This is a genomic window from Lacimicrobium alkaliphilum (assembly GCF_002591895.1).
Classification (GTDB): domain Bacteria; phylum Pseudomonadota; class Gammaproteobacteria; order Enterobacterales; family Alteromonadaceae; genus Lacimicrobium; species Lacimicrobium alkaliphilum.
Map to the genome: position 1 here is coordinate 172,559 of NZ_NISX01000004.1, position 87,113 is coordinate 259,671.

Genomic DNA, 87,113 nt, shown 5'->3' on the forward strand with positions numbered 1-87,113 from the left:
TAGTATGTGGCACCAGGGTGAGCATAAATTTGGCGCCATCCACCTGATTGATGGTCAGGCTGACTCCATCCACAGTGATAGAGCCCTTCTGTGCTATATATTTGGCCAGGGCATCGGGTGCTTTGACCCAAATCTCCCAGGCCCGGCCCTTTTCGCCAATTGACAGCACCTCGCCAAGGCCATCTACATGCCCACTGACAATGTGGCCACCGAATCGGGTCGAGGCAAGCATCGCCTTCTCCAGATTAACCACCTGACCCACTTTAGCCTCTGCGAAACCAGAACGGCGCAGTGTTTCAGTGGACAGATCTGCCACAAACTGATTTTGTGAAAATTCTACCACGGTAAGACATACACCGTTGGTGGCAATACTGTCGCCTAATGCGACATCGGTCATATCCAGTTTGCCTGTACTTAACGTCAGACGTACGTCCCCCCCCACTGGGGTGATGGCCTGGATTTTACCGGTCGCTTCAATTATGCCTGTAAACACGGCTTACCTCTGTTGCGTTGTCAGGTTCTGATAACAGACCCTGGCTGTAAGTTTAATATCATCGCCCAACATCCTGACATCCAGCAAATTCAGATTTGTGGCCTGATCCATATGACTCAGGCTGGGCATCAGGGCCATTCCTTTGGCTTTATCCCCCATCAGTTTGGGTGCCTGGTAGAGTACCAGTTCATCTACCAGCTTATGTTCCAGCATTGCCCCGGCCAGCGCCGCGCCAGCCTCGACCCAGAGATTATTAATACCACGCTGTGCCAGATGCACCATCAGTGCAGGCAGAGATACTCTTGGCTTTTTATCCTGGCATTGCCACTGATAGACATTGCGGGGATACATATGGGGACTGGGGCGCTTATTGGCAAGTAAAATATCGCCTTCGAGAGAAAACAGCCGGTGCCCGGGTGTTAACTGATTTTTACTGTCAACGATAATCCTTAAGGGCTGACGGGGAACGCCTTCAATACCAAGTTCTGCAGCGCTCAGGCGCATATTCAGACTGGGGTCGTCTATCAGCACTGTGCCGGAACCGGTCAGCAGCGCACAGCTTTTTGCCCGGTGGCGCTGCACATCCAGCCGGGCCGCTTCACCGGTGATCCATTGGCTGTGGCCATTGGCCATGGCTGTTTTTCCATCCAGACTGGCGGCCAGTTTCAATGTGACAAAAGGCCGGCCATGCTGAGTACGGCAGAAAAAACCACGGTTCAGAGCTTTTGCCTGCTCTCGCATTAGCCCAACTGCGGTATTGATACCGGCCTTTTGTAACATCGCCAGCCCCTGGCCCGCCACCTGAGGATTCGGATCCGGAACGGCGGCCACTACCTTGCTCACACCTGCGTCAATTAATGCCTGTGCGCAAGGTGGAGTTCGCCCATAGTGACTGCAGGGCTCCAGAGTCACATAGGCTATAGCGCCTCTGGCTTTATCAGCGGCTTCGCGCAGAGCATAGACTTCAGCATGGGGCTCACCGGCTCGTTGATGTGCCCCCCTACCGACAATATTCCCCTGATGATCGACAATCACACACCCCACCATCGGATTAGGTGAAACGGTGTAGCGCCCCTGACCGGCCAGCTTCAGAGCCAGAGCCATCATCTGATGATCCTGGCGGGAAAATTCAGCCATGGTTGTCAGACCCTTCCGGACCTTTTTTATCATTGTGACCATTGAGATCGCCTAACCGGGCAATCTCCTCACCGAATTCCCTAATGTCTTCAAAAGAGCGGTAAACGGAGGCAAAACGCACATAAGCTACTTTATCCAGCTCTTTTAGCGCATTCATTATCACATTACCGATAAACTGACTTCCCAGCTCCCGCTCACCGGTAGCACGAAGCTCAGATTTGATCCGGTTAATGCTTTTCTCCACCTGTTCGGTACTGATAGGGCGCTTCTCCAGCGCCCGCTGCAAACCGGCCCGGAGTTTTTCTTCATTAAAAGGCTCGCGGGAACCATCGCGCTTTACCACTTTGGGCATCACCAGCTCCGCCGCTTCAAAGGTGGTAAAGCGCTCGTGGCATTTAAGACATTCACGACGGCGACGTATCTGATGTCCGTCGGCCACCAGCCGCGAATCGATGACTTTGGTTTCCTGTTCAGAGCAAAAGGGACAAAACATAATTCCTCCGGGTCAGGAGCATAAAAAGAGTGGTTTGTAGTTGAAAGCCGAAAAAGAAGGGGTAATTTAGCAAAAAAATGACAGGCCGAACAGTCACAAAGCTAAGCGATGAGGGTGTCCGGTATCTCGTCCTGATCAATTGAGTCCGGCACTTCTCAGGTGGATAATGTGGTTGACCGTTCCAAACGTATCCAGAGTGCGTTGACGGATGTGGATGAAGCCGTCGGTCAGACCAATGATATGATCTATCAGATTGCCACAGCCACCGGAGAGCAAAGCAGCGTAGTAGATGAAATAAATCGCAATATCACCCGGCTGAATGGCCTGTCCCAGCAAAGTGTAGAGATTGTCGGCGACACCAACAAGGTAGCTGAGGATATTGCTACTATGGCAAAAGGCCTGAACACCAATGTCGGGCGCTTTAAAGTCTAAGGTGTGTTTATCTTTGGCGTATTAAGCAGCAGTTTCTCGATCTGTAGCCCAACGATCAGCACGCCGCTTCCCTGCTGTGTTGGCAGCCGGTAACTGACATGGGCAAGAAACTCCGAAACTGAATCATCAAACTTCAACGCGCTGACCCGAAAGTGTCGGCCTGACAGTCCGGTTATTTTGCTTTCATCGCCTTGCCAGTAATCGCTGGTGGGGCGTGACATCGCCAGCAATTCACCATTTTCTGTGGTTAACATAATTTCCCGGATAACATCGGCTTGTGCCTCCATGGCCGTTAATACCTGGCTTAATGGATTACCAAGAATATCGCCAATCAGGTGGTACTCCTGTGAGGCCAGTTCCTGCGCCCATAGTGTTTCTGTCTGCACGATGGCCGCTTCGCTCATGGGCCGGTGTTCTGACAGATATTTCGCTGCCCGAGGCAGGAACTGCTCAGGCAGAGCAGCGATCACATCGTTGGCAACAAAATTTACAGCAGTGTTCTGTTGAGACTCAGATAACCGGGTTACCCGGGGATTACAATGGCTGATTTGACGATTAAATTGCGTCATGAAATCAGGATGTAACCTGGCCACTTCCAGAGAGAAACTGACGGTCTTGGCGGCAAAGCGAACAAAACTGTGCGCTATATCGACATCGCTGCCAGCCAGTAACAAACTCACTCTGTTGCGATCGGCAACAAAATAATCGAATCTGTCGCCGGCAAACTGAGCCAGCAACTGATGTAAATCCGGTGCCTGCATATAAGGCTCCTGCCCTTGCTCTATCAGCCAATGCTCGATATCACTGCCTCTGACCACTCCGAGTCTGTCGTAAGCTGCCTGCCCCGGATTTTTCTTCTGATAACGATACCAATGCTCCAGCGTCACGGGTTGTGAGCGCAAAGATTGGGTTACTTCCGAAGGTGAGGTAAAAAAGACACCGTCAATATTGCCCCGTTCCAGTTCTCTTTTCGCCCTGGCCCAGGGCAGCATCAGGATTTCACTTTTCACGCCAAGATTTGCAAGTACGCACAGCACCACTTTGGTGGCCTGTAATTCCTGCTCGGTGCGATGAATATATTCCCCCGACACCCTGCTATGGGTGGCCAGTACCAGTGACTCAGGTTGAGCATAAGACGAGGGAATAGAAAACAGAGAAGCAATAAAAAACAGAAGCTTAGACAGAATCCTTTCCACAATCATACCTCCATGGCGAAAAATCAGAATCGATAACGTTAGTGTAGCCCAAAAAGCAAAAACGCAGCCTGAGCTGCGTTTTTTCAAAACCTAAGGTCGGTGACCGTATCAGGCATATACCGGAAAGGTTTCACATAAGGCCAGGACTTCGCTGCGAACACGCTTTTCTACTGATTCGTCTCCAAGGTTATCCAGAACTTCACAAATCCAGGTTGCCACCTGCGCGGCCTGTTCTTCTTTGAAGCCGCGACGGGTAATGGCCGGTGTACCGATACGCAGACCACTGGTCACAAAAGGTGAACGGGGGTCGTTAGGCACCGAGTTTTTATTCACAGTGATATTCGAACGCCCCAACGCCGCGTCAGCGTCTTTACCGGTGATATCTTTGTCGATCAGATCGAGCAGAAACAAGTGATTCTCAGTGCCACCGGATACAATCTTGTAACCCCGCTCCTGCATCACCGAAACCATCGCTTTGGCATTTTTAACTACCTGCTGCTGATAAGTCTTAAACTCTGGCTCCAGGGCTTCTTTGAAAGCCACAGCTTTGGCGGCAATCACATGGCACAGCGGGCCACCCTGGTTACCGGGGAATACTGAGCTGTTCAGTTTTTTGTAGATATCTTCGTCACCACAGGATGACAGAATCAGACCGCCACGAGGCCCTGCAAGGGTTTTATGGGTAGTGGTGGTCACAACATGGGCGTGGGGCAGCGGATTCGGATAAATGCCAGCAGCAATCAGACCGGCAACGTGTGCCATGTCCACTAACAAATACGCACCAACCTTATCGGCGATAGCACGGAATTTTGACCAGTCCATTATTCCGGAATAGGCTGAGAAACCGGCGATAATCATCTTAGGTTTGTGCTCAAGGGCCAAGGCTTCGACCTGAGCATAATCCACTTCCCCGGTTTCTTCATTTAAGCCGTATTGTACCGCGTTATAGGTCTTGCCGGAAAAGCTCACTTTAGCGCCGTGGGTCAGGTGGCCACCATGAGCCAGACTCATCCCAAGCACCGTATCATTTGCATTGAGCAGCGCCATAAATACCGCAGAGTTGGCCTGAGAGCCTGAGTGTGGCTGCACATTAGCGTAATCGGCACCGAACAATTGTTTGGCCCGTTCAATGGCCAGATCTTCGGCAACATCCACATACTCACAACCACCATAATAGCGTTTGTGGGGGTAACCTTCTGCGTATTTGTTGGTCAGCTGGGAACCCTGCGCTTCCAGTACTCTGGGGCTGCAATAGTTCTCTGATGCGATCAGCTCAATATGCTCTTCCTGACGTTTCGTCTCTTTATCAATGGCTTGCCATAATTCAGGATCAAAATCGGCAATATTCATATCACGTGAAAGCATCGTCTCTCCTCGGGTGTTGTGCGGCTACTAATGTACTGGGAAAAAAGAGGCCACATTCTAGCCGTTTTCCCGTTAAAGTACAGTCTCTGTCGGTAATAGGATCGCTTAATTGCAGACAGACTTAGCTTTTAACCCTGATGCTAACTGGTTTAGAATAGCCAGCCATAACACCTCCTAAACAGATATAAGAGAATCTATGTCGCAATACGTCTATACCATGCACAGAGTGGGTAAGATTGTTCCGCCCAAACGTCAGATCCTTAAAGATATTTCCCTGAGCTTTTTCCCTGGCGCCAAGATCGGCGTACTGGGCTTAAATGGCGCAGGTAAATCAACTTTGCTGCGAATAATGGCCGGACTGGACACAGAAATTGAAGGTGAGGCCAGACCCCAGCCAGGCATTAATATCGGCTACCTGCCTCAGGAGCCGAAACTTGATGAGAGCAAAGATGTCCGTGGCAATGTGGAAGAAGCCTTTGCCGATGTGGTGCATGCACTCAAACGTCTGGACGAAGTCTATGCGGCTTACGCCGAAGAAAATGCCGACTTCGATGCGCTGGCCAAAGAGCAGGGTGAACTGGAAGCGGTGATTCAGGCCAAAGACGGCCACAATCTGGATTATGCTCTGGAGCGCGCTGCCGATGCGCTGCGTCTGCCCCCCTGGGATGCCGAAGTCAGCAAGCTTTCCGGGGGTGAACGCCGCCGTGTAGCACTGTGCAGGTTATTGCTGGAAAAACCTGACATGTTGCTGCTCGATGAACCGACAAACCACCTGGATGCGGAATCTGTGGCCTGGCTTGAGCGATTTCTGCATGATTATGAAGGCACTGTCGTGGCAATTACCCATGACCGTTACTTCCTCGATAATGTCGCGGGCTGGATCCTCGAACTCGACCGTGGCCAGGGGATTCCGTGGGAAGGCAATTACTCATCCTGGCTGGAGCAAAAAGATCAGCGCCTGCAACAGGAAGAACGTAGCGAACAGGCTCGTCAACGCTCTATTAAACAGGAACTTGAGTGGGTACGCACCAACCCCAAAGGTCGCCAGGCTAAGAGCAAATCCCGCCTCTCACGCTTTGAAGAGTTGTCCAATACCGACTATCAGAAGCGCAACGAAACCAATGAGCTGTTTATTCCGCCCGGAGAGCGTCTCGGAGACAAGGTCATTGATGTAGAGCACCTGAATAAGTCTTACGGTGACAGGCAATTGATCGATGATCTCAGCTTTAACGTGCCCAAAGGGGCGATTGTCGGCATTATCGGCCCCAACGGTGCCGGTAAATCTACCCTGTTCAGGATGCTCAGCGGTGAAGAACAGCCCGACAGTGGCACCATCAGTCTTGGTGAAACGGTCAAGCTGGCCAGCGTGGATCAGTTCCGCGATCACCTCGATGGCGACAAAACGGTATGGCAGCAGATCTCAGACGGCCAGGATATACTCCGTATCGGCAACTTTGAAGTAAACAGCCGCGCCTACGTCAGTCGCTTTAACTTCAAAGGCAATGATCAGCAAAAATACATCAAAGATCTCTCTGGTGGTGAGCGCAACCGGGTGCATCTTGCCGAGCTGCTTAAAGCCGGTGGCAATGTATTGTTACTTGATGAACCCACCAATGATCTGGATGTGGAAACCCTGCGGGCCCTGGAAGAAGCACTGCTGGAATTCCCCGGCTGTGCCATGGTGATCTCGCACGATCGCTGGTTCCTCGACCGGGTGGCCACCCATATTCTCGATTACCGGGATGAAGGCAAGGTCAACTTCTACGAAGGCAACTACAACGACTACGAAACCTGGCTCAAAGAAAACTTTGGTAAGGACGTCGTTGAACCCCACCGTCTTAAGTATAAAAAAATAGCGAAATAAAGGTTCAACGACCGGAGGCAGGATGCCTCCCCTTTCCGCAGGAAAGTAAACAAATTCAGGCTCCGCCTGATTTTGTGGTTTAAACCGCGGAGCAGGATGCGCAGCGGTTGATCAAAGGTCCGAGCCGCATAGACTTAAGTACAAAAAAATCAGCAAATAAGGCTCGACAAACTCAGGGCATGGATGCCGAGATTTACCGCAGAGTCGCAGAGTTCGCGGAGAAAGAAGAATGCCTTTCATCCTCTGCGCCCTCCGCGACTCCGCGGTGAAAGGTCTTTTTCTGTGGGGTGAAAAAGTCGCTGGATTCCCGCCAACAACATGCGGGAAAGACATTCAGTCATGCCCGAGTGCTGTTATCGGGCATGTCCAGCACCTTTGACAGCACGGTGTTATTGAACAGCGCATTGCTAATTCAATGGATGCTGGGCATCCAGCGCCCTTTTAGAAAGGCCTAATTAACCACAGAGACACCCCGCACCTTTGCTTTTAGTTCAACAGTATTACCTTCCAGAAACAGTTAAGCAAAGGGGCTGGGCAGGCAGAGAACACAGAGGTATGAAAGGTTTAGCCCCTTTACTTCCCCCGTCGTGCCGGGTTTATCCAGCAGCCTTTGACCACTCGATGTGATTGGTTAGCACGCTGTTTATTCAAAGGTTGCCGGGCTTGATCCGGTACCTTTATCATACAGCTGAATAGTTATCCCTTTCTGCACGGCTGGCTTTGCGAGATCCTGATTTTCATCAGGATGACGGGGTAGCCTGCAAGGAGCGGATTGCGGGATCAATATGCCCCGTATTCCGCTTCGCTTTATACGGGCTACGACTGCTGGCGAATAAATTCGCCCCTACAACTCAGCGTTCTCTGCGCCTCTGCGAGATCTTTATGAATTTTTAATGATCTCGCAGAGACGCAGGGGCGCTGAGATATAAAGACCTTCTATATTTCTGTATATACGTGATGAAGGAGTTTCTGTCCTTTAGTACATGTTAGTCGCAAAGACACTGGATTCCCGCCAACAACATGCGGGAAAGACATTCAGTCATGCCCGAGTGCTGTTATCGGGCATGTCCAGCACCTTTGACAGCACGGTGTTATTGAACAGCGCATTGCTAATTCAATGGATGCTGGGCATCCAGCGCCCTTTTAGAAAGGCCTAATTAACCACAGAGACACCCCGCACCTTTGCTTTTAGTTCAACAGTATTACCTTCCAGAAACAGTTAAGCAAAGGGGCTGGGCAGGCAGAGAACACAGAGGTATGAAAGGTTTAGCCCCTTTACTTCCCCCGTCGTGCCGGGTTTATCCAGCAGCCTTTGACCACTCGATGTGATTGGTTAGCACGCTGTTTATTCAAAGGTTGCCGGGCTTGATCCGGTACCTTTATCATACAGCTGAATAGTTATCCCTTTCTGCACGGCTGGCTTTGCGAGATCCTGATTTTCATCAGGATGACGGGGTAGCCTGCAAGGAGCGGATTGCGGGATCAATATGCCCCGTATTCCGCTTCGCTTTATACGGGCTACGACTGCTGGCGAATAAATTCGCCCCTACAACTCAGCGTTCTCTGCGCCTCTGCGAGATCTTTATGAATTTTTAATGATCTCGCAGAGACGCAGGGGCGCTGAGATATAAAGACCTTCTATATTTCTGTATATACGTGATGAAGGAGTTTCTGTCCTTTAGTACATGTTAGTCGCAAAGACACTGGATTCCCGCCAACAACATGCGGGAAAGACATTCAGTCATGCCCGAGTGCTGTTATCGGGCATGTCCAGCACCTTTGACAGCACGGTGTTATTGAACAGCGCATTGCTAATTCAATGGATGCTGGGCATCCAGCAGCCTTTGAAAAAGATAAGATTAACCACAGAGGGTTGAAAGGTTTAACCCCTTCACATCTCTGTGCCCTCCGTGCCTCTGTGGTAAACATTTCTTTTCGTGTCTGGTCTGTAGAGCTACATGAACGTGGCGCACAAAAAAACCGCCATCAGGCGGTTTTTTATGTCCATGGATGGACGGTATGCCGGAAATGTCGGGAACATTTTTCCGGCGATGTCCATGGATGGACGGGCAGGTAATTGCTCCTGCATAACCTGCACTTCCGCCTTCCCTGGCGGTCGTATGCCGGGGTTGCAGGGAGCATTCCCCGGCGAAAATCACTTTAAGCGTTTACGCTTCGGCGATAATTTTCACTTTCACCTGAGCATGCACGTCTGAATGCAGTTGCAGGTCAATTTCAAACTCACCGGTTTCACGCAGTGTGCCCAGTGGCAGCTTAACTTCAGCTTTAGCCACTTCAACACCGGCCGCGGTCAGTGCATCGGCAATGTCTTTGGTACCAACAGAACCGAACAGCTTACCTTCTTCACCGGCAGGAGCTGCGATGGTCACTTCAGCCAGCTCAGCAACTTTTGCTGCACGGGCTTCAGCGGCCGCCAGCTCTTCGGCGATTTTCGCTTCAAGCTCAGCGCGACGCTGTTCAAACTTCTCAATATTCGCCTTCGTAGCCGGTACGGCTTTAGCCTTAGGGAACAGGAAGTTACGGGCATAACCTGATTTTACGGTGACTTGGTCACCCAAACCGCCCAGGTTGGCGATTTTGTCTAGTAGAATGATTTCCATCTTTGCTACCTCTTAATAATACGCCAACGATTACTTGTGAGAATCAGTGTAAGGCAACAATGCCAGGAAGCGCGCACGCTTGATAGCAGTTGACAACTGACGCTGATATTTGGCACTGGTACCCGTGATACGGCTGGGTACAATTTTACCACTCTCAGTGATGTAGTTTTTCAACAAGGCAGTATCTTTGTAATCGATCTGCTTGATGCCTTCCGCGGTGAAGCGGCAGTATTTACGACGTCTGAAAAAACGAGCCATATTAAGTCTCCTAATCTATTATTCTGCAGCAGCTTCAGAAGCAGAGCTGTCTTCGCGGCTTTCGCGACGATCTTCTCTTTCACCTGAATCACGGCCATCTCGCTCACCTGAATCGCGGCGTTCATCACGACCACCTGTTTCACGGCGCTCTTCTCTGGCCATAGGGGAAGGTTCTGTATCTGCAGTTTTAGTGCGCATAATCAGATTACGCAGAACAATATCATTGAAACGGAATGCCGTTTCCAGCTCTTCAATGGCTTCAGCATTGGCTTCAGCATTGATCAGCACATAATGTGCTTTGTGCAGTTTTTCGATGGGGTAAGCCAGTTGGCGACGGCCCCAGTCTTCCAGACGATGGATCTGGCCACCGGCATTAGTAATGATTCCGGTATAACGTTCGATCATACCTGGAACCTGTTCACTCTGGTCCGGATGAACCATAAATACGATTTCGTAATGACGCATTAAAAGCTCCTTACGGTTATAGCCTATTGCAGCTCAGCCGGTCTGCTTAAGGCAAGGAACGAAGGTGTATGGCTGAGTCAAGGGCGCGCATTGTATATAAAGCGGGCAAACGATACAAGCAATTATGTCGATCACCTGATGATCGTATCAGGCTGCCACGGTCGGGGAATCTGCGGCCACCAATACAGCGACACCCACCAGAGCCAGCAACGACCACAGCAATGCCTGGCGATGAATGCGTTCTTTCAGCAACCAGGCGATCCCTAACGATAAAATAACACTGGTGGCGAACAGAGTTTGCACCACAGCAGCCTTGGTATGAGTAAAGGCTACCATCTGCAGATATAACGCGGCGAAGGTTCCCACCAGCGTAGCGGCACAAAATACCATCCAGGTGCGTTTGGGGTTGTCACTTTTGGGCAGCCAACGCTGACGCATCCCCAACATCAATACAATAATAATAGCCATACCGCCAAGCAGGCGAATCTGACTGGCATTGGCCGCATCGATACCGGTAGAAGTGAGAATATCGCGGCTGATCACTGCGCCCACCGCCTGGCACAGGGCGGCCAGTGCCGCATAGATATAACCGGTGGCTTCAAAGATCTTTGTCTGATCACGCCGGTTTAACTTAATCACCATATCCACAGACAGGATAACCAGCGCGATACCCAGCCATTGCTGCCAGTTCAGCCATTCGGCTATCCAGGCCATGGCCAGCAGTGCAGTAAAGATTGGCGCCAGGGTTTCCGCCACCAATAACGACTGGCTGTCTCCAATTTTGTTCAGAGACTGAAAAAAACAGGTATCCCCCAGACCTATGCCGATAACACCGCTTATAAGCAGCCAGAGTATATCCACCTGTGACAACTCGACCTGCATTGGCATGGCCAGGGTCAGAGGCAACAGAATCAGAATAGCCACCAGCCCTTTCCAGAAATTCAGTGCCAGTGGCGAATAACTTGCGCCTAATTGCCTGAACAGTCTGGCCGCTACCGCCCAGCAACAGGCTGTACTTAATGCCGCGATTTCACCAATCATAAGTATCCGGTTAATGAGGTTTAGATTTGAGCGGGCGGCAGGATAGAGAGGTTTATCAGCCAAATCCAGAAATGAATGGGACAAACTCCCAAAGTGCTGCGGCTAAGACTCTTTTATCTTGCGCTGGATCCTGCACTATGGGGATTAACAATACTTGGGTAGACTGGCAAACTGTCTGTTGCACAAGGCAAGGGGCGCTTAAGGGAGAACAGATTATCAGCCAACAAACACAATCCAGAACATTCGGTGGCCAGCCTTTCGTTATGCTCGTGGTTATCGTCGCCACGTTATACCTGGCCAGAGGTTTTTTGCTGCCGGTTACCGTATCCCTGATGCTGGCACTGACCCTGTCACCACCGGTCAGCCGGTTGATGAAAATCGGCATACCCAAAGTCCTTTCCAGCCTGATTATGCTGTTACTCAGTTGTTCATTGTTACTGGGTGCCGTGTGGTTAATGCTGCCGGCCATAGGCGGCTGGCTGACCACTGCGCCGGAAAAAATTGAAAGCCTGATGCATCTGGACCAGGAAATGGTCGGAACATTGCAACAGGTGAAGGATTCGGTAGAAAAAACCTCTGAAAAAGTTTCCGAAGCCGTAGAAGACGTGATCAGCTCTGAACAACAGGCTCCGGTCATGGTGGAGCAGCGAACCTGGCCTGACACTCTGCTCACCAATATACAACAGGGCGCAGGCAGTACCTTGCTGATTCTGGTTCTGACTTTGTTTCTGCTTACTAATGGCGGCGATCTGGTGATGAATATGGTGAAGCTGGCAAAGGAGCGACAACAACGACGAAGAATTATCAGGCTATTCAGCCGCCTGCGCACTGAAACCGGTTATTATCTGGGCGCGGTCATGTTAATCAACCTCACTCTGGGAGCGATTTCCAGTGTGCTGCTATGGCTGATTGATTTTCCCATGCCCTGGATCTGGATTGTATTGATAGCGGTACTGCGGCTTATTCCTTATGTAGGCATGAGTATTGTCAGTGCGCTGTTGCTACTGATTTCTGTTACCCAGGGTGACCAGCAGCTCTGGCAGATACTCATGGCCCCCGTCGGATTTCTGGTGCTCTCCACCCTCTTTGGTTTTATTGTTGACCCGGTAGTACACGGTATCCGCCTGCGAATTAACCCTATCGTGGTGTTTGTTGCAGTGATCTTCTGGGGCTGGCTATGGGGCCCGATTGGAGCCATCCTTGGCGTGCCCTTACTGACAGTCATTTTTGTAGTGGCTGACACCCTGGGCTGGAAACAAATAAGCCAGATTATGACGACCCGGCTCGGTACTGTCTCCGCATCAGAAAATAGCGATGGAAGACAATGAATCTGGCAAAGCCTACAACACCACCACTTATAGGAATAACAACGCATTCGGGGCGTTGGTGCCCCCCCTGGTGGGCGATGGCGTTCGCTATTCGCCGCGCCGGAGGTGAAGCGACGAGGATCAGTACCCGCCATGATGTTGACCTGGACAAGCTTGACGGACTGCTGATCAGTGGTGGTACCGATCTGTGCCCTGAACTCTACGGGCAGGAGGCTGAACCCGGACAGCAATACGATGTGCCCAGAGACAATTTAGAGTATCAGGTACTGGACTTTGTCCTGCAAAAGCAACTACCTGTAATGGGCATTTGTCGGGGTTGCCAACTTATTAATGTGCGGCTGGGAGGAACGCTGTTCAGGGATATCAAAGATCAGCGCAAGCTGACATCTAACCGCACACTGCTCCATCCGGGTAAAACGCTGTTTATAAAACCGGATAGTATGCTACACCGCATTGTTGAACATGAACGGTTGCTGATTAACAGTATCCACCATCAGGCGATCAGTGAGGTGGCTGAGAACTTCAGCATCAGTGCTACCGATGCGGATGGCTTTACCCAGGCCATTGAAAGCAATGCACTTCCTCATGTCCTCGGCGTACAGTGGCACCCTGAATACCTGCCCTATATGATCAATCAGACCAAGTTGTTCAAATGGCTGGTTCACCAGTCCGGTACATAAAGACCTGAGCATAATGATCTCTTATCTGGTGTTGTTTTCTTCGGCCTTCCTCGCTGCCACCTTTTTACCATTCTATTCGGAAGTGGTGCTGTTCACCCTGGCCCGTCAGGGCGAACCCGCAGCGCTGCTGATTCTGGTGGCGACACTGGGGAATACCCTCGGTGCGGTGGTAAACTGGGTGCTGGGTAAATATCTGCTGCACTTTAAGGATCGCCGATGGTTCTACTTTAAAGAATCACAGATTGAGCGGGTACAGAAGTGGTACCAGCGCTATGGAGTGTGGAGCCTGGCTTTTTCCTGGTTACCGGTCGGCGGAGATGCATTAACCTTTATTGCCGGAGTGATGAAAGTACGCATACTGCCATTTCTTATTCTGGTGGGGCTGGGTAAAGGCGTACGATATATTCTGGTATTTTATTTTTCCACCGCCATTTAAATCACACTCTGGTTACTCATCAGCATATTCGGAAATACGCTTTTTAGCGATACAATCAAGCGCAAAGTCAGGTTTCCTCTTACAAACAAAATATGTTTCGTTGAATCCCTGTCGTCTTCGCTAAAAATTCACTATACTGTCACACTCAAAAATCAGACGCACTGTTAATATAACCGTGCTGAATACACTCACAGCATTCAGTTTAGAAAGGATTTAAACATGATTTTGCTTACATTACTTTTCGCTGCCATTCTCGTTTTATTGCTGTACTCCCTTGCACAGGACAAGGGTAAAAATACAAAACATTTCCGCAATAGACGCGAGGCTTCAGTACGACCTTTACAATTGCGTAAGAAGCCTCTCAGAACTGGCGAATCTCTGTACTAGACGATCCGTTGCTCAGAGTGAGTATTGACTCAGAGTAAAAGGATATTAGCCCCGTTACGGGGCTTTTTACTTTCTACCATCCCTTATTTCACACACCGGTGTTATCCTGCTCTCCTGTTTGAGTAGATTCGGATGCTTTTTCATGCGCTTAGGACCAGGACTGCTTGTAACCGCCGCCTTTATCGGACCCGGTACTATTACCACAGCCAGTATGGCCGGAGCCAACTTTGGCTTCACTCTGCTGTGGACGCTGCTATTTTCCGTGATCGCCACCATGGTGTTGCAGGGCATGGCTGCCCGACTTGGTCTGGCAACAGGCCTGGGCCTGGCCGAGTCGCTGCGAAAAACACTCAATTCAGGATGGCAGAAGTACCTGTGCATGGCACTGGTGATCAGTGCGATCGGTATAGGCAGTGCAGCCTATGAAGCCGGCAACCTGACCGGTGCGGCCATGGGTATTCAGGCGCTACTCGGCGCACAAATCAGCACCTGGAGCACCCTGTTAACCCTCATTGCAGGGCTGCTGTTATTCAGTGGTCATTACCAGGTACTGGAAAAAAGTCTTATCGCTCTGGTGTTGCTGATGTCACTGGTATTTATCACCACCATGATCATTGCCCGGCCCGATATCCCCGCGCTGCTCAGTGGTTTGCTGATCCCCAGCTTCCCGGCTGGCTCGGTCACAACCGTACTGGCTCTGATCGGCACCACCATTGTGCCTTATAACCTGTTTTTACATTCCAGCGTCCTGGCCAGGCAGCATAAAGCATCAACAGATATGGGTGAAACCATCCGCCAGAGCCGATGGGATACGGGCCTTTCTATAGGACTCGGCGGGTTGATCACCCTTGCCATCGTCTCAACTGCCAGTGCCGCGTTTTTTGGCCAGCTTGCCGGTGACATCAACGCGGCGCAGATGGCTCTGCAACTGGAGCCTCTGCTGGGTAATCTTGCCCACTACTTTTTCGCTATCGGCCTGTTCGCTGCCGGACTGACCAGTGCTATCACCGCGCCACTGGCTGGTGCTTTCGCCGTTTGTGGAATGATGGGCTGGTCTACGGATCTGGCCAGTAATAAATTTAAGACAGTGTGGGCTGTCATTCTGTTGTGCGGTGCTATTGGCGCGGCACTAAAACTCAGTCCTGTTGCCCTGATTATTTTCGCTCAGGCTGCCAATGGCATTTTATTGCCCATAATTGCCATTTACCTGCTGTGGCTGATGAACCAGAAAAAGGTTCTGGCAGAACACAGAAATGGCTGGTTCTCGAATCTGCTGGCCGGGCTGATTATCCTGCTATTGCTGGGGTTGAGCAGTTATAAGCTGTGGTCACTGGTTTAGATAAAAAAGCCGCGAAAAAATTTTCACCGCAAAGTCACGGAGAACGCAGAGATGTGGAGATCGCAGAGAGGTAAAATTGATGTAGGGCCGAATTTATTCGGCCTGCATGGTCAGGTTGGCAGTATCAGGCGAATAAATTCGCCCCTACAAGGCGCGACGATATACGTCTTAAAACAACACCAGATCATCCCGGTGCATGGCAACGGAATAACTGCAGTAACCCAGTTGCTGCTCAATTTGCTGACGGTTTAAACCTGCTATCTCAGTCAGGGTTCGCGCATCATACTGACACAACCCAATGGCCACAGGCTCATGCTGAAAAATAACTTCTACCGCTTCACCGGCATTAAAGCCCCCTTCCACCTTTGTAATTCCCACCGGCAGCAAAGAGGCGCCCCTGTTCGCAATAGCTTCTGCGGCCCCGTGATCAATAAACACCCACCCTTTGGCACGTAAACTGTGCATTAACCAGTTCTTTTTGGCTTTGCCTCTGGATAGCGGCGGCACAAATAATGTTCCGGGCACCACACCACGGGCCAGTTGTGTAAAGGTGTGAGACTTAAAGCCATTGGCAATAATGGTCTGGATGCCATTGTGAGATGCTTTTCTGGCAGCCTGCAATTTCGTCTGCATGCCCCCGGTACCCACCTTGCTGCCCGCGCCGCCCGCCAGCGCCATTATCTGCGGGTCAATCTTTTCTACTCGCCTGAGCAGCTGTGCATCAGCATCTGACCGTGGATCGCTATTATACAACCCGTCAACGTCAGTACAGATAAGCAGGGTGTCGGCTTCAGCCACCAGAGCCACAAGAGCAGCAAGGTTGTCATTATCACCAAATTTGAGTTCATCGGTGGCGACCGAATCATTCTCATTGATCACAGGTAGCATGCCATGAGCCAATAGCTCTCTGATGGTGCCTTTAATATTCAGATAATGATCGCGATTACGAATATCACCATGGGTCAGCAGAATCTGTGCAGTGGGTGAATCAAATAATCTCGCCCAGTTGGCCATCATCCGGGTTTGGCCCACAGCAGCCATGGCCTGTTTTTCTGACAGGGTGGGAGAATGGCTAAGCGTAAACGCATTCTTACCGGCCGCCACGGCACCCGATGAAACCAGAATAACCTCTTTTCCCGCCGAACGGCTTTCGTTAACAAACTGAGCCAGAGCCAGCAAAGACGCGGTTTTGCACCCATCACCATGGGGCGATATCAGTGCGCTGCCTACTTTGATGACTGCCCGTTGCCAGGAAAAACTGATAGGGTTATTAGAGCCTTGTTGCCGCATTCTGAAATCTGATTTTGAGAAACCCTTAAGGTGGGCATAAAATACGTCGCTTATTCGGTTTAAGGCAAGAAAAAATGCGTAAGATGATCACCGGTTCCATTGCCTTTCTGGCATACGTGCTCAATACAGTGTTTTGGTGTACTCCGATTTTCACCCTGTCACTGCTAAAACTGATTCCTGTTGCCAGCTGGCGCGCCCGGATTGGACAAATACTGGATTTTTGTGCCAGGCAATGGGTCAAGCTGAATAACCTTAATCAGAACCTGACTGCATCTATAAACTGGGATGTTCAGGGGCTGAGCGGGCTGAAAAAGAAAGAATGGTATCTGGTGATCGCAAACCACCAGTCCTGGGTGGATATTCTGGTATTGCAGCGGGTTTTTAGCGGACGGATTCCGTTCCTGAAGTTTTTTCTGAAAAAAGAGTTGATTTGGGTGCCTTTACTGGGTCTGGCCTGGTGGGCATTGGATTTTCCTTTTATGCAGCGTTTTAAAAAGTCATATCTGGCCAAAAACCCTCACCTTAAAGGCAAGGATCTGGAGACCACCCGCAGAGCCTGTGAAAAATTCAAATACAAGCCGGTCAGCGTGATGAACTTTGTGGAAGGCACCCGCTGGACACCAGAGAAGCATCAACGCCAGAAGAGCCCTTTTCGTCATTTACTGAAACCTAAGGCCGGCGGGATTGCCTTTGTACTCTCAGCCATGGGCGACAAACTGCACAAATTGGTAGATGTGACCATTCACTATCCTCAGGGGGCCCCAAGCTTTTGGGACTTTGTCTGTGGTAGTGTCAACCAAATCCAGGTACGGGTCGATATCACGCCACTGGAGAATATCGCGCCGCGGGACTATTTTAACGAACCGGCCGAGCGGTTCAGGTTTCAGGGATGGCTGAATCAGCGCTGGCAACACAAAGACAATGTCATCGAACAATTAAAAAAAGAGCTGTAATCACATGTTGAGTTTTCTGCCGGGTTTCGTCCTTCTGCCGATTCATTTTTTGCTTCAGTGTTTTAACCTGGCTTTCTGGGGAACGCTCATCGTATTGATGGGGCTGATAAAGTTAATTTTGCCAGTGCCGCCGCTGACGAAGCTTCTGAACCGGTTGCTGAACAATTGCATGGCCGGGTTTGCCCTTTGCAGCGTCAGTCTGATCAACCTGTTTAATAAGGTAGAATGGCAGATACATACGCAGGGCCAGCTTAATGCAAAAGGCTGGTACCTGATGATGGCCAACCATATCAGTTGGCTTGATATTGTTGTACTGATGCATTTCGCCACCGGTCGCATTCCGGCCACTAAGTTTTTTATTAAACGGGAATTACTGTGGGTGCCCTTTATCGGCCTCGGCGCCTGGGCCTTAGATATGCCTTTTATGCGCCGCTACAGCCAACAATTTGTCGCCCGACACCCTCACCTTAAAGGCAAAGATATTGAAGCCACACGCAAGTCCTGCCAAAAGTTTCAGCAATTACCCACTACAATGGTAAATTTTGTTGAAGGAACCCGCTTTACAGAGCAGAAACATAACGCCAAACGCAGCCCGTACCGGCATCTTCTTCCGCCCAAAGCGGGTGGGGTTGCCTTTACGCTCGCTACCATGGACAACCTGCTCAGCCATATTATTGATGTTACGCTGGTGTACCCGGATAATAATGGCCATGTCATGATGGACTTGCTCTGTGGCCGGCTGAAAAAAGTGATCATTGAGGTTCAGGTACTACCGGTAAATACTGATATGATTGGTGATTATCAGAATGATGCAGTATTCAGAGCTTCTTTTCAGCAGTGGATAAACCGGTACTGGCATCGCAAAGATCAACGCATACAAGAGTTAACGGGTAACGAATGGAACAACTGACCGATCTGGCTCAACTTATTGCCGACAGCCTCAGCTACTGTGGCATTCAGGCTTCGGCTCATTCCACGCTATTTGCGATATTTGCGCTGATATCACTACTGGCAGTGTGCTGGATCAGCTTCAGGATCACCCGCTACCTGCTCAGCACCAAACTGACTCGACTGATATTACGCAGCAAGGCCACCTGGGACGACGAGCTGCAGTCTCACAATTTTTTCAGGCGCGCGGCCCATCTGGTGCCTGGTGTGCTGATTTACCTGCTCGTGCCATTGCTGTTTTCCCATAGCCCGATGTTGCTGGAATTCCTGCAAAAGGTCGCATTTATCTACATTCTGGTGACCTCACTGCTGATGCTCAGCGCCATTCTCAATACCGTTGAGGATGCCTATAACGCCTCCACCATGGCCAGACGCATGCCCATCACCGGCTTTATTCAGGTGGCCAAGCTGCTCCTGGCAATTATCGCCATTATTCTTATCGTCTCCAATCTGATTGGCAAGTCACCGGTGCTGATCATGTCAGGTTTAGGTGCTGTTACTGCCATACTGCTGCTGGTATTTAAAGATACAATCCTCGGCTTTGTGGCTGGTGTTCAGATCGCTGCCAACCGAATGGTTAATACCGGTGACTGGATCACCCTGCCCAAGTATGGGGCTGATGGTGAAGTGATGGAGCTTGGCCTGACCACGGTCAAAATCCGCAACTGGGATAAGACAATTTCCACTGTACCCACCTATGCATTGATTGGTGACTCAGTAAAAAACTGGCGAGGTATGCAGGAATCGGGGGGGCGGCGGATAAAACGTTCAATCTACCTGGATGTTCATACCCTGCGTTTCTGTGACCAGGAAATGCTGGATAACTGGGAGAAAATCCGTTTTATCAAAGGCTATATCAACGATAAGAAGCAGGAACTGGCCAAATACAACAAAGACAACGATATAACCGAGCAGGATCTGCTCAATGCCAGACGGCTTACCAATATAGGCACCCTGCGGGCCTATATGCTGCGTTATCTGCAACACCACCCCAAACTGCATCAGGATATGACATTAATGGTCAGGCAACTGGCCCCTACAGAACTCGGTGTGCCGCTGGAGGTCTATTGCTTTTGTACCTATACCAGTTGGGTGGAATACGAAGCCGTTCAGTCTGATATTTTCGATCATTTTCTGGCTATGGTGCCCAACTTCGGACTTCGCGCCTACCAAAGGGTCAGTGACCAGCCGCCCCCCCCTGCCCCAGCCAAACAATGCACAGAAAGTTAACAATTTCTTGACACTCTGCCCTGCTGCTGTAAGGTAAAAATTGCCCGAAGCCCCGGGCTTAACCTACTTTCTGTCTTTACGGCATGGCTAACAGTCAAGGTAAACTTATTATGATTAGAAAACTGCTTTATTTAATTCTGCCCTTTGCGCTTGGCGCATGTGGCAATGTTGAACAGAGTCCTGGCGGGGAAACGTCAGCGCCGGAAACAGCACAGGCACAACAGCTGAACATTGTTCCCTTTCCACAGTCTGTTACACCGGCTGCAGGAGAACTGACACTGAGCAAAGAACTCACTGTGGCAACCGATACCAATGCACCAGATAGCGCCGCCGCACTGTTGGCTTTGCTGGACCAGCTGGATATTCAATATAGCGAAAATGACAACGCTGTCATCAACCTGAAACTGGACCCGTCTCTGCCATTGGGTGAAGAAGGTTACCGGCTTAATATAGACCAGAACATTACACTTACAGCGCCCACAGATGCCGGACTCTTTTACGGCATTCAGAGCCTTAAGCAGCTGTTACCCGCTGCCGCTCAGGCCGAATATGTTTTGCCTAAAGTGCTGATTGAAGATCAACCTCAGTACAACTGGCGAGGCAGTATGCTGGACGTGGCGCGCAATTTTATTGGCGTGGAATACCTTAAGCAGCACATTCAGCGTATGGCCAGCTTTAAGCTCAATAAGCTCCATTTACACCTCACCGATGATCAGGGCTGGCGCTTAGAGATTAAGAGCAGGCCAAAACTGACTGAAGTAGGCGGAACCACCAGTGTGAGTGGTAACAGAGGGGGCTTTTATACCCAGGCTCAGATGCGCGAACTGGTTGCCTTTGCCGCCCGCCATCAGATTGAAATTATTCCTGAAATCGATCTGCCCGGCCATACTCAGGCAGCCATTGCCGCCTATAACGATCTGGCCTGCGATGATGTGGTAGATAATCCACCGCAAAATCAGTGCGAAGATGTTGTCGGCCCGGCGAGACTGGCTCCATACTCCGGCACCTGTGTTGGTTTCAGTGCCTTGTGCTCCAGTAAAAAACCCGATGTGGTTTACACCTTTGTGGAAGACGTGCTTCGGGAAGTGGCCGATATCTTCCCCTCCGAGTATCTGCATATAGGAGGTGATGAGGTATTGAACGAAGAAGCCGATGCCTTCCCTGATTTCATTACTAAAGTGGATCAGATTGTCGCTTCTTTAGATCGTAAACTGCTCGCCTGGGAGGAGGCCTCTGCCGGAGATATACGTGGCAACTCCCTGCTGCAGTTCTGGAATGATGATTATGATATCGCCCCGGCACTGGAAAAAGGCATTCACCTGGTGTTGTCGCCTTGCAGCTACACCTATCTGGATCACGGAAACTATGATGGCCAGCCTGACACCTACACCTGGTGTGCCAAGCAGGGGATCCCGCTGGAACGGGTTTACAGCCTGACACCGGAAAGCTATCAACAGGTAGTGGGTGTGGAAGCGCCCATGTGGTCTGAAAAGGTAGCGGATGATGCCACAGCCGATAACCGTAACTGGCCGCGTCTGGCTGCCATTGCCGAAGTATCCTGGACAAAGCAGCCACAACGCAATTACGAGGCCTTTACCCAGCGCCTTTCAGCATTGCGTCAGCACCTGGATAAAATGGGTATTGAGTATTACAGAGCCCCTGAACTGAGCTGGGATTAGCCTGTAGGTCGGGTTTTAACCCGACAGTGCAATTCAGGCCTGTCCAGCACCTTTGATAACACGGTGTTATTGATTAGCACATTGCTAATTCAATGGTTGCTGGGCATCCAGTGACCTTTGACTAACATTGGACAAGGGCTCTGGATTCCCGCCTTCGCGGGAATGACCGGGATAAGAGGGCATGGAAACGGGAATGGCCTGCTCCTGTTCTTATCTGCAATCCTTGCCGCTCTGTGGTAATACAGAGTACCCAGGATGCAGCGAAGCGAAATCCGGGTTAATCAAAGATACTGTTGGTTCTGTTGGGCTTAAGTTCACCCAGCAGCAGACTCAGGATGCAGGAGAGATATGAACAGCTCCGTGTTCCACTGCGCTTTATACTGGCCAGGACTGCTGTCTAACTTGTGGACCGGTTCAGAATGGTGCCAACAATAGCGTCAGGGTAGCAGAGTATAATCCACCAGAAGTTTTTGAGCACTTTGCCGGTGACGCATAAAAGCTGTGATATAAACAGTCTGCGTTTCAATGGCGTTGCGAAACAGCACTTTATACTTTTTAAAGGTTATTTGCTGGTAATCATGTATGCCCAGCGACGCCAGCTCACTGCATACCGGATATTGGGCGGGGTTGTCTGCCAGTCTGGCACAACTGTCATCAATGAGTTTTTCCAGTTCACCTACTGCGCTACTGTGACCAATATACACGGCCATATAACGGCCTAATACAGCCAGGGTCTGGAATGCAACCTGAGTGATCTCAACCCTGCTCATCGTCTGCGGCTTCAGGAATCAAATCTCGTAGCTGTTGTTTTGCCTGTACCGATGACAATGTTTTACCCTGGCGAATATCCCGCTCAGCCAGATTCATCATCTTTAACAACGCAATACTCTCGTCTCTAAGCCTGGCACTGACCTCAGATTCTATCCTGTAAACAGGCCTTCCCCCCTGCGTCACCACAATAGGCTCTTCAACATCCAGTTTGGCTGCATGTTGCTTAATATAGCTGATAGTTTCTACTCGCATAAATCTCGCTTATCAATGTACTTTAGACTTTTTATAGACTATATACAGACTAACCGCAAGATGATTAATCCCTCCCCCCGGATTATGAGCAGGAGCCCGATGAAAGAACGGTGGTCTGAAGTTAGGCGACACGCAACCCACTGATCCGATTATCGTCAATTTGGTATTGCATAACGGGAGCAATCCATATTCGGGGACAACCGCTCGTCATGCCCGAGTGTTGATATCGGGCCTGTCCAGCGCCTTTGAAAACACGGTGTTATTGTTTAGCACATTGCTAATTCAATGGTTGCTGGACATCCAGTGACCTTTGAGAAAACAAAATTCACCGCGGAGTCGCTGAGAACGCGGAGTTGTACAAGGGTCGAAAGCGAATACAGGGACGTATTGTATCGCGAACCTAAGGATGGAATTTATTCGTCTGACACTACCAACCTGAGCATGCAAGCCGAATAAATTCGGCCCCACATCGGCTTTACCTCTCTGTGTTCTCTTCCCCCTCCAGGGCTCTGTGGCCTGGATGCAGCGCAGAGAAATCCGTCAGAGAATTCCTGTCCCGCAATCCAGCAGCCGTTGAATCTGCAACTGTGTCACTTCCTCACCGAGAGGGGGTCAAAGGTGCTGGACACGTCCGCTTCGCTTCTTGCAGGCTACACATACATGACAAGAGAGAAACCGCCAACAGCTACGGGAACCTGTTATGCCCGAGTGTTGATATCGGGCATGTCCAGCACCTTTGACAGCACGGTGTTGTTGAACAGCGCATTGCTAATTCAATGGATGCGGGGTATCCAGCGCCCGGCAGCTTACCTTTTGCAAAGCAAACACTTTACCTGAGGCGCCGTGAATAAGCTGGCACTGACCACCCTGAATCTGCAATCTGAATACTTGCGGCTTGTTATTGTGACGCCCCATGATGGGGTTACCCTGGGCATCTCTGCCCATGTTCTGCTCAATATATAAGGTGTCCCGTTTGGTCAGGGCGTCATCGGCAAGTTTCACCGGCGTACCAGCTATGGCCTGGTGAATCACCTGCTGCAGTTCAGATTTAACCTCTGTGCCCGGATTGGTGATAACAGCCTGCTGCGGCTCCTCGGCATGGGTCAGCTGGCAACCGCCCGCCAACAGGCTTGCAATCACTACCAGAAACGACTTCATTGTGGTTCTCCGGGATAGCGTCCAAACTGCTGATACAGTTTGTTTTCCAGTATCGTGGCCCGATAACGCGGATCAGGGCGTTTTATCTGTAAACCCTTACCGGCTGGCTCAACTTTTTGGCTGAGACCTTGCACACCACTGATTTCAGGGCAACTGCCGCTGCCCATATAATCCAGCGCCGCCATTAACTGGCCTTCCTGCGGGTTACCCAAAGGCAGGGTCAGATCGTCTTCTACCATACAACCCTGCACATCAGCAGGAAATTGCGGTGTTGGCGTGGGTATAAAGCCGTCAGAATACTCGCCAAAACCCTTATCATTCACACCGGTAAACTGAATGGTGAAATACGTGGTACCGCAGTTATCTGTGGGGTAGAAACCATAGGGTTTACCACAGGTTTGATCGCCAATCAGAATCACCTCAATATCAATGCCACGCAACCCATTAATAAAGGCTTCACTGGCAGAGCAGGTGCCACCGGTGGTGAGCACAAACACCCGGTTCAATGCCAGTGTCGGCAGATTCTGGCTGGTTTCGACGAAGCGATCGTAATCGATGCGTTTATCTACAAACTCAAGAGGTGTGAGCTGTTCGCCGGTAACCGGATCGCGGCTCGGATATTTGTCATTAAACTGCATCTGTTCAAAGGTGCGGCCATTGGTATTGGCGTCACCGGCAACCATATAGCCCAGCTGAGAAGCCAGTACCAGCAGCCCACCACCGTTATAACGCAGATCCACCACCAGATCCGTAGCGTTCTCATTCACAAACAGCTCAAAGGCATCAATCAGTTGGTCCTGGGCCAGGGCAATATGGCTGTTAAACTGTACATAGCCCACCCTGCCCTGCTCCGTTTCAATCACCTGAGCATTCTGAACCGGGGTAATCTGCACATCCGCTGATGCCATGGTGACGTCAAGGCGCTCGCCCGCCACAGTTTCAAACACAAAGTCATGGCTTTGCCCGGCTTCTGAGGGAAACAGGCCATTATTAATGGCATCCACATCACCACCATCCACAAAATCCACACCATCTACTTCCAGAACCTCAGCACCGCGCTTCAGGCCCGCCACATCAGCCGGTGAACCGGGTTCGATAAAAGCGATTTGCAGCTTGCGGGGTGGCGATACCGCACTGAACTTCCACTCGATACCATAACCGGACTCCACGCCGGACTGGGTGCGCTGTTTATACTCGGCGGTATCCTGATGGAAATGGAAATTGTCTTTAAAGGCCCCAGAAGGGGTTCTGACGCTGGTCTTTAACAGAGCGAAGTACTCCAATACCCCATAACCTGCAGGATCAATATCATCGAGTTCGTCGTACCAAAGGTATGTATCATTGCTCCAGGAGCGCAGCCAGAGTTTTTCATAGTTGGCACTACCTGCCTTATCGGGAAAAGACCGGCCAGTGAATTCATCAATACCGCTGCGGGGGGACTCACAGAAGTTCTTCAGTTCAGACTCAGGCGCATAAACACCAGCCTGCCACTGCGGCCCGGAGCTTGATGAACCTCCGGATGAAGGTGGATTAAAATTGCCCGGCCCGCTGCCGCCCCCTCCACCGCAGGCACTCAGGCCAACAAGGGCTGCCAATAGTGCCGCTGTATGTAAAACTTTCAGCATAAAGACTCCTTAAATCCTTTTACTTTATCAGGCCGCCTGGCGGATCAACCGATATCAGAAACAGGCGGAATGTAGCAAAGATTCCCCGGTGGAAACAGTAACGGGCAAAATGAACTCTGTTGTCGCTCATTTTTATCAATGGATCAACAGCAAGGCGCAAAGCTTAACCGTAATATTCCCTGTACCACCGTACATATTGCTCAACACCCTGTTCCAGCGGTGTAGCAGGCTTAAAACCCACTGCCCGATAGAGATCCTCAATATCGGCGCAGGTGGTCCTGACATCGCCAGCCTGCATGGGCAGAAACTCCTTGAGGGCCTTTTTCCCGAGTGCCTTTTCAATCAACCGGATAAAATCGAGCAGTGACGCCGGCTGATTATTACCAATATTATAAATCCGGTAAGGTGCAGAACTGGCAGATACCGGCGAACCTCGCCAGGCAGGATCCGGCTGTGGTACCTTTTCCAGGATACGCACCACTCCCTCAACAATATCGTCAATATAAGTAAAATCCCGCTGCATATTGCCCTGATTAAACACTTTCAGCGGCTTTCCTTCGTCAATGGCACGGGTAAACAGGTACATCGCCATATCCGGCCTGCCCCAGGGGCCATACACAGTGAAAAAGCGCAGCCCCGTTGTGGGTATTGCATAAAGATGACTGTATGAGTGAGCCATCAGTTCATTACTTTTCTTTGTCGCGGCATAGAGAGACACCGGATGGTCTACACAATCTTCTGTTGAAAAAGGCAGTTTGGTATTCAGACCATAGACAGAACTGGAAGAAGCAAAAACCAGATGTTCAACACCGTTTTGACGACAACCTTCAAGCACCGTCAGAGTGCCAATCATATTGCTATCGGCATAAGCCATAGGGTTATCCAGAGAATAGCGGACACCTGCCTGCGCCCCCAGGTGAACAACCCGCTTGAAACGCTCCCTGGAAAAAAGTTCTGCCATGGCCATACGATCACTCAGGTCGAGCTGATAAAACGTAAAACCCGTCTTGTCCTGCAACAATGCCAGCCGGTGCTGTTTTAACTTAACAGAATAATAGTCACTCAAATTATCTATACCGGTTACCCTGTAGCCCATTTCCAGCAGTCGATGACAAACAAAACTGCCGATAAAGCCGGCAGCACCGGTAACCAGAATATGCATAGCAGGCTCCAACATGAGGTACGGTTCAGACTCTGAAGAAAGTGAGCATCGTGGTAGTTCTCAGGAAAGTGGCGTCGGCAAAGTAAACCCTACCAATTTCTGGAATATGGGCCATCTTTTCGCCGCACCCCATCCCACAACCCTTTAAGCATATAGCTTGTGCGCTCTAAACGCCCCGGTTGCAGTATTGAGTTAGCAAAAAAGCGTATTGGCAAGACAAGCAGATTACGGGTTTTCCAGTAACCTGGTACATAGCTTCTGCGACACAACAAGAGAATATTTCGGAACTGATAGTAAAGACGAATTGGCGAACCAACTTTATAGGTTATACCGGCAAAAGTACTGCGGGAGTCACCGAGCCGATGCACCATTTTGACGTTACCTGCAAGGGCGATAGATAAATTCCGCTGCCTCGCCCGCCAACACCACTCATGATCTACGCCATCAATAAATAAGGCCTCTTCTTTCATCCCTGTTTCATCAAGCTTCTCAAGGTCAATCATCATACCCGAGGAAATAATTTGTGTTACGCAAACCATATCATCATAGACTTCAAGCTCCCTCTGAACTCTTGGTTTAACAGGCTTGTCAGAAAAGGAGCAGACAATCCGCGGCCCGATAGCCACCACATCACGGTTGTCCTGTTTTGAAGCAACCAACAAACTGCGAAGTCTCGACACAAACTCGCCATCAGGCTGGCTGTCCTGATCCAGTAATAATCCATACTGGCAGTCACTCAGTTGCAAATCTCTCAGGCCCACATTCTGTGCCGCGGCAATGCCGACATTGTCAGCAAAATGATGATAATTCAGGTTGTGTTTAGGCACATCCAATACAGTAGGCACAGGAGAATTGTCCACCACGCACAACACATCCACCTGCCTGATAACAGATTCAATCAATGCCTGCGCTTGAGACAATACAGGCTTGTAGAGTATAACTACGGCACCGGTTTTCAATGTTTTACAAACTTTTCCAGAAACAGACGATCAATTTTGTAGGCCAGTTTAAGTATTCTTGACGGCATCAGCCTTAAGGTCAACACAGCCAGGGCATAAATAATATTGCCAATCCGAATTTTTTGCAGATGGCGCATAGCATAAAGACGCGCCTTGAACTCATTAATTGACTTGCTCAGGCCCCGGCGTTTATAAAAATCATTCACCCGCCGAAACTGCAGAAGTTTGTCAGCCAGATTGGTAAAAATGAACCCCGCTCCCGCCAGCTCTATCCACAAAAAATAATCCTGGGTGTTTCGCAAACTGGCCCGGTACCGGTGCCCCGCCTCAAATACCCGGAAGCGCATCGCAACTGTTGGGTGATTGAGCGAACAGCGTTTAGGAAGAAACCGGACTATCTCACTATGGGTCAATGGCAGTTTTCGTTTGCCAACCCGCTTGCCATGTTCATTGATTTCAACCAGTGCCGTGCCCAAAATATCCGCGTCAGGGTGCTGACGAAAAAATGCTATTTGTTTTTCCAGTCTTTGCGGCAGAGAAATATCATCAGCATCCATTCGGAAAAAATAATCTGGCGCGTAAGGCGTTGCCCAGTCGATGATATGGTTCATACACTGGCTCAGGCCAACATTGTGTTGACTCTGCACCAGAATAAGTCTGGGGTCGTTGTCAGCCTGCTCGTGCAGATATGAGGCTATCTCGTCAGGAATCTCACCATCGATCACAACGCCGAAAACAAAGTTCCGGTATGATTGCTTCAGAATACTCCCGGTTGCCTGCCTGACCCATTCAAGTCGATCCTCACGGTAAACCGCCATACCGACCACAACATCGAATACTATGTCCTGGGGAACCTGGTTTATTTGCGTGAAGTGATTATCCAATCTGAGTATTGCCCCGTAAAATACGACTATTGCACCCGCCACTCAGCGACAGGTTAAAGCAGCCAAAAAATAGCGGAAAATTAACAGAAAACCATGCAAAAATCTGCTTTTATTAGCTAAAAAGCCACGAAAGGCTAGAATTTGCATAAAAGTTCAACGGTCCATAGCGGTTAGTTAATCAAGATGCTGATTACGGATACGATGAAGTTTCTTCTTCAGCAATGCGCCCCAGTCGGTCAAGGCAAAGTTTTCGAACCGTAAGGTCAGATTTGGATTATAGGCCTTATCCTGTTCAATCACATGTTTCCAGCGCTGTTTCAAACAGGCCACTTCTGCCGCAAAGCGCGCCTGCTTTTCGGGCGTATCTTCTGTGCCCCTTGAAATCGACTCATGGTGATAAAGCACCGCCTCTGCACAATAGAGGTTGCGTCGTCCCATTTCCTGCACTTTGAGGCAAAAATCAACATCATTAAAGGCGACCACTAGATTCTCTTCATCTAATCCGCCGACTGCCAGATAATCGGCTCTGGTTACCAGCAAACAAGCTGCCGTCACTGCACTGAAATTGTGACTGGCCACCAACCGGTTCAGATACCCGGCAAAATCAGCCGGGAAATACTTGTGAGCGTGACCGGCTCCACCGCCATAGCCCATTACCACTCCGGCATGCTGAATTCTGTTGTCAGGATAAAGGAGCTTGGCACCAACACAGCCAATATCTGGTCGCATGACATGTCCCACCATGCAGCCAAGCCAATCGGGCGCAATGACTTCAATATCGTTATTCACCAACCCGATGATCTCACCATCAGCCTGAGCCACAGCGAAGTTATTGATTGCTGAATAATTGAAGGGATAGGGATATCTGAGCAGACGGACCTGAGGATGCTCTGCAAGCTGATCAAAATAAGCGAGGCTTGCCGGTTCATCAGAATTATTATCCACCAGCAGAATTTCAAAGTTCCGATAACGGGTTTTTTCCAGTATCGACTCAACACAGGCCTGAACCAAAGCTTTACCATTATAGGTAGGGACGACCAAACTGACTTTGGGCTCAGATGGGGTTCGCCACATCAGATTCAAAGATTGTGCACCAGCGTCAATCTGATAATCAGCATGTTGCGCCAGGCAGGCTTCAAACTCAGGCAACAGCGATTGAAACATCCCTTCCTGCTTTTCCGGAACATGTATCAGTACCAGCGGGATATGCTGTACCTCTCTCAGCGCCCCATACAGAGTCCGGGCACTGAGCCATTGTGCCAGCGCATAAGGCCTGCAAAGATGAGGTATTTGCTTCAGCTCTTTAGCATCTGCGAGTAAACAACCACTGCGAATATAAGCCGTAGTTATTTGCAGATCGGGGTTCCAGTCAGGGTAACATTGCGGGGTATGCCGGTTGCCCTCTTTGTCAAAACAGTCAGAATCAACATAAACCAGCTGCTTATCTGACCGGGGCCATTGCATCAGCACTCTGACACAGTCTTTATGTAATCCCTCACCACTATGGCAGACAAAAACCGGCTGATCATAAAACCGTTGAGGGATATCCTCATTTTCATGCACAAAAGCGACATCATAATCATGCAGATCGAGCTGCCTGACTAAGCGAGTCACTTTTCCAAAACTCTGCCGGCTACAACAAATGAGGATACCGCTGACCGCAACAGACTGAGCGAGCACACTGTTGATGGATGCCCGCAGCGCATTTTTATCAGGCGCGTTGACGACAATACAAACCGCCAAAGAGCCTGCAGAAGTATCAGGCAGTTCATCGATAAATTGCTGCTGCACCGCCATATTCTTTTTATAACTTTTATGTTGCTGCTGTTGTGTAGGCACATATTGCAGCACACCGGCGCTATACAGGGATTTGGTATACCAGGCCGCAAGCCGGGGCTGTTGACGCAATGTCTGACGTACAGCCGGAGGCAGCATGCCGACAGTAAATTTAAGGCTTCTGACTAAATATTTTTTCAATGTTCAGGCCTTAGTACCATATTTATTACCACTACAGATTTGCCATTGAGCTAATACAATCATTCAGCCCAGGTCCATGCGTTTCAGATAGACTAACCAAATCGCTTTAGGAACCTTGACCACCAGGGGCTGTTACTTTCTCTTGTACCCATAGCGATCAGAAACCTGCCCAATTCCACCATATATTGCCCGGAATTCAACATGGCATGAGCCTGTTCAAGATCGATGCTTTCCTCAGGAAGAATATCCTCAATCAAAGGCAGTAGCTTGTGATGACAGTATTTTACATCCTTTGCTTTGAGATACTTATGCGCAAGAAAACGCAGCAATTGATCAGAACTATTCTTATCCGAAAAAATTTTGCCGCAGGTTTCTTTTGCCGCATCGTAGTCTCGCGAGTCCCTGATTTTTCCCAAAAAAACAAGTGAAAATGACGCAATAGGATCAAACCTGGAATTAACACCAGAATAAGCACTCATCATCTCATTCGCGGTTAACTCCCTAATAAGATTCTCATCAATATTCACACTTCTCAAAAAGTGAGGGATACACTCATGCTTAATCCGATCATAGGAATAAACATCAACCGCTTCATCACCAAACACCTTACACCAACTATTTAATGTTCTGTCGTAATCCACCAGCCTGGAGAGACGCTTGTTCAACTTCTCGATCTTGGTAAGGCTGCGACTGGTCTTGTTAATCTCAGAAAAAGCACTGATTACAAAGTCATAGGCATTCCTGAAGTATATTTTTACTTCAACATCAAAGTCCCCAAGCAAATCACACAATTCAGCCACATGTTGGTAGTTCAGCGTACTGAATTCCTCACCGGATAAAATCACCATCTGGCAATGTTTTGTCACAGCTTCTTCTCTTATGAGCTTTAAATCACGTTTGACCTTTGTCAGTTTGCCATGTCTTAGCAGCGTAGCCAGATATGAATACTGATTTTTAGACTGTCCCAGACAACTAACGGGGTAAAGTGTGCCTGATTGATATAATGATTTCTCGTTAGCAAGTAAAAACTGCTGAATAGCCGTTGTACCGGTTTTATGGGTACCAATGTGTAAAATCAGTTTCATTGTTAAAACCAAATCAAATAAAGTATTTCGCCAGCTCAGTGGCGGCAAATCCGGTGGAATGTCGGTTCAGGTATCGCTGTTGCTGCAGGCGGGTCGCTTCTCGCTCAGCATCGTGAGTGACGTAGTACTCAATCAACCCGGCCAACTCGGATTGATTGCGATAGTATACCCCATGGTAATGTTTCCTGGCGTCCCTGTTGTTATCACTGATAACAAAGGCCCCGGCTTTCAGGAAATCCACGTACTTGTGGCTCACTGTGCCAATCTTATTCATCATATCATGGTGATCAATCAGGCAAATCTTACTGCCTTTCGCCAACATCGGAATCTCTTCATAAGGCACGCTGCGGGCAATCCAATAATCCTTAGCGACCGGATTACCCGGATACTGATCCCAGTTGGGTCCATACAGATGCATTTTAAGCTTAAGCGATTTCACTACCGGCAAGGCCGCCTCAAGTATTGGCCTGATCCTTGGTGTGCCAACAAAAGACAGATCGCATTGATACCTGGGCCTGGTGCGGTTACAGGGCTGCAATGAAGAAAAAGGCGGGATCACTTCAATCGGCGCCTGCGGGGTAAAAGGCTGTCGTCGTCTGAATGGCTCAAGGCGCATTAACCGGCGCCGTTGCAGAAATCCTTTCATCCCTTCACTGCAAACAAATACCTTGCGGAACTGATCGATGCTTTTCAGCTTCTCCACGTGACAGTAAATAAGCGCAATATTATTAGCCTCGGCATCAAACTTGCCCACCTCGGGATAGAAGTGCCGTTGCGGCCCACCCAGAAAATAGATCCGGTTTTGTGAAGCGGCACGATATTGATACCCCAGCGCCTCCAGCTCTTGTCTGAGGTTTACATATACCCGATAGTCATACCAGAGTTCATTTTTATGTGGCGAAGCAATGCAAAAGGAGGTCATCCCACCATTCACTCCGCTTGCTGACCAAAAAGATCAGAGCGCCTGATACCCGCCTGCAGATCCAGAGCAGCGTATTCCGCCACACGCTTTCTGATCAATGGTCCCCTTGGGCGCAATTCGCTGGCCAGTAGCCAGACATGATAGGCCACTTTTACATCGCTTTTTTCAATTTCTTTCGCTAACTCAATAAGCTCGTCGGCATCTTTACAGCGCTGCAATTTCTTTGAGTTAATAATGGCATCCGTCAGTGCCTGATACTCGGCCCGGGTACAGCCTCTGAACACCCGGAACAGGTCGGGGAAATACTTTCTGGGTACAGTCTGAACATGTGCCAGCGTCTTATGATAACGCTGCTGCACAAATTCCCGGCCTACTTCCAGTTCCTGCTGGATATCCAGCTCTTCAATAAACTGGCGTCGGTGCACATCGTACTCAGCGTAATTCTTTTTATTCAGTTCGAAACAGACTTCCCGGCCAATCGCCACATTGTAACCACCGCGATTCAGCTTTAATTGCAGTTCATCGGAAGGTCGCCCCCGGTGTAGCAATGAAACATACTCCATGGGTGAGCGGAACAATCTGTGGATCACCATCACCGGGCGAAGGTGCTGTAAATCAGGATGCAGACCTTCCCGCAAATTGGGATCCGCTCTGAAGGTATCGCCATCGGCCATCACACTTTTGCCATTTCTAAGCTCAGGAAAGTGATAACCGACTCTGCTGACATTTGCAGTCAGCTTAACCAGCGTTTTGACCAGCGGATTAATCTTCCCTTTAATACGTTGTGGTAACGGTGAAAACGCCTGCTTTTGCCCAAACGCATTAATCCATTCAAAGGAAATAGTATCGGCATCAGCATTGGCAGTAATCACATCCTGAATACTCAGCTTAAGGCTCTTCGGCGTCCAGAACTCATCAATATCCAGAAACAACAGATAGTCAAATTCACCGCTTTGTCTGGCCTCATCAAGGGCACTGGCATAGACAATATATTGCAGGCAATTCTGAGCATCCACAGGGCACAGGTCAATCCAGTCGGCACTGCGCCCGCGCACCTGCGGATAGCGCTGATGGATACAATCTAATACCCCCATACTGTTATCTGTGGTGCGGTTGATATACACATCAATGGCATCAAAGCCATGATACAGATGATGATGCACCCACTCAGGAATATACGCGGCCTCATCCTTGGCGATCGCGACAATTTTGACCCTGGTTTTTTGCCCTTTGGGTGATATCTGTTTACTCACTGTTCAGACACCCTGATGAGATGCGCCATATCCGCTAATAATTTCTGCGCGTCTTTATCAAATACCCATTCATCTTTAGCCACTCTGATGGTATTGATACGACTGTTTGGCTGATAGTTGACGATATTATCGGCAAATTTTTCTGTCATTACCTTTTCACAGCGGTTATCCAGAAAGTAATTGCCTACCTTCAGTTCTCTGGTGTTTTCAGCCACCCGTTGTTTCAGCTCACTCAGGCCTGCAGATTCCAGCTTGTCAAAATGCTGTTTATACTGATTGCGCACCCACATACCACGAGTATTAAAGTGTTTGAGAAAAATACAGTTCAGGGCACGGATGATTTCAATATCAGTAATATCCATGGCCTTATTCACCGCATCAGAATTGCTCTCGGGGGTTACAAAGTCCGACTGCCATTGACGACCAAGCAGCGCCATAAAGTCCTGCAACAAGGAGTCATTAGTGGTGCTGGCATCATAATCCAGAATCCGTATATTTTCTTTGCCAAATACGTGGCTAAGTGCTGTCACTTTAAGGTCTGCCGACAACATCTGACTTTGTGCGGGGCGGGCAAGATGTTCATGGTAATAGGAAAAAAAGCTTTCAGTACCACCGTGTTTGACCGTTTCCTGCCAGATGGAATAAAGCTTAAAACTGGCCCGGCGCCAGGTATAAAGCGCCACTACACGTTTATTATCCAGGCTGTTCCGCAGGTATTCAAAATGCTCTTTGCCCAAAGAAATAAAATCTTCACTGGAGAGCAGAAAATCATGGGGCTCAGGATTAAAAAAGTCGATATCTTCCTTGCTCAGACTCTTATCTGCAAGAAGCTGACGAAAGTCGTGATGGCCAAAGATACGCTGAAAACGTTTGGGATAAACCAGATTGGAGCGAAACAGGGCTTCCCGGTTGTCCATAAAAAACTTTTGTAATGCTGTGGTCCCTGTTTTATGGGGTCCCACATGAAAAAAAACTGTATTCATCAGTGCTCTCTCGTCCTTTTGACTTAGCGATGATTATTCGCCGAAAAACGGGTAACGTCCGTGGTTACTGATTAACCTGCCCCACTTCAGTATTTTTTGTTCATCCATTTTTTTCGCCGTACTCAGTACCTGAGGCTGGTTTGCAGCCTGCCATTTGTCCAACGGATGCAATACATGCATATTAGCCAGACCATAATCTCCACAGAGCTGGGCATCAGCCCGTACATTATCTCCAACATGAATATGGCTGAATCCCTGCTGTTGCAGATAGTCTCTCACCCACTGCCATATCTGACCTGTATCTTTTCGTAACCCGGTCTGGCTTGATACCAGCATCTTGCGCGGTGCCTGCAACCCTACCTTACGAATCATCAGTTCAATCTGAGAGGCGGTGTAATAGGTATCAGTAATTATCCAGATTTGACGTCCCCGGGCTGCCAGCTGGTTAGCGATATTGACCATTTCATCCTTAGGCAGTATCTGCTCCAGATCAAAATCAAATTCCATTGCCATAAGTCCATTCGCCTGCTCCTCATCCAGCGCCAGCTGCTTTGCCATATACTGATACACCTGATCAATACTGACATCGCCCTTAAATTCTGCGGCTTGTCTCAATGCAAATTCCGCATCATTCCTGAGACTAACAAAAGCCTGAGGTGAAGGCACCAGCCCCTGTTCTGTAAGATACTTACCAAGGCAATACTTGGCATAATCCGGCTCGGTATGGCGACGGCGCAATAAGGTATCAAACAGGTCAAATGACACCACCTCAAAGTTACTGACTTCCCGGAAAAGCGATTCTGGTGGCTTATGGTAACCGGCAAAGATATAAGATTTATCTGTAGTGAACTGCCCTGCCGGCGGATAGTAAAAGAACTGTTGGTAGCCGTTTTTCTCAGCCAACAGCCCTACAGTCCGCTCCAGCCCATGCAGCCAGGAACCATCATTAGGCAATGGCTCAGGTGGGAAATCCTCATAATCAAAACTTTGTGACAACAACTGTTCGAGCGCTTTGGGTCGGGCCCAGAACATACCGCCAACCGGATAATTTACAAAATTGTCGCTGATATCCAGCCCCCACTGCTCAACAAAGTCCTGGACAAAAGGCTTGTTGCAGGTCCAGTGGTTAACCCAGGCGGGCATCATCCAGAAAGAAGTAGGATAATACATACCCAGCTGTGGGTTATCGCTGAACAGTCTCAATAAGCAAGACACCACGTGCAGATCTTTAAATAAAAACTGGTTCAGGTAGTCAAACCACTGAGTCTGCTCTCTGCCTGAGTAGAGGGATTTTTTTGAATGCAGATGACACATCAGGTCGTAGTCCAGCAACTGTCTGCCAAATTCAACCAGCAACGGGCCAAAGTTACGTCCACGATTTGGCGCCTTTACTACCTGCAATTTACCGACCTGAGCGATAGCGCCAAACTGTCGCTCTGCATCCTGCATAATCTCTTCACTACTCGCCGCGACGAACACGTCCACATTACAGGGAAACGCCTTAAGACAAGCGGCAAACTTAGGTACAAAATCGGCATAAAAAATGTGCAGACAAATGGCAATTCTCTGTTGAGCCCAGCTACTGTTGTCAACCGCTACCAGATTGTCTTTTGGATGCCAGCGCAAATGTGCCGGCGCGATTTCCCGCTCTTCCATCTTGCCTTTTTGATGGTAATGCAATAACGCCGGGGTACCGGCATGATAGACATCAGGATAGCGACGCAGATAACTCTCAGTATCAAACTTTTCAGATGGGTTTACGTTGGCAAAGCCGGATTTACACAGATAATCCTCAAATGCGGCCAGATCTGAAGAAAAAGCACCATAACGCTGTTGATAGTAATCCACATCGAACAGCTCTGCTTCGGTCAGTTCGCGTAAAGCCACTTCACGTTCAAGGCGGTTTGTCCGGCTTATTTTCTTATTGCGCAGGCCACGAATCAGCCGGTTAACGTGCTTTTTCATCGTTTACAGTCCAAACAATCGCATCGGGTTCACATTCCCATTCCCGGAAATGGCATCATCTACATCAAATAACGGCCAGGTCGCACGTGGAAACATATCCCGTCGGGAAACATAGAGATCATAGTGGTGTTCAATTTCCTGCGCGGAGAACCGGACACCCTGATCAAAATTATGCACCATCGCCTCAAGCGCTCCGGCAAATATCAGTGAAAGTTCATGGAAATGCTGCTGCGGATAAGCGGTGCGACCAAACACAAAGTGAAAGGGTGGATCAGAGAATTCACTGGCCCGGGCAATATCTACAAACTGGCCGTCAGGGGAGGTCAGCAAAGACTCCAGAAATAACGAACGATCCAGCATCAGGTATCCATCACCCATTTTCACGCCACTCTTATAAACTCCGTTCATTGTGGCAGTATGGCGGCCAATCTGATGAATACCTTCCCGGGTCGCAATAAAATATATTCCGTGGGTGTTGGTCTCCAGCAGCCGTGTTAGCAATTTCTGAATAGTCCCTGCATAGCCTACATCTACCATTAGCAGGCCTTTTGCACCGTGTAACCCAAGGCTTTGCAGATAATCCAGATAAACCTGACGACTGCTCTGAACACATTGCTTTAATGCGTCAATATGCAGGCTCAAATGCGCCTGAAGCGCCTCACTCTCGTAAGGCAAAACCCAGTTTACCGCCAGTTCATCAGCACTGAATATTTCTTCGATTTGCCTGGAAGTAAATCCAAACCGGCCCTCAAGAAGCTGCCGCAGTGAGCCTGAGAACTTATTGGCCAGACTCCAGCGCCAGGTTTGCCGGTCTCCAATACTAATGCGAAACAAAAAGGTGCGTGATGCGTGCAGGTAAACGTGTGGTAACGATGTGACAGCACCCTGGTCTGCCAGACGTTCATAAGCCTGGCGAAAGAAATATCCTTCGCGGGCCAGAAAAACCAATTTCTGTATCTGATTTTCACGGGCATGCTCTGCCAACGACGCCATATACTCACTGCATATTGGCCCCAGAAAATTATATCCGAAGTCCCGTAATACCACGCCTTTGTTCATACCGGAGAAACTGCCACCCACGCTATCTGAAGGAATAATTCGAAGCCGCGCATAATAACACGGCGCAGACAATCAAATCACCCTTTTCGAAAACCATAGTAGGTCGGACTTTAGTCCGACAAATATAGCAACGCCCACCATCCCGTCGGATTGACGCGATTGTCGGATTGAAATCCGACCTACAACATGGACATAAAATCCGACCTACCACCACGCATCAAACACGTAAGTCGGACTTTAGTCCGACAAATATAGCAACGCCCACCATCCCGCCGGATTGACACTCATGTCGGATTGAAATCCGACCTACAACATGGACATAAAATCCGACCTACCAACAACGCACTATCCTCGTAGGTCGGACTTTAGTCCGACAAATATAACAACACCCACCATACCGCCGGATTGACACTCATGTCGGATTGAAATCCGACCTACAACATGGACATAAAATCCGACCTACCAACAACGCACTATCCTCGTAGGTCGGACTTTAGTCCGACAAATATAACAACACCCACCATACCGCCGGATTGACACTCATGTCGGATTGAAATCCGACCTACAACATGGACATAAAATCCGACCTACCAACAACGCACTATCCTCGTAGGTCGGACTTTAGTCCGACAAATATAACAACACCCACCATACCGCCGGATTGACACTCATGTCGGATTGAAATCCGACCTACAGAACTCCCGACCTACAATTTAATCTACAGAATGATTCGACCCAACCTCAATTTTTGACTACTACTTAATCAAATCCCACGGAAGGTACTCTGCTATGTCATTTAATGCATTGCGCAAAGGACGACACACTATGGAAGGGGGTGAATATCTGATCACCACCACGACGCAAAACAGATATCCCTTTTTCACCGACTTCCATTTGACTTCACAGGCTGTCAGTAGCTGGCTGAATGCCACTCCCGATGGATGCGAATGGCTGTGCTGGGTAATGATGCCTGATCACTTTCATGGGCTGCTAAGACTACGTCATGTACCTCTTGGCAAAGTACTGAAATGCTGCAAAGGGGCATCAGCCAGACAAGTCAATCAATGTTTAAACCGGAATGGAAGAGTCTGGCAACCCGCCTATCATGATCGGACCCTGCGTGGTGAAGAAGACCGAATAGATATTGCCCGGTATATTGTGGCAAATCCATTAAGAGCGGGATTGGTCAGAAAAATTGGTGACTATCCATTTTGGGATTCGGTCTGGCTGTAGGTCGGACTTTAGTCCGACAAATATAACAACACCACCATCCCGTCGGATTGAAATCCGACCTACAACATGGACATAAAATCCGACCTACCACCACGCATCAAACACGTAGGTCGGACTTTAGTCCGACAAATACAACAATACCCACCATCCCGTCGGATTGACGCTTTTGTCGGATTGAAATCCGACCTACAGAATCTACGAATATAACGCGTCGAGATCCTTTAATACCCGCCGGTAATGTTCTCCTTCGGCGTCCAACTGATAACCGCTGGTAATTTGCCTACCGCGGCGCTGCTTCAGCCAGGCCAGCCATTTGCCCGACTCTGCCAGCGCCTGATCAACCGCCTGCTGGCAACTTTGCATGCTTAACTCACAACTGCTGATATTGGCGCCTTTAAGGGTATATTCACGGCTGGCAATACAATCCGGCACGATGGCCCAGTCTGACAGTGCCATGGCTTCGATACCCGGCAGGTAAAAGCCTTCGGTTTTATTCGGCAGGGTCAGGGTTACCCGGCTTTCGGCCATAGCCTGATGTACCTGCCGGCGTTCCACAGGTGAGTCATGCAGCACCACCGACAAGCCCTTTTGCTGTGCCCACTGGCAAATATCTCTACCCAGCTGCGGCTGCTTGGTGGCCAGAATATACAAATCCTGTGTTTTGCGCGCCTTAACCTCAGCCATCTGGTAGCCCATCTTAATGGCAATACAGGGGCCGTTGGCGTATGGCTCTATGGCCTGCTTTACCGCTTCGGAGACGCACAAACGCACTGCGCGATGCTGTAAAAACCGATGCAAAGGATGCTTAGGGTCACCATGGCGCACATGCTGAATAAGATTGATTTTCACCTGTTTGGGGTCAAAAAATGGCGCATAGGCCTGCCAGTCCATGCCTGCCAAAAAAGCCACGTCAAAGTTATCGGGGCGATATTGCTGGCTATACGCTACGCCAGGCAGGTTATCAAACAGTTGCGTATTAATGGCAGATTTGTTTTCCACAAACAGATCCGGCGCAAAACCCTTAGCCCTGGTGGTATGCAGAAGGTAATCGTGGACTTTCTGATGACCGCCAGTGTACGCGTAATACTGGCGATGAAATGAAATGCTTCGGGTGTGTGTCATGGCCGTAAATCAGATACTCAGGGTCACCTTGCTGAGAACAGGATGACAGCAACAAAAATTGTGGTTATGTTAGCTGGCATTTAAGCAGACTTACACAGGTGTTGTCCGACTTTGGTCAATTTATTTATCCTCGGCGTACAAAAAGCCGGCACCTCAGCACTGGCCAATTTTCTTTCTCAGCACCCGGCGGTATTTGTGCTCAGGGGCAAAGAAGCACACGCCTTCGACCACCCTCAGTACGCCGCTCAGACAGATAAACAGGCGTTTGTCAGGCGGCAGTTTCAACAGCGTATGCAGGGCTATCAGAACCAGCCTATTGTCTGTGATGCCACACCGATCACTATCTACAAACAAGGGTTTTTACAGGATTGCGTGGCCTGGAACCCGGATGCCCGCTATATCCTGATATTAAGAGATCCGGTTGAACGGGCCATCTCCCACTACCAGATGTCGCGGGGTAAAGGCGAAGAGCAGCGCTGCATGCTGCTGGCGTTTTTACTCGAACCCTGGCGCCTTTGGCGGGCTCACAAAAAGCAAAAGTGGGAATTTGGCTCACCGCTGCGGGCCCAGTCTTACCTCAGCCGCGGGCGCTATACACAGCAACTACAAAGGCTTTACCGGTTGGTGCCGGCCTCAAAAATACTGGTGCTGGAACAAACTGAGCTGAAACAGGCTCATCGTCAGACTCTGCTGAAAATCTTTGAATTTCTGGATATTCACCGCCACCCTATTGCCCCGCAAACCGTGTTTGCCACCGAAAAACGCTACCACCACTGGAGTGATCCACTCGCCCTCCTGTACGCAAAACTGTACTTTAAACTGAAAGGTGAAACACCAGCGCGCTGGCGGCAGCTTATTCAGCACTATCAGCAGCAGGCTCAGATAACAACTGGTGACTGAAGGCTAACTGATAACCGTGCGCCATCAGTTTATCGGGAGATAAACTGGCACCAGCCTCAGGGTTATTGACCCAACACATAGAGGTGGGCAATTGTTCTGCCGGGAGCTGTGCTGACACTGCGGCATCTTCAGCTTGGTGAAGCGGATACAATGGCGGCACAATAAGCTGCTTTGCTGCACTGTGATTGTTATCCAGATAGCCAGTTAACTGCGGGCACAGCAGATTATACCATTGCTGCAACAGCCACTCAGGTTCTGCGCTGGCCTCTTGGGCGCGTTTATCAGTCTGCTTATGCCACCAACCTGTATTTAGTAAGCCCAGCCAGTGTGCCTCAGCTAATAAGCTATCTTGTGGCACTTCAATTTCAGCTTGCTCTGGTGCCCCGGCATCTGTGACCTTGATCTCAGCCGGTTTTAGTTGCGCGGCTTCACAGTAGTCCCGTACAGGCTGCTGACATTGCTCACTGACAAAAACCACCAGCCGGGCCGCAGGCACCAAATGGCTAATCAGCCCCAGCAATGCCTTACCGGCTTCTGCTTCAGTGATCATCACCATCAGCGCCAACCCCGCGCCAACGCAAGAATCACCCGATGACACATTTTTCTTACCACGCCAGCCAACAGGCTGGCCAAGCACAAAATCCACCACCTCTGCGGGCCAGATACGGCACCACTGCTGATCAATTTTCTCAGCCAGACTCTCTGCTGCCGTTGGGGTCAGACTGACCATAGCCTTTCTCAGCCATTGGCGATTATTACGCAATACAAAAGCGATACGACGGTTATGTAAATCCAGCGCCTGACCCAGAGCTGGGTTATCCCGGCTCAGGGCAAGAATTTCCTCATAGGGCTGCAGCGGCGGCTGATATTCACTCTGGCCGGCTTGTTCTGAAGGTTGGTCTGCAGCGTTCTGCTGCGCCATAAACTGGTTAAACCTTGCCCGGCTGCGTTTTACCACCGGCTGATTTGGGGTGAGTTTTTCCGCCTCCAGCAATAATGATTCGGCTTTATCTGGCTGACTCAGCTGCAAATAACTGGCCGCCATACGGGCCTTTATCACCGGCATATCAGGCGCCAGGGCCAGCGCTTCTGTCAGTGCCTGATGGGCCGCCTGATGCTGGCCAATACCAAGGTAAAAATCCCCCAGGCCTACCAGCGTGTCAACACTGTACTCTCTGCGCAGCGCCTTTATCCTGAAACACTCGGCCAGTTCATTTTCATCCTGCTGCCCGGCGAGTTGTGCCAGTGCCGTCAGCCCACTGGCCGCATCAACAGAGCGAAATAACAGCAGCTCTGTTAAGGCCTGGTGCAATGCCGGCCTTTTCAGCCGTTTTAAACCCTGTGACAGCAGCGACCATTCTGTTTGCAGTAAGTGCTCAAACTGCAACTGCCGGGTAAACTCCGTTCGCGGATGCAACGAAAACGGATTCGCTTTCTGCAGGTTGTGATCGGGCTTGTTATGCCAGCCGCAGTCATCTTCAGTAAATAACTGCCAGCGCTCAGTCTGCCAGTGGCCGGCACTGGCATACATGGCCCTGAATTTACTTAAGCGGGTTAAATGCAGATAACCGGCGCCATGGGCCAGTTTTGCCAATGACTGAAAATAATCTTCAGTGCTCTGGTCATAGGGCCGCCTGAATATCTGTAAAAAAGGCACTTCACTGACAAGGCCCTCGGGTACCCCGGCAATTACACCCAGGGCCTCATGCCAGCTAAGCCCGGCCAGATTGTACTGCGGGGCTGGTGACTTATCGGCTTCTGGCTGGCCTGGGCCGCCTTTACATTCAATACCCAGCATTTGCGCCCCGGCAAACACTTTTGGCGGGGCGATATCCGGTGCCTGCGGTGCGGGCACATCGGCCTGTTGTTGCAAGGCCTGCCAAAGAGAATCCAGTGACTGTTGCTGGCCCTGTGCCAATATCGCCAGCACCGATGGCGATACGCTGTCTGTCATTAACCCCGGTTTAAAAGTATCAGCTTTTAAGCAGATATGTGGCAGGCCGATTTTACCCGCCACCTGAGTAGCCTGGTGATTGTTAGCCACAAAACCTTCCTGGGCAATCAACAGGCAGTGCTGCGGGTAACGCTGATAAAAATTCAGCAGGCGCTGATTGCTGGCCTGCCACATGGCAAAAGCCAGCTGTGGCTGCTGCCAGAAGCTGAAATTCACCTTATTGGTGGCCACATCGGCGCGGCCGTTAACCAGATGGCGGCTGGCCCGGTTAAGCAAAGACTGGGCTGCAGTGGCCCAGTGGCGATACAGCAGAATAAATCGCAGGCTGCCCTGCCCGGCCTCCAGCCAGTCATTCAGATAAAACAGCGCACGGGGATCTTTTACCCCGGCTAAGGCACCGCCCGGGTGTTTGTCGCTCAGATAGCGGCGGATATAGTTCACCGCCCACACCGGTTTAATCAGGGGCCTTTGATCGTAAAAGCGCCAGTCTGAGTTATTCAGTGCCAGTAACTGATCGTGCATACGCACCGCCGGCATATCTTCCACATGGCCTAAGGGGTTACTGAAACTGGCGCCCATCAGTTCGCCGCCCATATTTACCCCGCCCCGTGCCAGTGATTGGGCCACCAGCGAGGTACCGCTGCGATGAAAGCCGGTGCATAAATAAAAGGGGGTATTCGATTGGGATAACTGTTCAGATTCTGACATAAACTGGCTTTAAATTTTCGTTGGTAGTTGGATTAAATTTTACAATCTGAGTATCTGCTTGTGTATCACAGCCCATACTGCTTCAATCGCTGTGCAATATCTTCAGCACTGTAAAGGCCATAATAATCCGCTGCCAGCAACTCAGCTTTAATACTACCTAGTTCATCTAACACTTCGGGTGCAAACTGCCGATGTTGCGGAGTAAGTGGCTGACGCGAGATAGATGGTAAACCTAACGCCTGATCCAGCGCTGCGCCATCGCTGACAAGGATGTCTTCATAACGCAGCACTTTAACCCCGTGCTGATGAAACTGCTGCATAAACCACTGGTAAATCCGCCACTGGCGGCGAATACGGGAAGGCTCTGCCGCCAACTCTGCCGCCAGTTTTGGGGCAAAGCGCTCACCGGCGGGAATGCGGCCACGGTTAACCGGCAAATCCACCGTCAGCCAGGATAGCAACACATCTACCGGATTTCGTACGACGGCAGTAACAGCAAACTCAGCACTAAGCGGACCCAGTAGTGCCGTAAACAGCGCATTTTGCTTTACCACTAACTGGTAACTGCCGTGAGCACGTTTTGGCAATACCACCTGCCCTCGTCTGGCCACCACCTGACGAATGCCGTCTTGTGTCTGCTGGCCAACCGGATTCTCAATCTCCAGCCCGCCTTTATCTCCATGCTCAAAAGGCAGACCATTTTCAATCGCATGCTGAAAAACGACTATCTGCTTACGGATATAATCAAACGCAACATTTGCATCGGCGCCTTTAGCAATAGCCGCAGGGTTAATCGGCTCATGCAGGGCAATCACCTCATCGCGCTGATTTAGCAGCTTACAGCAAAGGGTGGTGCCTGAGCGGGGGATGCCGGTGATCAGTTGTGTCATTTTATTTAGCTAATTCAGATGTCACAGGTGTAACCATATTTTTCAATATAGGGCCGGACGATATCGATATGGGGGGCTATATATTCTTTATAGTTTAACCACCTTTGGGTGGCTGTCTTGTAGATACCCTGACGCACCTGAGAGCCTGAAGGTGTAGTAATAACCCCTGACTGAGCCCGCCTATTAAAGTTCATATATGAGTCTTTCTCCGCATCAATACCAATAAACTTTAGCACTGACTCAACCTGACTCTCAAAGTCATTGACAAGATCTTCATACCTTATCTGATATTCATCCCACTCCAGATATTCGCGGAACCCATCATAGAGATCAAACGTATCCTTGTAGCGTTCAAAACTGGATTTCCAGTCGCTGAAATCCGCCATATGTTGGTTGACATCGAAGTGCTGCATATAACAACTGAGAATGCAATCTAATGGATGTCGCAAAGCCAGTATAATTTTGGCATCCGGAAACAACTTTTTAATTAGAGGCAGCCTGATCTGGTTAAGCGGATTCTTGTCAATCAGCACATCAAATTGATTTAAAGATTCATAACGACAGTTTTTCATAACCGAACTAAAATAGCGACTTCGAAGATCATTCAGATAGCCGTCAGAGATATCATGCAAATCTTTCGGGTAGTTGTAGCCATCAAATATCATTTTCATTTTGATATCATCAAGCATAGGCCTCTCCGGCAATGCGATGATTTTTTCCTGAGAGTCGAGGACATTTTCTAGCAAAGTCGTACCAGAACGTGGAAAACCTACAAGAAAAAACATCCTGACAGGGGGCGTGTAGGGCTCTGAGGAAAGCTTAAACGAGGAAAACTTACCGTACTCATACAATTCTTCTGACTTCCCACCCTTTAGTTTATATTGCTTAGCAGCAATCGCATTCATCTGAGTAAAGTTCTCAAATGCTTTCCTATATTCCTTACGCCTGTCATAAATTTTACCTAAAATTTCAAAATAACGCTTCTTAGGGTTTTCATCTTTCAGCTGCTCAGGGCTAAAAGAGGTAAGCAGAGCAAAACTCTTATCATCTTTTCCTTCTTTAAACAGTTTGCTCCCCTGAATAACCTTAACAGTGCAGGGGTCTGCCCCCCGCGCTATGGCTTTGTCGATGCTTCTACTGAAATCCAGTGTTGTAAAAGCCTCAACTCTGGCATAAACACCTAAAATCTCCTGACTGCTCAATTCATACATACGTCCTTCAAACTGACGTAAATAGAAATTTACTTTTTCAGTATTGGTCTGTGCAATGGCAATATCCATGAGGATATGCATACACTTTAAAGTGCAGGGTTTATATACCAAGAGCCTGGCGCACAGCTCCTCACACAATTCATATTCACGGATCTGATAGTAAAGGTTTGCAAGACTAAGCCGCCACATAACACTTTTATCAGGAGGAACAAGAGATATAGCCTTCTCAAGATATTGCCTTGACTGGGTATACTGTTTAAGCAGCATAGAAGAGGCAAAGAGATCAAAGTATGTCCTAGCTTTTTTCTCCCCATCAGGAGCAAGGGGAAGCGCTTTAAGAAAAAACTCCTTAGCTCTTACATTCATCTTAAGTGAAACCAAACTCGCCGCCTGAAGCTGCAGTGACAAAAAGCTTTGTTTAGATTTTGACTTATTCACTTTTTCAATTATTGAAAGAGCCTGCTTGAATTTTTTTTTCTGGAAGGCCTGTTGTGCCTTGGCAATCTTTTCGTTCATAGTCTCATAAACTCACTGAGGCGGGGTTTCAGAGTTCAGACTCCGAAACACCGGCACGATATTCGGCATAGCTGGTATATCAGCACTATTATTCAAAGGAAGAAGCTGGGTCGCAACCGCAATATCATCTTTATTGGCGCTCGCGTATACTATTGCATTAACCCGGCCTGGCAAACACTCGGATATATCAATCAAATCATCCTATCTTAAGCTGACACTCACCTGAGCAGGGGGCCGGTAATAAATTACGCCATAATATTCAAGAGAGGACCTGTGCAGACTTTAAGATTGCCGCAGGAATAATCCTGTCTGTTTATCTTAAAACTCTAATTCTCACAGAGTTACGATTTAGAGGAATAGTCGCCCTGATGACAAGGTTGCACTTCAGTTTTTTTAATCAATAGCATAAAAAAAAGCCTTCGCTGTTGCGAAGGCTTTTTATTTAGCTTAGTACCAAAAACGAATAGCTGTAATTACTGAACTTTCAGTGTAACAGTATCAGTACTGGCATCAGACAGGTTAATTGTCTGAGTAGTTGCTTCAACATTACTTGTTGTAGCTTCGATTTCGATAACTGCTGCACCGCGAGTCTTACCGGTAAAGGTAACCAGGTCAGATGCTTTAATAGCAATCATCGTCTTAGCAGGCACTACACCTTCAGCTGCGCTACCTGCAGTTGCAGTAGTATCGCCTTCAGTCTGGAAGGTTGTGCTGTAAGGTGCCGGAGCTGCACCGTTGTTCAGAATGTAAATACGCTGATTGTAATCGGCGAACGTGGTTACATAAGGAACAGTGATAGAAGTGGTATCATAGGTAATAGAACCGATTGTACCGCTTACACCAGTGTTGCTGGCAAGTGCTACGCTATAACCGGCGCTGTTACGAGGAATCACTTCTTCACCGTCAACTTCTACACACAAAGTCTGACCAGCGGTGTAGTTCAGTGAAGGAACACTCGCGGAAGTCATATCTTCTGCGATATCCAGAGTATTAGCAGCAGAGGCGGCAACAGAACAGTCATCTGCTGAAGACATCCACCAGGTACCAAAGCTCAAATCACCTTCAACAGTTGCTGTGGTAGTAGGAGTAGTAAATACATCGGCTTCTACGACCTGGACTGAATCGTCAGCAGCCAGAACACCAGTTTCAACGGTCAGATCAACTGTACCCAGACCCGCTTTTTTACCTGCACCAACATTACCTGCGGCTGTAAACTCAGTAAACTGCTTGGCAACAGTGGCGGTGTTAGCAATACTGTCGAAGGTATCGCCAAGATCCTGACCCGTAGCAAAAGTAAGGGCAGCTAAAGACTTAGAGGTAACCTCACCTTCACCACCGTTAAGGGCGGCCAGGTTTTCAGACGCTTCATACAGCTTGTACGTAATAGTTACAGGCTGAGATGCATCAAGCACTTTCAGACCACTGGTAGTACCCAGTGCTAAAGACAACACGTCATCATTATTCACAGCGTTGGCGCTTGAGAAAGAATAAACAGTGTAATCATCACCAACCTGACCACCACCTTCATGCGCGATGGTATCAGCACCGGCAGAGTTGGAGGTAAGCAGGCCAGCGCCGGTTACAGCAGCAAGCAGTTCAGCGTTATCAAGCTCTACGCGCACATAGAAAGTGGTAGTAGCTGGCAGGTTTAAGCCTACTTCAGCATCCACATCAAAAGCCGCGTTAGCAACAATGCTGCCACCACTGGTAATAGTCTGTGATGCGTATTCTAGCGCAGTATCACTATCGCCTAAGTCGATAGCGGCGTTTGCGTTAAGTGTAAAGGCGGCTGCGATTGAAGCAGCCAGAATTTTTTTGTTTAACATGTATAACTCCTGCAAGAGTAACTATAGTTTAGTTTTAAAAGCCATGGCGTTATGCCACCAAGTCCTTGGTGACCTGCACCATACGACCCCTATTAAGCTACAACACCATATTGTAGTAATCAACTTTTTAATAGTAGTTTTATCAGTATTAACACGAACTTACCGATTAAGTTGACCGGGTCAGTTTTAGCATGCCAATAAAGAAGGTGCAACTATAGAGTAAATAAGGACTGGGGACAATGGCATTAAATGCACAAAAGCCCGTCAATTTAAGCTTTTTGCCGGTTTTTTGACCGCATCAAAGCCCCGTGATTATACCACTGTATTATCACCAATACCCCGTTTTAATTTGTGACGATTTGATTAAGGCATAAATCGGGAAGAAATTATAAATTTAGTGTCGGCTTATGACGACGTGGTAGGTCGGACTTTAGTCCGACAAATGGGCGAGTTCCCACCATCTCGTCCTCGTCGGATTGCCCAAAGAGGTGCATCCCTGCAACGTCGGCATACGACCGCCAGGGATGGCGGAAGTGCCGGTTATGCACTAGCAATTACCTTCCCGTCCATCCATGGACATCGCCGGAAAAATGTTCCTGACATTTCCGGCATACCGTCCATCCATGGACATAAAGTCCGAGCTACGACTCTTGCTTAGGCGCATCCTCACCTACAAATACCACCTTGCCATCTTGCCAGAATACGGCGTACTCACCTAGTTTACGCTTTCTTTCCAGCGTTTGTTGCACGGCTTCACGCAATGTATCAAGCATAACTGAGCTCTCTTGTGAGAATTGCGGCGTTTTACGACTCATAATCCTGCCTCTTTGAGTAACACATCATAAAGGGTTTCATTGACAACATTTCTGGCTTTCCCTGATTGTTCAAAAATTAGCTCTGGTTGCTGTGTACTATTCATAAAACAAGAGCATTTATCCACGCAATAGCTAAATTCCAGCAATAAATTTCTAAGGCTTCTCGAAAACCTTCTCATAATATCGGCTTTGGGAATGTTGTGCCCGCCATGAGCTACCCTCTCAGCAACCCTGTTTATAGACATTCCAACAGTGGGTAGAGCCAGGTATACCAGGGTCACTTTCCAATTGTCGTGATTTAAACGTTCAATCAATTTAAGGTAACTGCGGCCAGCAAGGGTCGTCTCAAAAGCAAAATCTTCCTGGCTGACTATGCACTCTTCAATTTTTTTGAAAAACAAACGGCTTGCGGTGATCAACTCTCGCTCCGGCGCTAAAGGAGATAACCCTGCGGCGATCAGATCCGCATTCACAAAATGATTGCTTTTAGCCACCTTAGGAAGAAGCTTCAATGCGAAGGTAGTCTTACCCGCTCCATTTGGACCGGCAATAATCCAACAATGAGGCAATTTTCCCCCCTGTTAACCAAAAGCAAATCAGAAAAAATATTAGCACGATTAGCAGTAGGTCGGAATTTATTCCAACAATGATGATTTTGCCTACCATTGTGTCAGATTGAGCGATTCTGTCGGACTAAAGTCCGACCTACGAAAGCATCTATTCTAACAAAGCTCGTGATGGGCGCTGGCGCAGGCGGAAAGGATATACACTGCCACTACCACGCTGCACAGAGGTACTATAGTGCGCACTGCCCTTACTGACCCGAATGGTGAAAAAATCTCCTCCGAGAGTTCGGTAATTTTCTTCCGACTCCAGCAACAAAGCAGGCTCAATACGCCAGGCGTCTTCATTCCGAATAAACCATTGTTGTTGTGATCGTGCTTGTGCCAGCTTGTTTGCGGAGTCAGGCCATAAGGTCTGCCATAATTTAACAGGTATGGCATTAATATTAATCGATGGCGTGCGGCGCAAACTGCACAAATTTACCAGTTCGGAGTGGCGTTGCAGTAAACCCTGCCAACCTACCACTTTATAGAGCTCGGTGCATTGCTGTAGCAGAAAGTCAGCCGGCTCTGGCAAGCCATTTCGCTGATAATGTTGCCGCTCGGCACCTGCGGGGCGGCGCCAGGTGTCGCCGTCAGCGTAATCGGCAAGGGTATCGGCAAACCTGGCCTGTTCGGCCTCGTTATACCCCTGGCCTTGCAGCCAACGTTTAAGCCAGTACTGAAAGCTTGAGTTGATCGGCAACAAGCCGTTTTCATTCTGAATCGAGAAGCGCAAGCCCTCCTCTGTCTGATACACGTAACCATCAAAGCGTAGTTCATCACCAATCACAGGATGCAGAAACTGACCATCTTCGTTGCGCTCGGCACCTTTTTTATCAAGGCCCTGACTAATTCCTGCGAAGGTCAGGCGCTGCGTAACGCTAAGGTAAATTAGCTCATTGGCCTTGGCGTAAACATCAGCGCGATCCTGCATGGCTTGTCGGGAGTCCTGCGCCAGGGTAAGTCGCTGCTCCATTAAGCTGCTCGCTACACCCAGCATTACCACCAGCACCACGGCCACCACTAACACCGCCAGCAGCGCTGCCCCTTGTTGTGATCTCTGATTAGTGGTCGGCGTCACCGGAATAACCTATATAAAGGAAGAGAATAATAATTTACTGGGCTGCAGCGCACGTTACCCTCCGAACTCATAAACACCAAAGGCGGGAAGCTCGGCGGGAATATCCGCCAGCGCAGGACGCCCGGGTGTGGCTGTGGCTATTACCTGATCGCCAACAATCAACCGCACCGCTTCTGGCAGCATACCCTCAATGGCTGGGAATTGGGGTTGCCAGTTCCCCTGATGCAAAAAACTGAAGCGGGGCTTCTGGGCGAAGTCCATCATTTGCACCGAACGGATTTCAGTATTGTCAGATTCGCCGGGCTGAGGCTGCACACGCTGATATCTCAACTGCCATCCCTGTTCGCTGGGCTCAATCTGCCAGATCATGGGCTGTGGAATATTGCGTGGGTCATCAGGCAGGTTAAAGGATATAAACTGAAAGCTGTCTTCATCACCCTGAGCAAAGGCCTGTTCAGGATGGTAGAGCAATGCTCCTCGTATGCTGTTTTCGAACCAGCCCAAAGGTAGCTGAGCCGAACTGTTAGCCAGGTCCCTTGCCCCCAGTTTTTCAAAGTTCCGCCAAGTGGTTTCCAGGCCCTGGCTAAGCAGTGTTGTGGTCAGTGCCAGGATCACCAGCACCACCAGCATCTCAATCAGGGTAAAGGCACGCACAGCCAGATAATTCACTACATAAACTCCGGCGGCTCTGCATAGTCCGGATCACGCCACTGCTTTACTATCTTCGTTTCAAAAGAGGTAACAGGTCGCCCCGCAGAAATCACCTGCGCCTGCACATCAAACAAGGTCACTATCCATTCCGGCTGACGACGTAGCAATTCATTAGTACTCTGGCGATTCACACTGGCCTGCCATTCAATCTCATAAGTGTCTATCTGAAACACCCCTGCCCGCTGTTGTTGCAATGGTTCAAGCTCCAGTTGCACTGCGAACTGAGAGAAAACTTCCGGCAGTGATACGGCTTGCTGAATTCTCTGGGTGGAGGTTACTGCGGTACCAAACCACCCCCAGACAGCCGTAAAGGTTAATGCAAGGATCACCAGCGCTACCATGGCCTCTACCAGAGAAAAGCCACTGTAGTATTTATGCATTGGGTGTTTTGCCCGAATCATAAGGAAGCTAACGTTTCAGAATAAGATGATGTGGCCATTGACTGTAAATCCTGGCGTGACTCCAACGCGCAATAGGGCGCCATGACATCAAAGCGATAACGGCGCGGCCCCTGACGCAAAACGATTTCACCACCACGGCAATAACCGTTTCCCAGCACCTGTATGGGGCGAATAATATCAACATCCAGATCCGGCGTTTCAAGTTGGCGGCTATTTTCGATGAGAATGCTGTTACCACTGCGGCTCGTCTTCAGGGGGAGCAGCGCCAGCTCACCGGCCAGCGCACTGCGCTGGCTGGCGGCTTCACGGGCAGCAAGCCAGGATTCCAGCCCCGGTGCAGCAACGGCTGCGATCAGGCCAAGCAAAACCAGCGTAACCAGCAGCTCTATCATGGTAAAACCATGTGCCCGATGGCAGGCCGGTAAGCCTGTTGGCCTGGTCTGCGGCGGATTTTGCTTAACTTTTAGCCGGTACATAACCTATTTCAGCATTAATATCCTCGCCACCCTCGGTGCCATCGGCACCCAGACTGTATAGATAAAAGCCCTGATCGGCATTAACGTCCAATCTGTATTGATACTCTGTATTCCAGGGGTCCAGCGGCACTGCTTCGTCCAGATAGGGGCCGTCCCAGTATTGCTCTGCACTGGCCGGGGGTTTTCTCAAATCCTGCAACCGCTCAGGGTAGCGGCCAACATCCAGACGATATGTTTGTAGTGCCATTTTCAGCATTTTTACCTGCGTTTCGGCAGTACGCACTTTTGAGCTGTCTACTTTGCCGAAAAACTGTGGCCCAACCAAACCCGCCAGTAGCCCCAGTATTACCAGCACTACCAATAGTTCGATCATGGTAAAACCACGCTGTGTCATTTTCATTGTTGCTCCATTAAGGTTTTGGTTTAAATCGCGATATCGGTTGATGCTGTGATGGCCAATACAATGCCGAGTATCATCACGCCAATGAAGACCCCGACAATCAGAATAGCAATGGGTTCCATCAGCGTCATCACCTGCTTCATCCGCCTTTTACATGAACTGTCATGCAGGCTCGCCACAGCACTGAGCATCTTTGCCAGTTGCCCGGTCTTGTCACCCACAGCCACCAGGTTAAGTGAGGTCGAAGGCACCAGTCGCGAGCGCTCGAGGGCTTCGGTAAAACTCACTCCGTCTTCCACATCTTCAATCATGGCTTCGGCTCGTCTGCGACGACGGGTATAGGTACAAGACTGGGCCGCCAGCTTCAATGCAGTTACCAGATTTACCCTCGCCAGCAGCATGGCCGAGCACAAAGAAGCCCACCGTGCCGCATCCTGTTCAGCCAGCCAGGGTCCGATGACCGGTAACTCTATCGCCAGGTCCATCATCCTGCGCCGTACTGCCGGGTTCATAAACAGGGTCACCAGGGCCAGCAGTATTGCAATGATCACAACGGCAATAGTCAGGGGGGCATCATTGGCGTACTTACCGGCACTGAGCACTGCCCAGGCCAGTGTAGGTAATTCTTTGTCGCTGTCGAGCAAGTGGCTGAATTTAGGCACCACCGCAAAAAAGATAATCAGCATGGCGGCAATACCGGCACCAATCAATACCAGCGGGTAGGTCAGCGCACTTTTAAGATCGCCCACCACTGCCTGATCATAATTGAGTTGCTCCGATGCCTTAATCAGCGCCCTTGAAAGCTGCCCACCCAGTTCACCGGCACTGACCAGATGAGACACGTAAGGAGGGAAAGGCAGCTTGCTCTCCTTTATTGCTGCTGAGAAACTCTCTCCTCCTTCAATACGGCTGGCAATAGCCATAAACCCCCGGGCCAGCTGTGGGTGCTCATCATTCTGGGCCAGAGCCCGCACCGCATCAATCAATGCCACCCCTGAGTCGGTCAGCGTAGCCAGTTCCTGCAGCGGAATGACCAAATCCGCAACCCGGACCCGGCGCCCCTTTTTATTCATTCTGGTAGCCGGGTTCACAGCAAACACTTCAATGCGTTTTTCCGCCAACTGGCGAATCGCCTCCTGACGGCTGACAGCGTCTACTTCACCTTCAACCCGCTGTTGTGAGGCCTGCTCGACCCCCTGATAGCTGAATTTCATGAATCACTGTCTTCCATACTGCAGACCCGCAGTACTTCATCCACACTGGTAACGCCTCTCGCGGCTTTACACAAACCATCTTCAAGTAACGATCGGTTACCATTCTTGCGCGCCAGCTCACGGATTTCACTAACCGGGGCCCGCTGTGTGATCAGCTCGCGCATGGCCGGTGTTACCGACACCAGTTCATAGACCCCTACCCGCCCACGGTACCCTTTACCATGGCATTCATGACAACCTACCGGCTTGCGCCAGTCAGCCTTAAGGGGCTTTACTTCAATAAAAGTAGGGGCTTCGGCGGGCTCACTGCAATGGGGGCAAAGCTTTCTGACCAGACGCTGAGCCTGCACCCCTTGTATAGTGGCGGCTACCAGATAGGGTTCAACACCAATATCACTTAATCGTGGGAACACAGAACAGGCGTCATTGGTATGCAATGAAGAAAGTACCAAGTGGCCGGTCAGCGACGACTGCACTGCAATATCTGCAGTTTCCTTATCCCGTATTTCCCCCACCATAATCACATCAGGATCCTGACGTAAGAAAGTACGCAGTGCTTTGGCAAAGGTATAACCGATATCAGGGCGCGCCTGCACCTGAGTAATTCCCTCAACCTGAAACTCCACGGGGTCTTCAACCGTAACGATTTTTTCCTGTCCGGTTTTAATATCTGCCAATAATCCGTAAAGGCTCGTAGACTTACCCGAACCAGTCGGCCCGGTAACCAGCACAATGCCATTACTGAGGTGGCCCCATTCCCGGATAAGCTTCAGATGATCGGGTTCAAAGCCTAAGCCGGCAAGAGAAAGCTCATCGCGTTTTTTGGGCAACAAACGCATGACGATGGATTCACCGTGCACATCCGGTGCAGTCGATACCCTGACATCGTACTCGCGGTTACCGGCGCGGGTAGAAAAACGCCCGTCCTGGGGCAAACGCCGCTCGGCAATATCCAGCTGTGACAACAATTTAAGTCGTGAGGCGATTGCCGGAAAACGCGCCATAGGTTGTTGCATAAACTCGCTCATTCGCCCGTCAACCCGAAAACGCACCACCATATTCTGTGCGCCGGCTTCAATATGAATATCCGACGATTCGGCCTGAATGGCACGCTCAATGATGCTGTTAACCAGATTAACCACCGGTGCTTCTTCTGCCAATGCAGCAATGTCTGTGTTCGTTCTGCCAAAAAGCTCGGAAACCGCACGTTCACGGGACAAATCATCAATCACTGAGGCAGCCATAGCAGGCGTCAGCAAATAACCAGCTGTGTGCCGCGCGCCGGCAACACTTTCTACCACACTCAGCGCGAAAGCGTTGGTTGGGTCGGTACAATACAACTGTAGGCTGTTGTCATCTTTCAACACCACAAAGGTATTATTGTCCAGGCACCAGTCCACATTCAGCCCCAGCGTTTTGCAGCCAGCCAGAACCTGACTGGCGGGCGGGCACTGGGCTACATTGGCAATTAGGGGCCAGTCAAGGGCCTTGCTGATTGCAGTGCACAGTGAATCTTCGCCACATAAGCCCAAACGTGTAATCGCAGCACTCAGGGTACAACCAGCCTCACTGGCAGTGCGCTGCGCCACTTCCACATCAGTCTCACTCAGTACGTTTGAGTCAAGCAGATGGTGCGGAAGCTGACGATCCAGAAAGGAAGGTTCAATATGCAATTGCGCGGTCAAAATGAGTACATATCTCCGTAATTCAAGGCATCATCACCAGATCACTTCTCAGTACCTGAAGAAGCCGTTAAACTATTGACGTTATTCGGGTATATTACACCATAGAAAGTTTAAAAATGAAGTGATTTCACCTTGACGTCAGTATCTCTACCTCATCTTCCGGCTCGCCTGGATCACTGGTTATCCCGTTTGAACCAGTTTTTTTTTCCTGCACAGGAAACTGTGGATGATCACAGCCGCACCGTTTATGTTTTTAAGCCCTTCCCTGCGCAGCTCAAAGCCAGGGAAATAAAACAGTGGGTTGAACTACAACAACAGGCACTGTCACCTTTTGAACAGGGTGACAGATATTCCTACCAGAGCCGGTTTGGCCTGCATCTGTGGTTCAGTCAGTCTGTGCTTGACGGCGTTCCTGAGTGTGCACTACAACATGCTATGCCTGACGGTGAGCACTTCGTGCAAGGCAAAAACTTCCGCTATCGACAGCAATGGCAACATGGTTTGATGCAAAGTTGCGTGCTTTTGTCTGCAAGTAGCGGCGAAGCAAATCATTTCAGGTCTCTGAATATCAGCAGCGCTAAACCCTGGGCAATGCAGCGCAAGCTGGATATGTGGTTGCGTAGCGCCAACAGCTGGCTGATATTCTGCGGATTTTTACTGTTTTGTGGGCTGCTGTGGTCTGCCGCCGGGTATGTTACCCTCAGTGCCCAACAGGCAAGGGCTGAGCAACAGGCAGAGCAACTGACAGATAGTCTGGGCAGTAAATTGAATCAGCAAGCCGCGGTAAGAGCCGGGCAACAACACTTGAGCTGGTTGCAAAACTGGCGGCGAGAGTATGGCGTATTACCAGAAAGCGTTGCCACTATCGCTGCAGCCATCAATGAACAGGGTGAGTGGACAGCAAAACAGATACGCTGGCAAAACCGCACAATTGAAGTGGAATTCAGTTCGGCGCAGGTAGATATTGCTGCCCTGGTAAGTGCCCTTGAACGCACTGGTCTGCTCAATGACGTTAATATTCGCCCTCAGACAGGTGGTAATGCATGGATTGTAGAGGCGACGTTTCCGTGATTTTTGAAAATAGCGTGAAATCTCTGGCTAACAGCCAGATGATGCAGGAATATCGCAGCAATAAACGGCTGCAATGGATGGTGGTGGGCATTGCTGCGATTCTGGTTGTCTCTCTACTTAAAACGCTGGCGGACAATCGCTCTGAACAGCAAGCAGAGCTTAAAACCCAACTGGCATTGGTTGCCAGATTACAGGCCGCCGCAGACAGCCCAGTCGATGAGTCGCAGACAGACACCCTGATGTCAATGCTCGACAAGGCGAAACAGAACATTCCTGAAGCCGACTCTAAAAGTGTTGCCGAAGCCAAAGCTCTGGCTGCTATTGAGCAAAGTGTTGGCCATTTAATTAGTCGTAAACGCCTTAATCTGGTAGGTGCTGAGGAACACACAGCCGGCACACAAACATATTGGTCAGTAAGGCTGAATCTCGCCGGGCAACTTAAAGGTTCAAAACTGGTAGAGTTTTTACAACATTTTGACAGCAGCAGTTCGGGTAGTCGTATTACCTCGATGCAATATGCGCCGAAAACATCAGACACGATTAATGTGGTAGTAGACTTACTCTACAAGCGGGTGAACAATGAATAAACGTCTGGCACTATGCACCGGTATAATATTGATGCTAAGTGCATTGGGCGGAGCCCTGCTAAACCTGTATAGTTTGCCCGCATCAGAACGAACTGTTGAGATGACTTCGCTGGAAGAAATAGAGCGTCTGAACAACGATTGGCAGAAGGTGTTGTCACAATTACCACAATTTGCGCCATCCGAAACATCGGAGTCTACTGAAGTAAGCGTAGAGTCTCAGCCTGAAATCAGTGACAGTTTATTGGTGGCCATTATTGCCGATAGACCCAGGTCAGCGTTGATTATCGTCACTGAGCAGAATGCCGGGCAACCCATGCAATTGGCAGAGGGTGACAGTTGGCTGGAGCCGTGGAAAATTGAAACGATCAATACTGACTTTATTGTCTGGCGGAACAGCCAGACAGAAGAACAATATACTCAGACACTGTTTCCGCAGGGAAACGGGTCAGACAAAGTACAAGAATAGTGGAAGTTAATTTATCTATGCCGAGCCAATATCTGAATACATCATCCCTTAGCAGAAAGCTTGTTATCGTAGCGCTGGTGGCAGCCGTAACCGGCTGTGCCAACCTCAAAGGACCGGCATACAGGCTGGCAAAACAAGACAATGAAGTTTTTTCAACCCCACTGCGCAAGCCAAAAGCATTGCAGGAGGATGAGTCTGTCATCGTTAAAGAACAAAAAGATGAATCTCCTTCTGGTATGGAAATACTGAATACACCAACACTCAGTGTTGAACAGGCGCAGGAACAGGCCACTGATGCGGTTATGCCGGTGCTTGAAGATAAGACTGTCAGTCGCCTGTCTTTTAATAATATGCCGGTAGGCGCTTTTATTAATGAAGCTTTCGGCAACCAGTTAGGGCTAAATTATATTGTTGAACCCAGTGTCAAAGAGACTCCTGATCTTATTACCATGCGCATTACCCGCCCCGTCAGTCAGAAAGACTTTTATGCACTGGCCACGGAAACACTGAAGTCTTATGGTGTTACCACTTCACTGCAAGAAGAGGTACTGAAGTTCAGTTTTTCAGAAGATGCCGTTATTGGTGATACCCCAATGTTGATTAGTGGCCGCACATTGCCTGAAGTCCCATCAAGCAGCAGACCCATATTCCAGATTTATCCGCTTATGGCAGTCTCTCCATCTTTGGTGCGTGCCTGGCTGACTCAGATGTTTCCCGGAAAAGAGCTCGATATAAAAGAAGACCCAACCCGCAATGCGATGATTATTGTTGGCCCCCAAAGGTTAGTCGAACAAGCAATAGCCGCTACCCGTTTGCTGGACAAGCCGTCCATGGATGGCATGTACAGCCGTATAATTCGCCCGAATCTCAGCACTCCCAGCGGCCTGGCAGATAATCTTGAACAAGTGCTGAAAACTCAGGGTTATTCAGTACGGCAGGGTGACGGTAATGGCGCCATTCGCTTGTTGCCGCTGGATTCTGTTGGACAACTGGTAGTCTTTGCCAAATCCAATGTGGTGCTTGAGCATATTATCAAGTGGGCAGAAAGCCTTGAACGCGAGCGGCACAGCACTGTGGAAAATGGGCTGTTCAGCTACCAGGTACAAAGTACTCAGGCTAATCATATTGTGCAGGTGCTGAATAGTCTGGGTGTGGCAAACTATTCCGGCGGCACTTCTTCAGAATCAGAACGTGATGAGGGCAATTCAGGCTCCCAGCGCATGTCATCGCAAAGGACACCAACAAATAACGAAAATGCCAAAGGCCGCTATGCTGTTGATGAACAATTAAATACCATTTTATACAGCGGCAGTGGCAAAGACTGGCTACAGGTATTACCGGTAATTAAAACGCTGGATAAGCCAGCCCCCTCGGTAATGGTAGAGATTATTTTAGCCGAGGTGCAGTTAAATGATAGCGAGAATACCGGCGTAGAGTGGCTGGCTAATTCTACTTTGGGTCGCTTTGACCTAGGGTTCGGTACTCTGGGAGGGCTGGGCCTCGGCGGCAATGGTTTTAGCCTGAACCTGGACAGTGCTGGCCAGACTCGCGCAGTATTGAATGCCTTCTATAAAAATGAAAAGGCCAATATCCGCTCGCGACCAAGAATAATGGTCAAAAGTGGTGGCGAGGCCTCTATAGATGTAGGTAATGAAGTACCTATTATTACCTCTAACAGACAATCTTCTACTGATTCCGACGCCCCTATTGTGCAGAATATCAGTTATCGTAAAACCGGTGTCATTCTGGATATCAAGCCAACAGTACATGCCTCAGGTTTTGTGGATATTGAGATTAATCAGGAGCTGAGTGAGGCGGCTTCAAACTCATCGAGCGGCATTGACTCACCCACCATATTAAACCGCAAACTGAGTACCACTGTTACCTTAAGAGATGGTGGCTCTGTACTGATTGGCGGGCTGATCTCCTCAACAACCAGTAAAAATCAACAGGGCGTGCCATTACTAGGCAAAATGCCTCTGTTAGGTAAATTATTCAGTACCGATAATGATGAGCAAAATCGCACCGAGTTAATGATTATGATTATTCCCTATGTGCTGAATTCTCCTGATGAGGCAGAGAAGCTTACCGACGAGCTGCAACGAGCCAGAATGGAGGCGCTTTCAGCCGATATGATTCCACCGGCCAGCAGTCTTGAAAATTGATTGAGCGCCCTTATAGTAGGTCGGAATTTATTCCGACAATGCCGAGGTCATCTGATAGTCCGTCGGATTGAAATCCGACCTACAGACAACGCATGCCGGTAGGTCAGAATTTATTCCGACAATGCTGAGGTCATCTGATAGTCCGTCGGGTTGAAATCCGACAATGCTGAGAACGTCTGATGATTGTCGGGCTGGCGGACGATATGCGTCCCTGCAACGTCCGCATACCGTCCATCCATGGACATAAAGTCCGACCTACTTTTTTAGCGTGAGGAACTCTGAACAATGAAAAAATCTCCTATGTTTGCACTGGTTGTTGGCCTGGGGCTGAGCGTTTTAGCCAGTGCGGATAATTCTTCTGCGATTCCAGAAGTAACGGGTTTCGATTGTGCCGATGCAATACAGAATGTTATTCCGTTATTAGGCCGTGGTGAGGATGCCGCCAGCTTTGTTGCTATAGATGTAGAGACAGAATTAAAACGTCAGCATAAAAGTTCAGAGCTTCAGTCGATAAGCTGTACAGCTGAGCCTGAGATTAAAGCCGCCACCCTTAACGATGAAAACAGCGGTGAGGCCGTATTGTCACGATTGTCTGTTACCTTTCCGCTGGAAGTCAGTGTTTCTGCCGGAAAACAGACTATGGATATGGTAGTGGACCATCAATATCTGGCTGAGAATCTGGAAACCACCGACCAGCGTAAGGTCACTCAGAAATTTATTGTTAAAAGCCAATAGAGCTGTCGGTGGACTTTAGTCCGATGTGCTGAGAACGTCTGATGAATGTCGGACTAAAGTCCGACCTACGGCCAACGCATACCGGTAGGTCGGAATTTATTCCGACAATGCTCAGATCGCCTGATAGTCCGTCGGATTGAAATCCAACCTACAAATATGAACATAAAGTCCGGCCTACTGCACCTGACAAAAGCGTAGGTCGGACTTTAGCCCGACAGATGTTTGGATGCCCACCTTTGTTGAATTGAGATCATCGGAAGGATTTTTGTCGGAATAAATTCCGATCTACAATAGTGGCCGCCACCAGTTCTCATTGTTAAGGTACCAATGCAGGGTCTTTTTTATTCCTGATTCAAAGGATTCGGCCGGTTGGTAGCCAAGCTCCGCGTTAGTCTTGGTGGCGTCGATGGCATAACGGCGATCATGGCCTGGTCTGTCATCGACAAAGGTAATCAGCGAGGCGCTGTTTTGTTGCATGGCGGATTGGGCTGAGGAAAAACGCTCCGCCAGAGAGCTATCTTCGGCAAAGGCTTTGTCCACCAGGCTGCAAACCAGCTTAACAATATCAATATTGGCCCATTCATTGTGGCCACCAATATTATAGTTTTCCCCTACCTGGCCTTTTTGCAGCACCAGTTCAATACCACGAGCATGATCTTCTACATATAACCAGTCACGAATTTGCTGCCCATCACCATAAACAGGCAACGGGTTGTTCTGTAGGATATTGGTAATGATCAGCGGAATAAGCTTCTCAGGGAAGTGATATGGGCCGTAATTGTTCGAGCAGTTACTGGTGGTAACCTGTAGTCCATAGGTATGGTGGTAAGCCCTGACAAGATGGTCACTGGCAGCCTTACTGGCTGAATAAGGCGAATTAGGAGCATAAGCCGTTTCTTCTGTGAAAGCCGGATCTTCGGCTGACAGCGTACCGTAAACTTCGTCAGTGCTGACATGATGAAAGCGGTGTGATTTCGGTGATTGGCCATTGGCTTTGGGTTCATCAATCCACTTCTTCTTGGCGGCCTTAAGCAGACTGTAGGTACCGATAATATTCGTTTCTATAAACGCATCCGGGCCGGTAATGGAACGATCCACATGAGATTCGGCCGCAAAATGCACCAGAGTATCAATCTGGTGCTGTTCAATCAGTTCCTCCACCAGGTTGGTGTCGCAGATGTCCCCTTTGATAAAGGTGAATGCCGGATGCTGTGCAACCGTATTCAGGCTGGCCTGATTACCGGCATAGGTCAGCGCATCCAATACCACCACTTTATCGTCCGGGTGCTTTGCCAGCCAGTAATGCACAAAGTTGGCTCCGATAAAACCGGCACCGCCGGTGACTAACAGATTCTTGTTCATCAGCTAATTTCTTCTCTATATGTAACGGACTACTTGCTTTTCTGATCGGCCTTCAATTGTGCCAATACTGGTACTAAAGCATGTCGCCAGTGTTCTGATTTTAACCCTTCAAACGCTGCTGACAGGGTGCTTTTATCCAGCACGCTATAATGGGGCCGTTTTGCCGGCGTTGGATAAGCAGTGGTCGGTATGGGGTTAATGGGAATAGACTCCTTCAACAGGCCCATTTGTAAGCCCAGATCCTGAATCGCTATGGCAAAATCATACCAGCTGGCGACTCCGGCATCGGTGTAATGATGAATCCCTGTGACCGTTTCTTTTGCAGCCATCAGACAACAAGCCGTCAGTCCAGATGCTGAAGTGGGGGTTCCAATCTGATCATCAATAACGTTCAGCTCAGGCTTTTCTTGCATCAGCCTGAGCATGGTTTTAACAAAGTTATTTCCGTGACGGGAGTACACCCAACTGGTGCGTATTATGCAGCTGCTCTGAGCACAGTGATCGAGCACCGCACTCTCTCCTGCCGCCTTACTGGCACCATACACCCCCTGAGGGTCGTGTGGATCATCAACCTTGTAGGGAGAGCCTTTATTACCGGCAAATACGTAGTCAGTTGACACGTGCACCAGGTGGCAGTTCTCAGCCAGAGCATAGCGCGCCAGATTTTCCACGCTTTGTTGATTGAGCTGATAGGCCTGTTCAGGCTCTTTCTCCGCCAGGTCCACAGCCGTATAAGCTGCGGCATTGATGATGGCAGTCGGTGCAAAGCGCCTCAACACATCAGCCAATGCAGCATAGTCCGTCAGATCAATTTGTTCCCGACCCAAAAACGCCACAACAGAGGGTTCAGCAAGATTCGCAATCTCTTTCGCCAGTTGACCATTGCGGCCGATTACCACAATTCTATCGTTCATACTCATCAGAATGTCGGCGCATCGTTAAAAGCCAGACCCTTGTCATCCTTTTCTGACAATGACGGCGGTTGCCCATCAATCAGTGGCCAGTCAATATTCAGCTCTGGGTCATCATAACGAATACTGACTTCTGCCTGAGGGTGATAGTAATCGGTGCATTTATAAACAAATTCGGCTGTTGGTGACATGACGTAAAATCCATGAGCAAAACCTGCCGGAACCCACATCTGACGATGATTTTCTGCAGAGAGAACCGCACCAAACCATTGACCAAAGGTTGGGGATGATTTGCGCATATCCACAGCCACATCGTAGACCTCACCCTGAACGACACGCACTAGTTTGCCCTGTGTCTTTTCAACCTGATAATGCAGGCCACGTAAAATTCCCTGCCTTGATTTACTGTGATTGTCCTGTACAAAATGCACATCAGCGCAATGCGCCCGGAACCAGTCATCTCTGAACGTTTCGAGAAAAAAACCTCTTTCGTCACCGAATACTTTAGGCTGAATGAGATGAACGTCGGCAATCGTAGTTTCTAATACTTGCATATTCAGTTACTTCACCTTGTCGTGGAGGATTTGCATCAGATAGTCACCATAACCGCTTTTTACCAGAGGGCGAGCCAGTTGCTCCAGCTGAGACGCGCTGATATATCCCTTTCGATAAGCGATTTCTTCGGGACAGGCTATTTTCAGACCCTGGCGTTTTTCAATGGCAGCAATAAAGTTTGACGCATCGAGCAGACTATCTATCGTGCCGGTATCCAGCCACGCGGATCCCCGCCCCATCAATTCAACTCTGAGTTTCGATTGTTGTAAATAAAGCAGGTTCAGGTCTGTAATCTCCAGCTCGCCACGTTCAGATGGCTGAACCTGTTTGGCCATTTCCACCACATCATTATCATAGAAATACAGCCCTGTTACCGCATAGCGCGACTTAGGTTTCGTGGGCTTTTCCTCTATAGAAAGTGCGTTCCAGTCATCGTCAAACTCAACAACGCCATATCGCTCAGGATCGTTGACATGATAGCCGAATACCGTTGCCCCATCAGATTGTACCGCTGCATTCATCAGCGCCACCTGAAGATCATGGCCATAATAAATATTGTCTCCCAACACCAGGGTACAGGGATCGTTCCCAATAAACTCTTCCCCGAGAATAAATGCCTGCGCCAGGCCATCCGGTGAGGGCTGAACAATATAACTGAAATTCAGTCCCCAATGACTGCCATCCCCAAGCAATGCCTGGAACCTGGGTAGATCTTCCACTGTGGAAATAATCAATATGTCCCGGATACCGGCCAGCATCAGCGTGGAAACGGGGTAATAAATCATTGGCTTGTCATAAACCGGCATCAGTTGCTTACTGATCACCTGAGTCAATGGGTGGAGTCTGGTACCGGAACCTCCGGCCAGGACAATACCTTTTCTATTACTCATAACCTGCCTGCTTTACTGTCTGTGTCGTATGGAATACGCCGGATCCTGACCGGTTTATTTAAGTTCATTCACTGTGGCACGTATGATACTGCCTACGCCGAAGATCATTAAAATTACTGCCAAAAACAGCGAGAGATTGTATATGATCCCCGGATATTTTGCTTCTTCTGGTAGTGTTGGTGACTCTATAACTACCAGATACTTAAGCTGGCGATAGGCTTCTATACGAGATTTTTCCAATGAAACCTGCGAACTGGCCAGTGCCTCAATAGCAAATTCCAGATCCATTTTCAGATTGCCGAAATTTGCCAGAATTTCATTGACCCCAAGTTCACCTGATGAATCGCCCCGCTCTATATCCTGTGTCAGCCTTTGTCGTTCCTCCACAAGCTGTTGTCTGAGGCTGGACAACTGGTCTTTCAAGCGCATCACCATTGGCGCACTCTCGCTCATACTTGAACGTAATGCTCTTAACTCTGCCTGCTTATTGGCTATTTCTCCTTCGAGGCCATAGGCAATTTGCTGTAACGCCATGCCCTCAGCTTCAGGATCAAGCAGATTGTATTTGCGTTGAAATGCAAGAATTTCAGATTTTGCTTTTTGTAGCCGTTCCTCAACCATTGCATGTTCATTCTGAACAAAAGCTAACTGCGCTTTAGCAAGGTCATGACCGACTTTATTGATGTACCACTCAGCCCTGTCCACTATGGTTTCGGTCAGTGCTTTAGAAAATTCAGGCGTATACCCCTGCACCTTTATCGTGATGATCTGTGAGGTTTGATCTATCTCGGCAACCACCCGCTTTTTGTAGTAATCCAGTTTGTCTTCCCGACTCGCCGAAGCCGACAACCTGCTGAACATATCGTATTCATTACTGCTGTAATGCGCAAAAATATCCAGTTCCTGCTGCAGGTATTCAAGTAAATCTGTTGAGTAGATAAATGCCTCAACGAGGGATGTATCAGAGCCGCCGCCTCCCCCTGTAAAACCGGATAGCATTGCCATGGCAGGTTCTAATGTGGCCATGCCGCTGGGCTTCTGAACAATCAATTGTGCCTGGCTTTCAAACCGGTCGCTGGCCCAAACCAGCTGATAGAAAGCAAATGCGAAAAAAGGCAATAGCACAAAAATACTAACCGGCTTTTTCAGCCAGATTAGAAGTTTCTGGGTGAAGGTTTGTGCCTGTGGCTGTTCATGAACCACATCGGCTGCCTCCGCAGCCTCACCGACAGACTCTTGAGCATCTGTTTCCTTTGATGAGCTGCGCATGACCTCAGGATTGGATTTTTTTAAATCTCGGTTAAGGCTGGCAATTTTTTGCTTAACCTCTTTAGAATCCGGATTAAGAACTCTGGCTCGCTGAAAGACTCTTAACGCCAGGGCGGGATCGGTGTATTCCAGTTTTTCCGCCTTGGCCATCAGGACATCATGATTGAGCCAATCTCCGGATACTAACTTTTCCTTCTTAAACGCTTCTAATCTGGCTTCCAATTCATGCTGGGCTTGCTGCGTCATATCTATAATGCCTGATAATGCTTAATGCCTTCTTCAAGGTCATTGTAAAAAGTTAAATTGCCTTTGCTCAGCACAATAGCACTGTCACAAAACTGCCTGAGTTCCTTCATATCATGGCTGACCATAATGACATTGGCCTGTTCACTGCGCTCAAACAAGGCCTTTTTAGCCTTACGACGAAAAGATGCATCGCCTACCGATGTTACTTCGTCAATCAGATAAACATCAAAGTCTATCGCGATGGAACATGCAAATGCTAATCTCGGACGCATACCACTGGAATACGTCTTAACAGGTAGATCATAATGTTGTCCAAGCTCTGCAAAGCCTTTAACCCGCTTCTCGTATGCATCCAGGTCTGCCACTCCATTTATCCTGCCAATAAAACGGGTGTTCTCTCTGCCGGTCATCTGCTGATGAATCCCTGTGGCCAATGCCACCGGCCAGGAAATACTCAGATCGCTGATGATAGTGCCCTTGTTGGGATATTCGCTGCCGGCAATTAGACGAAATAAGGTCGATTTACCGGCACCATTGGCCCCGAGTATGGCGATATTATGGCCACCGGGGATCTCGAAATTCAGATTCTGAAAGATATACTGATGGCCCAATACCGAATGGTAGTATTTTGTAATATTTTCCAGCAGAATCATCTACTTATCGCCTGCTTCCAGAACCCTTGATAACAAACCAGGGCGAGAAACAACGCTACAAGAGTTGAGATCAACAGATAGCTGACGCTGACTCCGTCCAGACCATATGAGGGATAAGCGGAAAAACGCGCTAACTCGATGGCATGCAGAATCGGGTTCCAGTTCAGCAAGTACCAGTATTCCTCTGGAAAGTCTTTAAGTGAGAAAAACACTCCGGAAATAAAAAACATGGGCCGGGTCATTAAAGTCTGTACCTTCTCTACTTCAGGAATATACAAAGCAGCAAGACCAAACAATAGACCTACGGACAACGCAAAAAGCCAGAGCGATACGAAATACAGAATGATACTCAGAGGGTCGGCAAGCTTCATTTCCATACCAATAAAATACAGAATCAACGCAATGCCCATCACCACAAACAGCTTAACGATAAACTCAAACATGCCTGCAGCGATCACTGCACTGAGAGGTTGAACCTGGCGGAAAGCAAACAGGGCCCTATTTTTTTTTATCGCAGAAGCACCTGCGGACAAGGTCTGCAGAAAACTCTGGATCAAAATCATGCCGAAGGCGATAAAGATAAAGGTGGGGATGGTATGAGTTTCACCACTGTCAAGCCGGCCTCTTATGAAGGCCAGTACAAAGATAAACACCACGGGCTGCACAACGGCCCAACTTATACCAAACTTGTCATTGAAACCCACACGTATTTCCCGGGCGAACAAGGCAAAAATGACATCCCGCCAGATTTCCCATTTATTACGCTTTAATACTGTGGTCATCTCAGTAAGTCCGCTCCGGATTAATTTGAATCCAAAGCGACATTCGCCGCCAGGGCTACCTGATAAATAATCTGGGTAATATCTTTGATGCTCTGGATCAGCTTGGTATCAACTCTGGGCAGAACCATAATCTGATCTCCCGGCTGGATCTTTACCTGGGTTGTGCTGGAGAACCAATGACTGCTCTCATCAGTTTCAAAGAATGTGGTCAGGCCGTTAGCATGGATAACAGCAATCCGTTCATCATCTGCCCGTTCACTGTAACCACCCGCCCAGGCAACATAATCCGTAAGTCTTGCTTTCGGGTTGTACACTACGGCCTGGGGCATTAACACTTCGCCAGAAACCTGAACCAGATCGGTCTTCAGCGGAATGACAATTTCATCCCCCTGCTCCAGACGTATATTTGCGATTTTTCCCTGCTCTGACAACACGACTTTGCCCAATGGCTCTACTTGCCGGGCTCGCTCTACAAAGCGCATCACTAATTCAGCTTCCTGAGCACGAATACGCGCTTCGCCATCAGAAGATGCCGGAGCTGTGAAAACACTTCTTTCCAGCCTTCTCAGCGACTCATCGAGCAACTCCCGCTGCCGTTCCTTTACGCTCTCTCGTTTAATATATATCGAGTCGATATCTGCATGTTCTGCATCTACCTCAATATATGGCAGCAGATCTAAAAGCCGGGCGTCCTTTTTAACCGTATAAAAAGAAGGACCAATGTAGCTTCCTGATATCTTAACGCTGATAACCTGAGGTTGCAGATCATCATTGAAAAGCACCACATCACCGTCATAGATGTCGAAATTTTCGAATTCAGCAATTGGAACATAAACAGAAACCGGGCCATCCGGACGATTTCCTGTAATTGCGACATGACTGGTTTTAGCCAGTGGTCTTGAGAAATAGGTGAGATCTGAACCTTTAGAACGTTGCTCAGTTAGCTCAAATCGAAACGGGTACCGGGCTGCGCCTTCTACTGTCACCATTGGCCCTTGCTCGCCCACTAAGATCACATCACCATCTTTAAACGAAAATGATGGTAAGCGCCCTTCGCGCATGAATTTATACAGGTCATACTCCTGTACTGCATTATTGTTCCGCAACACAGTGATACGGCGATAACTACCACGAATGGGGTCTACACCACCGGCACGTTTAAGAAAATAAAGAATCGAATCTGTGGGTAAACCCGCATACTGCCCAGGCCTTATCACCGGTCCCGCCACAAATACACTGACAGGCGTAGCGGTAAGGAGATTTACATAAGCATTTACATTATTGGTATATACCGAACGGATCTTTGCTTTAACTACCCGGTTAACTTCTGTCGCAGGCACATCGATAACCGGAACCGGACCGATTTGAGGAATAAAGATATTTCCCTGATTATCAACAGTAAGCACCTCTGCTAATTCAACAGTGCCCCAAAGCTGAACAGATATCTTATCACCAGGTGCTACCCTGTAAGTCGGATTCAGCCCATCACTGCGTTCAGCTTCAAAGCTGCCATCAAAAAGATTGGCACCAAAAGGACGTAACCCGCCAGCTCCGGTTGAGGAACCTGAACGGATAGATTCCGTGCCTCCTGAACTCGATCTTTTGAACCGACTTTCACTTTGAATATAACGCGATACATCAACTTTTTGCTCTGCTGCAGCTTGCTGAGCCTGTTGGATCTGCTGCATTTCCTCTGGGCTTTGTGCGCCCGCACTATAAACACTGAGAACACTGACTAATAACAGAACAAGGACAACAAACCTGGCCATGGTATTCAGAAAAACATTACCCATTATCAGCGCCTCCCCCATCATATGTAGCTATAACGGGCTGGGTAAAGTGCCAACGCTCACTGCGCTTATCCTTGCAGATCGCGTTACCTTTGGTCAGAATTTCACCATTGCTTTTCCAGTCCAATCGGCGACAAGGTATGCCCGCCGCTGAAAAGTACTTTTTCCCTACCGATACAACCTGCTGACCAACACTCACATCAGTTCCGTCGGGCACATTTAGAATATTGGAGGCGACTGCCTGAGGAACCGACTCAAAGGCCGAGTCAGCATCACCTGTGACCAACCGGATGCTGGCCACGGGTTGCGTAATTTTGTTGGCGCAGCCCACTACCAGCAATGTAACAAGGGCAACACATAATTTCTTATCAATATGCATCTGAATTAAGCTTATTGTTATTGTTCGGGAATGCCGGGGTTCCAAGCGCTACTGCAGGGCAGTATACATCACAGAGACACAGATCAAAATGTGTCAAATACAGCCAGATAAGACTGACTATCAATCAGGATATCGGAAAAGCGGATTTTCTTAAACGCCGTAATCTGCGAAGTATGATCCAGATATTCTGAATAACATAACTGTATACAACCAACAGAATCAGAAAGGCAAAGAACATAATGTATTCAGGAACCTTAAGCATTTCACTGGCAATACCGACGAACGCGTAGAGACTCCCCAGCAACAGAATGGCAACCAGTGATTTCTTAGACGACAAGCCTGCACGAATAAATATGTTATGCAGGTGTTGGCGATCTGGCTTGAGAACAGACTGCCCTTTGCGTGCCCTGCGATACATGATAGCCGCCATGTCCATCAAAGGAAGACCGATCAACCACACAGCTGTAATAGGTCGCATCGCCGGCTGAGAGCCCTGTGTGTACTCTACGAGCAACCAGACAATAGTCAGACCAATGAACATACTACCGGAGTCGCCCATAAAAATCTTATTGCCCTTAAACCCCTTAATGCTCAGGTTGAATGCAAGAAACGGCACCAGCGCTGAAATCACCAGCACAGGCCCCATTATGGCAGCGCCATTTTTTGATACTAACAACAGAAAAACGACACTCAGCAGTACCACCAGACTCATGCCACCAGCCAGGCCATCAATACCATCTATCATATTAAAGGCATTGATCACTCCCACAACACAAACCAGAGTAAGGAAGTATCCGGCCAGGCCCAGATGAATTTCACCAAAACCGATTAAGTCACCCAAAGAAGTCAGATAATTCTGGGCACTCCAGGCCATTATTGCCGCCACGCCAAACTGAAACGCCAGCCGACCTTTCGCGCTGAGATCGAACCGATCATCAAGCATCCCCAACGTCACAACAACTGCTGCAGCAGTGAAGTACTGGGGATCATTCTTGAGCCAGAAATCAGTCACGAAGCTGGCCACCAGGATCGCAACGAACATGGCCAAACCGCCAGTCAAAGGAACAATACCCTTATGGTTCTTGCGATAGTCAGGTTGGTCAACCAGGCCCCATTGATGGGCTACAGGCGTCATAACGACCAGAAGTAGCAAGGCCACAAAAAATGCAGTAAAAATAGGCATGAATTGGAGATGATTAAGCACGAACTATAAAATCCTTTTTTTTGTACGTATTAACAACTCATAGACAATGGACAAGCCCGGCATCCCTGAGCTCGGCGAAATAAATAGAGCTACAGATATCGACTGCATTCTATTTCGACAAACCATAGTTTGCGGTGTGATCCACTCTGCAATGTTTCGCATATTTAGTTTGTGTAGCAATCCTTCATTGAAAAGTCGGCATGGCTTTGCCCGACGGGGCTGAATAGTACCAAAATAACGGCCAATCCCGCCAGCGTTAATCATTTATTTAATTGATTCAAATTGTTGTTATTAGTAATCTCAAATAACCTACAAGTGTTACAGAATACCCGCCAAAAGCGAATTTAATCCCGTTATCGCTATATACGGCAGTATATTTGCGTATATACAAGCGCGGAAGTAACACGACTCATAACACAGTTTTTGGGCCGTTTTTCGCAATCTGATCAATTTTGCCAAAAGAATCACGCACCCTTTTTTTATGCTCTGCAATGATCTCTTCGTAACTCTGATGAGCAGCCAGCCGTTCTGATGCCGCAGCAGCGATTTTCACAAAGCCTACCGAACCTTGCAGATATTCAGGTGCCCAGGTTCTGGTGTATGCATCAACCTTGCGGACGAGCTTATTCACACCCACGAAAGGGTTACCATAGGACATTGATACAATCACACCATGTAAACTGGTGCCGATAAACAAACTTGTATGAGCCAGAGCCGCCGTTATTTGGTCAATCGTATCGCAAGGTAATATATGTACAGGGAAGTCAGCATTATCCTTCAGCCACTTGACGGCTTCCTGATCATCGTGGCCCGGGCAGTTTCCAATCGACAATAGCCCCACCTGCAGTCCATGCTGATTATGGATCTTCTTCAACTGAGCCAGAATGACAGGCAATTTCCCCTTACTTTTCTGGTATCCAAACTGAACACAGACATAATCCTTCTTAAGCGGCCGCTGCAAACTGGATTTAGGGTAGATATCACTGATAACAGCAACAGAGTCAGGCACCAACGTCGCGTTTACTGCAAAGTTGTTTTTAAGTACCCGACGGGTTTCAGTCTCTCTTACGCTGATATATTTTGCATTAGTCAGGCCAGGACCTACCTCTTTACGTTGCCCAGGCAGTTTTGGGACTCCACCTCCTACGGCGTGATAGACTACTTTCATGCGCTCAAAAATAGCTGGAGAAGAGGGCATAAAGGGATAAGAAACCGAATTTTTGCCAAACAACCACTTTGTAAGCTTTTCCAGCCGTTCTCCGTGATATTTTTCATATATCCAGTGATAAACAGGATGCAAAAAACTGATTAGCCTCGACCAGTTTGCATTAAGAACCTGACCTCCTGCGACCAATAATAAGGAGCCCGACGGAATATCATTAAATCTAAGCAGCGTTTTGTAGCTTTCTGTCGCCATTGCACCGCAAGACGCCAAATTCGATTTAACTGTAGCAATATTATGAAACTCATAATCCCCAAGCTTGCCAAGTTCATGTTTGGCAACAATAGGAAATAACAAGTCCCCATAATTGAATCTGTCAGATGCGCTGAGGATATAGATATGCTTTTTTTCTGTCGTCGGCTTCATAAGAGTTTCAGTTCACTTCATTGATCACGCCACATTCCATATGGTGGGCTCGCTAAATAGTTCGACGCTCCCGCGTCTTAGGCAGCGCGAGAAAATAACATGACATTGAGTAAAACGGTAGTAAAAGCGTTTCAACACAGGCGTTCGCGCAATCGCCTCTCTTGTCGGACTGAAGTCCGATCTACTACACACCATGTAGAGCGATGAGATGGTCTCCTCCCCTTTTGCAAGGTGTTTGGCGCTGATAGCATGGACAGGTTTGCTCCCGTATATCCGGCCTCTGACTGAAGGCATTTGTTCCTTCGGCCCTTAATGAGCTTTCGCGTGTACTGTTCTTATCGACCTAACGGCATCGTGGTGCCATGGACTTCATCAGGTGTCCAGATATAAAGCCCAGACTTACACTAAAAAGGCCACCGGACTGCAGGATTAGCGCGTCATACCGGGCATTGCTCCCGGATTCCAGCAGCCTTTGAAGCTCTAACAGAATCACCTCTTTACTAAGACTAATCAAAGGTGCTGGACAAGTCCGCTTCGCTGCATTCAGGCTACCTACCTGACTGGACACATGAATGTTGCTCTTTCTGATAAGGGAAGGTTTAAGGGCGCTGGGTTCCCGCCAACTTCCGCGGGGACCACCGTTCGTCATACCCGAATGCCGTTATCGGGTATCCAGCGATCTTTATTTATCCGTCAAGCTTTAAGACGCTGGCTTTGGTGAAAAACAGCCCTGATTATGCTAGTTTGTCGAACAAGCTATTTCCCTTTCAGAGCGTACCCATGAAAACCCAATCGCTGATTCCCAGGCTTGTTGAACTTGCTGAAACCACAGCAGAGGTAAAAGTCCTGTGGCTGTATGGTTCAAGAGCAAAGAATACCGAACGCCCTGACAGTGATATTGATTTAGCCATAAGGTTGCCTGCCGGGTGTGAAGATAAACAATTGGTTGCTGAAGAACTGGCCATCGAATGGGCAAGTGAATTAAACCTGCCTGACAATACCTTGTCAGTGGTTGAAATCAGCCAGGCACCCATCTTCCTGGCATACAATATTGTCGAGTACGGCAAGGTAGTGCACTGTAAAGACGGCGCAGAGCTATACCGGCAAACCCAGCGGGTCTACAGTATGTACGAGTTTGCCGAATATGAGGCTGAGCATGGTTGATAAGGGCTTAAAACTCTATCTGAAAGAAGTATCGGTACACATTGATGAATGTATCCGAGAGCTGGACATGTTGTCCGCTGATTCAGATCTTAACCGGCGCGATTGTTTAGTTGCAGAAAGAGTACTGCAAATGTTGACGGAGACAAACATTGGGCTGGCTAAACACTGGTTAAAAGGGCTGGGAAAACAAACCGGCACCAATGCCTATCAGACTTTCCAGGCTTTAGCTGAATGTGGAAAAATAACACCGGACGAATTACTCAGGTGGAAAAAAATCATCGGCCTGAGGAATGCTCTGGTACATGACTATCTGAATCTGGACCGTGATATCGTCAAAAAAGTCGTCAAAAGCCTCGACTATCGCTACCTTAAGGACTTCGGTCATCGCGCGGTCGAAGCTATCAACCTTTTGTAGCTGGTACCCCAATACAAAGATAAACATCAGAGCCATGCATAGATTAAAAGAACGCACCGAAGAATTCTTAAAGGCCACTTCCCAATTGGAAAGGGCTGTACAACAACCCAAGGATGAGTTTATTCGTGATTCTGTTATTCAGCGTTTCGAATTCAGTTACGAACTTTCCTGGAAAATGCTCAAGCTTAAACTTGAAGAAGAAGGACTGGAAGCCAGAACACCCAGACAGGTTTTTCAGGAATCGCTTGTTGCCGGATTTATACAGGATGGCAATCTCTGGAGCGAATTGCAGAAGCAAAGAAATCTGACCACACACACCTATGACGAATCCCTGGCCGAGTCAGTCTATCAGTTTATTGCCGAACAGGGGCTGGCGCTTTTTCAACAACTGGCCTGCGTCGCAAAACAATGGTGATTCAGCAAAGCGGTCTGTCTGACACTGTTGAGTTTCAGCTCAAAGAAGTGTTCAGTCGTTTTCCGGCAGTGAATAAAGTGCTGCTTTTTGGCTCCAGAGCAAGCAATAACTTCAAACCCTATTCGGATATTGATTTGGCTGTATGTGGTTCCCGGCTTTCAGAAGAGGACTTTACCCACTTGTGGAATGAGCTGGATGCCTTGCCTCTGGCATTTAAATTGGATGTTCTGCACCTTGATACGCTGACGAATACCAGCCTCAAGCAAAAAATCCTCGCAGAGGGCACACTGTTTTATCAACATTCATCACAAACAACCAGCGCAGACACTGTCATACCCAAGTGTTTTCAGAGGTAAAGATAAAGGCGCCGGGTTTCCGCCAACTGCTGCAGGAACGCCCCTCTGTCATGCCCGAATGTTGTTATCGGGCTTGTCCAGCACCTTTGATAACAGAGTGTTATTGATTAGCAGATCGCTAATTCAATGGTTGCTGGGCATCCAGTGCCCTTTGGTGATGGTAAATTTACCGCGGAGGACGCGGAGACTAAAGCCTGATAGCTNGGTAAATTTACCGCGGAGGACGCGGAGACTAAAGCCTGATAGCTGAACGCTGATAACCGGGTACTATCCCCTACCATGAATACTGAACAGCAGCTCGGCTTCGGCTCTGGGCAGCTCGCATTCCTGCATCACGTCTTCAACGCTGGCGCCGCGCTTCAGCAGTTTTACTGCGCCGGTGTACAGTTTACTGTCTGGCTCCATTTCCTCCAGTTCCTGCTGCTTTTCCCGCAACTGCTGCAGTTGTGCTTCCAGGGCCTTAACTTTTTTTCCCACACCAATATTGCCGGTGCGCAATTCGTGGAGCCCTTCGTTTAAAAGCGTCAGTTGCCGTTGTTGTTCCTGCAACTGCTCAGTCAGGGCAGTAACATTGGCGCTCTGGGATTGCTGTCGCCACAACAACAGCGCAGCGCCAATGCCGAACAACACCAGTAAAATAATCAGGGAGATTTCAATAATGGTCATAGAAGGTCCGGCAACATCCTTGCTGGCTGGGAAAAGAAGTGGGCATTATTGCCCGCAATACGAAGTGTAAAAGCCAAAAGATGTTGTGATACGGTGAGCTGAAGTCCCGGCGAACCGGGACAGATCAATCCATCACCATTACAGGCTGGTGATCTCATCCCATTCTTCGTCTGTCAGCAATTTATTCAGGTCAACCAGAATCAGCAGCTGCCCCTCGCGGTTACACACTCCCTGAATAAACTTGGCGCTTTCTTCTGTGCCCACATTAGGTGCGCTATCGATTTCAGAAGACTTGAGGTAAACCACTTCGGCCACACTGTCCACCAGAATACCCACCACCTGCTGTTCAGATTCAATAATCACAATTCGTGAATTATCGGTTACATCACTGGTTTCCAGGCCAAAACGGGAGCGGGTGTCAATCACTGTCACCACATTTCCGCGCAGGTTAATAATACCCAGCACGTAATCAGGGGCTCCCGGTACCGGGGCGATCTCGGAATAGCGCAGTACTTCCTGTACCTGCATGACATTAATGCCATAGGTTTCCTCACCGAGTTTGAAGGTTACCCACTGCAGGACTTCATCTGCGTCTGTTGCAGCATTGCTGCTGGTTCTGTCGTCACTCATAAGACTGGCTCCCGGGCATCGTCTTCGTCATTACTGTTCAGCCCCTGCTCCAGCATATAAACCAGTTGGGAAGCATCAATAAGGGCACACATTTTTTCTTTCACCAGGCCAGCTAACCAGGGACGTTTGCCGTGATGTTCACGCCATTTCACATCATCCTGTTCCAGCTTGACCGTATTCACCAGTGATTCACAGGATAAACCCCAACCACTGTCACCTAACATAATAAGATATTGATAATTTAAGGATTCTGCCAGTGTTTCATCGTATTTTTCTGGCATTACCCATTGTGCAGTATCCACCACATTGAGTTTTTCCTCTCTGTGCAACATCACACCGGTAAACCAATCCGGTTTGCCGATCAGCGCAGAAGTCTTGTCCTGCTTATGAATACCGCCCAGTTCAGTCAGTGGAACCGCCAGGGTTAAACCAGCCACCTTAAAAAATAATGCCTGGAAACTGCCCTGTCGATATTCTGCCTGTTCTTGTTGTGTCGGCAGCGCTGGCGGATTCTGTTGGATTTTCTCCGCCAATGCGTCCTGTTCTTCCAGGTCTGACTCTGGTGGCGCCGGTTTAGGCTCTGCCAGAGATACAGGTTTCTCGGCTACTCTTGTGACTTCTTCAAGCTTAGCCTGCTCCAGCAACCTTGCAACGGACTGCTTCTGCACGTTTTCAATAACAGGATCATCAGTGAGCAAGGCATCAAGATAATCCTCCATCACCCCTTCATTGGCAAACTGGCCTTTAGTCATGCCTGCCCCCGCAGCGATTGCAGATGTTTAAGCAAACTGGCATAGGCATACACACCACGGCTTTTTGGACAAAACACCGGTGGTGGGCTCTGTGCCTGACTGGCATCGCGAAAACGGGTATCCACCGGAATCACACCACTCCAGACACTATCACCATAGGTCTTGCGTAGCGCCTGATACGACTCCATGGCAGCATTAGTACGTTTATCAAACATAGTAGGCACTATAGTATACTGATAATCTTCAGTTTTGGATTTACGCATAATCTCCAGCGTATGCATCATTCTGTCTAAGCCCTTAAGGGCCAGAAATTCAGTCTGTACCGGCACCAGAATGCGCTCACACGCCGCCAGAGCATTAACCATCAGCACGCCCAGCACCGGCGGGCAATCGATCAGGGCATAGTCAAACTCGCCCTCAATCGCCTGTAAGGCTCTTTTCAGGATTAATCCCATACCGCCCTGGTTCCCCATGCTCCTGTCCAGAGTAGCCAGCGCCATGGCTGCAGGTAATAAAAATAATGAGTCCAGCTTAGTCGGGCACAAACAATCCAGCACCGTATCGGCCGTTAACGACCTGCCCGCCATAAATATGTCATACACACTGCTGGAAAGCTCTTCTGAATCAACACCAAAATAATAACTCAGGGATGCATGAGGATCGGTATCCACCAGCACCACCCGTTTTCCCTGCAGAGCAAGCAAGGCCCCCAGGGTCACAGTGGTGGTGGTCTTACCTACCCCACCTTTTTGATTGGCAACGGTCCAGACGATCACTGACTACACCACATTTACTCTGCCTTGTCTAAATGCGCTACAAACTGCTGCAAGAATATACACAAAAGGTCAACACGCCCTACATCAATACGGGTCAGCCGCGCACTGACATTTCCGTTTTGATATTTGCGGCAATATCACCCAGAGGCATAGATTCTGATGAGATACCTGCTGCAGCCACCGCCTGCGGCATGCCATACACCACACAGGTTTTTTCGTCCTGAGCCCAGATACTTGCACCACGGGATTTCAGTGAACGGGCTCCCTCTCTGCCATCGGCCCCCATTCCGGTGAGGATCACCGCCAGTACATCACCACCATAGATCCGTGCCAGGGAAGCAAAACTCAAATCGACACTGGGTTTATAGGTGATATTGCTTTGATCTTTATCTTCCACGATACGAATCCGCGGTGCCCTGCTCGTTCCCTCGAACAACATCTGCTTGCCGCCGGGCGCCAGATAAGCCCATCCGGGCTTCGCAATCTCGCCATTCTCCGCCTCCTTGACATTAATCTTACACAGATTATTCATTCTGGCGGCAAAGGCACTGGTAAACGTACCTGGCATGTGCTGAATCAGAAAAATAGGATAGGAAAAACTGGCCGGCAATTCAGTCAACACCGTCTGCAAAGCCACCGGGCCGCCGGTGGATGCTCCGATCGCCAGCGCAGCATAGCGTTTGCCAGAACCGCTTTTAAGTGGCGCTTTTGCAGGCGTCGACCTGGGGGTTTGGGTCTCTGTCGCGGGGGTCCTGAATACGGGTCTCGATGTGGCCGGCCGGGCAAATATACGGCGCCGTGCCAATGCCTTAACCCGCTGCTGTAACAGCGATATCGCTTCGGTTCGCTCGCGCGCAATATCTTCAAATTTTTTGGGTAAAAAATCCAGCGCCCCGGCATCGAGCGCATTCAGGGTGGCTTCGGCACCATCGTGGGTAAGAGAAGAAAACATCAGAATGGGCACCGGTTTTTGTGCCATAATTTTTTTTACTGCCGTAATCCCATCCATCACCGGCATTTCCACGTCCATGGTAATCACATCGGGGCTGAGGCTGGCAGCCATGTCGATGGCTTCCTGGCCATTTCTGGCCTGCCCCACCACCGTCAGGCCCGGATCCTGCTCCAGAAAATCAGCGACCCTTTTGCGAAAAAAAGTCGAATCATCAACCACCAGCACTTTATACTGCATTAGTTCACTGCTTTTCTTAAGTCTTTCATACCTTTACGGGCGTAGCGTTTGAGCAGGCTGGGAATATCCAGAATCAGAGCAATACCACCGTCACTGGTAATAGTGGCACCGGCCATACCAGGAGTCCCCTGCAACAAAGCATCCAGAGGTTTAATCACCACTTCTTCCTGACCGATCAGCGAATCCACTACAAAACCAAATTGCTGCGTACCAATCTGAACAACAACCACATGCCCCTTACCACGATCCACCTGAGGCTTGCCAGGTCCACGGTGCAACCATTCCTTGAGATAAAACAATGGAATGGCCTTATTACGCACAATCATGGTCAGATGACCGTCCACGGTATTAGTGCGCTCAAGGTCAACGTTAATAATTTCACTTACCGCCGCCAGTGGCAACGCAAAGGTCTGCTCACCCACAACCACCATCAGGGTTGGCAAAATGGCCAGCGTCAGTGGCACCTTGATTTCCAGTTTAGTGCCCACGCCCAGCTGAGAGTCAATATGCACGGTACCGTTTAGCTGGTTTATCTTGGTTTTAACCACGTCCATACCAACGCCACGGCCGGAAATATCAGAAATCTCTGTTTTGGTGGAAAAACCAGGGGCAAATATCAGATTAAAGGCTTCCACGTCCGACATCCGCGCTGCCGCATCCGCATCCAGTACACCGCGACTAATGGCGATTTCTTTAAGCTTGTCAGGATCCATGCCCTTACCATCATCTTCGATGGTAAGCAGAATATGATCCCCTTCCTGAGAAGCCGATAAGGTAACTGAACCGGTACGGGTTTTTCCTTCGGCTTCCCGCTCGTCGGGCATCTCAATGCCATGGTCCACTGAATTACGCACCAGATGCACCAGCGGATCGGCAAGGGCTTCAACCAGATTTTTATCCAGGTCTGTATCTTCCCCCACCAGTTTCAGGTTAATTTCTTTTTTCAGGCTGCGGGCAAGGTCACGTACCACACGCGGGAAACGACCAAATACTTTTTTGATCGGTTGCATCCGGGTTTTCATTACCGCACCCTGCAAATCACCGGTAACCACATCCAGGTTGGCAATGGCCTTGGACATGCTCTCATCGGCAATATTGATACCCAGGCTGAGTAACCGGTTTCTGACCAGTACCAGTTCACCCACCATATTCATAATCTCATCCAGGCGTTTGGTATCCACCCTGACGGTGGTTTCAGCCGGAGGTGGGGCAGGCTTTTTATCTTCTTTTTTCGCCGCAGCCGCTACCGGAGCAGCCTTGGGAGCTGGAGCCGGTGACGGAGCCTTAGAGGGTGCCGGTGAAGGTTTGGGAGCCGCAGAAGCTGGCGCAGCGGCCTTTTCTTCGGCGGCTTTAGCGGCGGCCTTTTCTGCCGCATTTGGGCCTTTACCGGAGCCATGCAACTGATCCAGTAATGCTTCAAACTCGTCATCACTTATTTCGTCATCACCCTGCCCACTGCTGGCTTCAGGCTGACTGGCTTCATCTTGTTCCGGGGCCTTAAAATTCCCTTCACCATGTAACTGATCGAGCAAGGCCTCAAATTCATCATCAGTAATATCGTCATCATCGCCCGAGGCGGTCTGAGGTGAGGCTGGTGCTTCATCTTTGCTCTTTTCCGGAACTGACGCGTCGCTATCCGGTTTCGATGGCCCGGCGCCGGGACCATGCAATTCATCCAGCAACTTATCGAATTCATCTTCGGTAATCTCATCGATATCGCCACTTTGAGACGTATCGGTACCGTCATTACCCGCTGCGCTCTCGTCTGCTGCAGTGGCTGGTGTGGGTGCGGGCGATGGTACTTCTACCGGAACTTCATCTTCCGTTTGCGGCTTGCTCAGCCGGTGTAGTGCTTCGAGTAATTCCGGTTCAGCAGGGGTGAGCTCTTCACGGGCTTTAACGTTGGCGAACATCTCGTTAATGCAATCCAGCGCCTGCAGGATCACATCCATCAGCTCGGAAGTGACTTCCCGCTGACCATTGCGCAATGTATCAAACACATTCTCTGCACCATGGCAGGCATCAACCAGCGCGGTTAACGACAGAAATCCGGCACCACCTTTCACCGTGTGGAAACCGCGAAAAATTGCATTCAGCAAGTCGGCGTCTTCGGGATTATTCTCCAGATCGACAAGCTGTTCCTGAAGTTGTTCCAGTATCTCTCCGGCTTCTACCAGAAAGTCTTGCAGGATATCCTCGTCAACGTCAAACGACATGCGTCAGCTCCTTAAAACCCTAAGCTTGAGAGTAGATCATCTACGTCATCCTGACCCGATACCACATCATCCCGACTGTCAGCATCAATTATCGGTCCTTCAGCCAGTTCTTTATCGGACTTTTTGTCAGAATTATTAGAATTTTCATCAACTTCCGGCTCACCAAACATGGTCAGCATATGCACCAGGTTATCTTCAACCTCTTTGACCAGCTCAATAACCCGGCGAATTACCTGCCCGGTCAGATCCTGATAACCCTGCGCCATAAGGACTTCTGTGAGCAATTCATTGAGTTTAGCCGATTCACTGCTGGCGTCTTCAAGAATCCGGTCAAGATCATGACAGAGGGTCTTAAACTCACCCAGCTCTATCTGCCGGGTCATCAGCTTTTTCCACTCCGGCAGTATCCCGCTTATCTTGGCATTCAGTTGCTCAGCGATAGGCATGCTGGTTTCCACCGCGTCCATGGTGCGGTTAGCAGCATTTTCTGTAGTTTCAATGACGTAATTGAGCCGCGTCTGGGCGTCAGGAATATCTTCATTAGCCAGATTGGCAATACGCGCATCGAGCTGAAAATTATTTAGTGAATCATGCAGTTGCCGGGTCAGTTTACCCACTTCGGCAAACAACTCCACGGAATCATGCTCAGTGACTTGTTCCAGTAATTCACCTGCGGCCTGGTTATCTCCTGCTTCAAGCAGCTCAACCAGACGGCGGGCATCTTCTAGTGAAATAGGTGCTTCATCTGTCATGCAGGTGTCCCTCTTTGTTCAGGATCCACCCCGATTACCCAAGACGCTCAAATATCTTGTCCAGCTTCTCTTTCAGAGTCGCAGCAGTAAAGGGCTTCACGACATAGCCGTTAACACCGGCCTGAGCGGCAGCGACGATTTGCTCTTTCTTGGCTTCAGCCGTCACCATTAACACCGGCAGATGCTTAAGACTGTCATCGGAGCGAATGGCTCTGAGCAAATCAATCCCCTGCATCCCCGGCATGTTCCAGTCGGTAATGACAAAGTCGAAATCCCCTTGCTGCAACATGGGCAGGGCGGTATTGCCGTCGTCGGCTTCCTGCACATTGGTGAAGCCCAGATCTTTAAGTAAGTTCTTGATTATACGTCTCATTGTTGAAAAGTCGTCAACAACGAGAATTTTCATATTTTTATCCAAAACTGCCTCCAGTGAGGATTCAACTAGCTGTTATTCTTATTGAAAATCATTCAACTCGCCAGGATTGCATCCTGGCTTTCAATCTGAGCATCGCCTGAGAGTGAATCTGGCTGATCCTCGATTCGCTTACTTCCAGTACTTCACCTATCTCCCTCAGGTTCAATTCCTCATCGTAATAAAGTGATAATACGATGGCCTCGCGTTCCGGCAAGGTAGTAATAGCATGGGCCAGTGCTTTTTGAAACGATCCCTGTAACAAATCGTCAAAAGGCGCATCTGAACCACGGCTTTGTTCGGTGGTGATCACATCTTCTGTGATACCTAAATCTTCTATACCCACCATACGGCCGGCATTCACTTCATTAAGCATCTGATGGTAATCAGCCATCCCCACCTGTAACTGTTCCGCGACTTCATGATCTCTGGCATCGCGCCCGGTTTCCTTTTCTACCTGCGAGATAGCTTCGGCAATGGCACGACCATTTTTGTGCACTGATCTTGGCGTCCAGTCACCTTTGCGAATCTCATCGAGCATGGCACCACGAATTCGGATACCGGCAAAGGTTTCAAAACTGGCTCCCTTTGAACCGTCAAAGTTTTTTGACGCCTCAAGTAAGCCAATCATGCCAGCCTGAATTAAATCGTCAACTAAAACACTTGCAGGGAGTCTCGCCATCAGATGATGAGCAATGCGCTTTACCAGCGAAGCATGTTGCTCAACAAGCTTACGTTTATCATCCAGTTGCTGATAGGCAGCGGCTTTATTATTCACACTTTATCTCTCTGCACCTCAGTCCCTCGATCAACTAATTGCTCCAGGAAAAACTCCAGATGTCCGCCTGGTTGCGCCGGAACAGGCCACTTAAGCGCCTGTTTGGCTAAATTGTTTATGGCAATTGCGGCAGGAGAGCCCGGAAACACCTCAACAATCGCTTTTTGCTTGCGCACGGCCTTACGGATATTCTCATCAAAAGGCACCGTTGCCACCAACTCCAGCGCCACATCTAAAAATCGGTTTGTTACTTTGGATAGCTTAGCAAAGAGTTCCTGACCTTCACGCAGATTGCGCACCATGTTTGCCACAACTTTAAAACGAAACACGCCATGGTCACGGTTGAGTATTTTAATCAGTGCATAGGCATCAGTCAGCGAGGTGGGCTCATCACATACCACCACCATAATATCCTGTGCGGCGCGGGAAAAGCTCAGCACCATATCGGAGATACCGGCAGCAGTATCTACAATCAGTACATCAATTTTGCTCTGAAGCTCACTAAAGGCCCGGATTAAACCGGCGTGCTCTGTTGGGGTAAGTTCCGTCATCGACTGCGTGCCGGAGGTGGCCGGGGCAATTTTAATCCCCGCAGGCCCTTCCACCAATACATCTTCGAGCAGACATTCACCGGATAATACATGAGAAAGGTTTTTTTCCACCCTCAGGCCCAACATCACATCGATATTGGCCAACCCGAGGTCGGCATCAAGAACCATCACCCGTTTGCCTTGCCTCGCCATGGCGATAGCGGTATTCAGGGTAATATTGGTCTTGCCTACTCCACCTTTGCCGCCTGTCACAGCGATAACTTTAATTAAATTGGGTTGATTCATTCGTCTTAAGCTACTCGCTTGATCCTCAATCATAATGATACTGCTGAGTTTGCAACCTGCTGAGTTCTCGTGGGTACTGAAGCATACTGCTTATAAAGCCTGGCTGCACATGAAATAAGATATTTTCCGTCCGCAACCTTGATATCTTCAGGCACTTTCTGCCCATCGGTCAGATAACCCACAGGAAGCCTGTGCTCTACCGCCAGGCTGATAGCCTCGCCAAGACTGTAACACTCATCCAGTTTAGTGAAAATACAGCCCTGTAAAGAAATCTGCCTGTAGGTATTTAACGTATGCTCCATCACCTGATGCTGCGCATTAGCTGCCAAAACCAGATAATGTTTGATATTAGCACAAGATGACTGGCGCAAGGTATCTAACTGTTTGATTAGTCTGGCGTCTCTTTGTCCGAAACCTGCAGTGTCTATGAGTACAAGGCCCTTGTTGCGGAACTGGTAGAGCAAATCTGACAACTCTTCTGCAGTGCTGGCTTTTTTCACATTGCAGCCGATTATTTTGCCGTAAGTGGCCAGTTGTTCATAAGCGGCAATCCGGTAACTGTCAGTGGTGATCAGTGCCACTTGCTGATGACCATGCTGGCGGGCATACTGTGCAGCCAGCTTGGCTATGGTGGTGGTTTTGCCGGTTCCCGTTGGCCCTACCAGCGCGACCACCCCGCCCTGTGTCAAAATCTCGTTGTTGCTGGTATGCACCCGGTTCATCAGCAATTTAAGCAAAAACTTCCAGGCATCACGCTGTTCACAGTTAGGCGGGGCATAAGAAACCACCTGTTCTGCCAGCGACGAAGTAATACCAAGACGCTGGAGCTGATTAATCAAATAGCTATGTAAGGGGCGCGATTGCTGACGTTCTTGTTTGAGCAGACCGGATACCTGAAATTCAAGCACGTTTCTCAGAGATTGTAATTCCTGGCGAATGTCATCCATGGCCTTATCATCATGCTGTGCGGGGGCGGCAGTGGGTGTTGCAGATGACAGAGACGCAGGTCTGGGTTGTGCATTTCCTGGCGGGTTTACCGGTGCTGAATTGCTCTCTGCCTGTTTGTTCTGCTTCTCGAGCAAGGCACGCAAACTGTCAGGGCCAGAATCACCAATGATTTCGCTGAGGCTGGGGGTGCCCCGGGGTTTCGCCGCTCTGCCGGGAGCACCCTGCTGCCGACTTTTCAGTGGCTCGGCATTGGCGCCTGACGCCGGCTGGCTCTGACGTTCTCCGGCTTTTTTTACCGGCTCTTTATCATACGCAGCCACTATTTCGATGCCTTCGGCAACCTTCTTATTCGACATAATTACTGCATCGCCGCCCAGTTCTTCTTTGACCTGGTTTAAGGCATCACGCATGTCTTTTCCGTAGAAACGTCTGATTTTCACTTTTTACCCCCTTGTCAGTCGCAATAACAACTGAATTTATTGACCTACGGCACTGACAATCTTGATTTGTTTATCATCAGGAATTTCCTGATACGACAACACATGTAAACCGGCTATAGCGTGTTTGAGGAAGCGTGACAGTACCGGTCTGAGCATGCCCGAAGTCAACAGTACAGAAGGCTCCCCAGCCAGCTCCTGTTGCTGCGACGCCTCACTTAAAGATTGCTGTAATTTCTCAGCCAGGCCTGGCTCAATACCAGCCCCTTCACCGCCGCCTGCCTGCAGAGACTGATGCAACATCTGTTCCAGCTCAGGAGCGAGGGTAATAACCGGAATTTCATGACCGCCGCCATTGACCTCCTGCACGATCAGACGCTTCAGAGCAATGCGTACGGCCGACACCAGTACGTCGGGATCTTGACTCTTAGGTCCGTATTCACACAGGGTCTGAATAATCGTGCGCAGATCGCGGATAGGTACACCTTCGTAAAGTAGCGTCTGGAGAACTTTCACGACTGTGCTCATAGGCAGAATATCGGGAATCAGACCCTCTACCAGTTTAGGATTGCTCTTACCGAGCATATCCAGCAACTGCTGCACCTCTTCATAGCCGAGCAACTGATAGGCGTTATTTGTTAGCAACTGGCTTAAGTGAGTGGCCACTACGGTGGCAGCATCCACCACGGTGTAGCCAAGAGTCTGAGCATGTTCGCGCTGTTCGGGTTTGATCCATACCGCATCCAGGCCAAAGGCAGGATCTTTGGTGGCTTTACCCTCGAGCTTGCCAAACACCTGACCGGGATTGATGGCCAGTTCACTGTCATGATTAATGTCGGCCTCACCAATTGTCACGCCCAGCATGGCGATGGTGTAGGTATTCGGGTTGAGATCCAGATTGTCGCGAATATGCACCGGCGGCACCAGAAAACCCAGCTCCTGAGATAACTTTTTGCGCACCCCTTTAATGCGCGCCAGCAATTCGCCCCCCTGGCTCTTATCCACCAGCGGGATCAGTCTGTAACCCACTTCCAGTCCGATGGTGTCTACGTGCTGTACATCATCCCAGCCCAGCTCCTTAATTTCAGTCGTCTGCGAGGTTTGTTCTTTCTGCACGTCCGATAACTGGCTCTGAGATTGCTCACGGCTTTCTTTCCACATACCGTAATAGGCATAGCCCCCCACCACAGCAGCCAGGCCCAGAAACGCGATATGCGGCATACCCGGCACGATCCCCATTACAAACAGCACACCGGTGGCAATAAACAACGCTCTTCTGTTGCCCAGCTGAGTGGTCAGTTCGGCGCCGATTTCCTGATCTTCATTCTCACGCGTAACAATAATGGCGGTAGCGACCGACAATAGTAATGAAGGAATTTGCGCCACCAAACCGTCACCAATCGTCAGCAGCGTATAAATCTGTACCGCTTCACCGAAGCTCAGATCGTATTGGATAATGCCGATAAAAAGACCGCCAACAATATTGATGATCATGATGATCAAACCGGCAACGGCATCACCTTTAACAAATTTTGACGCACCGTCCATAGAGCCGTAAAAATCCGCTTCAGAGGTGATTTCCTGACGTCTGGCTCGCGCCTGATCCTGATCGATATACCCGGCGTTAAGATCGGCATCAATCGCCATTTGCTTACCTGGCATGGCGTCAAGGGTAAAGCGAGCACTCACTTCAGATATTCTGCCGGCACCAGCAGTGACCACCTTAAAGTTAATGATCACCAGGATCGCGAACACCACGATACCCACAGCATAGTTTCCACCGATCACGACTTCACCAAACGCTTCAATTACCTTACCTGCGGCATCTCCTCCTTCATGACCGTGCAGCAGCACTACCCGGGTACTGGCCACATTAAGTGCCAGCCGGAGTACCGTCGCAATCAGCAATATCAGCGGAAACGCGCCGAATTCCACCGGTTTCTGGGTAAAGACTGCAACCAGAATAACCACCAGTGACAAGGCAATATTGAAACTGAACAGCATATCCAGCAGAAATGCCGGCAGCGGCAATACCACCATAGCCATAATGGCGAGCAGCAACGTCGGTGCGCCGAGGCCCGTCGTTAACTGCTTTACGCGGTTTTTATCGAAACGATTAAGGTAAGTGCTCAGTTCCATCTTCAGACAACGAAAATTTGACAACTGCATGGGTAAAGCAACATTCAGGCCAGAGGGGAGATGAGTTATGAATGCTGAATGATAAGTGATGAATTAAAAGCCAATCCCTCAAAGCGTTAAGGTGCTGGGTTCCCGCCAACA

Annotated in this window: 83 protein-coding genes (1 of these 83 cut by a window edge); 21 read left to right on the forward strand and 62 right to left on the reverse strand. The window is 49.2% G+C overall.

What is annotated here, in order from left to right; genetic code table 11:
* The 3 genes in view from CDA54_RS05550 to nrdR are tightly spaced (at most 3 nt apart) and all read right to left on the reverse strand, a layout consistent with a single transcriptional unit that may run on beyond the window.
* On the reverse strand, positions 1-493 hold the 5' portion of the coding sequence (locus CDA54_RS05550) for a riboflavin synthase (protein ID WP_099034007.1). It extends 164 nt beyond the left edge of the window; 493 of the gene's 657 nt are visible here — the first part of the coding sequence; it begins with the start codon at positions 491-493; the stop codon falls past the left edge of the window.
* Positions 494-496: 3 nt separating this feature from the next.
* Positions 497-1,630, reverse strand: coding sequence for a bifunctional diaminohydroxyphosphoribosylaminopyrimidine deaminase/5-amino-6-(5-phosphoribosylamino)uracil reductase RibD (ribD, locus tag CDA54_RS05555; RefSeq protein WP_099034008.1), 1,134 nt, complete (start codon positions 1,628-1,630; stop codon positions 497-499).
* Complete coding sequence (nrdR, locus tag CDA54_RS05560; RefSeq protein WP_099034009.1) at positions 1,623-2,123, reverse strand: transcriptional regulator NrdR; 501 nt, start codon at positions 2,121-2,123, stop codon at positions 1,623-1,625. Before nrdR ends, ribD begins: the two co-directional genes overlap by 8 nt.
* Before the next feature lie 168 nt (positions 2,124-2,291).
* On the opposite strand from nrdR, the gene CDA54_RS05565 reads away from it, so the two are divergent.
* Positions 2,292-2,555, forward strand: coding sequence for a hypothetical protein (locus tag CDA54_RS05565; RefSeq protein ID WP_180237117.1), 264 nt, complete (start codon positions 2,292-2,294; stop codon positions 2,553-2,555).
* On the opposite strand, the gene CDA54_RS05570 is transcribed toward CDA54_RS05565, so the two are convergent.
* Positions 2,552-3,751: a hypothetical protein gene (locus CDA54_RS05570; protein WP_143452262.1), complete on the reverse strand. Its 1,200-nt coding sequence runs from the start codon at positions 3,749-3,751 to the stop codon at positions 2,552-2,554. The two genes, CDA54_RS05565 and CDA54_RS05570, sit on opposite strands and share 4 nt — an antisense overlap.
* A gap of 108 nt (positions 3,752-3,859) precedes the next feature.
* The gene (gene glyA / locus CDA54_RS05575) at positions 3,860-5,116 is read right to left on the reverse strand and encodes a serine hydroxymethyltransferase (protein WP_099034012.1); all 1,257 of its coding nucleotides are present in this window, start codon (positions 5,114-5,116) and stop codon (positions 3,860-3,862) included.
* A gap of 196 nt (positions 5,117-5,312) precedes the next feature.
* Between glyA and ettA the strand changes: the two genes are divergently transcribed.
* Positions 5,313-6,980 carry an energy-dependent translational throttle protein EttA gene (ettA, locus tag CDA54_RS05580; protein WP_099034013.1) on the forward strand — a complete coding sequence of 556 codons (1,668 nt, stop codon included), beginning with the start codon at positions 5,313-5,315 and terminating at the stop codon, positions 6,978-6,980.
* Between the two features lie 2,168 nt (positions 6,981-9,148).
* Here the strand turns inward: ettA and rplI are convergent.
* From rplI to CDA54_RS05605, 4 genes are all read right to left on the reverse strand, one after another.
* Positions 9,149-9,601, reverse strand: a complete 453-nt coding sequence (gene rplI, locus CDA54_RS05590) for a 50S ribosomal protein L9 (RefSeq protein ID WP_099034015.1) — start codon at positions 9,599-9,601, stop codon at positions 9,149-9,151.
* A gap of 30 nt (positions 9,602-9,631) precedes the next feature.
* A complete protein-coding gene (gene rpsR, locus CDA54_RS05595) occupies positions 9,632-9,859 on the reverse strand; it encodes a 30S ribosomal protein S18 (RefSeq protein ID WP_062481250.1) in 228 nt (75 codons plus the stop codon).
* Between the two features lie 18 nt (positions 9,860-9,877).
* A complete protein-coding gene (rpsF, locus tag CDA54_RS05600; RefSeq protein ID WP_099034016.1) occupies positions 9,878-10,324 on the reverse strand; it encodes a 30S ribosomal protein S6 in 447 nt (148 codons plus the stop codon).
* Positions 10,325-10,471: 147 nt separating this feature from the next.
* Positions 10,472-11,365 carry a DMT family transporter gene (locus CDA54_RS05605; RefSeq protein ID WP_308427845.1) on the reverse strand — a complete coding sequence of 298 codons (894 nt, stop codon included), beginning with the start codon at positions 11,363-11,365 and terminating at the stop codon, positions 10,472-10,474.
* Positions 11,366-11,502: 137 nt separating this feature from the next.
* Between CDA54_RS05605 and CDA54_RS05610 the strand changes: the two genes are divergently transcribed.
* From CDA54_RS05610 to CDA54_RS05625, 4 genes are all read left to right on the forward strand, one after another.
* Positions 11,503-12,693, forward strand: a complete 1,191-nt coding sequence (locus tag CDA54_RS05610) for an AI-2E family transporter (RefSeq protein ID WP_180237118.1) — start codon at positions 11,503-11,505, stop codon at positions 12,691-12,693.
* The gene (locus CDA54_RS05615; protein WP_099034018.1) at positions 12,690-13,373 is read left to right on the forward strand and encodes a gamma-glutamyl-gamma-aminobutyrate hydrolase family protein; all 684 of its coding nucleotides are present in this window, start codon (positions 12,690-12,692) and stop codon (positions 13,371-13,373) included. Before CDA54_RS05610 ends, CDA54_RS05615 begins: the two co-directional genes overlap by 4 nt.
* 13 nt (positions 13,374-13,386) lie before the next feature.
* Positions 13,387-13,809, forward strand: coding sequence for a YqaA family protein (locus CDA54_RS05620; protein WP_099034019.1), 423 nt, complete (start codon positions 13,387-13,389; stop codon positions 13,807-13,809).
* Positions 13,810-14,338: 529 nt separating this feature from the next.
* Positions 14,339-15,535: an Nramp family divalent metal transporter gene (locus tag CDA54_RS05625; RefSeq protein WP_099034020.1), complete on the forward strand. Its 1,197-nt coding sequence runs from the start codon at positions 14,339-14,341 to the stop codon at positions 15,533-15,535.
* Positions 15,536-15,703: 168 nt separating this feature from the next.
* Here the strand turns inward: CDA54_RS05625 and proB are convergent, their stop codons facing one another.
* Positions 15,704-16,825, reverse strand: a complete 1,122-nt coding sequence (gene proB / locus CDA54_RS05630) for a glutamate 5-kinase (protein WP_099034021.1) — start codon at positions 16,823-16,825, stop codon at positions 15,704-15,706.
* 74 nt (positions 16,826-16,899) lie between these two features.
* Here proB and CDA54_RS05635 point away from each other — a divergent pair, with 74 nt between their 5' ends.
* The 4 genes from CDA54_RS05635 to CDA54_RS05650 all read left to right on the forward strand — a co-directional run bounded on the left by CDA54_RS05635 (position 16,900) and on the right by CDA54_RS05650 (position 21,635).
* On the forward strand, positions 16,900-17,778 hold the full coding sequence (locus CDA54_RS05635) for an acyltransferase (protein WP_099034022.1): 879 nt from the start codon (positions 16,900-16,902) through the stop codon (positions 17,776-17,778).
* A 4-nt stretch (positions 17,779-17,782) separates the two neighbouring features.
* On the forward strand, positions 17,783-18,688 hold the full coding sequence (locus CDA54_RS05640) for an acyltransferase (RefSeq protein ID WP_099034023.1): 906 nt from the start codon (positions 17,783-17,785) through the stop codon (positions 18,686-18,688).
* Positions 18,676-19,956, forward strand: coding sequence for a mechanosensitive ion channel family protein (locus CDA54_RS05645; RefSeq protein WP_099034024.1), 1,281 nt, complete (start codon positions 18,676-18,678; stop codon positions 19,954-19,956). The genes CDA54_RS05640 and CDA54_RS05645 overlap by 13 nt, the downstream gene beginning before the upstream one ends.
* A 110-nt stretch (positions 19,957-20,066) precedes the next feature.
* Positions 20,067-21,635, forward strand: a complete 1,569-nt coding sequence (locus CDA54_RS05650; RefSeq protein ID WP_180237119.1) for a beta-N-acetylhexosaminidase — start codon at positions 20,067-20,069, stop codon at positions 21,633-21,635.
* A gap of 437 nt (positions 21,636-22,072) precedes the next feature.
* Here the strand turns inward: CDA54_RS05650 and CDA54_RS05655 are convergent, their stop codons facing one another.
* The 14 genes from CDA54_RS05655 to CDA54_RS05720 all read right to left on the reverse strand — a co-directional run bounded on the left by CDA54_RS05655 (position 22,073) and on the right by CDA54_RS05720 (position 37,762).
* Positions 22,073-22,405 (reverse strand): type II toxin-antitoxin system RelE/ParE family toxin, encoded by a 333-nt coding sequence (locus CDA54_RS05655; RefSeq protein WP_099034026.1) that lies wholly within the window; start codon positions 22,403-22,405, stop codon positions 22,073-22,075.
* Positions 22,392-22,658 carry a type II toxin-antitoxin system Phd/YefM family antitoxin gene (locus CDA54_RS05660; RefSeq protein ID WP_099034027.1) on the reverse strand — a complete coding sequence of 89 codons (267 nt, stop codon included), beginning with the start codon at positions 22,656-22,658 and terminating at the stop codon, positions 22,392-22,394. Before CDA54_RS05660 ends, CDA54_RS05655 begins: the two co-directional genes overlap by 14 nt.
* A gap of 768 nt (positions 22,659-23,426) precedes the next feature.
* Positions 23,427-23,816 carry a hypothetical protein gene (locus tag CDA54_RS05665; RefSeq protein WP_099034028.1) on the reverse strand — a complete coding sequence of 130 codons (390 nt, stop codon included), beginning with the start codon at positions 23,814-23,816 and terminating at the stop codon, positions 23,427-23,429.
* Positions 23,813-25,441 (reverse strand): S41 family peptidase, encoded by a 1,629-nt coding sequence (locus CDA54_RS05670; RefSeq protein ID WP_099034029.1) that lies wholly within the window; start codon positions 25,439-25,441, stop codon positions 23,813-23,815. Before CDA54_RS05670 ends, CDA54_RS05665 begins: the two co-directional genes overlap by 4 nt.
* Positions 25,442-25,604: 163 nt before the next feature.
* Positions 25,605-26,603 (reverse strand): NAD-dependent epimerase, encoded by a 999-nt coding sequence (locus CDA54_RS05675; protein ID WP_099034030.1) that lies wholly within the window; start codon positions 26,601-26,603, stop codon positions 25,605-25,607.
* Positions 26,604-26,692: 89 nt separating this feature from the next.
* On the reverse strand, positions 26,693-27,505 hold the full coding sequence (locus tag CDA54_RS05680; protein ID WP_244903102.1) for a glycosyltransferase family 2 protein: 813 nt from the start codon (positions 27,503-27,505) through the stop codon (positions 26,693-26,695).
* A 53-nt stretch (positions 27,506-27,558) separates the two neighbouring features.
* Positions 27,559-28,446 (reverse strand): glycosyltransferase, encoded by an 888-nt coding sequence (locus CDA54_RS05685; protein WP_308427846.1) that lies wholly within the window; start codon positions 28,444-28,446, stop codon positions 27,559-27,561.
* Between the two features lie 174 nt (positions 28,447-28,620).
* Positions 28,621-30,423 carry a glycosyltransferase family 2 protein gene (locus tag CDA54_RS05690; protein WP_099034033.1) on the reverse strand — a complete coding sequence of 601 codons (1,803 nt, stop codon included), beginning with the start codon at positions 30,421-30,423 and terminating at the stop codon, positions 28,621-28,623.
* Positions 30,424-30,515: 92 nt separating this feature from the next.
* On the reverse strand, positions 30,516-31,508 hold the full coding sequence (locus tag CDA54_RS05695; protein WP_099034034.1) for a hypothetical protein: 993 nt from the start codon (positions 31,506-31,508) through the stop codon (positions 30,516-30,518).
* 13 nt (positions 31,509-31,521) lie between these two features.
* Complete coding sequence (locus tag CDA54_RS05700) at positions 31,522-32,430, reverse strand: glycosyltransferase family protein (RefSeq protein WP_143452263.1); 909 nt, start codon at positions 32,428-32,430, stop codon at positions 31,522-31,524.
* A gap of 8 nt (positions 32,431-32,438) precedes the next feature.
* Positions 32,439-33,683 carry a glycosyltransferase family 2 protein gene (locus CDA54_RS05705; protein WP_099034036.1) on the reverse strand — a complete coding sequence of 415 codons (1,245 nt, stop codon included), beginning with the start codon at positions 33,681-33,683 and terminating at the stop codon, positions 32,439-32,441.
* A complete protein-coding gene (locus tag CDA54_RS05710) occupies positions 33,680-34,666 on the reverse strand; it encodes a hypothetical protein (protein WP_099034037.1) in 987 nt (328 codons plus the stop codon). The genes CDA54_RS05705 and CDA54_RS05710 overlap by 4 nt, the downstream gene beginning before the upstream one ends.
* 33 nt (positions 34,667-34,699) lie before the next feature.
* On the reverse strand, positions 34,700-36,631 hold the full coding sequence (locus CDA54_RS05715; RefSeq protein ID WP_099034038.1) for a rhamnan synthesis F family protein: 1,932 nt from the start codon (positions 36,629-36,631) through the stop codon (positions 34,700-34,702).
* 3 nt (positions 36,632-36,634) lie between these two features.
* Positions 36,635-37,762, reverse strand: coding sequence for an HAD family hydrolase (locus CDA54_RS05720; RefSeq protein WP_143452264.1), 1,128 nt, complete (start codon positions 37,760-37,762; stop codon positions 36,635-36,637).
* A gap of 717 nt (positions 37,763-38,479) precedes the next feature.
* Here CDA54_RS05720 and CDA54_RS05725 point away from each other — a divergent pair.
* Positions 38,480-38,923, forward strand: coding sequence for an REP-associated tyrosine transposase (locus CDA54_RS05725; RefSeq protein WP_099034040.1), 444 nt, complete (start codon positions 38,480-38,482; stop codon positions 38,921-38,923).
* Positions 38,924-39,118: 195 nt separating this feature from the next.
* Here CDA54_RS05725 and CDA54_RS05730 read toward each other — a convergent pair whose 3' ends face one another.
* Positions 39,119-40,045: a glycosyltransferase gene (locus CDA54_RS05730; RefSeq protein ID WP_099034041.1), complete on the reverse strand. Its 927-nt coding sequence runs from the start codon at positions 40,043-40,045 to the stop codon at positions 39,119-39,121.
* A gap of 111 nt (positions 40,046-40,156) precedes the next feature.
* Between CDA54_RS05730 and CDA54_RS05735 the strand changes: the two genes are divergently transcribed.
* Positions 40,157-40,945: a sulfotransferase family protein gene (locus CDA54_RS05735; protein ID WP_099034042.1), complete on the forward strand. Its 789-nt coding sequence runs from the start codon at positions 40,157-40,159 to the stop codon at positions 40,943-40,945.
* Here CDA54_RS05735 and CDA54_RS05740 read toward each other — a convergent pair.
* The 13 genes from CDA54_RS05740 to CDA54_RS05795 form a co-directional block, all read right to left on the reverse strand.
* Entirely contained in the window at positions 40,899-43,607 is a 2,709-nt protein-coding gene (locus CDA54_RS05740; RefSeq protein WP_099034043.1) for a tetratricopeptide repeat protein, read from the reverse strand. The genes CDA54_RS05735 and CDA54_RS05740 overlap by 47 nt on opposite strands.
* 65 nt (positions 43,608-43,672) lie before the next feature.
* Positions 43,673-44,497, reverse strand: a complete 825-nt coding sequence (locus tag CDA54_RS05745) for a hypothetical protein (RefSeq protein WP_099034044.1) — start codon at positions 44,495-44,497, stop codon at positions 43,673-43,675.
* Positions 44,498-44,511: 14 nt separating this feature from the next.
* A complete protein-coding gene (locus tag CDA54_RS05750) occupies positions 44,512-46,224 on the reverse strand; it encodes a tetratricopeptide repeat-containing sulfotransferase family protein (RefSeq protein ID WP_099034045.1) in 1,713 nt (570 codons plus the stop codon).
* A gap of 473 nt (positions 46,225-46,697) precedes the next feature.
* Positions 46,698-48,050 carry a hypothetical protein gene (locus CDA54_RS05755; RefSeq protein ID WP_099034046.1) on the reverse strand — a complete coding sequence of 451 codons (1,353 nt, stop codon included), beginning with the start codon at positions 48,048-48,050 and terminating at the stop codon, positions 46,698-46,700.
* Between the two features lie 641 nt (positions 48,051-48,691).
* Positions 48,692-48,865: a hypothetical protein gene (locus CDA54_RS19555; protein ID WP_180237120.1), complete on the reverse strand. Its 174-nt coding sequence runs from the start codon at positions 48,863-48,865 to the stop codon at positions 48,692-48,694.
* On the reverse strand, positions 48,862-49,434 hold the full coding sequence (locus CDA54_RS05760; protein WP_099034047.1) for an ATPase: 573 nt from the start codon (positions 49,432-49,434) through the stop codon (positions 48,862-48,864). The genes CDA54_RS19555 and CDA54_RS05760 overlap by 4 nt, the downstream gene beginning before the upstream one ends.
* A 148-nt stretch (positions 49,435-49,582) precedes the next feature.
* Positions 49,583-50,551 carry a type II secretion system protein GspK gene (locus tag CDA54_RS05765; RefSeq protein ID WP_099034048.1) on the reverse strand — a complete coding sequence of 323 codons (969 nt, stop codon included), beginning with the start codon at positions 50,549-50,551 and terminating at the stop codon, positions 49,583-49,585.
* A 54-nt stretch (positions 50,552-50,605) separates the two neighbouring features.
* The gene (locus tag CDA54_RS05770; protein WP_099034049.1) at positions 50,606-51,220 is read right to left on the reverse strand and encodes a PulJ/GspJ family protein; all 615 of its coding nucleotides are present in this window, start codon (positions 51,218-51,220) and stop codon (positions 50,606-50,608) included.
* Entirely contained in the window at positions 51,220-51,642 is a 423-nt protein-coding gene (locus CDA54_RS05775) for a PulJ/GspJ family protein (RefSeq protein ID WP_180237121.1), read from the reverse strand. The genes CDA54_RS05770 and CDA54_RS05775 overlap by 1 nt, the downstream gene beginning before the upstream one ends.
* Before the next feature lie 17 nt (positions 51,643-51,659).
* Positions 51,660-52,139, reverse strand: coding sequence for a prepilin-type N-terminal cleavage/methylation domain-containing protein (locus CDA54_RS05780; protein WP_099034051.1), 480 nt, complete (start codon positions 52,137-52,139; stop codon positions 51,660-51,662).
* Positions 52,120-52,539 (reverse strand): type II secretion system major pseudopilin GspG, encoded by a 420-nt coding sequence (gene gspG / locus CDA54_RS05785; RefSeq protein ID WP_099034052.1) that lies wholly within the window; start codon positions 52,537-52,539, stop codon positions 52,120-52,122. The genes CDA54_RS05780 and gspG overlap by 20 nt, the downstream gene beginning before the upstream one ends.
* Before the next feature lie 23 nt (positions 52,540-52,562).
* A complete protein-coding gene (locus tag CDA54_RS05790; RefSeq protein ID WP_099034053.1) occupies positions 52,563-53,753 on the reverse strand; it encodes a type II secretion system F family protein in 1,191 nt (396 codons plus the stop codon).
* Positions 53,750-55,438 (reverse strand): GspE/PulE family protein, encoded by a 1,689-nt coding sequence (locus CDA54_RS05795; RefSeq protein WP_229748072.1) that lies wholly within the window; start codon positions 55,436-55,438, stop codon positions 53,750-53,752. The genes CDA54_RS05790 and CDA54_RS05795 overlap by 4 nt, the downstream gene beginning before the upstream one ends.
* Before the next feature lie 189 nt (positions 55,439-55,627).
* On the opposite strand from CDA54_RS05795, the gene CDA54_RS05800 reads away from it, so the two are divergent.
* The 4 genes from CDA54_RS05800 to CDA54_RS05815 are packed head-to-tail and all read left to right on the forward strand — an operon-like array spanning position 55,628 to position 59,727.
* Complete coding sequence (locus CDA54_RS05800; RefSeq protein WP_099034054.1) at positions 55,628-56,509, forward strand: hypothetical protein; 882 nt, start codon at positions 55,628-55,630, stop codon at positions 56,507-56,509.
* Positions 56,482-57,096 (forward strand): hypothetical protein, encoded by a 615-nt coding sequence (locus tag CDA54_RS05805; RefSeq protein ID WP_143452265.1) that lies wholly within the window; start codon positions 56,482-56,484, stop codon positions 57,094-57,096. The genes CDA54_RS05800 and CDA54_RS05805 overlap by 28 nt, the downstream gene beginning before the upstream one ends.
* A complete protein-coding gene (locus CDA54_RS05810; RefSeq protein WP_099034056.1) occupies positions 57,089-57,562 on the forward strand; it encodes a hypothetical protein in 474 nt (157 codons plus the stop codon). The genes CDA54_RS05805 and CDA54_RS05810 overlap by 8 nt, the downstream gene beginning before the upstream one ends.
* Before the next feature lie 17 nt (positions 57,563-57,579).
* Positions 57,580-59,727 (forward strand): secretin N-terminal domain-containing protein, encoded by a 2,148-nt coding sequence (locus CDA54_RS05815; protein ID WP_099034099.1) that lies wholly within the window; start codon positions 57,580-57,582, stop codon positions 59,725-59,727.
* 110 nt (positions 59,728-59,837) lie between these two features.
* On the opposite strand, the gene CDA54_RS19930 is transcribed toward CDA54_RS05815, so the two are convergent.
* Positions 59,838-59,966 carry a hypothetical protein gene (locus CDA54_RS19930; protein WP_268235300.1) on the reverse strand — a complete coding sequence of 43 codons (129 nt, stop codon included), beginning with the start codon at positions 59,964-59,966 and terminating at the stop codon, positions 59,838-59,840.
* Between the two features lie 46 nt (positions 59,967-60,012).
* Here CDA54_RS19930 and CDA54_RS05820 point away from each other — a divergent pair, with 46 nt between their 5' ends.
* On the forward strand, positions 60,013-60,462 hold the full coding sequence (locus CDA54_RS05820; protein WP_099034057.1) for a hypothetical protein: 450 nt from the start codon (positions 60,013-60,015) through the stop codon (positions 60,460-60,462).
* A gap of 285 nt (positions 60,463-60,747) precedes the next feature.
* Here CDA54_RS05820 and rfbB read toward each other — a convergent pair whose 3' ends face one another.
* From rfbB to CDA54_RS05875, 11 genes are all read right to left on the reverse strand, one after another.
* The gene (gene rfbB / locus CDA54_RS05825; RefSeq protein ID WP_099034058.1) at positions 60,748-61,824 is read right to left on the reverse strand and encodes a dTDP-glucose 4,6-dehydratase; all 1,077 of its coding nucleotides are present in this window, start codon (positions 61,822-61,824) and stop codon (positions 60,748-60,750) included.
* Positions 61,825-61,853: 29 nt separating this feature from the next.
* Complete coding sequence (gene rfbD, locus CDA54_RS05830; protein ID WP_099034100.1) at positions 61,854-62,738, reverse strand: dTDP-4-dehydrorhamnose reductase; 885 nt, start codon at positions 62,736-62,738, stop codon at positions 61,854-61,856.
* A gap of 5 nt (positions 62,739-62,743) precedes the next feature.
* Positions 62,744-63,289 carry a dTDP-4-dehydrorhamnose 3,5-epimerase gene (gene rfbC, locus CDA54_RS05835; protein WP_099034059.1) on the reverse strand — a complete coding sequence of 182 codons (546 nt, stop codon included), beginning with the start codon at positions 63,287-63,289 and terminating at the stop codon, positions 62,744-62,746.
* Positions 63,290-63,295: 6 nt separating this feature from the next.
* Positions 63,296-64,180 (reverse strand): glucose-1-phosphate thymidylyltransferase RfbA, encoded by an 885-nt coding sequence (gene rfbA / locus CDA54_RS05840; protein ID WP_099034060.1) that lies wholly within the window; start codon positions 64,178-64,180, stop codon positions 63,296-63,298.
* Positions 64,181-64,234: 54 nt separating this feature from the next.
* Positions 64,235-65,695, reverse strand: a complete 1,461-nt coding sequence (locus tag CDA54_RS05845) for a KpsE/RkpR family capsule polysaccharide export protein (RefSeq protein WP_099034061.1) — start codon at positions 65,693-65,695, stop codon at positions 64,235-64,237.
* A gap of 2 nt (positions 65,696-65,697) precedes the next feature.
* On the reverse strand, positions 65,698-66,348 hold the full coding sequence (locus CDA54_RS05850) for an ABC transporter ATP-binding protein (protein WP_099034062.1): 651 nt from the start codon (positions 66,346-66,348) through the stop codon (positions 65,698-65,700).
* A complete protein-coding gene (locus CDA54_RS05855) occupies positions 66,345-67,130 on the reverse strand; it encodes an ABC transporter permease (RefSeq protein WP_099034063.1) in 786 nt (261 codons plus the stop codon). The genes CDA54_RS05850 and CDA54_RS05855 overlap by 4 nt, the downstream gene beginning before the upstream one ends.
* A 20-nt stretch (positions 67,131-67,150) precedes the next feature.
* A complete protein-coding gene (locus CDA54_RS05860; RefSeq protein ID WP_229748073.1) occupies positions 67,151-68,923 on the reverse strand; it encodes a polysaccharide biosynthesis/export family protein in 1,773 nt (590 codons plus the stop codon).
* On the reverse strand, positions 68,916-69,299 hold the full coding sequence (locus CDA54_RS05865; RefSeq protein ID WP_099034064.1) for a hypothetical protein: 384 nt from the start codon (positions 69,297-69,299) through the stop codon (positions 68,916-68,918). The genes CDA54_RS05860 and CDA54_RS05865 overlap by 8 nt, the downstream gene beginning before the upstream one ends.
* A 124-nt stretch (positions 69,300-69,423) precedes the next feature.
* The gene (wecA, locus tag CDA54_RS05870; protein ID WP_099034065.1) at positions 69,424-70,503 is read right to left on the reverse strand and encodes a UDP-N-acetylglucosamine--undecaprenyl-phosphate N-acetylglucosaminephosphotransferase; all 1,080 of its coding nucleotides are present in this window, start codon (positions 70,501-70,503) and stop codon (positions 69,424-69,426) included.
* A gap of 409 nt (positions 70,504-70,912) precedes the next feature.
* Positions 70,913-72,091 carry a polysaccharide pyruvyl transferase family protein gene (locus tag CDA54_RS05875; RefSeq protein ID WP_099034066.1) on the reverse strand — a complete coding sequence of 393 codons (1,179 nt, stop codon included), beginning with the start codon at positions 72,089-72,091 and terminating at the stop codon, positions 70,913-70,915.
* 780 nt (positions 72,092-72,871) lie between these two features.
* Between CDA54_RS05875 and mntA the strand changes: the two genes are divergently transcribed.
* The 4 genes from mntA to CDA54_RS05895 are packed head-to-tail and all read left to right on the forward strand — an operon-like array spanning position 72,872 to position 74,441.
* A complete protein-coding gene (gene mntA / locus CDA54_RS05880; protein WP_099034067.1) occupies positions 72,872-73,255 on the forward strand; it encodes a type VII toxin-antitoxin system MntA family adenylyltransferase antitoxin in 384 nt (127 codons plus the stop codon).
* Positions 73,248-73,670: a type VII toxin-antitoxin system HepT family RNase toxin gene (gene hepT / locus CDA54_RS05885; RefSeq protein WP_180237122.1), complete on the forward strand. Its 423-nt coding sequence runs from the start codon at positions 73,248-73,250 to the stop codon at positions 73,668-73,670. The genes mntA and hepT overlap by 8 nt, the downstream gene beginning before the upstream one ends.
* A 34-nt stretch (positions 73,671-73,704) precedes the next feature.
* On the forward strand, positions 73,705-74,085 hold the full coding sequence (locus CDA54_RS05890; RefSeq protein ID WP_099034069.1) for an HI0074 family nucleotidyltransferase substrate-binding subunit: 381 nt from the start codon (positions 73,705-73,707) through the stop codon (positions 74,083-74,085).
* Positions 74,079-74,441 (forward strand): nucleotidyltransferase domain-containing protein, encoded by a 363-nt coding sequence (locus CDA54_RS05895; RefSeq protein ID WP_099034070.1) that lies wholly within the window; start codon positions 74,079-74,081, stop codon positions 74,439-74,441. Before CDA54_RS05890 ends, CDA54_RS05895 begins: the two co-directional genes overlap by 7 nt.
* 267 nt (positions 74,442-74,708) lie before the next feature.
* Here CDA54_RS05895 and CDA54_RS05900 read toward each other — a convergent pair whose 3' ends face one another.
* The 12 genes from CDA54_RS05900 to flhA form a co-directional block, all read right to left on the reverse strand.
* Positions 74,709-75,107 (reverse strand): DUF2802 domain-containing protein, encoded by a 399-nt coding sequence (locus CDA54_RS05900; protein ID WP_099034071.1) that lies wholly within the window; start codon positions 75,105-75,107, stop codon positions 74,709-74,711.
* Between the two features lie 138 nt (positions 75,108-75,245).
* The gene (locus CDA54_RS05905; RefSeq protein ID WP_099034072.1) at positions 75,246-75,737 is read right to left on the reverse strand and encodes a chemotaxis protein CheW; all 492 of its coding nucleotides are present in this window, start codon (positions 75,735-75,737) and stop codon (positions 75,246-75,248) included.
* Positions 75,734-76,489 (reverse strand): chemotaxis protein CheW, encoded by a 756-nt coding sequence (locus tag CDA54_RS05910; RefSeq protein ID WP_099034073.1) that lies wholly within the window; start codon positions 76,487-76,489, stop codon positions 75,734-75,736. The genes CDA54_RS05905 and CDA54_RS05910 overlap by 4 nt, the downstream gene beginning before the upstream one ends.
* Positions 76,486-77,265, reverse strand: a complete 780-nt coding sequence (locus CDA54_RS05915; RefSeq protein WP_099034074.1) for a ParA family protein — start codon at positions 77,263-77,265, stop codon at positions 76,486-76,488. The genes CDA54_RS05910 and CDA54_RS05915 overlap by 4 nt, the downstream gene beginning before the upstream one ends.
* Positions 77,266-77,359: 94 nt before the next feature.
* Complete coding sequence (locus CDA54_RS05920; RefSeq protein WP_099034075.1) at positions 77,360-78,454, reverse strand: protein-glutamate methylesterase/protein-glutamine glutaminase; 1,095 nt, start codon at positions 78,452-78,454, stop codon at positions 77,360-77,362.
* Complete coding sequence (locus CDA54_RS05925; RefSeq protein WP_099034076.1) at positions 78,454-80,670, reverse strand: chemotaxis protein CheA; 2,217 nt, start codon at positions 80,668-80,670, stop codon at positions 78,454-78,456. The genes CDA54_RS05920 and CDA54_RS05925 overlap by 1 nt, the downstream gene beginning before the upstream one ends.
* An 11-nt stretch (positions 80,671-80,681) precedes the next feature.
* Complete coding sequence (locus tag CDA54_RS05930) at positions 80,682-81,422, reverse strand: protein phosphatase CheZ (protein ID WP_099034077.1); 741 nt, start codon at positions 81,420-81,422, stop codon at positions 80,682-80,684.
* Positions 81,423-81,456: 34 nt separating this feature from the next.
* Entirely contained in the window at positions 81,457-81,840 is a 384-nt protein-coding gene (gene cheY, locus CDA54_RS05935) for a chemotaxis response regulator CheY (RefSeq protein WP_062481364.1), read from the reverse strand.
* Positions 81,841-81,886: 46 nt separating this feature from the next.
* The gene (locus CDA54_RS05940; protein ID WP_099034078.1) at positions 81,887-82,612 is read right to left on the reverse strand and encodes an RNA polymerase sigma factor FliA; all 726 of its coding nucleotides are present in this window, start codon (positions 82,610-82,612) and stop codon (positions 81,887-81,889) included.
* Complete coding sequence (locus tag CDA54_RS05945; protein ID WP_099034079.1) at positions 82,609-83,481, reverse strand: MinD/ParA family protein; 873 nt, start codon at positions 83,479-83,481, stop codon at positions 82,609-82,611. Before CDA54_RS05945 ends, CDA54_RS05940 begins: the two co-directional genes overlap by 4 nt.
* Positions 83,478-84,836, reverse strand: coding sequence for a flagellar biosynthesis GTPase FlhF (flhF, locus tag CDA54_RS05950; protein WP_099034080.1), 1,359 nt, complete (start codon positions 84,834-84,836; stop codon positions 83,478-83,480). Before flhF ends, CDA54_RS05945 begins: the two co-directional genes overlap by 4 nt.
* A gap of 36 nt (positions 84,837-84,872) precedes the next feature.
* Positions 84,873-86,972, reverse strand: a complete 2,100-nt coding sequence (gene flhA / locus CDA54_RS05955) for a flagellar biosynthesis protein FlhA (RefSeq protein WP_099034102.1) — start codon at positions 86,970-86,972, stop codon at positions 84,873-84,875.
* Positions 86,973-87,113 lie beyond the last annotated feature (141 nt).

Coding starts and splice junctions, on each gene's coding strand:
- ribD (WP_099034008.1), bottom strand. CDS start 1,630: ATGGCTGAATTTTCCCGCCAGGATCATCAGATGATGGCTCTGGCTCTG.
- nrdR (WP_099034009.1), bottom strand. CDS start 2,123: ATGTTTTGTCCCTTTTGCTCTGAACAGGAAACCAAAGTCATCGATTCG.
- glyA (WP_099034012.1), bottom strand. CDS start 5,116: ATGCTTTCACGTGATATGAATATTGCCGATTTTGATCCTGAATTATGG.
- ettA (WP_099034013.1), top strand. CDS start 5,313: ATGTCGCAATACGTCTATACCATGCACAGAGTGGGTAAGATTGTTCCG.
- rplI (WP_099034015.1), bottom strand. CDS start 9,601: ATGGAAATCATTCTACTAGACAAAATCGCCAACCTGGGCGGTTTGGGT.
- rpsR (WP_062481250.1), bottom strand. CDS start 9,859: ATGGCTCGTTTTTTCAGACGTCGTAAATACTGCCGCTTCACCGCGGAA.
- rpsF (WP_099034016.1), bottom strand. CDS start 10,324: ATGCGTCATTACGAAATCGTATTTATGGTTCATCCGGACCAGAGTGAA.
- CDA54_RS05605 (WP_308427845.1), bottom strand. CDS start 11,365: ATGATTGGTGAAATCGCGGCATTAAGTACAGCCTGTTGCTGGGCGGTA.
- CDA54_RS05610 (WP_180237118.1), top strand. CDS start 11,503: ATGGGGATTAACAATACTTGGGTAGACTGGCAAACTGTCTGTTGCACA.
- CDA54_RS05615 (WP_099034018.1), top strand. CDS start 12,690: ATGAATCTGGCAAAGCCTACAACACCACCACTTATAGGAATAACAACG.
- CDA54_RS05620 (WP_099034019.1), top strand. CDS start 13,387: ATGATCTCTTATCTGGTGTTGTTTTCTTCGGCCTTCCTCGCTGCCACC.
- CDA54_RS05625 (WP_099034020.1), top strand. CDS start 14,339: ATGCGCTTAGGACCAGGACTGCTTGTAACCGCCGCCTTTATCGGACCC.
- proB (WP_099034021.1), bottom strand. CDS start 16,825: ATGCGGCAACAAGGCTCTAATAACCCTATCAGTTTTTCCTGGCAACGG.
- CDA54_RS05635 (WP_099034022.1), top strand. CDS start 16,900: ATGCGTAAGATGATCACCGGTTCCATTGCCTTTCTGGCATACGTGCTC.
- CDA54_RS05640 (WP_099034023.1), top strand. CDS start 17,783: ATGTTGAGTTTTCTGCCGGGTTTCGTCCTTCTGCCGATTCATTTTTTG.
- CDA54_RS05645 (WP_099034024.1), top strand. CDS start 18,676: ATGGAACAACTGACCGATCTGGCTCAACTTATTGCCGACAGCCTCAGC.
- CDA54_RS05650 (WP_180237119.1), top strand. CDS start 20,067: ATGATTAGAAAACTGCTTTATTTAATTCTGCCCTTTGCGCTTGGCGCA.
- CDA54_RS05655 (WP_099034026.1), bottom strand. CDS start 22,405: ATGAGCAGGGTTGAGATCACTCAGGTTGCATTCCAGACCCTGGCTGTA.
- CDA54_RS05660 (WP_099034027.1), bottom strand. CDS start 22,658: ATGCGAGTAGAAACTATCAGCTATATTAAGCAACATGCAGCCAAACTG.
- CDA54_RS05665 (WP_099034028.1), bottom strand. CDS start 23,816: ATGAAGTCGTTTCTGGTAGTGATTGCAAGCCTGTTGGCGGGCGGTTGC.
- CDA54_RS05670 (WP_099034029.1), bottom strand. CDS start 25,441: ATGCTGAAAGTTTTACATACAGCGGCACTATTGGCAGCCCTTGTTGGC.
- CDA54_RS05675 (WP_099034030.1), bottom strand. CDS start 26,603: ATGCATATTCTGGTTACCGGTGCTGCCGGCTTTATCGGCAGTTTTGTT.
- CDA54_RS05695 (WP_099034034.1), bottom strand. CDS start 31,508: ATGAAACTGATTTTACACATTGGTACCCATAAAACCGGTACAACGGCT.
- CDA54_RS05700 (WP_143452263.1), bottom strand. CDS start 32,430: ATGACCTCCTTTTGCATTGCTTCGCCACATAAAAATGAACTCTGGTAT.
- CDA54_RS05710 (WP_099034037.1), bottom strand. CDS start 34,666: ATGAATACAGTTTTTTTTCATGTGGGACCCCATAAAACAGGGACCACA.
- CDA54_RS05715 (WP_099034038.1), bottom strand. CDS start 36,631: ATGAAAAAGCACGTTAACCGGCTGATTCGTGGCCTGCGCAATAAGAAA.
- CDA54_RS05725 (WP_099034040.1), top strand. CDS start 38,480: ATGTCATTTAATGCATTGCGCAAAGGACGACACACTATGGAAGGGGGT.
- CDA54_RS05730 (WP_099034041.1), bottom strand. CDS start 40,045: ATGACACACACCCGAAGCATTTCATTTCATCGCCAGTATTACGCGTAC.
- CDA54_RS05740 (WP_099034043.1), bottom strand. CDS start 43,607: ATGTCAGAATCTGAACAGTTATCCCAATCGAATACCCCCTTTTATTTA.
- CDA54_RS05745 (WP_099034044.1), bottom strand. CDS start 44,497: ATGACACAACTGATCACCGGCATCCCCCGCTCAGGCACCACCCTTTGC.
- CDA54_RS05750 (WP_099034045.1), bottom strand. CDS start 46,224: ATGAACGAAAAGATTGCCAAGGCACAACAGGCCTTCCAGAAAAAAAAA.
- CDA54_RS05755 (WP_099034046.1), bottom strand. CDS start 48,050: ATGTTAAACAAAAAAATTCTGGCTGCTTCAATCGCAGCCGCCTTTACA.
- CDA54_RS19555 (WP_180237120.1), bottom strand. CDS start 48,865: ATGAGTCGTAAAACGCCGCAATTCTCACAAGAGAGCTCAGTTATGCTT.
- CDA54_RS05775 (WP_180237121.1), bottom strand. CDS start 51,642: ATGCATAAATACTACAGTGGCTTTTCTCTGGTAGAGGCCATGGTAGCG.
- CDA54_RS05780 (WP_099034051.1), bottom strand. CDS start 52,139: ATGTACCGGCTAAAAGTTAAGCAAAATCCGCCGCAGACCAGGCCAACA.
- gspG (WP_099034052.1), bottom strand. CDS start 52,539: ATGAAAATGACACAGCGTGGTTTTACCATGATCGAACTATTGGTAGTG.
- CDA54_RS05790 (WP_099034053.1), bottom strand. CDS start 53,753: ATGAAATTCAGCTATCAGGGGGTCGAGCAGGCCTCACAACAGCGGGTT.
- CDA54_RS05805 (WP_143452265.1), top strand. CDS start 56,482: ATGGATTGTAGAGGCGACGTTTCCGTGATTTTTGAAAATAGCGTGAAA.
- CDA54_RS05810 (WP_099034056.1), top strand. CDS start 57,089: ATGAATAAACGTCTGGCACTATGCACCGGTATAATATTGATGCTAAGT.
- CDA54_RS05815 (WP_099034099.1), top strand. CDS start 57,580: ATGCCGAGCCAATATCTGAATACATCATCCCTTAGCAGAAAGCTTGTT.
- CDA54_RS19930 (WP_268235300.1), bottom strand. CDS start 59,966: ATGGATGGACGGTATGCGGACGTTGCAGGGACGCATATCGTCCGCCAG.
- CDA54_RS05820 (WP_099034057.1), top strand. CDS start 60,013: ATGAAAAAATCTCCTATGTTTGCACTGGTTGTTGGCCTGGGGCTGAGC.
- rfbB (WP_099034058.1), bottom strand. CDS start 61,824: ATGAACAAGAATCTGTTAGTCACCGGCGGTGCCGGTTTTATCGGAGCC.
- rfbD (WP_099034100.1), bottom strand. CDS start 62,738: ATGAACGATAGAATTGTGGTAATCGGCCGCAATGGTCAACTGGCGAAA.
- rfbC (WP_099034059.1), bottom strand. CDS start 63,289: ATGCAAGTATTAGAAACTACGATTGCCGACGTTCATCTCATTCAGCCT.
- rfbA (WP_099034060.1), bottom strand. CDS start 64,180: ATGAGTAATAGAAAAGGTATTGTCCTGGCCGGAGGTTCCGGTACCAGA.
- CDA54_RS05845 (WP_099034061.1), bottom strand. CDS start 65,695: ATGACGCAGCAAGCCCAGCATGAATTGGAAGCCAGATTAGAAGCGTTT.
- CDA54_RS05850 (WP_099034062.1), bottom strand. CDS start 66,348: ATGATTCTGCTGGAAAATATTACAAAATACTACCATTCGGTATTGGGC.
- CDA54_RS05855 (WP_099034063.1), bottom strand. CDS start 67,130: ATGACCACAGTATTAAAGCGTAATAAATGGGAAATCTGGCGGGATGTC.
- CDA54_RS05860 (WP_229748073.1), bottom strand. CDS start 68,923: ATGGGTAATGTTTTTCTGAATACCATGGCCAGGTTTGTTGTCCTTGTT.
- CDA54_RS05865 (WP_099034064.1), bottom strand. CDS start 69,299: ATGCATATTGATAAGAAATTATGTGTTGCCCTTGTTACATTGCTGGTA.
- CDA54_RS05875 (WP_099034066.1), bottom strand. CDS start 72,091: ATGAAGCCGACGACAGAAAAAAAGCATATCTATATCCTCAGCGCATCT.
- mntA (WP_099034067.1), top strand. CDS start 72,872: ATGAAAACCCAATCGCTGATTCCCAGGCTTGTTGAACTTGCTGAAACC.
- hepT (WP_180237122.1), top strand. CDS start 73,248: ATGGTTGATAAGGGCTTAAAACTCTATCTGAAAGAAGTATCGGTACAC.
- CDA54_RS05890 (WP_099034069.1), top strand. CDS start 73,705: ATGCATAGATTAAAAGAACGCACCGAAGAATTCTTAAAGGCCACTTCC.
- CDA54_RS05895 (WP_099034070.1), top strand. CDS start 74,079: ATGGTGATTCAGCAAAGCGGTCTGTCTGACACTGTTGAGTTTCAGCTC.
- CDA54_RS05900 (WP_099034071.1), bottom strand. CDS start 75,107: ATGACCATTATTGAAATCTCCCTGATTATTTTACTGGTGTTGTTCGGC.
- CDA54_RS05905 (WP_099034072.1), bottom strand. CDS start 75,737: ATGAGTGACGACAGAACCAGCAGCAATGCTGCAACAGACGCAGATGAA.
- CDA54_RS05910 (WP_099034073.1), bottom strand. CDS start 76,489: ATGACTAAAGGCCAGTTTGCCAATGAAGGGGTGATGGAGGATTATCTT.
- CDA54_RS05920 (WP_099034075.1), bottom strand. CDS start 78,454: ATGCAGTATAAAGTGCTGGTGGTTGATGATTCGACTTTTTTTCGCAAA.
- CDA54_RS05925 (WP_099034076.1), bottom strand. CDS start 80,670: ATGTCGTTTGACGTTGACGAGGATATCCTGCAAGACTTTCTGGTAGAA.
- CDA54_RS05930 (WP_099034077.1), bottom strand. CDS start 81,422: ATGACAGATGAAGCACCTATTTCACTAGAAGATGCCCGCCGTCTGGTT.
- CDA54_RS05945 (WP_099034079.1), bottom strand. CDS start 83,481: ATGATTGAGGATCAAGCGAGTAGCTTAAGACGAATGAATCAACCCAAT.
- flhA (WP_099034102.1), bottom strand. CDS start 86,972: ATGGAACTGAGCACTTACCTTAATCGTTTCGATAAAAACCGCGTAAAG.